This is a genomic window from Polaromonas sp. CT11-55 (genome assembly GCF_047303325.1).
GTDB lineage: Bacteria > Pseudomonadota > Gammaproteobacteria > Burkholderiales > Burkholderiaceae_C > Polaromonas.
Genome location: NZ_JBKBEX010000012.1, coordinates 12501 through 127843 on the forward strand (window position 1 = coordinate 12501; position 115343 = coordinate 127843).

General features: G+C 63.6%; 93 protein-coding genes, 2 rRNA genes, 1 pseudogene and 1 riboswitch (2 of these 97 cut by a window edge). Of the genes and pseudogenes, 71 read left to right on the forward strand and 25 right to left on the reverse strand.

The window, feature by feature from the left end:
• Positions 1-2005: ribosomal RNA gene (locus ACEN8I_RS12875) — 23S ribosomal RNA — on the forward strand; it begins 875 nt to the left of the window's first position.
• 143 nt (positions 2006-2148) lie between these two features.
• Positions 2149-2261 (forward strand): 5S ribosomal RNA (gene rrf / locus ACEN8I_RS12880).
• A gap of 224 nt (positions 2262-2485) precedes the next feature.
• Here the strand turns inward: rrf and ACEN8I_RS12885 are convergent.
• From ACEN8I_RS12885 to ACEN8I_RS12895, 3 genes are all read right to left on the reverse strand, one after another.
• The gene (locus ACEN8I_RS12885) at positions 2486-3406 is read right to left on the reverse strand and encodes an MBL fold metallo-hydrolase (RefSeq protein ID WP_413328866.1); all 921 of its coding nucleotides are present in this window, start codon (positions 3404-3406) and stop codon (positions 2486-2488) included.
• Between the two features lie 24 nt (positions 3407-3430).
• Entirely contained in the window at positions 3431-5116 is a 1686-nt protein-coding gene (locus ACEN8I_RS12890) for an AMP-binding protein (protein ID WP_413328867.1), read from the reverse strand.
• 75 nt (positions 5117-5191) lie between these two features.
• Positions 5192-5932 (reverse strand): FFLEELY motif protein, encoded by a 741-nt coding sequence (locus ACEN8I_RS12895; protein WP_413328868.1) that lies wholly within the window; start codon positions 5930-5932, stop codon positions 5192-5194.
• A gap of 67 nt (positions 5933-5999) precedes the next feature.
• On the opposite strand from ACEN8I_RS12895, the gene ACEN8I_RS12900 reads away from it, so the two are divergent.
• The 5 genes from ACEN8I_RS12900 to ACEN8I_RS12920 all read left to right on the forward strand — a co-directional run bounded on the left by ACEN8I_RS12900 (position 6000) and on the right by ACEN8I_RS12920 (position 10597).
• A complete protein-coding gene (locus tag ACEN8I_RS12900) occupies positions 6000-6506 on the forward strand; it encodes a hypothetical protein (protein ID WP_413328869.1) in 507 nt (168 codons plus the stop codon).
• A 16-nt stretch (positions 6507-6522) separates the two neighbouring features.
• Entirely contained in the window at positions 6523-8133 is a 1611-nt protein-coding gene (locus tag ACEN8I_RS12905) for a GMC family oxidoreductase N-terminal domain-containing protein (RefSeq protein WP_413328870.1), read from the forward strand.
• A gap of 43 nt (positions 8134-8176) precedes the next feature.
• On the forward strand, positions 8177-9085 hold the full coding sequence (locus ACEN8I_RS12910; RefSeq protein WP_413328871.1) for an esterase/lipase family protein: 909 nt from the start codon (positions 8177-8179) through the stop codon (positions 9083-9085).
• Between the two features lie 147 nt (positions 9086-9232).
• Positions 9233-9895, forward strand: a complete 663-nt coding sequence (locus ACEN8I_RS12915; RefSeq protein ID WP_413328872.1) for a helix-turn-helix transcriptional regulator — start codon at positions 9233-9235, stop codon at positions 9893-9895.
• Between the two features lie 84 nt (positions 9896-9979).
• Positions 9980-10597: a Crp/Fnr family transcriptional regulator gene (locus tag ACEN8I_RS12920; protein WP_413328873.1), complete on the forward strand. Its 618-nt coding sequence runs from the start codon at positions 9980-9982 to the stop codon at positions 10595-10597.
• 13 nt (positions 10598-10610) lie between these two features.
• Here the strand turns inward: ACEN8I_RS12920 and ACEN8I_RS12925 are convergent, their stop codons facing one another.
• Genes ACEN8I_RS12925 through ACEN8I_RS12935 form a run of 3 tightly spaced genes read right to left on the reverse strand, consistent with a single transcriptional unit; the run spans position 10611 to position 15435 of the window.
• Positions 10611-12494 (reverse strand): hypothetical protein, encoded by a 1884-nt coding sequence (locus tag ACEN8I_RS12925; protein WP_413328875.1) that lies wholly within the window; start codon positions 12492-12494, stop codon positions 10611-10613.
• Between the two features lie 8 nt (positions 12495-12502).
• Positions 12503-13627, reverse strand: coding sequence for a phosphatase PAP2 family protein (locus ACEN8I_RS12930; RefSeq protein ID WP_413328876.1), 1125 nt, complete (start codon positions 13625-13627; stop codon positions 12503-12505).
• A gap of 26 nt (positions 13628-13653) precedes the next feature.
• Positions 13654-15435 (reverse strand): adenylate/guanylate cyclase domain-containing protein, encoded by a 1782-nt coding sequence (locus tag ACEN8I_RS12935; RefSeq protein ID WP_413328877.1) that lies wholly within the window; start codon positions 15433-15435, stop codon positions 13654-13656.
• Between the two features lie 392 nt (positions 15436-15827).
• Between ACEN8I_RS12935 and ACEN8I_RS12940 the strand changes: the two genes are divergently transcribed.
• The 3 genes from ACEN8I_RS12940 to ACEN8I_RS12950 all read left to right on the forward strand — a co-directional run bounded on the left by ACEN8I_RS12940 (position 15828) and on the right by ACEN8I_RS12950 (position 20602).
• Positions 15828-16247, forward strand: coding sequence for a 4'-phosphopantetheinyl transferase family protein (locus ACEN8I_RS12940; protein WP_413328878.1), 420 nt, complete (start codon positions 15828-15830; stop codon positions 16245-16247).
• A 12-nt stretch (positions 16248-16259) separates the two neighbouring features.
• Positions 16260-17357, forward strand: a complete 1098-nt coding sequence (locus ACEN8I_RS12945) for a M4 family metallopeptidase (protein ID WP_413328879.1) — start codon at positions 16260-16262, stop codon at positions 17355-17357.
• Between the two features lie 218 nt (positions 17358-17575).
• On the forward strand, positions 17576-20602 hold the full coding sequence (locus ACEN8I_RS12950; RefSeq protein ID WP_413328880.1) for an ATP-binding protein: 3027 nt from the start codon (positions 17576-17578) through the stop codon (positions 20600-20602).
• A 7-nt stretch (positions 20603-20609) separates the two neighbouring features.
• Here ACEN8I_RS12950 and ACEN8I_RS12955 read toward each other — a convergent pair whose 3' ends face one another.
• Together ACEN8I_RS12955 and ACEN8I_RS12960 are read right to left on the reverse strand one after the other, a co-directional pair.
• Positions 20610-21266 carry a class I SAM-dependent methyltransferase gene (locus ACEN8I_RS12955; protein WP_413328881.1) on the reverse strand — a complete coding sequence of 219 codons (657 nt, stop codon included), beginning with the start codon at positions 21264-21266 and terminating at the stop codon, positions 20610-20612.
• A gap of 18 nt (positions 21267-21284) precedes the next feature.
• A complete protein-coding gene (locus tag ACEN8I_RS12960; RefSeq protein ID WP_413328883.1) occupies positions 21285-21815 on the reverse strand; it encodes a hypothetical protein in 531 nt (176 codons plus the stop codon).
• Positions 21816-22178: 363 nt separating this feature from the next.
• Here ACEN8I_RS12960 and ACEN8I_RS12965 point away from each other — a divergent pair, with 363 nt between their 5' ends.
• The gene (locus ACEN8I_RS12965) at positions 22179-23291 is read left to right on the forward strand and encodes a response regulator (RefSeq protein WP_413328884.1); all 1113 of its coding nucleotides are present in this window, start codon (positions 22179-22181) and stop codon (positions 23289-23291) included.
• Positions 23288-26710, forward strand: coding sequence for a response regulator (locus tag ACEN8I_RS12970; protein WP_413328886.1), 3423 nt, complete (start codon positions 23288-23290; stop codon positions 26708-26710). The genes ACEN8I_RS12965 and ACEN8I_RS12970 overlap by 4 nt, the downstream gene beginning before the upstream one ends.
• On the opposite strand, the gene phhA is transcribed toward ACEN8I_RS12970, so the two are convergent.
• Genes phhA through hppD form a run of 3 tightly spaced genes read right to left on the reverse strand, consistent with a single transcriptional unit; the run spans position 26707 to position 29594 of the window.
• On the reverse strand, positions 26707-27612 hold the full coding sequence (phhA, locus tag ACEN8I_RS12975) for a phenylalanine 4-monooxygenase (protein ID WP_413328887.1): 906 nt from the start codon (positions 27610-27612) through the stop codon (positions 26707-26709). The genes ACEN8I_RS12970 and phhA overlap by 4 nt on opposite strands.
• Entirely contained in the window at positions 27600-28397 is a 798-nt protein-coding gene (locus tag ACEN8I_RS12980) for a transporter substrate-binding domain-containing protein (RefSeq protein ID WP_074579891.1), read from the reverse strand. The genes phhA and ACEN8I_RS12980 overlap by 13 nt, the downstream gene beginning before the upstream one ends.
• A gap of 51 nt (positions 28398-28448) precedes the next feature.
• The gene (gene hppD, locus ACEN8I_RS12985) at positions 28449-29594 is read right to left on the reverse strand and encodes a 4-hydroxyphenylpyruvate dioxygenase (RefSeq protein ID WP_413328888.1); all 1146 of its coding nucleotides are present in this window, start codon (positions 29592-29594) and stop codon (positions 28449-28451) included.
• Positions 29595-29710: 116 nt separating this feature from the next.
• On the opposite strand from hppD, the gene ACEN8I_RS12990 reads away from it, so the two are divergent.
• From ACEN8I_RS12990 to lnt, 4 genes are all read left to right on the forward strand, one after another.
• A complete protein-coding gene (locus ACEN8I_RS12990; protein WP_007867295.1) occupies positions 29711-30184 on the forward strand; it encodes an Lrp/AsnC family transcriptional regulator in 474 nt (157 codons plus the stop codon).
• Between the two features lie 253 nt (positions 30185-30437).
• Positions 30438-31184, forward strand: coding sequence for an N-acetyltransferase family protein (locus tag ACEN8I_RS12995; protein WP_413328889.1), 747 nt, complete (start codon positions 30438-30440; stop codon positions 31182-31184).
• Between the two features lie 947 nt (positions 31185-32131).
• Complete coding sequence (locus ACEN8I_RS13000; protein WP_254806495.1) at positions 32132-32914, forward strand: HlyC/CorC family transporter; 783 nt, start codon at positions 32132-32134, stop codon at positions 32912-32914.
• Between the two features lie 30 nt (positions 32915-32944).
• Entirely contained in the window at positions 32945-34579 is a 1635-nt protein-coding gene (lnt, locus tag ACEN8I_RS13005) for an apolipoprotein N-acyltransferase (protein ID WP_413328890.1), read from the forward strand.
• A 130-nt stretch (positions 34580-34709) separates the two neighbouring features.
• Here lnt and ACEN8I_RS13010 read toward each other — a convergent pair whose 3' ends face one another.
• Positions 34710-35618 (reverse strand): LysR family transcriptional regulator, encoded by a 909-nt coding sequence (locus tag ACEN8I_RS13010; RefSeq protein WP_413328891.1) that lies wholly within the window; start codon positions 35616-35618, stop codon positions 34710-34712.
• Positions 35619-35831: 213 nt separating this feature from the next.
• Here ACEN8I_RS13010 and ACEN8I_RS13015 point away from each other — a divergent pair, with 213 nt between their 5' ends.
• Positions 35832-36920: an asparaginase gene (locus tag ACEN8I_RS13015; protein WP_413328892.1), complete on the forward strand. Its 1089-nt coding sequence runs from the start codon at positions 35832-35834 to the stop codon at positions 36918-36920.
• Positions 36921-36997: 77 nt separating this feature from the next.
• Here the strand turns inward: ACEN8I_RS13015 and ACEN8I_RS13020 are convergent, their stop codons facing one another.
• Positions 36998-37774, reverse strand: a complete 777-nt coding sequence (locus ACEN8I_RS13020) for an SDR family oxidoreductase (protein ID WP_413328893.1) — start codon at positions 37772-37774, stop codon at positions 36998-37000.
• Between the two features lie 160 nt (positions 37775-37934).
• On the opposite strand from ACEN8I_RS13020, the gene ACEN8I_RS13025 reads away from it, so the two are divergent.
• From ACEN8I_RS13025 to ACEN8I_RS13065, 9 genes are all read left to right on the forward strand, one after another.
• The gene (locus tag ACEN8I_RS13025) at positions 37935-38879 is read left to right on the forward strand and encodes a LysR family transcriptional regulator (RefSeq protein WP_413328894.1); all 945 of its coding nucleotides are present in this window, start codon (positions 37935-37937) and stop codon (positions 38877-38879) included.
• 81 nt (positions 38880-38960) lie between these two features.
• Complete coding sequence (glyQ, locus tag ACEN8I_RS13030) at positions 38961-39881, forward strand: glycine--tRNA ligase subunit alpha (protein WP_413328895.1); 921 nt, start codon at positions 38961-38963, stop codon at positions 39879-39881.
• An 11-nt stretch (positions 39882-39892) separates the two neighbouring features.
• Positions 39893-41995 carry a glycine--tRNA ligase subunit beta gene (glyS, locus tag ACEN8I_RS13035; RefSeq protein ID WP_413328896.1) on the forward strand — a complete coding sequence of 701 codons (2103 nt, stop codon included), beginning with the start codon at positions 39893-39895 and terminating at the stop codon, positions 41993-41995.
• A gap of 21 nt (positions 41996-42016) precedes the next feature.
• A complete protein-coding gene (gene gmhB / locus ACEN8I_RS13040) occupies positions 42017-42589 on the forward strand; it encodes a D-glycero-beta-D-manno-heptose 1,7-bisphosphate 7-phosphatase (protein WP_413328897.1) in 573 nt (190 codons plus the stop codon).
• A 63-nt stretch (positions 42590-42652) separates the two neighbouring features.
• Positions 42653-43405, forward strand: coding sequence for a lysophospholipid acyltransferase family protein (locus tag ACEN8I_RS13045; RefSeq protein ID WP_413328898.1), 753 nt, complete (start codon positions 42653-42655; stop codon positions 43403-43405).
• A gap of 36 nt (positions 43406-43441) precedes the next feature.
• The gene (locus ACEN8I_RS13050) at positions 43442-44461 is read left to right on the forward strand and encodes a M48 family metallopeptidase (RefSeq protein ID WP_413328899.1); all 1020 of its coding nucleotides are present in this window, start codon (positions 43442-43444) and stop codon (positions 44459-44461) included.
• Positions 44462-44627: 166 nt separating this feature from the next.
• On the forward strand, positions 44628-45068 hold the full coding sequence (locus ACEN8I_RS13055; RefSeq protein WP_074579839.1) for a response regulator: 441 nt from the start codon (positions 44628-44630) through the stop codon (positions 45066-45068).
• Between the two features lie 58 nt (positions 45069-45126).
• Positions 45127-49440: a PAS domain S-box protein gene (locus ACEN8I_RS13060; protein ID WP_413328901.1), complete on the forward strand. Its 4314-nt coding sequence runs from the start codon at positions 45127-45129 to the stop codon at positions 49438-49440.
• A 144-nt stretch (positions 49441-49584) separates the two neighbouring features.
• Positions 49585-50226 (forward strand): response regulator, encoded by a 642-nt coding sequence (locus tag ACEN8I_RS13065; RefSeq protein ID WP_007867389.1) that lies wholly within the window; start codon positions 49585-49587, stop codon positions 50224-50226.
• 188 nt (positions 50227-50414) lie between these two features.
• On the opposite strand, the gene ACEN8I_RS13070 is transcribed toward ACEN8I_RS13065, so the two are convergent.
• On the reverse strand, positions 50415-51503 hold the full coding sequence (locus tag ACEN8I_RS13070; protein ID WP_413328902.1) for an MBL fold metallo-hydrolase: 1089 nt from the start codon (positions 51501-51503) through the stop codon (positions 50415-50417).
• Between the two features lie 112 nt (positions 51504-51615).
• Here ACEN8I_RS13070 and ACEN8I_RS13075 point away from each other — a divergent pair, with 112 nt between their 5' ends.
• The 13 genes from ACEN8I_RS13075 (at position 51616) to ACEN8I_RS13135 (ending at position 62868) form a co-directional block, all read left to right on the forward strand.
• The gene (locus ACEN8I_RS13075; RefSeq protein WP_074579834.1) at positions 51616-52017 is read left to right on the forward strand and encodes a MerR family transcriptional regulator; all 402 of its coding nucleotides are present in this window, start codon (positions 51616-51618) and stop codon (positions 52015-52017) included.
• A gap of 163 nt (positions 52018-52180) precedes the next feature.
• On the forward strand, positions 52181-52624 hold the full coding sequence (locus tag ACEN8I_RS13080; protein ID WP_413328903.1) for a PaaI family thioesterase: 444 nt from the start codon (positions 52181-52183) through the stop codon (positions 52622-52624).
• Positions 52625-52668: 44 nt separating this feature from the next.
• Positions 52669-53850, forward strand: a complete 1182-nt coding sequence (locus tag ACEN8I_RS13085; protein ID WP_413328904.1) for an isovaleryl-CoA dehydrogenase — start codon at positions 52669-52671, stop codon at positions 53848-53850.
• 23 nt (positions 53851-53873) lie between these two features.
• Entirely contained in the window at positions 53874-54566 is a 693-nt protein-coding gene (gene can / locus ACEN8I_RS13090; protein ID WP_413328905.1) for a carbonate dehydratase, read from the forward strand.
• 15 nt (positions 54567-54581) lie between these two features.
• Positions 54582-56459: a bifunctional isocitrate dehydrogenase kinase/phosphatase gene (gene aceK / locus ACEN8I_RS13095; protein WP_413328906.1), complete on the forward strand. Its 1878-nt coding sequence runs from the start codon at positions 54582-54584 to the stop codon at positions 56457-56459.
• Between the two features lie 29 nt (positions 56460-56488).
• Positions 56489-57670, forward strand: a complete 1182-nt coding sequence (locus tag ACEN8I_RS13100) for an acetyl-CoA C-acyltransferase (RefSeq protein ID WP_413328907.1) — start codon at positions 56489-56491, stop codon at positions 57668-57670.
• 6 nt (positions 57671-57676) lie between these two features.
• Positions 57677-58351 (forward strand): SDR family oxidoreductase, encoded by a 675-nt coding sequence (locus ACEN8I_RS13105; RefSeq protein ID WP_413328908.1) that lies wholly within the window; start codon positions 57677-57679, stop codon positions 58349-58351.
• Between the two features lie 43 nt (positions 58352-58394).
• Entirely contained in the window at positions 58395-59525 is a 1131-nt protein-coding gene (locus ACEN8I_RS13110) for an acyl-CoA dehydrogenase family protein (protein ID WP_413328909.1), read from the forward strand.
• Between the two features lie 12 nt (positions 59526-59537).
• The gene (locus ACEN8I_RS13115; protein WP_413328910.1) at positions 59538-59969 is read left to right on the forward strand and encodes a rhodanese-like domain-containing protein; all 432 of its coding nucleotides are present in this window, start codon (positions 59538-59540) and stop codon (positions 59967-59969) included.
• Positions 59969-60385: a YchJ family protein gene (locus ACEN8I_RS13120; protein ID WP_413328911.1), complete on the forward strand. Its 417-nt coding sequence runs from the start codon at positions 59969-59971 to the stop codon at positions 60383-60385. The genes ACEN8I_RS13115 and ACEN8I_RS13120 overlap by 1 nt, the downstream gene beginning before the upstream one ends.
• 52 nt (positions 60386-60437) lie before the next feature.
• Positions 60438-61100: an HAD family hydrolase gene (locus ACEN8I_RS13125; protein ID WP_413328912.1), complete on the forward strand. Its 663-nt coding sequence runs from the start codon at positions 60438-60440 to the stop codon at positions 61098-61100.
• 81 nt (positions 61101-61181) lie between these two features.
• Positions 61182-61568, forward strand: a complete 387-nt coding sequence (locus tag ACEN8I_RS13130) for a YciI family protein (protein ID WP_413328913.1) — start codon at positions 61182-61184, stop codon at positions 61566-61568.
• 139 nt (positions 61569-61707) lie between these two features.
• A complete protein-coding gene (locus ACEN8I_RS13135) occupies positions 61708-62868 on the forward strand; it encodes an aminotransferase class V-fold PLP-dependent enzyme (protein ID WP_413328914.1) in 1161 nt (386 codons plus the stop codon).
• Between the two features lie 38 nt (positions 62869-62906).
• On the opposite strand, the gene ACEN8I_RS13140 is transcribed toward ACEN8I_RS13135, so the two are convergent.
• A complete protein-coding gene (locus ACEN8I_RS13140) occupies positions 62907-63731 on the reverse strand; it encodes an HNH endonuclease (protein ID WP_413328915.1) in 825 nt (274 codons plus the stop codon).
• Positions 63732-64034: 303 nt separating this feature from the next.
• Here ACEN8I_RS13140 and ACEN8I_RS13145 point away from each other — a divergent pair, with 303 nt between their 5' ends.
• Entirely contained in the window at positions 64035-66014 is a 1980-nt protein-coding gene (locus ACEN8I_RS13145) for an ATP-dependent nuclease (RefSeq protein ID WP_413328916.1), read from the forward strand.
• Between the two features lie 55 nt (positions 66015-66069).
• Here the strand turns inward: ACEN8I_RS13145 and ACEN8I_RS13150 are convergent, their stop codons facing one another.
• Positions 66070-67098, reverse strand: coding sequence for an AraC family transcriptional regulator (locus tag ACEN8I_RS13150; protein WP_413328917.1), 1029 nt, complete (start codon positions 67096-67098; stop codon positions 66070-66072).
• Positions 67099-67359: 261 nt separating this feature from the next.
• Here ACEN8I_RS13150 and ACEN8I_RS13155 point away from each other — a divergent pair, with 261 nt between their 5' ends.
• From ACEN8I_RS13155 to ACEN8I_RS13220, 14 genes and pseudogenes are all read left to right on the forward strand, one after another.
• A complete protein-coding gene (locus tag ACEN8I_RS13155) occupies positions 67360-68982 on the forward strand; it encodes a carboxyl transferase domain-containing protein (protein WP_413328918.1) in 1623 nt (540 codons plus the stop codon).
• Positions 68983-69091: 109 nt separating this feature from the next.
• Positions 69092-70225 (forward strand): acyl-CoA dehydrogenase family protein, encoded by a 1134-nt coding sequence (locus tag ACEN8I_RS13160; protein ID WP_413328919.1) that lies wholly within the window; start codon positions 69092-69094, stop codon positions 70223-70225.
• Positions 70226-70237: 12 nt separating this feature from the next.
• Positions 70238-71023, forward strand: a complete 786-nt coding sequence (locus ACEN8I_RS13165) for an enoyl-CoA hydratase/isomerase family protein (RefSeq protein ID WP_413328920.1) — start codon at positions 70238-70240, stop codon at positions 71021-71023.
• A 37-nt stretch (positions 71024-71060) separates the two neighbouring features.
• A complete protein-coding gene (locus ACEN8I_RS13170) occupies positions 71061-72785 on the forward strand; it encodes a M48 family metalloprotease (protein WP_413328921.1) in 1725 nt (574 codons plus the stop codon).
• Entirely contained in the window at positions 72782-73459 is a 678-nt protein-coding gene (locus tag ACEN8I_RS13175) for a DUF4126 domain-containing protein (protein WP_413328922.1), read from the forward strand. The genes ACEN8I_RS13170 and ACEN8I_RS13175 overlap by 4 nt, the downstream gene beginning before the upstream one ends.
• Before the next feature lie 110 nt (positions 73460-73569).
• Positions 73570-75561 carry a biotin carboxylase N-terminal domain-containing protein gene (locus ACEN8I_RS13180; RefSeq protein WP_413328923.1) on the forward strand — a complete coding sequence of 664 codons (1992 nt, stop codon included), beginning with the start codon at positions 73570-73572 and terminating at the stop codon, positions 75559-75561.
• Between the two features lie 41 nt (positions 75562-75602).
• Entirely contained in the window at positions 75603-76541 is a 939-nt protein-coding gene (locus ACEN8I_RS13185; protein ID WP_413328924.1) for a 2-hydroxyacid dehydrogenase, read from the forward strand.
• 170 nt (positions 76542-76711) lie between these two features.
• Positions 76712-77632, forward strand: a complete 921-nt coding sequence (locus tag ACEN8I_RS13190; protein WP_413328925.1) for a hydroxymethylglutaryl-CoA lyase — start codon at positions 76712-76714, stop codon at positions 77630-77632.
• A gap of 1 nt (position 77633) precedes the next feature.
• Positions 77634-78128: pseudogene (locus tag ACEN8I_RS13195) on the forward strand (YbaK/EbsC family protein); the annotation flags it as partial.
• 9 nt (positions 78129-78137) lie between these two features.
• Positions 78138-78389: a DUF1289 domain-containing protein gene (locus tag ACEN8I_RS13200; protein ID WP_413328979.1), complete on the forward strand. Its 252-nt coding sequence runs from the start codon at positions 78138-78140 to the stop codon at positions 78387-78389.
• Positions 78390-78410: 21 nt separating this feature from the next.
• Positions 78411-79061 (forward strand): 2-hydroxychromene-2-carboxylate isomerase, encoded by a 651-nt coding sequence (locus ACEN8I_RS13205; RefSeq protein ID WP_413328926.1) that lies wholly within the window; start codon positions 78411-78413, stop codon positions 79059-79061.
• 243 nt (positions 79062-79304) lie between these two features.
• Positions 79305-80963, forward strand: coding sequence for an MFS transporter (locus tag ACEN8I_RS13210; RefSeq protein ID WP_413328927.1), 1659 nt, complete (start codon positions 79305-79307; stop codon positions 80961-80963).
• Between the two features lie 68 nt (positions 80964-81031).
• Positions 81032-81253 (forward strand): hypothetical protein, encoded by a 222-nt coding sequence (locus ACEN8I_RS13215; RefSeq protein ID WP_413328981.1) that lies wholly within the window; start codon positions 81032-81034, stop codon positions 81251-81253.
• 180 nt (positions 81254-81433) lie between these two features.
• Positions 81434-81907: a hypothetical protein gene (locus ACEN8I_RS13220; protein WP_413328928.1), complete on the forward strand. Its 474-nt coding sequence runs from the start codon at positions 81434-81436 to the stop codon at positions 81905-81907.
• A 138-nt stretch (positions 81908-82045) separates the two neighbouring features.
• Here ACEN8I_RS13220 and ACEN8I_RS13225 read toward each other — a convergent pair whose 3' ends face one another.
• Complete coding sequence (locus ACEN8I_RS13225; protein ID WP_413328929.1) at positions 82046-83158, reverse strand: ABC transporter substrate-binding protein; 1113 nt, start codon at positions 83156-83158, stop codon at positions 82046-82048.
• 209 nt (positions 83159-83367) lie between these two features.
• Here ACEN8I_RS13225 and uvrA point away from each other — a divergent pair, with 209 nt between their 5' ends.
• Both uvrA and ACEN8I_RS13235 read left to right on the forward strand, forming a co-directional pair.
• Positions 83368-89241, forward strand: a complete 5874-nt coding sequence (gene uvrA, locus ACEN8I_RS13230; protein WP_413328930.1) for an excinuclease ABC subunit UvrA — start codon at positions 83368-83370, stop codon at positions 89239-89241.
• A 165-nt stretch (positions 89242-89406) separates the two neighbouring features.
• Entirely contained in the window at positions 89407-90375 is a 969-nt protein-coding gene (locus ACEN8I_RS13235; RefSeq protein WP_413328931.1) for a Bug family tripartite tricarboxylate transporter substrate binding protein, read from the forward strand.
• Here ACEN8I_RS13235 and ACEN8I_RS13240 read toward each other — a convergent pair.
• Positions 90362-90946 carry a TetR/AcrR family transcriptional regulator gene (locus tag ACEN8I_RS13240; protein ID WP_413328932.1) on the reverse strand — a complete coding sequence of 195 codons (585 nt, stop codon included), beginning with the start codon at positions 90944-90946 and terminating at the stop codon, positions 90362-90364. The genes ACEN8I_RS13235 and ACEN8I_RS13240 overlap by 14 nt on opposite strands.
• A gap of 106 nt (positions 90947-91052) precedes the next feature.
• Here ACEN8I_RS13240 and ACEN8I_RS13245 point away from each other — a divergent pair, with 106 nt between their 5' ends.
• The gene (locus ACEN8I_RS13245; protein WP_413328933.1) at positions 91053-92291 is read left to right on the forward strand and encodes an MFS transporter; all 1239 of its coding nucleotides are present in this window, start codon (positions 91053-91055) and stop codon (positions 92289-92291) included.
• A 2-nt stretch (positions 92292-92293) separates the two neighbouring features.
• Here the strand turns inward: ACEN8I_RS13245 and ACEN8I_RS13250 are convergent, their stop codons facing one another.
• The gene (locus tag ACEN8I_RS13250) at positions 92294-93088 is read right to left on the reverse strand and encodes an HAD-IIB family hydrolase (RefSeq protein WP_413328935.1); all 795 of its coding nucleotides are present in this window, start codon (positions 93086-93088) and stop codon (positions 92294-92296) included.
• A 77-nt stretch (positions 93089-93165) separates the two neighbouring features.
• Positions 93166-93238: riboswitch (S-adenosyl-L-homocysteine riboswitch) on the forward strand.
• Between the two features lie 99 nt (positions 93239-93337).
• On the opposite strand from ACEN8I_RS13250, the gene ahcY reads away from it, so the two are divergent.
• The 7 genes from ahcY to ACEN8I_RS13285 all read left to right on the forward strand — a co-directional run bounded on the left by ahcY (position 93338) and on the right by ACEN8I_RS13285 (position 100669).
• On the forward strand, positions 93338-94768 hold the full coding sequence (ahcY, locus tag ACEN8I_RS13255) for an adenosylhomocysteinase (protein WP_413328937.1): 1431 nt from the start codon (positions 93338-93340) through the stop codon (positions 94766-94768).
• Between the two features lie 151 nt (positions 94769-94919).
• Positions 94920-95945, forward strand: a complete 1026-nt coding sequence (locus ACEN8I_RS13260; RefSeq protein WP_413328939.1) for a TlyA family RNA methyltransferase — start codon at positions 94920-94922, stop codon at positions 95943-95945.
• Positions 95946-95974: 29 nt separating this feature from the next.
• On the forward strand, positions 95975-96805 hold the full coding sequence (metF, locus tag ACEN8I_RS13265) for a methylenetetrahydrofolate reductase [NAD(P)H] (RefSeq protein ID WP_413328940.1): 831 nt from the start codon (positions 95975-95977) through the stop codon (positions 96803-96805).
• 24 nt (positions 96806-96829) lie between these two features.
• Entirely contained in the window at positions 96830-97432 is a 603-nt protein-coding gene (locus tag ACEN8I_RS13270; RefSeq protein ID WP_413328941.1) for a septal ring lytic transglycosylase RlpA family protein, read from the forward strand.
• A 141-nt stretch (positions 97433-97573) separates the two neighbouring features.
• Positions 97574-98227: a GbsR/MarR family transcriptional regulator gene (locus ACEN8I_RS13275; protein WP_413328942.1), complete on the forward strand. Its 654-nt coding sequence runs from the start codon at positions 97574-97576 to the stop codon at positions 98225-98227.
• A 2-nt stretch (positions 98228-98229) separates the two neighbouring features.
• On the forward strand, positions 98230-99645 hold the full coding sequence (locus tag ACEN8I_RS13280) for a cytochrome ubiquinol oxidase subunit I (RefSeq protein ID WP_413328943.1): 1416 nt from the start codon (positions 98230-98232) through the stop codon (positions 99643-99645).
• Positions 99638-100669, forward strand: coding sequence for a cytochrome d ubiquinol oxidase subunit II (locus ACEN8I_RS13285; protein ID WP_074579774.1), 1032 nt, complete (start codon positions 99638-99640; stop codon positions 100667-100669). The genes ACEN8I_RS13280 and ACEN8I_RS13285 overlap by 8 nt, the downstream gene beginning before the upstream one ends.
• A 120-nt stretch (positions 100670-100789) precedes the next feature.
• On the opposite strand, the gene ACEN8I_RS13290 is transcribed toward ACEN8I_RS13285, so the two are convergent.
• The 3 genes from ACEN8I_RS13290 to ACEN8I_RS13300 all read right to left on the reverse strand — a co-directional run bounded on the left by ACEN8I_RS13290 (position 100790) and on the right by ACEN8I_RS13300 (position 106005).
• Positions 100790-102862: a protein kinase domain-containing protein gene (locus tag ACEN8I_RS13290; protein ID WP_413328944.1), complete on the reverse strand. Its 2073-nt coding sequence runs from the start codon at positions 102860-102862 to the stop codon at positions 100790-100792.
• 8 nt (positions 102863-102870) lie between these two features.
• On the reverse strand, positions 102871-104853 hold the full coding sequence (locus ACEN8I_RS13295) for a PAS domain S-box protein (RefSeq protein WP_413328945.1): 1983 nt from the start codon (positions 104851-104853) through the stop codon (positions 102871-102873).
• Positions 104854-105021: 168 nt separating this feature from the next.
• Positions 105022-106005: a 23S rRNA (adenine(2030)-N(6))-methyltransferase RlmJ gene (locus tag ACEN8I_RS13300; RefSeq protein ID WP_413328946.1), complete on the reverse strand. Its 984-nt coding sequence runs from the start codon at positions 106003-106005 to the stop codon at positions 105022-105024.
• A gap of 205 nt (positions 106006-106210) precedes the next feature.
• On the opposite strand from ACEN8I_RS13300, the gene rplM reads away from it, so the two are divergent.
• From rplM to mdtD, 6 genes are all read left to right on the forward strand, one after another.
• Positions 106211-106639, forward strand: a complete 429-nt coding sequence (gene rplM / locus ACEN8I_RS13305; RefSeq protein ID WP_007867557.1) for a 50S ribosomal protein L13 — start codon at positions 106211-106213, stop codon at positions 106637-106639.
• Positions 106640-106649: 10 nt separating this feature from the next.
• The gene (gene rpsI / locus ACEN8I_RS13310; protein WP_007867568.1) at positions 106650-107042 is read left to right on the forward strand and encodes a 30S ribosomal protein S9; all 393 of its coding nucleotides are present in this window, start codon (positions 106650-106652) and stop codon (positions 107040-107042) included.
• Positions 107043-107264: 222 nt separating this feature from the next.
• Positions 107265-107972 carry a DUF6776 family protein gene (locus tag ACEN8I_RS13315; RefSeq protein WP_413328947.1) on the forward strand — a complete coding sequence of 236 codons (708 nt, stop codon included), beginning with the start codon at positions 107265-107267 and terminating at the stop codon, positions 107970-107972.
• Positions 107973-108025: 53 nt separating this feature from the next.
• Complete coding sequence (locus tag ACEN8I_RS13320) at positions 108026-108427, forward strand: bactofilin family protein (RefSeq protein ID WP_007867575.1); 402 nt, start codon at positions 108026-108028, stop codon at positions 108425-108427.
• A gap of 181 nt (positions 108428-108608) precedes the next feature.
• Positions 108609-108974, forward strand: a complete 366-nt coding sequence (erpA, locus tag ACEN8I_RS13325) for an iron-sulfur cluster insertion protein ErpA (protein WP_007867577.1) — start codon at positions 108609-108611, stop codon at positions 108972-108974.
• Positions 108975-109092: 118 nt separating this feature from the next.
• Complete coding sequence (gene mdtD / locus ACEN8I_RS13330) at positions 109093-110514, forward strand: multidrug transporter subunit MdtD (RefSeq protein ID WP_413328948.1); 1422 nt, start codon at positions 109093-109095, stop codon at positions 110512-110514.
• A gap of 97 nt (positions 110515-110611) precedes the next feature.
• Here the strand turns inward: mdtD and ACEN8I_RS13335 are convergent, their stop codons facing one another.
• Complete coding sequence (locus ACEN8I_RS13335) at positions 110612-111250, reverse strand: 5-formyltetrahydrofolate cyclo-ligase (protein WP_413328949.1); 639 nt, start codon at positions 111248-111250, stop codon at positions 110612-110614.
• A 10-nt stretch (positions 111251-111260) separates the two neighbouring features.
• On the opposite strand from ACEN8I_RS13335, the gene ACEN8I_RS13340 reads away from it, so the two are divergent.
• Entirely contained in the window at positions 111261-113375 is a 2115-nt protein-coding gene (locus tag ACEN8I_RS13340; RefSeq protein WP_413328980.1) for a transglycosylase SLT domain-containing protein, read from the forward strand.
• A 20-nt stretch (positions 113376-113395) separates the two neighbouring features.
• On the opposite strand, the gene ACEN8I_RS13345 is transcribed toward ACEN8I_RS13340, so the two are convergent.
• The gene (locus ACEN8I_RS13345) at positions 113396-114532 is read right to left on the reverse strand and encodes an anhydro-N-acetylmuramic acid kinase (RefSeq protein WP_413328950.1); all 1137 of its coding nucleotides are present in this window, start codon (positions 114530-114532) and stop codon (positions 113396-113398) included.
• A gap of 23 nt (positions 114533-114555) precedes the next feature.
• On the reverse strand, positions 114556-115343 hold the 3' portion of the coding sequence (locus ACEN8I_RS13350) for a peptidoglycan DD-metalloendopeptidase family protein (protein WP_413328951.1). Its footprint extends 577 nt past the window's final position; 788 of the gene's 1365 nt are visible here — the last part of the coding sequence; its start codon lies beyond the right edge, outside the window — the gene reads right to left on this strand; its stop codon occupies positions 114556-114558.

Here is a 115343-nt window from a genome sequence, read left to right on the forward strand (position 1 = left end):
TCATGGCGACTTACCAAACCAATGCAAACTCCGAATACCGATGAGTACAGCTTGGGAGACAGAGCACCGGGTGCTAACGTCCGGACTCAAGAGGGAAACAACCCAGACCGCCAGCTAAGGTCCCTAAAATTGGCTAAGTGGGAAACGAAGTGGGAAGGCTATAACAGTCAGGATGTTGGCTTAGAAGCAGCCATCATTTAAAGAAAGCGTAATAGCTCACTGATCGAGTCGTCCTGCGCGGAAGATGTAACGGGGCTAAGCCAGTTACCGAAGCTGCGGATTTGCAATTTATTGCAAGTGGTAGGAGAGCGTTCTGTAAGCCTGTGAAGGTGGTGGTGTAAACCCTGCTGGAGGTATCAGAAGTGCGAATGCTGACATGAGTAGCGTTAAAGGGGGTGAAAAGCCCCCTCGCCGTAAGCGCAAGGTTTTCTACGCAACGTTCATCGGCGTAGAGTGAGTCGGCCCCTAAGGCGAGGCAGAGATGCGTAGCTGATGGGAAACAGGTCAATATTCCTGTACCGATGTGTAGTGCGATGTGGGGACGGAGAAGGTTAACTCAGCCAACTGTTGGATATGTTGGTTCAAGCCTGTAGTCGTGCCTGGTAGGTAAATCCGCCGGGCTTAGATGAGGGGTGATAACGAGTCTGCTTGCAGACGAAGTGAGTGATACCCTGCTTCCAGGAAAAGCCACTAAGCTTCAGCTACACACGACCGTACCGCAAACCGACACTGGTGCGCGAGATGAGTATTCTAAGGCGCTTGAGAGAACTCAGGAGAAGGAACTCGGCAAATTGACACCGTAACTTCGGAAGAAGGTGTGCCTTTAGTAGGTGAACCATTTACTTGGGGAGCCCAATGAGGTTGCAAAAAATCGGTGGCTGCAACTGTTTATTAAAAACACAGCACTCTGCTAAGACGAAAGTCGACGTATAGGGTGTGACGCCTGCCCGGTGCTGGAAGATTAAATGATGGGGTGCAAGCTCTTGATTGAAGTCCCAGTAAACGGCGGCCGTAACTATAACGGTCCTAAGGTAGCGAAATTCCTTGTCGGGTAAGTTCCGACCTGCACGAATGGCGTAATGATGGCCACACTGTCTCCTCCTGAGACTCAGCGAAGTTGAAATGTTTGTGATGATGCAATCTCCCCGCGGAAAGACGGAAAGACCCCATGAACCTTTACTGTAGCTTTGTATTGGACTTTGAACAGATCTGTGTAGGATAGGTGGGAGGCTTTGAAGTGTGGTCGCTAGATCGCATGGAGCCAACGTTGAAATACCACCCTGGTGTGTTTGAGGTTCTAACCTAGGTCCATTATCTGGATCGGGGACAGTGCATGGTAGGCAGTTTGACTGGGGCGGTCTCCTCCCAAAGTGTAACGGAGGAGTTCGAAGGTACGCTAGGTACGGTCGGACATCGTGCTAATAGTGCAATGGCATAAGCGTGCTTAACTGCGAGACTGACAAGTCGAGCAGATGCGAAAGCAGGACATAGTGATCCGGTGGTTCTGTATGGAAGGGCCATCGCTCAACGGATAAAAGGTACTCTGGGGATAACAGGCTGATACCGCCCAAGAGTTCATATCGACGGCGGTGTTTGGCACCTCGATGTCGGCTCATCTCATCCTGGGGCTGTAGCCGGTCCCAAGGGTATGGCTGTTCGCCATTTAAAGAGGTACGTGAGCTGGGTTTAAAACGTCGTGAGACAGTTTGGTCCCTATCTTCCGTGGGCGCTGCAGATTTGAGGAAGCCTGCTCCTAGTACGAGAGGACCGGAGTGGACGAACCTCTGGTGTATCGGTTGTCACGCCAGTGGCATTGCCGAGTAGCTAAGTTCGGAAGAGATAACCGCTGAAAGCATCTAAGCGGGAAACTCGTTTCAAGATTAGATCTGCCGGGGCCTTGAGCCCCCTAAAGAGTCGTTCAAGACCAGGACGTTGATAGGTCAGGTGTGGAAGCGCAGTAATGCGTTAAGCTAACTGATACTAATTGCTCGTGCGGCTTGACCCTATAACTTTGATTAATTCGAAGTTGTTATGCCAAGTTGACGCATTCAAAAAGCACAGCCCAGCAGCTGTGCGAATCTAAATACAAGCTGATTAGCTCTATGAATTCGATGGATTGTTCTTTGGACAATCTGTCAAAAAGTTATGCCTGATGACCATAGCAAGTTGGTACCACTCCTTCCCATCCCGAACAGGACAGTGAAACGACTTAGCGCCGATGATAGTGCGGATTCCCGTGTGAAAGTAGGACATCGTCAGGCTCTTACAGCAAGGAACGCCCGGTTGATTTTTGATCAGCCGGGCGTTTTCTTTTGTGCATTCAGTATTTGAGCCTAGTGACTGGACATTAAAAAGCCTGCATGGATTCATGCAGGCTTTTTTCGTTTGTGGGGGAGGCAGAAGGACGGAAGAAGATGCCTGGTGAACAGTCCGGCGCAGCGCAAGAGAAAGCTCCCAACGCCAGATACGAATTTACCAAGCAGGCTCAAGCATTCGCGATGCAGCTGCCGTCCCTCTGTGCGACGCCGGCCGCGACCAGCTCGGCACTGAGCTGCTCTATCCATGCGCGGGCGGGGACATCGGCGAAAAACTTGCCTTTGATCTGCATGAAATACGGCGTTTCAATGGCCCACTGCATAAACGCATCAAAATCCTGGCGCTGGGTTTCCAGTAATTTGAATTTCAGCAGGACTTTGGCGGCATGGTGAGCATGTCTGCCTGGATTGCCGACAAACGAATCCAGGCGTTGGCGCGCGCGCGCCAGCACTTGCGGTGCATACGCGAAGACGCGGCCATGCCCGGGAACAACGATTTTCGGGTTCAATCGTTCAATCAAATCCAGCGTCGCGGCCACTTCGGAGAAGGCATCTGCCCCTTCGAGTTCGGGAAACACCACGCCAAACCCGTTTTCCCACAAGGCATCGGCGGAAATAAGTACGCGGCTTCGCGGTTCGAAGAAGATCAGCGAGTGGGGATCATGGCCGGGCGCAGCATGAACCTCCCACATTTCAGTTCCAAAGAGCTTGGAACTTCCCGGCCGTAGCGCCCGCGTGAAGCCAAATTGCGGGCAAAGCTGTCCGGTCGGCAAATATGTCAGCGCTACCGGGTCCCAATCAGCGACCTGTTGTGCGTGACCAGGAGGAATCAGGGTGCGGAGATCGGGGTAACGCGCCTGCAAAGCCGCATTGCCGCCGCAGTGATCGCTGTGCAAATGCGTGTTGATCAGGATATCGAGTGGCCGCGGGCCCAAAACGGACTCCACCAAGGCCAGCGTCTGCGGCGCATGTGTGCAATACCCGCTGTCCACCAACACGGTTTCGCCGCCGCCGGTGAACAAAATATTATTGGCGGAGAGCCAGCCGCGCTCAAAAACATGGACCCCCGGCGGCAAATCCGGCTGGGCCATCAGCAAATTCCCGCGAAAAAGTACTCAGGCTGACGCGCGCAACTCACGCCTGAGGATTTTTCCGACATTGGTTTTGGGGAGGTCATCGCGGAATTCAATGTATTTGGGGCGTTTGTAGCCGGTGAGATGCTGCTTGCAATAGGCACTCACCTCGTCTTCGGTCAGCGTAGGGTCATTCTTCACGACAAAAACCTTGACGGCTTCCCCTTGTTTGTCGTCGGCGATGCCGATGGCGGCGCATTCGACAACGCCTGGGCACAGGGAAATCACGTTCTCAAGCTCATTGGGGAACACATTAAAGCCCGAGACGATGATCATGTCCTTCTTGCGGTCGATGATTTTGGTGTAACCGCGCTCGTCCATGATGCCGATATCGCCGGTGCGCATAAAACCGTCTGAAGTGAATGCCTTTTTGTTTTCCTCAGCTTGCTGGTAGTAGCCCGTCATGACCTGCGGGCCCTTGATGCAAATCTCGCCGGATTCGCCCAACGCAAGCGATTTTCCCTCATCGTCCTTGATCGCGACCTCGATGCTGGGCAGGGGCAGGCCTATGGTGCCGGTGAATTCCTTGTTGATCACCGGGTTGTTGGTGCCGATCGCGCAGGTCTCGCTCATGCCCCAGCCTTCGATCATGGGGCAGCCCGTGACTTGCAGCCAGTGTTTCGCCGTCCCCTCGGATGCGGCCATGCCGCCCGCCTGGGAGACGCAAAGGCTGGAAAAATCAACCGTCTTGAATTGCGGATGTTGAAGCAGCGCGTTGAACAGCGTGTTGACCGCAGGCAACATATGGAAGGGTCGCTTCTTGAGAACCTCGATGAATTTGCCGAAGTCGCGAGGGTTGGGAATCAGCGTCAGGTGGGCCCCCCAGCGGATGGTGAGCAGGCACAGCGTCAGCGCGAAGATGTGGTACAGCGGTAAGGCTGCAATATTGTTGGTTTTGCTGACGTCGCCCACGCGCTTTAAGGCGGGCGTGAACCACTCCTCCGCCTGCAGGATCGCGGCAACGATATTGCGATGGGTCAGCACCGCACCCTTCGACAGGCCGGTGGTGCCGCCGGTGTACTGCAGAAACGCAATGGAATCCAGTGTGCTTTGAGCGGGCTTAAGCGCCAGGCGGCTGCCCTCGGCAATCGCGCGATTGAAAGCGGTGACAGTGCGCCCCTCGCTCAACGGCAGCTTGTAAGCCGGCACCAGCTTGGCAAGATGGCGGACGGCAAAAGTGATCCACTGGCCGTACCAGAAGCCGAGCAGATCGCCCATGGAGGCTACGACGACCTTCTTCACCGGCGTGCGTTCAATCACCTCAGCGAGGGTGGCGGCGAAGTTTTCCAGGATGACGATGGTCGTCGCGCCGGAATCGCGCAACTGGTGCTCCAGCTCCCGCGCGGTGTACAGCGGGTTGACGTTGACGCAGGTGTAACCCGCCCGCAGGATGGCCGCCATGGTGACGGCGAACTGCGGCACATTGGGCAGCATGATGGCCACGCGAGCGCCGGGCTCCAGGCCCAGGCTCTGCAGCCAGGCGCCCAATGACGACGAGAGCTCGTCGAGTTGCCCATAGCTCATCCAGCGGTCCATGCACACCGAAAAGGGCTTGGCCGCATTTTTCTTGAAGGAGTCCTCCAGCAGGTGAGTGAGCGAGCGGAACTGTTCGGTGTCGATCTCGTGCGATACGCCTTCGGGATAACTCTTGAGCCAATGCTTGTTCATACAAACTCCTTGCGGCTCATTGTGAAAGCCGCCAAGCGGAATCCGTATGGGGCTTGTCCTAATGTGGGCGCGATATCAGGGCCCGGCAGCGAGCAAATGGCTCAATCGGGTCTCGCAGGTGACAGCATCGTCCTCAAACAGGGAGTGGATCCACGCTGTCTCGCGGTCTTTGATGAGCCTGAGGAACTCACCCGCGCCGCGCATGGTGGCGAAGGCATCGAAGCCGGTCTCCAGGAAGTGTTGCAGTGAATTCAGCCCGGCCGCGGCTGCGGGTCCGCGCATCATTTTGAGCAAGGTGCGAAGGCCGAACGTGCGGGTCAGGCGGTCGAGTTCCTGTCCCAGATGCAGCACCACCTCCAGCTGCCGCTTGCGCGCGGCGATATCCCCCACGCGGCGCCAGCAGCGGATGTAGCGGGCACATACATTACTCTGGGGCATGCTCCCCATGTCCGCCAGCCACTCGCGCGCCATCAGGTCGTCGAGCTGCTCCGTCAGCGCGTGCACTTCCGCCAGCGCGGCCGCGGTGTTGACCACAGGCTGCGGAAAAAGCTTGGCGATGGTGCCGGCGATGCGCGCGAACTGCTGGTCGCGTTCGGCGTAGTCCTTGTCGCTGTAGAGCTCCTGCAGAAAAAACGTGGCCGCGGTTTTATACCGGTGGCTGTGCAGCAGGTCGGAGTAAGTAGCTTGAAAACGGCGTGCTTGGAAGCGCTTGAGCTCGGCATTGGCCAGAGCCAGTGGCGGATCGGCCCTGTGCTGTTGCCTGAGCTTCGCCACGGTCTCCAGCGCGTCGTGTATTTGTTGTGCGGAGGCGTCCATACAAACCCGGAGTGTATCTAGGTACGGGCCCCTATTGAAACCCAAATGCGCGTGAGAAACTTCCAGCATGCACAGAAGAACGCTCCTCAAGCTCAGCGCCGCGTCGGCCGCCGTGCTGCTGGTGGCCGGCGGTGCGGCAGCATTGCTGCAGCCGGGCCTGGCCGGTGGCGCGCTGAGCGCGTCGGGGCGTGAGGTGTTTTCGGCCGTCGGTCGGGCCGTGCTCGACAAAACACTGCCAGCCGATGAGGGCGCGCGGCAAATCGCATTGAACGGCCTGCTCGGCCGCATCGATGTGCTGGTGCTGTCCTTGCCGCCCTACGCGCAGGCCGAGCTGTCGCAGTTGCTGGCCTTGCTGGCGAGTGCCGCTGGCCGGCGCGCGCTGGCCGGTTTGAACCAGCCCTGGCATCAGGCCTCCGTCACCGACATCCAGCAGTCGCTTCAGGATATGCGCCTTTCCTGGATGGCACTGCGGCAGCAGGCCTACGCCGCCTTGCACGACATCACCGCAGGCGCGTATTTCTCCGATCCGGCCAGCTGGGCGCTGCTGGGATATCCCGGGCCCATGAAGATATAAAGATCCCGAAAGCAGAATGAGCCAACTGAAAGACCCGATCCGCGAAGGCCTCGCGCGCGGCTGGAAAGTGATGGGCGGCGCGTTGCCGCCGGCGCCCGAAAAACTCAGTTGCGATGTCGCCATCATAGGCAGCGGCGCAGGCGCCGGCGTCACGGCCGAGCTGCTGGCCAAGGCCGGCCTGCAGGTGGTGATGGTTGAAGAGGGCCCGCTCAAAAGCAGCAGCGACTTCAACCAGAAGGAATCCGAAGCCTATCCTTCGCTCTACCAGGAAAGCGCGGCGCGCAAGACCGAAGACAAGGCCATCAATATCCTGCAGGGACGCTGCGTGGGCGGCTCCACCACGGTGAACTGGACCAGCTCCTTTCGTACGCCGGGCTCCACGCTCAAATTCTGGCAGGACCGGTTCGGGCTGGACGGCTACACCACCGAAGCACTGGCGCCCTACTTTGCCCAGGCGGAGCAGCGCCTGAACATCACGCCCTGGCTGGTTCCCCCCAACGAGAACAACGACTTGCTGCGCCGGGGTGCGGCCAAGCTGGGGATTCCCGCATCGGCCATTTCGCGCAATGTCAAAGGCTGCTGGAACCTCGGCTCCTGCGGCCTGGGTTGCCCGACCAATGCCAAACAGTCCATGCTGGTCACCACCATTCCTGCGGCGCTCGACAGGGGCGCGCAGCTGCTGACCGAAACCCGCGCGGAACGCTTTGAGCTGGCCAACGGCAAGGTCACTGCGCTCTTGTGTCGCAGCGTGGGCGCATCGCCCGGAACGGCGAGCGGCGCAACCAAGATCGTCGCCAGACACTATGTGCTCGCCGGCGGCGCCATCAATTCGCCGGCCGTGCTGCTGCGTTCGCAGGCGCCGGATCCGCATGGCGTGCTGGGCATGCGGACCTTTTTGCATCCGGTGGTCATGTCCTCCAGCGTGTTTGAGCAAAAAGTGGAGGCCTGGAGCGGTGCACCGCAAACCATTTACTCCGACCATTTCCTGGAGACCCAGGCAATAGACGGCCCCATAGGCTACAAGCTCGAAGCCCCGCCGCTGCACCCGGTGATTTTTGCTTCGACCGTGCCGGGCTTCGGCCAGGGCCAGCACGACTTGCTCAAATCCTTTCCCTACAACCACACCCTGCTGGCGCTGCTGCGCGACGGTTTCCATGACGAATCAAAGGGTGGGCAGGTCAAGCTGCGCAGCGACAACTCCGCCGTGCTGGCCTACCCGCTGACGGACTACGTCATGGAAGGCGCGCGCAGGGCGCTTTTGTCGATGATGGAGATCCAGTTCGCGGCGGGCGCGAAACAGGTGCTGCCGCTGCACGAGATGGCCCAGCCCTACACCTCCTGGACGCAAGCCCGTGATGCGGTCAAGGCCTTGCCCCTGAAACCCCTGCTGACCCGGGTGGTGAGCGCCCACGTCATGGGCGGCTGCGGCCTGGCTGGCAACGAACGCCAGGGCGTCGCCCGGCCGGACGGTGTGCATTGGCAAATCGAGAACCTGTCCATCCACGACGGTTCGCTGTTCCCGACCAGCATAGGCGCGAACCCGCAGCTGTCCATCTACGGCATGGTGAACCGCCTGGCGCAGGGCCTGGCGGCCAGGCTCTCGGGCCGTGGTGTCACACTGGCCTGAGATACTGCGGCTTGCTACCGCTTTTTTCTCCTTTGCCTGACCGATGCTGGCCCAACTACAAAGACTCATCACCCTGTCCCTGGTCGCCGCGGCCTTTGGCTGGCTGTTCTGGTTTCTCGGCGATTCCCCGTTTCTGGCGGTTGCGGGCTTTCTGGCCATCGCGCTGGGGTACACCGTTTTTCTGGCCCTCGAATTCGTCGTTCTTCACCACGTCAACAAGCGGGACCCTGAGCCCCGGCCCAGTTGGGGGGAGCTGTTGCGCGCCTGGCTGGGGGAGACCCTGACGGCGCCGCGCGTGTTCTGCTGGCGCCAGCCTTTTCGCATGAACGTGGTGCCGGACCAACTCGCGCCCGCCGACGCGCTCCAGGCGCGCCGCGGCGTCGTGTTTGTGCACGGCTTCTTTTGCAACCGCGGCTTGTGGACACCCTGGCTACAGCGCGTCCGCGCTAGCGGGCGGGCTTTTGTTGCCGTCAACCTTGAACCCCTGTTCGGCTCCATCGACGACTATGCGCCGCAGATCGATGAGGCCGTCCGCCAAGTCACCGAAGCCACCGGGCTGCCGCCGTTGCTGGTGTGCCACAGCATGGGCGGGCTCGCCGTGCGGGCCTGGCTCAAGCGTATGCGAGCCGAATCCCGCGTCTTCCATGTAGTCACCATAGGCTCGCCGCATCGCGGAACCTGGCTGGCGCGCTTCGGCCACGGCCACAACGGCCGGCAGATGCGGCTGCAGTCCGACTGGCAGGCCCAACTGGACCACGAGATGCCGGCGGACCGCCATACGCTGTTCACCTGCTGGTACTCCAATTGCGACAACATCGTGTTCCCGACCTCTACCGCCACCTTGCCGGGCGCCAACAACCGCCTGATCCGCGGCGCTGCCCACGTGCAGATGGCATTCCTGCCTGAAGTGATGGATGCCACCCTGGCCATGCTGGAGCGCGAGCCGGGCTGAATAACAGGGCCGCCGGAGCGGTGGAATTCGGCAATCCGGGCGGATTCGTGTGAATTTCTCACAAGAATGACCCGTCATATTCACTATCTACATTGGGCCGGGCTTTTTATGCTCGTCTTCATCTATTTGTAGGATGGAGTGCCTCCCGTGACCCTGTTTGCACAGCCCAATGCCGTCTTCCTGGAGGCCGCGCCTTCATTTCCCCTGGACGAGACCGATTCGGTGCCCGCCCTGCTCGCCTTCCTGGTGGATGAGCTGGCCCACGGGGTGCTTGTCGTCAGCGCCCAGGGAAAGCTCCTGCACGTCAACCAGGCCGCCCGGCGCGAGCTGGACCGCTGCGTCGTACTGGGTGCGGAGCGGGGCGAGTTGAAAGTCCTCATGCCACCCGATGCCAAGGCTTTCCAGACCGCCCTGGGCAAAGCCATAGCGGGCAAGCGCGGCCTCATCAGGCTGGCGGGCGAGGGCGCGGATTTCACCCTGGCCCTGGTGCCGCTGCAGCGCCAGATGGGCGTGCCCTGCGACCGGATCGCGCTGGTGCTGTCGCGTGTGGGTGTGAGCGAGTCCGGTGTGTTCGGCGCGTTTGCCCGCAACCACGGCCTCACCCACACGGAAGAGCAGGTGCTGGTCCTCCTGTGCCGCTGCCTGAGCACGCCCGAGATCGCCATCCAGATGAAAGTCGCGGTCTCCACCGTGCGCAGCCACGTGCGCAGCCTGTGCGCCAAGACCGCTTCCAGCGGCGTCCGGGAACTGGTCAACCGCGTGGCGATTTTGCCACCCATCGCCCCCGCGCCGGTCGGACAGATTCATTGATCGCCGCAGGGGGGGCGGCAACGTGCTAGATTACGGCTCATCATGAGTCCGCAAATACCTCCCGAAGAAGATCTTTACGCTCACTTGACCCCCGAATTACGCACCCTCGCCATGCGCGGCGTGGTACGCACTTACCCCAAGAAGGCGGTCGTCATCAACGAAGGGGAAATCGGGGACAACCTCTACGTGCTGCTCAAAGGCAGCGTCAAGGTGTTTTCCATGGACGAAAGCGGCCGTGAAATCACCTACGGCCGGATTCACTCCGGCGACTACTTTGGCGAGATGTCGCTGGACGGCGGACCCCGCTCCGCCTCGGTCATCACCCTGGAACCTTGTACCTGCGCCGTGTTGAGTCGTGCCGAAGTGAGTGAGCACTTGGTGTATGAGCCCGGATTTGCCATAAATCTGGTGGTCCAAGTGATTCGCCGCGCGCGTGCCGCCACGGAAGCCGCCCGCAATATGGCGTTGCTCGACGTATATGGGCGATTGATTGCCGTGTTGGAAGAGCACGATGACGTGGCGACCCGCGATACCGCAGAGGGTGTGACGCTGGAGTCCATCACCCACCAGGACATCGCCAGCCGTGTCGGCGCCTCGCGCGAGATGGTGAGCCGCCTGCTCAAAGACCTTGAAAAGGGCGGCTACATCGAGATGGGCACCAAGCGCATCACCCTGCTCAAGAAACTGCCCAGCCGCTGGTAGCGGCGAAGGCGTCTTATATCGCGTTGAAGATCCGCCGCGTTTCCTGCGGCGCTGCGTCACTGGTGCCCCTCAGCCGGACCGCCGAACTGCTGTAGGTGCCTGCAGCCCGAACTCCCGTCATGATGGGATTTTCATCACTGAACGCCGCGGTGCTGGGGGTCTTCACCACGCCGGGACGCTCTGGCCTGCTTGCATCGGGGTCAGGCTTCTGCGGGGAGTAATGCGCCCAATGCGACCCCACGATCCGCGTGCCGCCCACGGACACCGTCTTGCGCCCGGTGGCAATGCTGTTGAAGTTGCCGCTGCGCCGGATCAAGGTCGGATTGTCGGGGTGATCCACGAAAGAGCCCGGGTTGCCGCTCATGTCGTACAGCTTGTCTTCAAAGTGCGACTGGCGCCCGCCTCGTGGGCCGGTCACCACGTCGTCACGTTCCACATAGGCATCTATCGTGACCTTGCCCGGCTGCGTGTTGGTCAGCTTGATCTGCCATACGCCGCTGGGGGCCGTGGCCACGCCTTTGTCGAAACTGAAGGTGGGTGCCAATGCGATCAGCGCGCAAGTGCCGTGTGTGCCGGTGGCCACGCTTTTGGGGTAAATCAGCGCGCACAGCGGCTGCGTGCCGTTGCCCGTCCACATGCGGGACTCGCCGAAGCCCAGGGCTGGCAGTGCAGCCTGTCCAGGTGGCGTGATCTCTATCCGGATGCCATGGGCCTGCGGCGGCAGCCATAGCTCTAGGAAGTTCTCGGTGGCGTCATCGGGTTGCCCGCGCCAGTGCAGTACTGCGTGCTCATTTTTTGCCAAGGTCACGTTGGCGTGCGTGCGCAACTGGTAGCTGTTGCCTGCCGCCAGCACGATCCGCAGCCGCTGGCCGCACAGCGTGATCAGCTGGTCCATCGCCGCTTCCAGCAGTGAACTCCCGTCATGCGGCCCGGCCAGGGTGCCGAAGCTGATGTTGGTCACGATTTTCGTATCATGCGCGCAGCGGGAAAGAACATACATCAATCCATCAAGGACGTGTACGTTCATCGAGCCACCCGAAGTATCGGCCACAGTGTCGTAGTCCAGCTGCACCGCGATGATGTCGCTGCGGCTGGCATCGTCATCGGCCAGGGCCCAGCTGGCCGGCCCGTCAAAGCCGGGCGGGAGATCGGCCATCTGCGCCATCAGCGTGCGCGGGCCGCAAGCCAGGTCCAGCACATGCGTGCCGTGACTGACGCGCTTTTGCAGTGCTTCGAGCTTGAAATGCCGGTACACCTCGCCTTCGTCCACCAGGCCGTTGTAGCTGCGCTGCTGCATCGCGTGGTTGATGTCGGCGGCCGTCAGCTCATGGCCGTAACCCAGGCCAGCGGGCGATCGGCCTACGCCTTTGCCGTCCTGCCGCCAAAAGTAGCGCGTACGCGCCTTGCCTTTGTGCAAGAAGCTGGCATTCGCAAAAGCCAGCCCGTCGTCGATCAGCGCCATGACCTTGCCCTTGAGTAGAGGCGGGGCGCCGGTCGTCGTCCCGATGAAGCCCGGGCCTTCCGTGTGAAGGCCGGCGGCCAAACCCAGTTCCAGCCGCCTGACCAGCGCATGCAGGCTGCCGCCAGGCTGGATGTGCTTGAAGAACGCCGGCTTGACGCGGGCCGTGCAGTAGCGCAGCCCCACCGGCGCGGCACTGGAGGTGTATACCGGCGGCACATGCAGCCATTGCGGCGAGGCAGCGCTTATGAACTGGGCGATGCTGACGCCGGGGTTCAGTTCAATCGCCACGGCAAGCCACTTTGGCTGCGTGCCGCCGTAACCCGCGAAGCTGTCGGTCTCGGCCCATACCAGGTAGGGATCGAAGCCTTTCGTCGCGTCCGGCTTGGCCCAGTCAATGCCGGTGAAGCCGCCCTTGGGGAGTTTTTGCCAGGTCATGGGTGTCCTTACTTCAGGGGTTCCCACTCTTTGGCCGCCTTGGACCACATAAAGGCCAGCAGCGGCGAGGCCGCCACGGTACCGATCCTGCTGAGGTACTGGTAGTAGCCGCTGTGGTTGTCGTCCATGGAAACACGCAGATCGAAGTCAACGACCTTGCCCTGGGCGTCATGGAATTTGCGGCCGTCGAAACCGCGTTCGTGGAGCTGGTTGTTGCCAAGGCAGCGCGCCGCGAAAAACTCGCCCAGCGCTGTTCCGAGCAGCCGGCCCACGGCGCTGTCCACCGGATAGTGCAGGCCTGCCACCGTGCGGTTCACCGCGATACGCGCCGCTTGCCGTTCCAGTTGCTCCCGGTATTTGGCCCCCGTGCCGTTAGCGTTTTCAAGCAAGGCCAGCAGCACCGTGGCGACGGCGAAGGCTTCGGTGGCGTGGCCACTGGGCCAGCTGGCATGGCCGGGAGTGTCTATCATGGGCTGGATCTGCGGTGACAGCTCCATGGGCCGTGGGCAGGCGAAGGCGTGCTTGAAGCGCATTTCCACGTCGGACGTGAAGGTCAGTACCAGGGTGATCAGCTCCAGCGTCCATTTATGGCGGTGCGGCTGCAGGCCCACGATGGATCCCCAATACGGGACCTGGGGCGTCATCTGGCTCAGGATTTCGCTGCCGCGGTCTTCACGCAGCTCTGCGTAGTTGGCCACCAGTTCCACCTGCTGCTTGAATACCTTGGCCGTGGGCCGGATCAGGCGGACAATGGCGTGGACCTTCAGCGGCCTCCTGTTGAGGTCCACAAATGCCAGAGTGACCGACTCGCGGGCATGCTGGACACCGAAGTGAAGTCCGCCCAGGAGTTCAAGCTCACAGACCTGCAGGCGCCGCTCGGCGGCCCACTGCGCCAATCGATCTGGTTTGTCAATTGGAAGAGGCAGGTTGACTGGAAGGGTGGGGCCCTGGAATGGGCCGGTGAGGGCCGCGCGGCTTTTTGTCAGGGCATCCGCAAGCATCGGGTTGGCATCAGGCGCGCCATACCCACCGTAGCCACCATACCCACCGTAGCCACCATACCCACCGTAGCCACCATACCCACCGTAACCGCCATACCCACCGTAACCGCCGTAACCACCAAGGACGCTCATACCTACCTCCCGTTTGTTAATTGATGCTATTCCGGTACACCCGCCAGGCGAAGTGCTGCTATTAATTCTTGGCCGTGTGCGAACTTGCTGGTCGGGGATCGAGCGGCAAAGCTGCGCAGGGTGAAGCCTGGGTCAAGCTTGAGTAGTTGCGTCACCGTTTCGCGAGCTTCGACCAGTCTGTTGCTTCGCGCCTGAGCGATAGCAAGCGCACGGTAAGTTGACGTGTGCATGCGATTACTTTTGAGGGAGCGTTGGCCCAGCTCGATAGCCCGGTCATATGCATTGGCCGACGCGTTGGCTGTTGCTGCCAAGGAGTCGTAAAAATAACGCAATGGGTCGAGCGGGGTCAGCAATAAAGCCCGCTCGGTGCTGGAAACTGCGGCGGCGCCTTCGCCTTTGAACGCGTGAAGTGTTCCCTTGAGAAGCCAGGCCAAGGATTCATTCGGATTGATTGTCAGCGCCGTTTCGTAGCGGTCGCTCGCACCGTCCAGATCTCGGAGGAGATTGGTATGCACGAACCCGTCAATGGTCCAGGCCAACGCGCAATTGGCGTCTTCGTCGAGAGCTCTCTTGGTGCAATCTAGAGCGCGTTGGGTATCCCGCATGGGATCGTCAGTCCACCCTTGCTGCACTCTGAGTACGTACCACTTGGCTAGCCATGCGTGGGGTATGGGGTGGCGCCGGCTGCGATCAATCAGTGCCTCGAACATTGTGCGCGCACGATCGAACTCTGAGAATTGTGTCCGGTGCATGAGCGCAACCGCACCAAGAAGCAAAGTGAATCCTTCAAGCGTGGGCAGGGCTTGGCTACGCGCCCGCTGAAGCTGTTGCGTCATGACAGACGAACTGACCGCAGCTACCAGCCTGGCAATCAGTTCGTCATCCGTCGTAAACAGCCCATGGATTTGCCCCTTAAGGCTGTCCGCCCAAAGAATATGTCCTGTCTTTGCGTCGATTAACTCAACGAATAAGGCCAATTGCGTTCCGGCGCTGCGACAGGTACCCGACAGAATATAGGTGGCACCCAAATGAGTACGTATGTCTTCGATGTTTTCCGCTCGCTCGCGGAATACTGTGGTCGACAGGCGTGAGATCACGTGGAGCTCGGCAGTTCGGGACAGCGCGGCGATCGCTTCATCGGCCAAAGCTTCGCCAAGCAATTCATGGCCCGGTTCGCTGCTGCGCATTTTGAACGGAATAACTGCGATGGTTGGCCGCAAATTCAATTCGAGGGCATTGCCGTGTTGCACAATCGACGCGTGACCGGGTGGGCCGACGCGGTAGGCACGGATGGGCGCACTGACATGTTTGAGGTGGCACTCCCCCAGATCTTCGACATCAGCGTCAAGCATGGGCGCGAGCTGATCGCGCAACTCTGCGGTAACAACCATTTCCCCGGGACCTGCGAGGGTGCAGACGCGTGCGGTGAGATTGACATCGGTGCCATAGATGTCGTGATGATCCGTCACGAAACTGGCCAGGTGACCACCCATGCGAAGGAACATTTGCTGATCGGGGTGACAGCCTGCATTGACTTGCCGACTGAAGTCCTGCAAGGAAAATGCGGCTTTTATGCAACCTTGGGCATTGGCAAATTCCAGCATCAGCCCGTCACCCAGGCTTTTGACGATGCGGCCGCCATGCTGCGGCAGAATTTGCTGCTCAGCTTGCAGCACCAGTTGTTGCCACCTCTGTACGAAACCATCTTGATCTTGCTCCATGATCCTGACGGACTCCACCACATCCATGACCAGCAGCACCTTCGTGCTTCGGCCCATGCGGGTAGGTAATTCGGTCGGGGGATTCATCGTAACTGGCGTAACAAAGTTTTACCTCCTCATTTTGGAGGAGAACGCGGGTAATGGAAATACTGTGCGCGGCTTTATCTGCAGAAACATCGGAATTGTTATGCTTGAGCAAAACCCATGGTAGATTGCATTTAGCTGCGGTTTTTGATGCAAGGTCCGCTTTGCGGCTGCCTTATACAAAAACTGGGATGAACGTCGCCATCCTATGTCGCGGATGGGCTAGCCGCCTTGGGAAAAATATCGTCCGCAGTGTTCAACTTCTGATCCTGTGCTGAAGGCGATAGGGTGCCAGGTGAGCGAAAAGACCATCGGGATTCCAGATTGGATTAATTTTGCGCGTACTAATTGGGGCCGGTGTTTTTTCAGCGACAGGCTCCCTCCCGTTTCAAATATTGCCTTTTCTGATTCTGTCTCTCGTGTCGGAAGGGCGCATTGATATCGTTTATGCCGGATGGGTGGGCTCTGCATATCTCATCGGGATGCTTTTCAGCACCCTGTTATTGCCTCTTTTCAGTGTGATCATCACGCTGGGACAGTTCAGCGTGCAAAAGAGCTATTCGACGCTTGCGTACTTCCTGCCGCAGCAGTATTCCGGCATCATCCCGCCCGAAGAGCGCCGTCAGCGCCACGCCACGCGCGCGGTGCTGCGAATGGTGCTTGGGCGTACCGGTGTCGCTGCCGCTGACGTTCGCATTGGCACGGGAGCCTATGGCAAGCCTTGTTTGGTGGATTGCCGTGCCACCGGCTTCAGTTTGCCGCATTCGGGCGGCTTGAGCCTGTTGGCATTTGCGCCCCGGTTTTTTTCGCACTGAAGGGCCGAATTCGTGAAACCCGCCTACCGCTGTTTTTGTTTTGCCGTCCCGTCCAAACTCTTTCGCAAGCTTGCCGAAAAATCCGGGGAGGAAGGGCGCAAGCGAATTGACAGCCACATCGAGCACAGCATGCGCTTGCGCACGCATCGCCATGTCTGCGCCAAGCAGGCGGTGGTGCCCCGCACGGTCCAGTCTCCCCAGGGCTTCATGCCTGCACAGGCTTACCGCCGCAGTATTTTTAATGCCGGCTTCGACACCGACCTGCCGGGCAAGCCGGTGCGCCATGAAGGAGACAAGCCGGTCAAGGATCGCGCTGTGAACCAGGTCTACGACAACACCGGCATCGCCCTGGATTTTTTCCACCAGGTTTTCGGGCGGGATTCCCTGGACGACCGCAGCATGCGTGTGGAGTCGGCCGTGCATTTCGGCAAGGACTTTGCCAATGCAATGTGGACCGGCGAGCAGATGGTCTATGGGGACGGCGACGAGAACGTGGGGGGCTTCACCGAGGCGCTGGACATCATCACCCACGAACTGAGCCATGGCGTCATCCAGCACATGATTCCCGGAGGGCTGGGTGTGGTCAAACTGGCGCGCAAGGACCGCGAGTTCGAGGAGCAGACGCATGTGCTCCAGGGCCAGGCCGGCGCCCTCAATGAATCTTTCTCCGACGTCATGGGCAGCATGGTCAAACAGTGGCACCTGGGCCAGACGGCGGCTCAGGCCAACTGGCTGCTCGGCGAAAACATGCTCGCGCCGCAGCACGGCAAGGCCATACGCTCGCTCAAAGACCCCGGCAACCGCAAGCTGACCTGGTATGACGACGACCAGTTCAAGACCATGGAACAATACGTGGACGGTGCCGACGTCCACGACAGCTCGGGCATTCCCAACCATGCGTTTTACCTCGCTGCCCGAAAAATAGGCGGCTTCTCCTGGGAGAAGGCCGGCCCCATCTGGTACGAAGCCTTTCCCAAGCTCAAGCCCAAGGCCAGCTTCCTGGATGCGGCGCGGGCGACAAGCCGCGTGGCCAGCGCGCGCTTTGGCAGTAAGTCAAAAGAGTACATGGCCGTGGCCTCGGCCTGGCAGGCCGTGAAGGTCCTCCCCTAAGAAGCTATTCTCAGACAAAGCCACTCCAAGCCACTAATGCCTTGATTTGTTGCGGGGCTCGTGCAACGATTCGCTTAATGGTTTTTCCTGTTGTGGAGAGGGATAAATAGAAGATGTCGTTGCGCTGCGTTTCGTGCCTGACCGTGAACCCGGTAAGCAACCGGTTCTGCGGTAACTGTGGCGCCGCCTTCGGGCTCAGTGTGCAGGAGCCGTCCAATTTGCCCTCGCCGGTCTCTGAAATCCAGTGGGGTGCACTCAAGCACGCCACCATTGTTTTTGCAGACGTCGTCAGTTCCACCGAGCATGTGGCCGGCCTGGACCCCGAGCAGGCCATGGAGCAACTTCGGCCCGCCGTGCAGCGCATGTGCAATGCGGTGGAGCGTTTCGGCGGCACCGTCGTGCGCACGCTGGGTGACGGCATCATGGCCTTGTTCGGCGTGCCGCGCGCGCTGGAAGGTCACGCCAGCCTGGCCTGCGAGGCAGCGCTGGCGATGCAGGCGGCCTTCGAAGGGCCCGACTCGAGCCTGCGCATACGGGTCGGCCTGCATTCGGGCCAGGTTGCACTGGACCCCGAGGCGGTCGACGCCACCCGGGGTGGCGGTGTGCACGGCCACGCGATTCACCTGGCCAGCCGTGTGGTGGCCCTGGCCGAGCCCGGTGGCATCTGCATGACGGCCGATTGCCTGGCGCTGGTGCGTTCGGCCTGCGACGTCCGGCCCATGGGCAAACATCCGCTGCGGGGCATCATCGAGCCCGTCGAACTGCACGCCCTGTTGGGCATGAAAAACGACGTACAGAACCACAGTTTTCATGAAGCCGCGCTGTCGCTTTTTCGGGGACGGTCGCAAGAGCTGGCCGCGCTGCAGGACACGTTGCGCAACGCAGAGAACGGCGAAGGTTCCGTGATTGGTTTGTCAGGCGCGCCCGGCTCGGGCAAGAGCCGGCTCTGCCACGAATTTGCCCAGTGGTGCCATCTGCGCCACGTGCCCGTCTTCGAGGTCAGGACACAGCTCTACGGCCATGCCACGCCCTTGCAGCCGGTCCTTCAGTTGCTGCGTAGCTGTTTTTTCCAGATCGCGCCGACGCACGATGCCGCGGCCGCGCGGGAATGCATAGTGCGGGGGCTTGCAAAGCTGGGCGCCGTTTCTCCGGACGACCTCGCATTGCTCAGCGAGTTTCTCGGCGTGGCCGACGCGAACAGCCAGCCTTGCACTCTCAACCCCAAGGCACGGCGCGCCCGGCTGTTGGGTTTGTTGCACGAACTCGTGAAACAGGCCGGTGCCGCCACCTCCGTCATTGTTTTCGAAGATCTTCATTGGCTGGACGACGCCAGCGCGGAGTTTCTCTCGGCCTTGGTCGCCGCTGTCGCCGGAACCAGGACGCTGCTTCTGCTAAACTACCGGCCGGGCTACCAGGCGCCCTGGTGGACGATGCGCCATTTCCGCGCGATTCAGCTGGCGGACCTGAGTTTGTCCGATACGGAAGAGCTGGTGCGCGAGCGGCTCAGGCATTACCCCAGGTTGCTCGATTTTTTGCCGCTGATCGTGGAACGCTCCGCCGGGAATCCTTTTTTTGCCGAAGAACTGGCGCATTCCCTGATTGAAAAAAGTGCTGTACTGGCGGCTTCAAGCCAGAAAAAATCCGATATCGCCTCGCTGGCGCATGCCTTGCCGGCGACCGTGCAGGCCGTCATCGGCGAACGCATAGACCGGCTGGTGGTCACCCAGAGAACGCTGCTGCACGTCTGCGCCGTGATCGGCAAGGAAATTCCGCTGGCTGTGCTGCAGGACGTCGCCGTGTACCTGGTGAGCCAGCTGGAGAGCGGCCTGGACGGCTTGTGCGAGGCCGAGCTGCTGCAGTTGCTGCGCGAGATCGCCGGCGGGCGGCGTTTCGCCTTCCGCCACCCGCTCATCCAGGAGGTGGCCTACAGCACGCAGCTCAAGGCGCGGCGAGCCAACCTGCACGCCGCGGTCGCGATCGCCATGGAGGCGCACTACAGCGCGCAGCCCGGCGAATTTGCCGCGCTGATCGCCTACCACTACGAAGCAGCCGGGCAATTGCTTAACGCGGCGCAGCACGAGGCGCGCGCGGCGAAGTGGACCGGTTCCACGAACTCGGCGCAGGCCATCAAGCACTGGCGCAAGGTCTGGACCCTGCTGGACGGGCAGGAGCGGTCGCCGCAGGTCAACAGCCTGCGGGCCCTGGCCGGCGGGAGAATCGTCTACCTGGGCTGGCGAGAGGGCTTGAGTCCCGAAGAGGTCCAGAAGATCACCCAGGAAGCCATAGGGCATGCCAGCGAGGCCGACAGCCGGCTTGTTCAACTGCTGCTGTTCGCGCAGGGGCGGATTCTGCAGTCCGGCGGTGGCGCGGCTGATGATTATGTGGAGTGCGTCCTCAAGGCCTTGTCCCTCACACCGCCAGGCAGGGATGCCGGCCGGGTCGCGATGCTGAACGTGGCCCTGAGCCAGGCCTATGCCTGGGCGGGTCTGCTGGAGCAAGGCCTGGCGGCTAACGACGCCGCCATGCAGGGCGTCGCAAGCATCGACCAGTTTGACCGGGAATTCATCGACTTCAGCATTGAGCAGTGGGTGCTTGGCATTCGTGCGCGCCTGCTGATCCGCATGGGGCGCTTTGACGATGCGAAGGAATGCCTGCAAAAGATGCTGTCGGCCGACGAAGGACTGAACGATCCCGTGATCGGGCAAATCGCGCATCACCTGTCGGTCGAGCTCGCCTCCTGCTTTCAGAATGCCGCGCTGGCGCATGAGCATTCGACCAAAGTCTCCAAGATCGCCCAGGAGCATCGAAGCCCCTATTCAAGAGTGTTCGCGCTTTGGTGTAACGGCCTGGCCGAGGCGACCAGGGGCGACCTGGAGTCCGCGCACGAAAGCTACTCGCAGGCATTGGAGCTCATCATGGGGACTCGCGTTGGCGTGGAGTTCGAAACCGAGCTACGGGCCAGCCTGGCCGAGCGCCATTACAAGGCGGGTAATCTGGACGAGGCGTTGGTGATTGCGAAAGAGGCGGTCGCGCTTTCGCAGAAGCGAAGCAATCGCCTGACGGAATGCCGGGCGCTGATTGTCTGGGGAGGCGTGCTGCGCCAGGCAGCGGATGCGGGCGCGCTGGAAAGGGCCATGGGGCTTTTTAACCAGGCGGAGGAATTGATCAAGCTGACGGGCGCCAAAATGTACGAGCAGGCGCTGCTCAGTGAGCGGGGCCGGCTGGCCGAACTCATGGGTCGGTGACCGGCGCCTAAGCCAGGCGTGCCAGCAGCGTGAATTCACGCATTCCGTAGCCCTGAAGCACCTCAACCTGGGCGTGAAAGTTTTTCTCGCAATAGGACTGCCACACGCCGGGAGGGGTCCTGTAGAGCTCCGTCTGGGCCGTCTCTCCCTGGGCCAGCGGTGCGAGAAAATTCACCGCGAAACCTTTCCGGCTGGCGGCGCGCATGGCGGTCAAGGTCGTTTCGACGAAGTGGGTCCAGAGCGCCTCGCTCTGGTTCAGCTTCACGTTGAAGATGCCGCTGGCCAGCGAGTAGTCGGCCACGCGGGGGCTGGCATTGGCCACGAGAAATTCTGTCTGCGAACGCCTGCCCCACAGGCGGCGGGCCTCGTCGATCATTTGCGCCGACAGGTCCAGCCCCAGGTAGTCGACTTTCTTGCGCCGGTGCCGTTTTGCCAGGAATGCCAGCAAGGCCCCGTAGCCGCAGCCCAGGTCGTTGAGTGAGAACGATGCCTCCTGTCCGCACACACGCAGGAGCTGCACAAAGCGCAACTCCTGCGTCGGCTGGCAGGGCCAGGCCACCCCCAAAGGGGTGGCGCCGTGGGTCTTTATTTTCCGGGAGTAGTACTGCTCAACGTCCCGGTACAACTGCGCCAGGTGATCCCCGGTATGGAGGCTCCCGGTCATGGTGCGCAGCCGGCCCGCTTACTTCTTTTTGGCGGCGGGTTTTTTTGCCGCGGGCTTGGCGGCCGGCTTGGCGCCCGACTGCTTGACCGCCGAGATCGGCTGCATCGGGATGGAGATCGTCAGATAGTCCTGTTCCAGGTAGTGGATGGGCTGGCTCTTGTCGATGATCTTTACTTCCGTGTTGGCCTTGTCGCCTCGCATGTCATGGGAGGTGAAATAGACCGGCAAAGGGGTCTTGGAGGCCAGGTTCTTGATGAGCGCGTCCACGATGGCGGCGTCGCCGTCCAGGCCTTTTTTGTTGGAACCATGGCGGTACAGATTGCCCAGCAGGTTCTGCCAGAGGTTCTTGACCTCGTTGTTGCGGGCGCCCAGGTTCAGCGCGGCGCAGCTCATCTTGAACGAGCGTCCCTTCTTGAAGAGCTTGAACTCCTTTTGCAGGGCGACCATTTCCAGGATGCCGCCGAAATGCGATTCTTTGCCCTGCGAGGGCGCGAAGCGCAGGTTCAATTCATCCAGCATCGTTCCGATGTAGATGTCGTGTTCTTTCATGAAAAAGCCCATAAGTTTCTCCTGCTGTTTCGGTTAGTGGAATGAATGCGGTATTTTTGTAACTTTGCCACGGGCGTTGAACACCTCTTGTCAGGAGCCTTGTTTCCCCCGAAAACCGGTCATTTCGTGGATAAGGGAAAAACTCCTGTTTGGAAGGATATCGTAAGCGAAGTAACAAACTATTACGCCCTCTTTTTGTAGGAGGGATTACCCGGTAGGCAAAGGATTAGACCCGATCTGGCGCTTGTGAAAAAAAACCGCATCGAAGAGTGCCCTTGCACCGCGCTTTTCCGGGCCATTGCCGACAAAATAAGGGCCCTAGCTTCCTGAATCCCCCAGAACACAACAGCGAGAGTCCGGTATATGCCCTTGATCGTGGTGATTGATGATGACGCAGGCACGCGCATGCTGGTCACCCAGGTGCTCAAGAAGGAAGGCCATGAGGTCATGGAGGCCGATGACGGCGCCAAGGGCCTTGAGCTGATCCGCGAATTCAGGCCTGACGTGGTGGTCAGCGACATCCAGATGCCCCAGCTTGACGGCTTTGAGGTGCTCGACAGGGTGCGCAACGACGACGCGCTGGCCACCACTGCCGTGATTTTGCTGACCTCGCTGCAGGACCGCACCCACATGCGCCAGGGTATGACCACCGGCGCCGACGACTACCTGACCAAGCCCTTCGCCCCGCAGGAGCTGCGCGAGGCGGTCAACGCGCAGCTCAACAAGCTCACCCGGGCGGAGGCCATGCGCGCCCAGGTGGTGGACAAGGCCGTCCAGCTGGCGCTGGTGGAACAGGGCCAGAAGATCAGCGACCTCTACGAGCTGCGCATGGCGCAGTCGCTGAGCCAGCAGTGGCCCGAAACCGGCGCGGTGCAGGACAACGACAAATTCGCCAGCGCGACGGTGCTGTTCGCCGACATGCGCGACTACGGCCTGTGGACGCAGTGCCTGTCCGGCCCGGAACTCAGCGACGTCGTCAAGCGGCTCTACAGCAGCGTCGGCGACACCGTCTACCTGTTCGGCGCGCACTACATGCAGTTTGTCGGCGATGGCATGCTGTGCGTGTTTGTCGACGCCGCCGATACCCAGTCGGTCAACCACGGCCTGCGCGCCATTCGTGCCGCCCTGGGGCTGGCCGACGCCACCAAGCGCATAGACACCTATGTGCGCCAGCGCTTTCCGGAGCGGGGCCTGCCGAACTTCGCCCTGGGCGTGGCCCTGCACACCGGCCCCGTCGCCTTTGCGCGCCTGGACGGGCTGATAGGCCGCTCCGGCCAGACCACGCCCATAGGCGACACGGTGGCCGCCGCGCTCAGGCTGTTCCAGGGTCAGCCCCCGCTGGACTGGACCATCGCCGCCAGCGTGCAGGCCACGCGGCTGGTGACCGGCGCGGTGCGCACCGGCCGCCGCGCACTGGTGCAGATCGCCGGACGCGCCAAGCCGCTGGATACCGTGGAAATCGTGGGGCTGGCATGACCGCACCCCAGGTGGCGGCCGCGGCAGATAGCCTGCGCGGGCGCAGCTGGTCGTTGCGCGCGGTGCTGGTCACCAGCCTGCTGCTGTTTTCGCTGGTGCCGGCCGCCACCGTGGGCTGGTTTTTGTACCGCAGCAACCTGCAAAGCGTGCAGACACTGGCCGAAAAAACCGTGGACGGTGTGGCGCAGCGGGCGCAGATCAGCACCCAGGAGCACCTGGCGCAGGCCCACGTCGTGCTCAACGGCCTGGTCCAGGACCAGCCCGGCGAGGCCGGCGTGGCGCGCGCCCGCCAGCTAATCCAGAACCCCGCCCTGTTCGAGCAGACCGCCTTTGCCATGACCCGCATGACGCCCCAGGTGCCCCACATGGTCCTGGCCACCCATCGCGGTGAATACCTGGGCGTCGAGGCGCTTGCCTCGGGCGGCGGCCACGCCACGCAGGTAGCGGTGCGCAAGGAAGGCGGCCAAGGCCGCATCTTCTTTTCCGCCGAATATGCCGGCGACCGCCGGCAAAAAACCAGCACCGAGGCCGCGAACCATGAGCCCCGCACCCGCGCGTGGTACCAGGGAGCGATGGAGAACAAGGGCCGCAGCTTTACTGCCGTCGCTCCTTCGGAAGCCCACAACCAGCTGCTGATCACCCTGTCGCAGCCTGTTTACGGCGCGGACGGCGGCTCGCTGGGCGTCTTCGCTGTCGACCTGCACCTGGCGCGTCTCAAGGAACTGCTGCAGACCATGGTCTTCAGTGCCCACGGTACGGCTTTCCTGCTCGACGAGAACGGCTTGTTGGTCGCCAACTCCACCATAGACCCGCTGTTCTCCGCGGCGGAGGGCAAGCTTGAGCGCAGGCGACCGATGGACAGCCGCAATGCCATCGTTCGCAGCGCTTACAACGAAGTTGCTTCCAGCCTGGGCAGGACGCTGCCCGACAGCGTGCAGCGCGTGGCCTTTTTGCACCGTGTGCCCATGGAGGGTGACACCCTGATCGTGGTGCTCAAGCCTTTCGGAGAGAACCTGGGCTTGCGCTGGAGCCTGGTGGTGGCCGCCCCCGAGAGCGATTTCGCCGCTGCCAGCCAGGCGGCCTTGCGCAACACCCTGGCCGTGATGGCCTTCGCGCTGGTGCTGGGCGCGGGGCTGGCGACCTGGCTGGCCTACCGCCTGAGCCGGCGCTTCCGGGGCCTGAGCGTCGCCGCTGCCCAGTTGGCGCGCGCCGAGGTGCCGCAGGTGCAGCAAAACGCCCGCATCACCGAGGTGCGGCAGCTGTCGCAGGCCATGCACGACAGCGCCGAGGAAATCCTGCGCAACCGCGCGGCCATCGCCGCGCAGAACGTCGCCCTGCAGGACGCCAACGAGACGCTGGAGGCGCGGGTCGCCAGCCGCACTGCCGAGCTGGCCGCTTCCCGCGAGGAGGCGCTCGCCGCGGCGCGCGCCAAGGCTGCCTTCCTGGCCACCATGAGCCATGAGATTCGCACCCCGCTCAACGGCGTGGTCGGCATGACCACCTTGCTGGCCGACACGCCGCTGGACCCCGAGCAGCGCGACTACCTGCACACCATGCGCGTCTCCAGCGACCAGCTGCTGGGCGTGATCAACGACGTTCTGGATTTTTCCAAGATCGAGTCCGGCAAGCTGGACCTTGAAAACGAACCGCTGAACCTGCTGGCCACCATCGAGGAGGCCTGCGACATAGGCGCGCCGCGCGCGCGTGAAAAAGGCCTGGAGCTGCTGGTCGACATGGGCGACGAACTGCCCACTTGGGTGCGCGGCGACGTCACGCGGCTGCGCCAGGTGCTGCTGAACTTCGTCAACAACGCCGTCAAGTTCACCGAGCGAGGCCAGGTCATCGTTTCGGCCCATGTGCTGGAGGACGCCACGCCCGAGCGCGGCGGGCTGATCGAGTTTCGCGTCAAGGATTCCGGCATAGGCATTCCGCTGGACCGGCAGTCCGCGCTGTTCCAGTCTTTCACCCAGGTCGACACCAGCACCACCCGCAAATACGGCGGCACCGGCCTGGGCCTGGCCATCTGCAAACGCCTGGCCGGCCTGATGGGCGGCGGCGTCGGGCTGGAGTCCGCGCCCGGGCAAGGCTCCACCTTTTGGTTCACCGCGCGGCTGGGTTATGCCGATGCGCCGGAAATCGCCAAGCTGTCCTCGCTGCACATGGTCAGCCTGGCCGGCAAGCGCGCGGTGGTGGTGGACGACACCCCGGTCAACCTGCGCATCCTCGACAAGCAGCTCAGGCGCTGGGGCATGGAGCCCGCCCTGTTCGAGCGCGCCGGCGAAGCGCTGGACTGGCTGCGAAGCCAGCCGCCCGTGGACGTGGTGGTGACCGACATGCACATGCCCGAGATGGACGGCCAGACCTTTGCCCAGACCCTGCGCGAGCGCCATCCGGACACCCGCATCGTGCTGCTGACCTCCGGCACCATGCCCACCGGCGAGCAGGCCAAGGTGTTCGACGCGCGCCTGCTCAAGCCCTACCGGCAATCCCAGCTGTTCGAGGCCATCGCCCGCGTTACCTCGGCGCCGGAAGCGGCCAAGGCCGTGGCTGAAACCGGCAAGGCCGAATCGCGCAACCAGTTCATCCTGGTGGCTGACGACAACGCCGTGAACCTCAAGGTGGCCCTGGCCATGCTCGCCAAGCTGGGCTACGAGGCCGCCACCGCCCTCAACGGGCGCGAGGCGGCGGACCGGGTAGCTGCCTCGTTGCGTCCCGAGGGCGGCGTGAGCAGCCGCGACGGCCCGCGGCCCTATGCCGCCATCCTGATGGATGCCAACATGCCGGTGATGGACGGCTTTGCCGCCTCGCGCGAGATCATCGCGGCCCACGGCGCGGCCGCACCGCCCATCATCGCGCTGACGGCCTCGGTGCTGGAAGAAGACCGCCAGCGCTGCCTGGCGGCCGGCATGGTGGGTTTCCTGCCCAAGCCGCTGCGCATCGATGAGCTGTCGGAGGCGCTGGCCCGCTACGCCCGCAAGCCCGAGGATGCCGGCGCCGCCAGAATCATGGCGGCCGAAGCGGCATCCGCCCAGGGCCCGCAGCCGCAAGCCGGGGCACCCTCAGTGGTCCTGATGGACTGGAGCCGCCTGGAGCAGTTCAAGGAGTTCGACGACGAGGAGCGCAGCATGACACGCGAGGTGATCGCGCTGTTCGCCAGCGACGCGCCGAACCGCATGGACGACATACGCGCGGCGCTGGAGGCCTCGGACAGCGCCGAACTCTCGCGGGCCGCGCACGCCCTCAAGGGGGCTGCGTCCAATGTCGGAGCCGAGGCTCTCAGCGACGCCTGTTTTGTGCTCGAGCAGTCCTGCCTGCAGGGCCAGTGGCCGGCCGATGCGGGCCAGCAGGTCGCGCGGGTGTGCGAACTGGCCGAGCAGACCCGTCTCGCACTGAACGACTGGATGGCCAGCCCGGCCTAGGCCGCCTTCGGTGCGCGGGCCAGTTCTTTGTAGAAAGGCGTGAAGTCCGGCTCCGTCAGGCGCAGCAGCGCCTCAAAGCTGTCGATCACGAAGTATTGCTGCTGGAAGGTGTCGATCTTGTAGGTCGACGACATGCAGCGCAGCAGCTCGGCGTTGTCCCGCAGCGGGATGCGTTTGGGCTCGGGAGACTCCACGCTCCAGGCCAGCTCGCCCGGGCTGCTCAAAATGCCGGCGCCATAGGCGCTGACTTCATGGCTGCCGCTTTTGTCGCGCATCAGGCCGAACTCGATGGTGTACCAGTACAGGCGCGAGAGCATCTCGACCGCGCCGGGAATCGGCTCTGTCCCATGGGTGCCGTGCTCCAGCGCATGCGCCTTCAGCGCGCCCTTGCCGTAGGCCTGAATATGGTCGGCATAGCTCGGGTCGAACAGCAGCGGCACGTGGCCGAACAGGTCGTGGAAAATGTCGGGCTCGACGATGTAGTCGAACTCGGCCGGCGTGCGTATCCAGTCCGTCACCGGGAACTTGCGGTTCGCCAGCAACGTGAAAAACGGCACCTCCGGGATCAGCCCCGGCACGCCCACCAGCTGCCAGCCGGTGGCCTTGAAAAGGCGTTCGTTGATGTCCTCAAAGCGCGGGATCGCGTCGCTCGCGCCCAGGCTGGGCAGGGCCTTGATGAAGGCGCTGCAGGCCCGTCCGGCCAGCAGGGCCGACTGGCGCGTGTAGAGGCGCCGGTAGGTCTCGTGGTCCTGCGCGGTATAGGCCGCGTAATTTTGCGGGCAGGTGTAGTCCGCGTTGACCTGGCCGCCGCGCGCATAGTCGCCGCGCGGCGGCCGGTCGGACTGGCCGTACACCGCCGGCGGCGGGGTGCTGCTGCTTTTGCTGTCGGCTACTTCAGCCATTGGCTCTCCACACGCTGGTATTCACCGCTGGCGCGCGCCAGGTGCAGCCACTGGTCGACGTAGGCCTTGAAGGGCACGTCGCCGCGCGGCAGCAGGTAGGCCATTTCGCCGTACTGCAGCGGCTTGTCGGGGTTGATCGCGCACAGGCCCGGCTTGAGCCTTTGCTGGGTGATGGCCTCGGCCGATTCGGTGACGAACACATCGGCGCGATTGGCCAGGATTTCGTCAAAAATCGTCAGATTCTCGGGGTTGAGCCGCATCTGCGCCTGCTTGAAGTTGGCGCGGGCAAACCGCTCGTTGCTGCCGCCCGGGTTGAAGATCACGCGCGTCGTCGGCTTGTCGATGTCCGCCACCGTCTGGTACTTGGCCACGTCGGCGCAGCGCGCGATAGGCGTCTTGCCGTTGACCATATAGGGAGCGCTGAAAAAAGCCTTCTTCTGCCGCTCGGTGGTCACCGAAATGCCGCCCACGGCCAAGTCACATTTGCCGGCCGTCATGTCGGGCATCAGGTTGGACCAGCTGGTCTTGACCCATTCAGGCTTCACGCCCAGGCTGGCCGTCAGCGAGGCCATCAGGTCCACGTCTATGCCCTCGAAGCTGCCGTCCGGCTTCTGGAAGCTGAAGGGCTTGTAGTCGCCCGGCGTGCAGATGCGCAGCACCCCGGCTTTTTGCACGGCGTCCAGGCTGGACGCGGTCTGGGCCGAAGCGGCGCCGCAGGCGAGCAGCGATGCCGAAGCGAGGCCGAGCAGGGCCAGGGGGCGTTGCAGTTTCAGGCGAAGGGACATGGCAATCTCCGTAAGGGGTGGTCGATGGGAGCTTTATTGTGCCCCCGCTTTTCAGGCTGCCTTTGCGTTCGCCAGAACCCCGCGGCGCATCTGGTCCAGCTCTATGCTCTCGAACAGCGCCTTGAAATTGCCCTCGCCGAAGCCGTCGTCACCCTTGCGCTGGATGAATTCGAAGAAAATGGGGCCCAGCTGGTTTTCACTGAAGATCTGCAGCAGCAGCGCGCCCTTTTTGCCGTCCACCAGGATCTTGCGCTTCTTCAGGTCCGCCACGCTTTCGCCGTGGCCCGGAATGCGCTTGTCGACCAGCTCGTAATAAGTGTCTATGGTGTCCAGCAGCTTGACGCCGCTGGCGCGCAGCGCATCCACCGTGGCGAACAGGTCGTTGCTGCCCATGGCGATGTGCTGTATGCCCTCGCCCTGGTAGCGGTCCAGGTATTCCTGGATCTGGCCGGCCTTCTCATTGCCCTCTTCATTGATCGGGATGCGGATCTTGCCGCAGGGGCTGGTCATGGCCTTGCTTTTCACGCCGGTGACCTGGCCTTCGATGTCGAAGTAGCGGATCTCGCGGAAGTTGAAGAGCCGCTCGTAGAAGCCCGCCCATTCGTCCATGCGGCCGCGGTGCACGTTGTGCGTCAGGTGGTCGATATAGGTCAGGCCGTGGCCCGTCGGGTTCAGCGCATCGGCCTCGACGCCGGGCAGCGGCTCAAAGTCCACGTCGTAAAAGCCGATGTTGCCGATGTCGCCGGGCTGCGCGCCGTTCTTGCCACGCCATTTGTCGATGAAATAAATGATGGAGTCGCCTATGCCCTTGATGGCCGGGATGTTGAGCTCGCCCGGGCCCGCCGTGTGGGCATAACCCCAGGCGCCCAGCGAAATCGCGCGCTCATAGGCGAATTTGGCGTCCTTCACGCGAAAGGCGATGGCGCATACGCTGGGGCCGTGCTGGCGCGCAAAGCGCTGCGCGAAGGAATCGGGCTCGGCATTCAGGATGAAGTTGATGCCGCCCTGGCGGTACAGCGTCACGTTCTTGTGGCGATGTTTGGCAATCGGCTTGAAGCCCATGCGCACAAACAGCGCCGCCATGGCGACCGGGTCGGGGGCGGCGTATTCGATGAACTCGAAGCCGTCCGTGCCCATGGGGTTGTCCCAGGCCGCGCCTTGTTCAAAGTTCAGGGCGGTGTCGTCGCGTGCATTCATGCATGTCTCCAAAATGTGGGGGTATGCATGGACTTTAGCGGCGCCTCTCGTCAGTTTTACTGCGAAATAGGGCGTTTGAATTGCTTGTAACGCAGTAAACCTGCAAAATAAGTGACATGGAAACACTCGACAAGCTCGATCGCCAGATTTTGCGCAAACTTCAGGACGACGGCCGCGCCACCTACGACCAACTGGCCGAACAGGTGGGCCTTTCGCCCAGCGCGGTGCTCAGGCGCGTCAAGCGGCTCGAGGAAAGCGGCGTCATAGACCGCTATGTGGCGTTGGTCAAACCAGAGGCCGTGGGCTTGGGCCTGACGGCTTACCTCAACGTACGGCTCGAAAAACACACCGAAAGCCACAAGCGCAACCCCATGGACCTGTTCCGCGCCAGCGTGCAGACCTGGCCCGAGGTGGCCGAGTGCGCCGCACTGACCGGCGAAATGGACTATTTGCTGCGTGTACTGGTCGAGGACATGGCCCACTACAGCCGCTTCATCATGGACACCTTGCTCAAGCACCCCAGCGTGCAGGACTGCAAAACCAGCTTCGTGCTGGACCGGGTCAAGGCCACCACGGCCGTGCCTTTGTAAGGCGTGGGGCGAGTCAGCCCCGCGTCAACAAGCGGGCAGCCAATGGCTGTGTGCCGAATTTGGCAGGATCAGGGTTTGAATTTCGTTGTTGTGATGCAACATTTTCATCTTCCAAAACCGGATCACTATGATTTTGATAGCTGAATGGGCCCTATTGGCGGGCCAAACTTGTGATTTGGGCCGGCCTCCCTATTCGCGACCTTTGAGAAACCCTTAGGCTGGGAATTCTAGGGAAAACCCTTATATTGAAGCCATGGTTTCACCCGGCACACTTTTAAAAGCATCCTACAACGCGAGCAAGGAGTTCTTCCGCCCGCCTGTAGCAGAGACGCGCGCGCCCCTGCAGCAGCCTGCCGCCGCCCCGCACGTCCAGCCGGTCATGGTCCCCATCCGTTCCATAGGCCCCAGCCACGGGGAACGCATCGCCACCCATTTGCTGGCCCTGGGCGAACACGACCGTTATTTGCGCTTCGGCTACGCGGCCAATGACGAGCAGGTGCGCCGTTACGTCGACAGCCTGAACTTCGACCGCGACGAGATCTTCGGCATCTACAACCGCAAACTGCAGCTGATCGCCATGGCCCACCTGGCGCACTCCACCGACCCCAACCTCAAGAGCTGCGCTGAATTCGGCGTCTCGGTGCTGGCCCAGGCCCGCGGCCGGGGCTACGGCTCGCGCCTGTTCGACCGCGCCGTGATGCACGCCCGCAACGACGGCGTCGACATGATGTTCATCCACGCGCTCAGCGAAAACACCGCCATGCTCAACATCGCCCGCAAGGCCGGCGCCACCATCGTGCGTGACGGCTCTGAAAGCGAGGCCTACCTCAAGCTGCCTCCGGCCGACCTGGATTCGCGCATGACCGAAATGGTCGAAGAGCAGATCGCCCAGACCGACTACCGCCTCAAGGTCCAGGCCAAGCAGTTCTGGGATTTGCTGGGCGTGATCCAGGAAGTGCGGCAAGGGGTTCGGGACGGTAGGGACCGGATGCCCATGTAGGTTCTTTGGGCTTGGCTGCCCGGGCTGGGCTTCCCTGCTGAGGGCTTGCTTGTTCTAGTGCTGTTTTCTCTTCATAGTGCTGCTGGCCGGGAGTGGCCCGGCGGCCAGTAACTTTCTTTTGCTTCGCCAAAAGAAAGTCACCAAAGAAAAGGCGACCCGCAGTCTGGGTCCCCTACGCTGCGCTACGGGGCAACCTGTGGTGCTCGACCCAAGCGGGGTCAAAAACAACTCGCTTCGCTCAAACAAGTTTTTGCCCTGATCCGCTTGTCTCTGCGCTCCTCGGCCCAGCCAGGACGGGGCAATCGGGAGCGGGGACAGAAAACCAAGAAGACAAATACAAACAAGGACACGCCATGGCGTGTCCTTGTGGTGTTCGGTTTTCTGTCTTCGGCTGTTTGATATTCCTGTCCCCACCCCCTTGTGGATGCGCCGAGGAGCGCAGGGCCAGACGGATCAGGGCAAAAACTTGTTTGAGCGAAGCGAGTTGTTTTTGACCCCGGCTGGACCGAGCACCGCAGGTTGCCCCGGAGCGAAGCGCAGGGGACGCAGCAACCAGGGTCGCCTTTCTTTTGGGTACTTTTCTTTGGCGAAGCAAAGAAAAGTGCCTCGCCCGCCGGGGCGAGACCCGGCCAACTGAACTAAGAAGAGGGAAGAGGGGAAGAGCGCGCCCGCCGGAGCAAGACCCGGCCCAGCCACTACAACCAAAGATTTCGTCCACCCCCACCCCGATACTCAATTGCTATCAAACAAGTAGCACCACAGCCCCAGTCACAAAAGGTTGGCAGGAGAAATTTCCTGTAAACCCTGCCGCCCCACCCTCACCATCAAAGATTTCAGCTATCCTTACCCCCTTCACAACTACCGACCGCCATCACGTGTCCGACGTTCCCCCCAGTCGGTCTTCCAGGCCAGAAGACAAGCGAGGCTTTCTGCAAAAGCTCGCTGAAATGCTCCACCCCGGTCCCGATTCGAAAGACGAGTTGATCGAAACCCTGGTGGAGGCCCAGGACAATGACGTTATTGGCGCCCAGAGCCGTGAAATGCTCGAGGGCGTGATCCGCATGGCCGATATGACGGCCGGCGACGTCATGGTGGCGGCGCCGCGCATGGACGTGATCAACATCGACGCGCCTTTCGACGAGTTGCTGCACCTGGTCATAGACACCGCCCACTCGCGCTTTCCCGTCTACGAAGGCGAAAAGGAAAACATCCTCGGCATCCTGATGGCCAAGGATTTGCTGAAGCTGCAGCGCGCGCCCGAGCTCAATATCAAGGCCTTGCTGCGTCCGGCCGTCTTCGTGCCCGAAAGCAAGGGCCTGAACGACCTGCTGCGTGAATTTCGCGGCAACCGCAACCACCTGGCCATCGTGATCGATGAGTTCGGCCGCGTGGCCGGCCTGATCACGATTGAAGACGTGCTCGAGCAGATCGTCGGCGAGATCGAGGACGAATTCGACATTGCCGAAGACGAGGGCGACATCTTCGGCCTGAGCGACCACACCTACCGGGTCAGCGGCGACACCTCGATAGAGCGTGTCAACGAGGCTTTCGGCGTGACGCTGCCGGAAACCGATTTCGACACCATAGGCGGGCTGGTGGCGCACGAGATGGGCCACGTGCCCAAGCGCGGCGAACACTACGCGCTGGCCGGCCTGCAATTCACGGTGCTGCACACCAAAGGTGGCGCGGTGCGCTGGTTCAAGGTATCGCCGGTATCCGCCGGCGTCTGACGACACACAATAAAGTAAAGAGGGCAATATATGGCACGGGACTCGATCCACAGCATGATGTCCCACCTGCCGACCTTGCCCGCCTTGCTTGAGCACGCGCGCAACCTGCCGCCGCGCAAGGGCTTCTCGCCCTTCCAGTTGGCCATGGTGCTGATTGCCGGCTGCCTGCATGCCGCCAGCATGGCCTGGCCGTTTGATTTCGGCTTCATACAGGGCCAACCCCTGGGGGGCATGCAGCTACTGGCGATGTTCCTGTTCGCGGCGCAGATCGACAGCTGCCGCTCCATGAAGCGCGCCGCCTGGCTGGGCGTCGCCTTCGGCACGGCCATGCTGTGCAGCACTTTCTGGTGGCTGTTCATTTCCATGCACTTCTACGGCGGGCTGGCCGCGCCGCTGACGGTGCTGGCTGTGCTGCTGCTGGCGGCCTTTTTGTCGCTGTACTACGCCGCGGCGGGGGCGCTTTTTGTGCGACTGGCGCCACGCCGCAAGCTGCCGCGCGCCCTGGTGTTCGCCTCGCTGTGGCTGCTGGCCGAACTGGCCCGCGTCGAATTCTTCACCGGCTTTCCGTGGGGCGAGGGTGGCTACGCGCATGTGGACGGCTGGGCCAGGCCGCTGGCCGCCTGGGTGGGTGTGCACGGCATCACCTTCCTGGCGGCGCTGGCTGCGGCCTGGCTGGCCATGGCCCTGCGCGCCTCGCGCATGCAGTGGGCCACCGCGATTGCCATCGTGCTGGCCTGCTTCGTCCTGTCCTATCTGCCTGTGCAGAGCGCCTTGCCCGGGGAGGCGGGCTCCACCTCCGCCGGCGAGCCGCTGCAGGTCACGCTTTTACAGGGCAACATTCCGCAGAACGAAAAATTCCAGAGCGGCACCGGCGTGGCCACCGCGCTGCAGTGGTACGGGCAGCAACTGCGCGACGCCAAAACTCCGCTGGTGGTGGCGCCCGAGACCGCCATTCCGCTGCTGCCCATGCAATTGCCCGAAGGCTACTGGCGGGCGCTGCAGTCACGCTTTGCCACCGGTCAGCAGGCGGCGCTGGTCGGCATGCCCGTGGGCAATCCCCAGGCCGGCTATGCCAACTCGGTGGTCGGCTTCAAGCCCGGACAGCCCGAGCCCTACCGCTTTGACAAGCACCACCTGGTGCCTTTTGGCGAGTTCGTCCCGCCCGGTTTTCGCTGGTTCATCGACATGATGCGCATCCCCTTGGGCGACTTCAACCGCGGCGCGGTGGGCCAGGCGTCCTTCGAATGGAAAGGCCAGCGGCTGGCGCCCAACATCTGCTATGAGGATTTGTTCGGCGAAGAGCTGGGCGCGCGTTTTGCCGACCCGGCGCTGGCGCCCACGATTTTTGTCAATGTCAGCAATATCGCCTGGTTCGGCAACACCGTGGCCATAGACCAGCACCTGCAGATCTCGCGCATGCGCGCGCTTGAGTTCAGCCGTCCCATGATCCGCGCCACCAACACCGGCGCCACCGTCATCATCGACCACGCCGGTAAGGTCACGCATTCGCTGGAGCGCCACACACGCGGCGCGCTGATCGGTGAGGTGGAAGGCCGCAATGGCATCACGCCCTATGCCGATTGGGTGTCGCGCTACGGCCTGTGGCCGCTGTGGGGCCTGGGCCTGGGTATCGCAGTTCTGGCACTCTTGTTCCGCCGTCGCTAGATAGGTTTACCCCGTCGGACGCTCACTGCGTGTAGCGCCTTCCCCCTTCCAGGGGCGGCGCCTGCGGCCTGGCAAAGCCAGTTCCGCGGCCCCTGCTGGCCCGGAGGGTGTTTCGGTGAGTTGGGTGTGCTCAGTGCGTTGCTGCCATCACGCCGTGAAGCAAATCCGGGATCATCTCCAGCATGCGCAGCGCATCCTGGCCCGGCGGTGTGCTGGTGGCGAAATACATCTGCAGCGGCGCGTGGGCGAACTCATGCAGTGGCACCGCTGTCAGCGAGTCCGGGTCCAGGTTGCTGGCCGTGAGGAAGTCCACCACCGTCCAGCCCATGCCGCGCCTGACCAGCTCCAGCGCCAGCCGTGAAGTCTGCACCTGCAGGCCAGCTGGTGCGGTGAGGCCCAGGTGGCGGGCCAGCTCGTCGATGGACTGGCACATAGGGTCCTCGCCTACCAGCCGTATCAGGGGCATGCCGGCCAGGAAGGACATCGGGTTTTGCCGGCGCGCCTTCACGGCGCGTTGCCAGATCTCGCGCGTGACGGCCAGATAGAGCGGCCCGCTCACCAGCGTCGTGCTGGTCAGCAGCGGGTGCGGGTGCTCGTAAAACCCCAGCGCGAAGTCCACGCCGCGCGTCAGCAGGGCCTGCACCATCTGGTCCTGGTGCAAGGTGCGCACCTCGACACGCACGCGCGGATGCCGGGTCATGTGCCGCTCCAGCACCAAGGGTAAAAATTCGTGGCTGATGGACGGGATGGCCGCCAGCCGCACCTGGCCGTCGGCGGCCTGCCGCAGGTTGAGGGCCATGCGCTTGAGCCCGTCCAGCTTCTGGTGGATCAGCGCGGACTCCTCAAACAGCACCCGCGCTTCCGGCGTGGGGGCCAACGTGCCCTTGCCGCGAGTGAACAGCTTGTAGCCCAGCTGCAGTTCGGTGTGTGAGATGGTCTTGCTGACGGCCGAGGGCGTGATGCAGATGAGGCGCGCGGCGGCGCTCATATTGCCCGTCTGCATGACGGCCTGGAAGACTTCAAGTTGTCTGAGGTTCATTGTTGTGCCAGGGGTATGAGTTTTATTCACACCCCTCGCTGCATTATGCATCGCTGCTTTTCGACGGGCTGGCTACGATGAGCCACCTTTGGCCCTGGTGCCGGAGGAGACATCGGTTCGCGGTGCCAACGCATTGACACTTATTCACAGGTGCCTGCGATGCACGCGATCCGGCAGAACTATTTCAACGATTCACCTTCCCGGGATATCTTCATGCAAATCGCTTCCACCCTCCTGAAAATGGGCGCCGGCCTCGGCCTCGTCGCCTTTACCGCGCTGGGCACGCCGGCTTCCGTGCTGGCGCAAACCGCCGGCAAGCCCAATGTCGTGATCCTGGCCACCGGCGGCACCATTGCCGGCGCCGGCGCCTCGGCCCTGAACAGCGCCACCTACGCCGCCGCGAAAGTGCCGGTCGACAAGCTGCTGGCCGGCCTGCCCGAGCTGGCCAACATCGCCAACGTCAAGGGCGAGCAGGTTTCGCAGATCGCGTCTGAAAGCTTTACCAACGACAACCTCATGAAGCTCGGCAAGCGCATCTCGGCGCTGGTCAAGCAGTCCGACGTGGACGGCATCGTCGTCACCCACGGCACCGACACGCTGGAAGAAACCGCCTACTTCCTCAACCTCGTGATCCGCACCAGCAAGCCCATCGTGGTGGTGGGCTCCATGCGTCCCGGCACGGCGCTTTCGGCCGATGGCGCGCTCAACCTGTTTGACGCCGTCAGTGTGGCCGCCAGCAAGGATGCGGCCGGCAAGGGCGTGCTGGTCACCATGAACGACGAAATCCAGAGCGGTCGCGACGTCACCAAGACCATCAACATCAAGACCGAGGCCTTCAAGAGCCAGTGGGGCCCGCTGGGCATGGTGGTGGAAGGCAACAACTACTGGTTCCGCGCGCCGGCCAAGCGCCACACCGCGCAGTCCGAGTTCAATATCGACGACTTCGACGCGCTGGCGCCGGTGGAAATCGTTTACGGCTACGGCAACGTCTCGCGCACGGCCCTGGACGCCGTCGCCAAGACCGGCATCAAGGCCCTGATTCACGGCGGCACCGGCAACGGCTCGGTGGCCGACCGGATCGTTCCCGCGCTGCAGGAAGTGCGCGCCAAGGGCATTCAGGTGGTGCGTTCCTCGCGCGTGCCCGAAGGCTTTGTGCTGCGCAACGCCGAACAGCCCGACGACAAATACGACTGGGTGGTCGCGCACGACCTGAACCCGCAAAAGGCCCGCATACTGGCCGCCGTGGCGCTGACGAAGAACGTGGACAGCAAGGAACTGCAGCGCATCTTCTGGCAGTACTGAGTCTTTCCGGGGCGTAAAGACAAAAGGGCGATGCCGGTAGCGGCATCGCCCTTTTTCATGGGCCGGTGGGTGGCGGCTTAGAGCTGGCTCATGCCGCCGTCGACGATCAGTTCCGTCCCCACAATGAAGGCCGCGTCGGGCGACGACAGGTAAACCACCGCGCTGGCCACCTCATCGGGCGTCCCGAAGCGCTTGACCGGCACTTGCGCCTGGATGCCGGCGGCCAGCGCATCCAGCTGGTCGGCGGGCACGCCCAGCTTGCCATACAGCGGCGTTGTGACCGGACCGGGGCTCACCACATTGACGCGGATGCCGCGCGCCACGAATTCAGCCGACAGGGTCTTGGCGAATGAAATCAGCGCGGCCTTGCTGGCGGCATAGACGCTGGAGTTGGGCATGCCGATATGGGCGTTGATGGAGCCGTTCAGGATGACGGCCGCGCCCGTGTTCAGCAGCGGCGACAGCGCCTGGATCGCGAAGAAGGCGCCCTTCACGTTGACGTTGAAGGTCTGGTCCCACAGCGCTTCGTCCACGCTTTCGAGCGGGGCGAATTTGGCCAGGCCTGCGTTGATAAAGACCGCGTCCAGCGTAATCCCTTCAGCGGTCAGCGCGGCGGCCAGCGCCTTGGCCGAGCCGCTGGCTCCTGCGTCGTTGCGCAGCGCGATGGCGCCTTCGCCGAGTTGCGCTTTGGCTTGCTCCAGCGTGGCGGGGTCGCGGCCGGTGATGACGACGCGGGCGCCTTGTGCGGCGAATTGCAGCGCCGTGGCCAGGCCGATGCCGCTGTTGCCGCCCGTGACGAGCACGGTCTTGTTGGCAAAACGGGGTGTGAAGGAGGAGGTTTGTGCGGTGGTCATGTCAGTTTCCTTGAGTCGTTGGTTGAAAGGGTTTTCTGGTTCGGCGAGCCTTCTGGCTTGCCGATGGGTCCAATGTACGGTTCATGTTCGCTAAGGAGAAGGCCTGAAAAGTGTTTTAATCATTCAGGTTTTATGAACATCAAGCACTGGAGGCGCCGCCATGGACCGTTTGCGAGCCTTTGAGGTATTTGCCGCCGTTGTCGGCCGCGGCAGTTTCACGCGGGCGGCCGATGCGCTGGACACCTCGCCGGCCAACGTCACGCGCTATATCAACGAACTGGAAGCCCACCTGGGCACGCGCCTGCTCAACCGCAGCTCGCGCAGGCTCTCGCTCACCGAAAGCGGCGAGGCGCTGTATGAGCGCAGCAAGTCCATCCTCGAGGAAGTCGCCGACGCCGAAGCGCTGGCCTCGTCGGCCACCGTGCAGCCGCGCGGGCGCCTGCGTATCAACGCGCCCGTGAGCTTCGGCATACGCCAGCTGGCGCCGCTGTGGCCGCGTTTCATGCAAAGCTATCCCGACGTTGAGCTTGACATCGCGCTCAGCGACCGTGTGGTCGACATCGTGGAGGAGGGCTACGACCTCGCCATCCGCATCTCGCGCGCCGGCCCCGCCACCCATGCGGCGCGCAAGCTGGCCACCTCCTGCAACATCGTCTGCGCGTCGCCCGCCTATCTGAAGCAGCACGGCAGCCCCAAGGTGCCGGCCGACCTGGCGGCGCACCGCTGCCTGGGCTACACCTACGCGGCCACCGCCAATGAATGGCATTTCGTCGACGAGCAGACGCGCCCGCACAAGGTCAAGGTCCAGTACGTGATGCATGCCAACAACGGCGACACGGCCCGCGAAGCGGCCCTGGCCGGACAGGGCATCATCTGGCAGCCGGCCTTTCTGGTCGGCGACGACCTGCGCGAAGGGCGCCTGGTGCCTTTGCTGCCGGGTTACCGCATGCCCGACATCGACGTGCTGGCCGTCTACCCCAGCCGGCGCCACCTGAGCGCCAAGGTCCGTGTGATGGTGGACTTCCTGGCGCAGGCCTTCAAGGACGGGCCCGCCTGGCATGTGCCGCCCGACGCGGCGCCCGCGCGCCGTCGCCGCGTAAAATGAACGGTTTCGCACTGCCGCCCATGCGGCCTTGCCTTTCCGGCGCCTGCACAGGCGCCGCGCTTTTGTCCTGAACCCATTCCTATGCTCACTTTCCAGCAAATCATCTTGAAGCTGCAGTCCTACTGGGACGCCCAGGGCTGCGCGCTGCTGCAGCCCTATGACATGGAGGTCGGCGCCGGCACCTCGCACACCGCGACCTTTCTGCGCGCGCTGGGCCCAGAGCCCTGGAAAGCCGCGTATGTGCAGCCCAGCCGCCGCCCCAAGGACGGCCGCTACGGCGAGAACCCCAACCGCCTGCAGCACTACTACCAGTACCAGGTCGTGCTCAAGCCGGCGCCCGCCAACATCCTGGAGCTCTACCTCGGCTCGCTCGAGGCCCTGGGCTTTGACCTCAAGAAAAACGATATCCGCTTCGTCGAGGACGACTGGGAGAACCCCACGCTGGGCGCCTGGGGCCTGGGCTGGGAAGTCTGGCTCAACGGCATGGAAGTCACGCAGTTCACCTACTTCCAGCAGGTCGGCGGCATAGATTGCAAGCCCGCGACCGGCGAAATCACTTACGGTCTGGAACGCCTGGCCATGTACCTGCAGGGCGTGGACAACGTCTACAACCTGGTCTGGACCGAAGGGCCCGACGGCTCCAAACTGAGTTACGGCGATGTCTACAAACAAAACGAGGTCGAGCAGTCCACCTACAACTTCGAGCACAGCGACGCCGACTTCCTGTTCACCGCCTTCAGCGCGCATGAAAAGCAGGCCAAGCACCTCATTGAGGTGCAGTTGGCCCTGCCGGCCTATGAGCAGGTGCTCAAGGCCGCGCACAGCTTCAACCTGCTGGATGCGCGCGGCGCCATCAGCGTGACCGAACGCGCCGCCTACATAGGCCGCATCCGCAACCTGGCGCGCGCCGTGGCGCAAAGCTATTACGAAAGCCGCGAGCGCCTGGGTTTCCCCCTGGCGCCGCGCGAATGGGTTGAAAGCATGAAAAAGAAGGCTGCGTGAGAGCGATGACGATGACAACCCAAAACCTGCTCGTAGAACTATTTGTCGAAGAATTGCCGCCCAAGGCGCTGAAAAAGCTCGGTGATGCCTTTGCCGGCGTGCTGTTCGAGCAGCTCAAGGCCCAGGGCCTGACGGCCGACGCTTCGGCGCTGACCGCCTTTGCCTCGCCGCGCCGCCTGGCTGCGCATGTCACGGCCGTGGCCGCGCAAGCCGCCGACAAGGCTGTCTCGCAAAAACTCATGCCGGTGGCCGTGGGGCTGGATGCATCGGGCAATGCCACGCCCGCGCTGCTCAAGAAGCTCCAGGCCCTGGGCGCCGACGCATCGGCGGTGGCAGGCCTCAAACGCGCGCCCGATGGCAAGGCCGAGGCGCTGTTCTACGACAGCACCGTCAAGGGCGTGACGCTGGCAGAGGGCTTGCAGAAAGCCGTGCTTGAAGCCATTGCCAAGCTGCCTATCGACAAGCGGATGACCTACCAGCTGGCCGACGGCTGGAGCGACGTGAAGTTTGTGCGCCCCGCGCACGGCCTGGTCGCGCTGCACGGCAGCACGGTGGTCGCCATCGAGGCGCTGGGCCTGAAGGCCGGCAACAGCACGCACGGCCACCGCTTTGAGGCCGCCGTGGACCCGGTCGTCTTGAAAGACGCCGACAGCTACACCGCGACCTTGCAAAAAGACGGTGCAGTGATCGCCAGCTTTGCCGAGCGCAAGGCCGAGATCGCCAGGCAGCTGGCGGCGGCCGCGGCCAAGGTCGGCGGCGGGGTCAAGGCGATCGAAGACGACGCGCTGCTCGACGAAGTGACCGCGCTGGTCGAGCGCCCCAATGTGCTGGTCTGCGAGTTCGAGAAAGAATTCCTGGGCGTGCCGCAGGAGTGCCTGATCCTCACGATGAAGGCCAACCAGAAATACTTCCCGCTGCTCGACGCCGCGGGCAAGCTCACCAACAAGTTCCTGGTCGTCAGCAACATCAGCCCCAGCGATGCCAGCGCGGTGATTGGCGGCAACGAGCGCGTGGTGCGCCCGCGCCTGGCCGACGCCAAGTTCTTCTTCGACCAGGACCGCAAGAAAACGCTGGCTTCGCGTGTTGAGGGCCTGGGCAAGGTGGTCTACCACAACAAGCTGGGTACGCAAGGCGAGCGCACGCAGCGCGTGCGCGCGATTGCCGGGACCATCGCCAAACGCCTGAATGCCGACGTGGCCGGCGTGCAGCGCGCCGCCGAACTGGCCAAGACCGACCTGGTGACCGACATGGTCGGCGAGTTCCCCGAACTGCAGGGCACCATGGGCCGTTACTACGCGCTCAACGACGGCCTGGGCGCCGACGTGGCCGATGCGATTGAAGACCACTACAAGCCGCGCTTTGCCGGCGACGAGCTGCCGCGCGGCAGCGTGGGCTTGATCGTCGCGCTGGCCGACAAGCTGGAGACCCTGGTCGGCATGTTCGGCATCGGCAACCTGCCGACCGGCGACAAGGACCCGTTCGCGCTGCGCCGCCATGCGCTGGGCGTGATCCGCATGCTGGTCGAAAAAGACCTGCCGCTGGGCCTGGCCGAACTGGTCGAAGGCGCGCAGCCGGTGTTCGGCGACAAGATCCAGGACGCCTCCGTTGCCCTGGTCGATTTCATCTACGACCGCCTGGCCGGCTCCCTGCGCGAGCAGGGCTACAGCGCGCAAGAGGTTGATGCCGTACTGGCGCTCAAGCCCCAGCGCCTGGGCGACGTCGCCAAGCGCCTGGCGGCCGTGCGCGCCTTTGCCGCGCTGCCCGAGGCGCCGGCACTGGCTGCCGCCAACAAGCGCGTCGGCAACATCCTCAAGAAGGCCGAAGGCACCGTTGAGGCCGCCATCAAGCCTGAACTGCTGCAGGAAGCCGCCGAGAAATCCCTCGCCGAATCCCTGAAGACCGTGGCACCCAAGGCTGAAGCGGCTTTTGCGTCCGGCGACTACGCTGCCTCGCTGCAGGCGCTGGCCGCCCTGAAGGCGCCTGTCGACGCCTTCTTTGACGGCGTGATGGTCAATGCCGAGGACCCGGCGCTGCGCGCCAATCGGCTGGGCTTGCTGGCCACCCTGCACCAGGCCATGAACCGGGTCGCCGACCTCTCCAAGTTGGCCTCCTGAAATTTTTCAAGGCGAAGCACCATGAAACTCGTCATCCTCGACCGCGACGGCACCATCAACAGCGACAGCGACGACTTCGTCAAGACGCCGGACGAATGGCTGCCGCTGCCCGGCTCGCTGGAGGCGATTGCGCGGCTCAACCACGCGGGCTGGCATGTGGTGATCGCGTCCAACCAGTCGGGCCTGGGGCGCGGCCTGTTTGACGTGGCCTCGCTCAATGCCATGCATGCCAAGATGCACAAGATGCTGGCCGCCGTCGGCGGCCGGATCGACGCGGTGTTCTACTGCCCGCACAGCCCCGAGGAAAGCTGCACCTGCCGCAAACCCTTGCCGGGCCTGTTCGAGCAGATAGGCACGCGCTTCGGCGTGCAGCTGGCGGGCGTGCCAACGGCCGGTGATTCGCTGCGTGACCTGCAGGCCGGCGCCGCGGCGGGTTGCGAGCCGCACCTGGTGCTCACCGGCAAGTCGGCCCGGTACCGGGCCGGCGGCCAGCCGGAAGGCCTGCCGGCCGGCACCACGCTGCACGCGGACCTGGCGGCTTTTGCCGATTTCCTGCTGGAACGCAGCGCCCGGCCGCTGCCGGTGGCCATCTGAACATCAAGTCCGCGAAACACTTTTTCGCCCCTTAGCACCTGACCCGATAGCCGGAACCCCGCCATGCCTTTCATCCGCTCCGTCCTGCACCTTCTCTGGATGGCCATCACCATCATTCCGTGGGCCACCTTCGTGGTGATCGCATCGCTGTTCGTCAGCAGCACCACCATGTACTGGATGTGCGCGGGCTGGCTGCGCGTGGCGGTCAGCGGCGGCACCTTCATCCTGGGCATCAGGAACCGGGTGACCGGCATGGAAAACCTCCCCACGGGAGAAACCAGCGCCGCCGTGCTGCTGCTCAAGCACCAGAGCACCTGGGAGACCCTGTGCATGCCCACCCTGATGCCGCATCCGCTGGCCTATGTCTTCAAGAAAGAGCTGCTTTACGTGCCTTTCTTCGGCTGGGCCATGGCGCGCATGGACATGATCCATATCGATCGCAGCCAGCGCGCCCAGGCCTTCAACAAGGTCGTGGTACAGGGAAAGCGCCTGATGGCGCAGGGCACCTGGGTCATCATGTTTCCCGAAGGCACGCGCATCCCGCGCGGCCAGAAGGGCACTTACAAATCCGGCGGCACGCGCCTGGCGATCGAAACCGGCGCGCCGGTGATCCCGATTGCCGTCACCTCGGCCAAATGCTGGCCGCGCAAGGCTTTCATCAAGACGCCGGGCATTGTCGACATCTCCATAGGCAAGCCCATCCCCAGCGCGGGCCGGCAGCCGGACGAGCTGATGCGCGAGGTGGAGGCCTGGATAGAGGCCGAAATGCGCCGGCTGGACCCTGAGGCCTACGCCGGCGCCGCCGCCAATACCTGAGCGCTGCCTGCGCCCATTACGCCGCGCTAAACTGCCATGATGCAACGGCTTCTCCAGTTCACGCTCGACCTGTTTGACGCCCATCCCGCGCCGCCGGCCCGCGCCGCCAACCCAAAAAGCGCAAAGCCTCCGGCAAAGCCGCGGCCTAAAAAACCGGTGACGTCCGTCCCGCGGCCGCAAGCGGCCCCCGAGCCCGAATTCATCGGGCCGCAGCTGCCCACCCAGACCCTGAGCCAGGCCCTGGCCCCGGCCACCTTCCGCCATCCGCGCGCCACGCGTGAGACCGTGCTGGACGGCATCCTGGTGGCTTACGAATTCCGGCGCAGCAAACGCAAGACCATAGGTTTTTCGGCCGGTGCCGACGGCCTCACAGTGAGCGCGCCCAAATGGGTGCCGCTGTATGAAATCGACAAGGCCGTGCTGGAAAAATCCGGCTGGATACTCGCCAAGCTGCAGGAGACCCGCGAACGCCACCAGCGCATGGAGTCCGCGCGCATTGACTGGAAGGACGGCACCACCCTGCCTTTCCTGGGCGAGCAGGTGATTGTGGTGATAGACCCGCGGCACGCCTTCGGCGGCGTGGGCGCCGAACTCAAGACCCGGGCCGCCGAGGTGCTGCTGCAGGGCAACGAGGGCGGGGCCGGCGACATGCTGCCCGGCGTGGCGCAGATGACGCTGCATGTGGGCCTGCCCCACAACGCCTCGGCCGAGCAGATTCGCGATGCCGTGCAGGCCTGGCTGATGCGCCAGGCCAAGCGGATCTTCATCGAACGGCTCAATCATTTCGCGCCGCAGCTCGGCGTGCAGTGGCACAAGCTCAGCCTTTCCAGCGCCGGCACGCGCTGGGGCAGCGCCAGCGCCGACGGCTCCATCCGGCTGAATTGGCGGCTGGTCCATTTCCGGCAATCGGTGATCGACTATGTGGTGGTCCATGAACTGAGCCATTTGCGTGTCATGGACCACAGTCCGCGCTTCTGGGACACCGTGCGCACCATCGTGCCCGACTATGCCGAACTGCGCGGCCAGCTCAAGGACGAAGCGATTCCGCGCTGGTAGCTTGCAGGCAGGTGGGAGCGCCAGGGGCTGCGCAGGACAAACCCTTTGCCGGGGCTGAATCGGCGATAACAAAGTAGTACAGCTTGGCGTTACTTGTTAATATGACAAAAATATCAAAAACGCCAAAAACACCAGGGACTTGATGTCGTACCTCCAAAGCACCTCCATGAACGACAAGCTCATACTCGTAGTTGAAGACAATCCCGACCACCTGGAGCTGACTGTCTTGACTCTGGAGGAGCAGGGCGTGACGGCCGAGATCGCGGTTGCCCGCGATGGCGTGCAGGCGCTGGACTACCTGTTCGGGCAGGGGGCCCATGCGGGGCGCGACACGCAGCGCCAGCCTTCGTTCATCCTGCTGGACATGAAGCTGCCCAAACTCTCGGGGCTGGATGTGTTGCGCGGTGTGCGCGGCAACCCGCTCACGGCCCTGGTGCCGGTGGTCATGCTGACCTCCTCCAGCGAGCGCTCCGACATCGTGGCCTGCTACCAGGCCGGCGCCAATGGCTTTGTGCGCAAGCCTGTCGATTTCGGAGACCTGACGGAAAAACTCCAGCGGCTCCAGGCCTATTGGCTGGATGTCAATGAATCGATCGCGGCCGGTTGATAAGCCCGCGGTGCGGGCTGCCCGTGCGGCCTGGGCGGGCTCCTGAGCGATGGCCGCGATGAAGGTTCAGATCACGCTGCGGACCCGCCTGGTCATACTGGTGCTGGCCGCGATTGTTCCGCTGTTCGGCCTGTCCATCTTCAAGGCCGTCTACAACGCCGACGCCGCAGTCGAGCGGGCCATGACCGACCTGCAGTTCGCCGCCTCGCTGGCGGCCTCCAACCAGCAGCAGCTTGCCGTGACCGCGCGCCAGGTTCTCACGGCTGTCGTCCATGCGCCCGAGCTGCTGAGCGGCGAGGACGGCAAGACCGTCAAGGGCGGCAGGGGCGGCCGCTGCGACGCCTACCTGGTGCAACTGAACCAGATGTTCCCGCTGTATGCCAACCTGGGCATCATAGGCATGGACGGCCGGGCGCTGTGCAACGGGATTCCCAATTCAACGCTGAACTACCTGGGTGACCGCGCATATTTCCGCGAGGCCGTGGCCCGCCGCGAATTCGTGACCGGCGAATACATTGTGGGCCGCGCCACGGGCATACCCTCCATCACCTTTGCGCTGCCCCTGCTGGACCGCGAAGGGCGCGTCGTGGTCGTTGCCTATGCCTCGGTGGACCTGGGCGAAATGGCGAAGACGGTGGAGAGTATCCACCTGCCGCCCGGCGCAGCGCTCGGCATCCACGACCGCAACGGCGTGCTGCTGGCGGGAAGGCCGGCCCTGCCGATCCGTATCGGCCAGAAGGCGGCCAGCCCGGTGCTGCGCGAGGCGGTCAAAACCCTGAAGACGGGCACGGCCGACGGCCCCGACGGCGCGGGCAAGCGCCGGCTCTGGGCCTACATGCCCAGCAGCGCCAATGTGGGCGAGGCATTTTTTGTGGCGGTCAGCCTGGACCACAACCTGGTGGTGGGCGCCACGCAGCGGCAGCTGTGGCTGGAGCTGGGCGTGCTGTCCCTGCTGGCCTTCCTGAGCGGCTTGCTGGCCTGGATGATGGGCGGGCGCGCCATCGTGGTCCCCACGCGCAACATCCTGGAGGCGACCCGGCGCATCCAGGACGGGCGGCTGGACGTGCGCATCCCGGTCACATCGTCCGACGACGGCGGGGAATTCTCCCGGATCGCCGAAGGCTTCAACCGCATGGCCGAATCCCTGCAGAAGCACCGCGGGGCCCTCGAGTCGGAACTGGCCAACAGCGAAGCCATACAGCGCAAGCTGCAGGATGCCCAGCGCCTGGGGCGCATCGGCTATTGGCAGCTTGACGTGCGCAGCGAAGAGACCTGGTGGTCCGATGAAGTCTATGACGTGCTGGGGGTGGACAAGGCGAGCTTTGCCACAAACCGCGATTCGTTTTTGCAGTTGATCCATCCCGCCGACCGCGAGGACTTCAAGGCCAGGCGCGACGCCGCCGTGGCGGCCGGCCTGCCGCTGGACGTCGAGTTCCGCATCGTCACGGCCGCCGGCGAGCTGCGCTGGATCCACCTGGTGGGCCGCGCCCATGGGCCGCAGGACGGCCAGCCGGGCCAGGGGCCGCGCCGCTCCGGCGTGCTCCAGGAGATCACCGACCGCAAGCAGGCGGAACTCGAAATCGCCCGCAGCACCGAGTTGCTCAACCGCACCGGCGAGCTCGCGAAAATCGGCGGATGGGAAGTCCAGGTCGACACCATGGCGCCCTACTGGTCCCAGGAAATTTACCGCATCCATGACATGGAGCCCGGGGCCAGGCTCAGCATAGGGCAGGCGATCCGGTCCTATGCGCCGGAAGCGCAGCCCATCGTCAGGGCCGCGGCCGAAGCCGCCTTTCTTCACGGCACGCCATGGGACCTGGAGCTGCCGCTCATCACCGAGAAAGGCCGGCGCATCTGGGTGCGCACGCGCGGCCGCGCGCTGCAGCGGGACGGCAAGGTCGTAAGCCTGGTCGGCGTGCTGCAGGACATCACCGAGCAGCACCAGGCCCAGGAGCATCTGCGCCTGCTGGAGTCCTGCGTCGCCCGCCTCAACGACATCGTGCTGATCACCGAAGCCGGGCCCATTGACGCGCCGGGCCCGCGCATCGTCTTTGTCAACGACGCCTTCGAGCGCCGCACCGGCTACACCCGCGAAGAGGTGCTGGGCCGCACGCCGCGCCTGCTGCAGGGCCCGAAAACGCAGCGGGCCGAACTGGACCGCATCCGCGCCGCGCTGCAGGCATGGCAGCCGGTGCGCGCCGAACTGATCAACTACACCAAGGGCGGCCAGGAGCTCTGGCTGGACCTGGACATCGTGCCCATCGCCGACGCCAAGGGCCGGTACACGCACTGGGTGGCGGTCGAGCGCGACATCACGCAGCGCAAGCGGGCCGAGCAGGCGCTGGTGGACAGCGAGCAGCGCTACGCCGCCCTCTTTGAGATGGCGCCGGTGCCCATGTGGGTGTATGACGTCGCCACCTCGCGTTTCCTCAACGTCAACAAGGCGGCGGTGGACAGCTACGGCTACTCGGTGGAGGAGTTCCTGGGCATGACCCTGTTTGACATCCGCCCCGACGCCGAGCACGCGCGCCTGGAGCGGGCGTTGAGCGACAACTCGGTCGAAAGAAAAGGCACCTGGCAGCACCGCCGCAAGGACGGCTCGATCTTTTCCGCCCATGCGGTGTCGCGGCCCATCCAGTACGCCGGCGTGCCCGCGCGCTTTGTGCTGGCGATGGACGTCACGGCCCAGCTCAAGGCCGAGCACGATGTGCAGGAGCATCTTTTCACCCTGCAGCGCGCGGCCGACGCCGCCCAGGCCATCACCTGGCACCAGACGCTGGAAGGCACCATGCATGAGGTGGCCGAGCAGGCCCGGGGCGTGGTGGGCGCGCACCAGTCCATCGTCAGCCTGACCGTGAACAGCGACTGGAAGCAGGCCATCAACGCGCTTTCGCTGTCCGACAAATACGCGAAGTATCGCGACCTCTTCGAGCCGCCGGACGGCACCGGCATTTACGCCATGGTCTGCCAGACCAACCGCTCCATGCGCATGACGCAGGCCGAGCTCGAAGCCCATCCGCGCTGGCGCGGGTTCGGCAGCTATGCCGACAAGCATCCCGCCATGCGCGGCTGGCTGGCCGTGCCGCTGACCGGGCGCGACGGCCGCAACATCGGCTTGCTCCAGCTCTCCGACAAGTACGAAGGCGAGTTCACGCAGCAGGACGAATACGTCGCGCTCGAGCTGGCCCAGCTGGCGTCCATCGCCATCGAGAACGCCCGCCTGCTGGAGGAAGTCAGCCAGCTCAACACCGGGCTGGAGCGCAAGGTGGCCGAGCGCACGCTGGAGCTGGAGCGCCAGCAGGCCCTGTTTCGCGGGCTGGCCGAACAGGCGCCCCAGGTGGTCTGGACCATCAACCCCGACGGCGCGGCCACCTACTTCAACCGTGCCTGGTTCGAGCTGGTGGGCGGCAAGCTCGAGGACTGGACCGGCACGCAATGGTTCTCCGTCATCCACCCCGAGGACCTTCCCGACGTCAAGGCCACGTGGGAGACCGCCAAGGCCGCGCAGTCGCCGTTCATGGGCATACGCCGCGTGCTGGCCCGCGACGGCAGCTGCCACACCATGTCCTACCGCGCCTCACCCGTCATCGACGAGCACGGCCGGGTGGCTTTCTGGGTGGGCATAGATGCCGACATCACCGAGATCAAGGCCATCGAAGCCGCGCTGCGGCTGTCCAACCACGAACTCGAGGCTTTTTCCTATTCGGTGTCGCACGACCTGCGCTCGCCGCTCAACACCGTGGACGGCTTCAGCCGTCTGCTGGCCAAACAGCTGGGCGCCAACGCGGGCGACAAGGTCTCGCACTACCTGTCGCGCATCCAGGCCGGCGTGGCACAGATGGGGCAGCTGATTGAAGACCTGCTGTCGCTGGCGCAGGTCTCGCGCGCGCCGCTGAGCAACAAGTCGGTGGACCTGTCGGCGCTGGCGCGCGGCATCATGGACGACTGGCAGGCGCGCGACCCCGACCGCAAGGCGGTGATCCACATCGAAAAAGGCCTGAAGGCGCACGGCGACGCGCGCCTGGTCCGCGTGGTCATGGAAAACCTGCTCGGCAATGCCTGGAAATTCAGTTCCCACGAGGGGGTGACCGAGATCACCGTCGGCCACACGCAGGACGCCGCGGGGCTTCCCGTGTACTTCGTGCGCGACAATGGCGCCGGTTTTGACATGGCCTACGCCGACAAGCTCTTCAACCCCTTCCAGCGCCTGCATGCCGCCTCGGAGTTTCCCGGCACCGGCATAGGCCTGGCCACCTCCAGCCGGGTCATCAAACGCCACGGCGGCAGGCTGTGGGCAGAGTCCTCACCCGGCCATGGCGCGACCTTTTTCTTCACCCTGCCCAAGACGCCGCAGGCCTCCGATGTGTCTTGATGTGACGCAATGTGTCTTCGGCGGGATTAATTACCGTGGTTGAAGTGTGTTTTAACGTCTTTTCTGCTGTTTTTACTAGGGTTTGATACATCGAATTGATTAAAATGCGAAAAATGCCAAAAACAATCCTTTACGAGACTGACCATGCGTGAACCCAAGTCTTTCGAGGCCGCCATCACCGCTTCGGATTTCTCGAGCGAGGATTACTGCGGCACCAGCTACGCGGCCAAGCTGCTGGGCCTGTCCGTTGCCACCGTGCAATCGCTGGTGGAAAAAGGCGAGATCGAGGCGTGGAAAACGCTGGGCGGCCATCGCCGCATCGCGCTGCAATCCATCAATGCCTACCTGGCCAAGAACAGCCCGCAACTCTCGCGCGCCGACACCGACCCCAAGCACCGCCTGCGCGTGCTGATGGTGGAAGACGACGAAAACACCCGCGAGCTTTATCGTTGCCAGTTCGAGGACTGGGACCTGCCGGTCGACTGCACCTGGATGCCGTCGGCGCTCGAAGCCATGATGGACATCGCGAGCATGCGGCCCGACCTGCTGATCACCGACCTGTCCATGCCCGGCGTCGACGGCATCGAAATGCTCAAGGCCTGCAAGCGCAACCTGCAGCTCGCGGACATGCAGATCGTCGTCATCAGCGGCCTGGCGCCCGAGGCCGTCAAAGCCCGCGGTGGCCTGCCGCCCGAAGCCCACCTGCTGCAAAAGCCGATCAACTTTGACTGGCTGCATGGGTATGTCACGGCGTTGGTGACGGCCAACCGCAAGTGGCGGCATTAGGCCCCCACGGTGGATGTGGCCCCCACGGTCGCTCACTTCGTGTAGCTCCCTGCCCCCCGAGGGGGCCGCTGCGCCTGCGGCCTGGCAAAGCCAGTTCCGCGGCCCCTGCTTGGTTGAAGAGCCTCACGCTTCTTGCGGCGTGTATGCCGAGGCCTTGCAGGCTGCCGCCCCTGCTGGTGTGGGAGCCGCTAAATCGCTTGGGTTGTTACGCTGAAGCGGTAGATGCCGTCTCCGCCTAGCCGGCGCGTTAGCTTTTTCTGGAACCACAGCGCGTGCAGGTGCGCCACCGCTTCGCCCATGGCGAAGGTGGTCTGGTGCAGGTCCAGCTTGCGGGGGAACATGATGGGCAGGATGTCGGCGGCGCTGCAGGGGGCTGCTTCGCAGGCCTGCATGACTTCGGCCAGGCGGTCGCGGTGGTGGTCGTGCAACTGGCCTACGCGGGTGTGCAGGCCGCGAAAGGGTTTGCCGTGTGAGGGCAGCACCAGGGTGTCCTTGTCCAGCGGCAGGAACTTGTCGATGGAGTCCAGGAACAGCGTGAGCGAGTTGGCTTCGGGTTCCAGGTCGTAGACGCTCACATTGGTGGAAATGCGCGGCAGCACCATGTCGCCGCTGATCAGCGTATCGGTTTCTTCGCAGTGCAGGGCGATGTGTTCCGGCGCGTGGCCGTAGCCGCTGATGCAGCGCCAGTCGCGCCCGCCTATGCGCACCGTCATCCCGTCCATGATGCGCACATAGCTGGCCGGCACCGCGGGCACCATGCCCGGGTAGTAGCTGGCGCGGCCGCGAATCTTCTCGATGGCCTCCGGGTCCACCAAGCCATGCGAGGCAAAAAAGCGCGCCGCGCTCTCGCCGCCGAACCCCGTGGTGCTTTGCGAGCCTATGCGCGCCGAGTGGTAATCCGTGGCGCTGATCCACAGCCGGCAGGACCAGCGCTCGCACAGCCAGTACGCCAGGCCTATGTGGTCGGGGTGCATATGGGTCACGATGACGCGCAGCACCGGCAGGCCTTCGAGTTGCGTAGCGAAAATCTCTTCCCACTGGGCCTTGGACTCCTCCCGGCTGATGCAGCAGTCGACGATGGTCCAGCCCTGGATCTTCGCGCCCGCCCCGTTCGGGTCGTCCATCTCGTCGCGCAGCAGCCACAGGTTGATGTGGTCCAGCGCGAAGGGCAGGGCCATGCGAATCCACTTCACGCCGGGCGCCACCTCCAGCGTCGCGCCCGAGGCGGGCAGGGTGTCGCCGAAGGGGTAGTGCAGTTGCTGTTCAAGGAGGTTCATGGCAATATTCACGGTATATTTGACGTTTACGTAAACGTCATATTCAGCCATTGTAGGGACCGCGCCTGTTTCGCGCTGTCGCCCCCGTTTGCACAGGACTTCACCCATCACCATGGCCACCACTTACACCATCAGCGACCTGGCAAAAGAGTTCGACCTGACCACGCGCGCCATGCGGTTCTATGAAGACATGGGCCTGCTGCAGCCGCAGCGCGAAGGGGCGGGCGGCCGCAACCGCGTCTACACCGCGCGCGACCGCACCCGGCTCAAGCTCACGCTGCGCGCCAAGCGCCTGGGGCTGTCGCTGGTCGAGGCCAAGGAAATCATCGACTCCTACGACAGCCCGCGCGACACCGCGCCGCAGCTGCGCAAGTTTTTGGCCGTGCTGGGCGAGCACCGCAAAAAGCTCGAGGCCCAGCTGATGGACCTGCAGGCCAACCTCGACGAAATCCGCACCCACGAAAAAGAAGCCAAGGCCCTGCTCGGCAAGGCCGAAAAGAGCAAGGCGGCCTGAGCGCGGGGCCGGCGCGGCCATTCCGGCTACTCCGGCCGCTTCGGTGATTTCCCGCAAGGCCCGCCGGGTCAAAAACCGCCCGGCCCGCAAATACGCCATAATTGACGTTTACGTAAACGTCAATCAAAAACCGGCTCCTCCCTCATCCTGCAAAGGGCTACCCATGGACGCACCCGCCGCTCCCTCCGCGCTGTTCCGCCGCATCGAAGCCAGTTTTTTGCGCCAGGGCCTGATGCGGCACCTGGGTGCGCGCCTGCTGCGCGTCGAGCCGGGCCTGTGCGAAGTGGCGCTGCCCTGGTCGGACAACGTGACCCAGCAGCAGGGCAGCTTTCATGGCGGCGCCATGGGCGCGCTGGCCGATATCGCCGGAGGCTATGCGGCCCTCACCGTGGCCGCTGAAGATTCCGAAGTCACCACGGTCGAATACAAGATCAACTTCATGGCCGCCTTCCGGGACGGCGAGCTGCGCGCCCTGGGCCGCGTTGCCCGGGCCGGCAAGCGCATCATCGTCACCACCGCCGAGGTCACGCACGTCGCCCCGGACGGCAAGGAAAGCCCCTGCGCCCTGATGCAGCAGACCCTGGTGCCCGTGCCCAAGACCTACTGACCCCTGTTCATCCCCACAATCCCGCCTTCAAAAGAAAGCCCACCATGACCAACATGCCCGGACTCAACTTCATGCTCGGTGAAGACATAGACGCCCTGCGCGACGCGGTGCGTGAATTCGCTCAGGCCGAAATCGCCCCGCGCGCGGCCGAGATCGACCGCAGCGACCAGTTCCCCATGGACCTCTGGCCCAAGATGGGCGCGCTCGGCGTGCTCGGCATCACCGTGGGCGAGGAATACGGCGGCGCCAACATGGGCTACCTGGCCCACATGATCGCCATGGAAGAAATCAGCCGCGCCAGCGCCTCCGTGGGCCTGTCCTACGGCGCGCACAGCAACCTCTGCGTCAACCAGATCAAGCGCAACGGCAGCGACGAGCAGCGCAAAAAATACCTGCCCAAGCTCATCAGCGGCGAACACGTGGGGGCTCTGGCCATGAGCGAGCCCGGCGCCGGCAGCGACGTCATCAGCATGAAGCTCAAAGCCGAAGACAAGGGCGGCTACTACCTGCTCAATGGCAGCAAGATGTGGATCACCAACGGCCCCGACGCCGACACCCTGGTGGTCTATGCCAAGACCGAGCCCGAACTCGGCGCCCGCGGCGTCACCGCCTTCCTGATCGAAAAAGGCATGAAGGGTTTTTCCGTCGCGCAAAAGCTCGACAAGCTCGGCATGCGCGGCAGCCACACCGGCGAGCTGGTCTTCAACAACGTCGAGGTGCCCGCCAGCCAGATCCTGGGCGGCCTCAACAGCGGCGCCAAGGTGCTCATGAGCGGCCTCGATTACGAGCGCGCCGTGCTCACCGGCGGCCCGCTGGGCATCATGCAGTCCGTCATGGACAGCGTCGTGCCCTACATCCACGACCGCAAGCAGTTCGGCCAGAGCATCGGCGAGTTCCAGCTCATCCAGGGCAAGGTCGCCGACATGTACACCGTACTGCAGGCCGGCCGCGCCTTTGCCTACACCGTCGCCAAAAACCTCGACATGCTGGGCACCGAGCATGTGCGCCAGGTCCGCAAGGACTGCGCCTCCGTTATCCTCTGGTGCGCCGAAAAAGCCACCTGGATGGCCGGCGAAGGCCTGCAGATCCACGGCGGCAACGGCTACATCAACGAATACCCGCTGGGCCGCCTCTGGCGCGACGCCAAGCTTTATGAAATTGGGGCCGGCACCAGCGAAATACGCCGCATGCTCATAGGGCGGGAACTCTTTGCCGAGACGATGTGACGCAGGCAGGTGAAAATACGCCTATGACTACCTCGCTCCAAGACCTCTTTGCCCATAACCGCGCCTGGGCCGCGCAGATGGAGGCCGACCGGCCCGGCTTCTTCACCGGCCTGGTGAAGCAGCAGACGCCCAGGTACATGTGGATAGGCTGCTCCGACAGCCGCGTGCCCGCCAACCAGATCACCGGCCTCGAGCCCGGCGAGGTGTTTGTGCACCGCAACGTCGCCAACATCGTCGTGCACTCCGACCTCAACGCGCTCTCGGCCATCCAGTTCGCCGTCGAGCGCCTCAAGGTGAAAGACATCATGGTCGTCGGCCACTACGGCTGCTCCGGCGTGCAGGCTGCGCTCGAAGGCGCGCGCATTGGTCTGGCCGACAACTGGCTGCGCCACATCCAGGACGTGCGGCATCGCCACCGCCAGCTGCTCGACAGCCTGCCCGAGGACGTGCGCGCCCAGGCCCTGTGCGACATCAACGTCATCGAGCAGGTCGTCAACGTCTCGGTCAGCACCGTCATGGTCGACGCCTGGGCGCGCGGCCAGGAGGTCACCGTGCACGGCTGGGCCTTCGGTGTGCACGACGGCCTGCTGCAGGATTTGCAGATGAGCGTCGCCGGGCCCGAGCAGCTCGACATGCTTTACAGCAAAGCCATAGACCGCGTCTGGGACGTGTGGATGGCCCGCGTGGGCGGCGGCACGCAGCAGCAACTGGTCTAAAAAAGGCCGGCCGCCATGTTCCCGCAGCGCCTGGACTCGAGCATCGCCTACGACATCGCCAAGGCGATGATGGACGGCTTCAACCGCCACTACCAGCTGTTTCGCACCGAGTCCGCGCGCGCCAAACACCGCTTTGAAACCGCCGACTGGCACGGCCAGCAGCGTGCCCAGCGCGAGCGCATCGAGTTTTACGACCTGCGCGTGCGCGAGGCCTCCACCCGCCTGGAGCGCGAGTTCAAGGCCGGCGAGCAGCCCATGGACGTCTGGCAGCAGGTGAAGCTCCACTACATAGGCCTGCTGGTCAACCACCACCAGCCCGAACTGGCCGAGACTTTTTTCAACTCGGTGACCACCAAGATCCTGCACCGCAGCTACTTCCAGAACGACTTCATCTTCGTGCGCCCGGCCGTCAGCACCGAGTACATCGAAAACGAAGAGCCCACCGCCCAGCCCACCTACCGCGCCTACTACCCAACGCGCGACAACATGCGCGACGTGCTGCTGCAGCTGGTGCGTGACTTCGACCTGCGCCTGCCCTTTGACGACCTCGAGCGCGACGCCGGTTATGTGCTCGAAGCCATCAGCGAGCGCTTTGCCGACGTCAAGCTGCGCGCCAACTTCCAGATCCAGGTCCTGACCAGCCTGTTCTTTCGCAACAAGGGCGCTTACGTCGTCGGCAAGATCATCAACGGCTTCAACGAAGTGCCCTTCGCGCTGCCGGTGCTGCACAACAAGGCCGGCAAGCTGGTGATTGATGCCGCGCTCTTCGGCGAAGACGACTTGCTGATTCTCTTCAGCTTCGCGCGCGCCTACTTCATGGTCGACATGGGCATTCCCTCGGCCTATGTGCAGTTTCTGCGCAGCATGATGCCGCACATGCCGCGCGCCGAAATCTACAACGCGCTGGGCCTGGCCAAGCAGGGCAAGACGCTGTTCTACCGCGACTTTTTGTACCACCTGCGGCATTCCACCGACAAGTTCCGCATCGCGCCCGGCATCAAGGGCATGGTCATGCTGGTGTTCGACCTGCCGTCCTTTCCCTATGTCTTCAAGGTCATCAAGGACTACTACCCGCCGCAGAAAGACACCACGCGCGAGCAGATCAAGGGCAAGTACCTGCTGGTCAAGCAGCACGACCGTGTGGGCCGCATGGCCGACACCCAGGAATACAGCGAGGTCGCCTTCCCGCGCGACCGCTTCGACGACGAACTCATCGCCGAGATCGAAAAATTCGCGCCCAGCCAGCTCGAGATCAGCGACCGCGACGGCGACGGCCAGACCGAGGTCATCATCAAGCACGTCTACATCGAGCGCCGCATGATCCCGCTCAACATCTACCTGCAGGAAGCCTTCGACGCCGGGGTCAACGAGCCCGCCGCCAAGGATCAGATAGAGCGCGCCGTCGTCGAATACGGCAACGCCATCAAGGACCTGGTGGCCGCCAACATCTTCCCCGGTGACATGCTCTGGAAAAACTTCGGCATCACCCGCCACGGCAAGGTCGTGTTCTACGACTACGACGAGATCGAATACATCACCGACTGCAACTTCCGCAAGGTGCCCGCCCCCCGCAACGAGGAAGACGAAATGAGCGGCGAGGTCTGGTACTCCGTCGGCCCCAAGGATGTATTCCCCGAAACCTTCGAGCCCTTTCTGCTTGGCAACGACGCGGTCCGCGAAGTCTTCATGAAGCACCACGCCAACCTGCTGGACGCCGACTTCTGGCAAAAACACCAGGCCCGCATCCAGGCAGGCCATGTGCACGATGTTTTCCCCTACGAGCGCGAAAAGCGCTTTATAGCGCTGCACAGCCCCGGCGAGGCCCACGACGAAGTGCTCACGCAGCTGCCGCCCGAACCGGCTTTAACGGGCCTCAGCGGCCTCACTCCATAAACACACACCCAACCTGAAAGGACTCCCTCGTGTCTGACTCCATCGTTATCCTCGGCGCGGCCCGCACCCCCATGGGCGGCTTCCAGGGCGACTTCACCAGCCTCTCGGCCCACGACCTGGGCGGTGCCGCCATCAAGGCCGCCATTGAGCGCTCGGGCATTGCGCCCGAGAAGGTCGACGAAGTGCTCTTCGGCAACTGCCTGATGGCCGGCCAGGGCCAGGCCCCGGCGCGCCAGGCCGGCTTCAAGGGTGGCCTGCCCGCCAGCGTGGGCGCGGTCACCCTGTCCAAAATGTGCGGCTCCGGCATGGAAGCCACCATGCTCGCGCACGACCAGCTCGTCGCCGGCAGCCGCGACGTCATGGTCTCCGGCGGCATGGAAAGCATGACCAACGCGCCGCACCTGCTGCTCAAGGGCCGCAGCGGCATACGCATCGGCCACGACCGCATCTATGACCACATGATGCTCGACGGCCTGGAAGACGCTTACGAACCCGGCCGCGCCATGGGCACCTTCGGCGAGCAGTGCGCCGAGAAATACCAGTTCACCCGCGAAGCGCAGGACGCCTTTGCCACCGCCAGCGTCAACCGCGCCAAGGCCGCCACCGAGTCCGGCGCCTTCAAGGCCGAGATCACCCCCGTCACCGTCAAGGGCCGCAGCGGCGACACGGTGATCTCCATCGACGAAGGCCCGGGCAAGGTCAAGCTCGACAAAATCCCCACGCTCAAGCCCGCCTTCAAGAAAGACGGCACCATCACCGCCGCCTCCAGCTCGTCCATCAACGACGGCGCCGCCGCCCTGGTGCTGGCCCGCGAATCGACCGCCAAGGAACTGGGCGCCAAGCCCATCGCCCGCATCGTCGGCCACGCCACCTTCGCACAGCAGCCTGAGTGGTTCACCACCGCACCGGTGGGCGCCGTCAACAAGCTGCTCAAGAAAATCGGCTGGAGCGTGAAAGACGTGGACCTCTGGGAAGTCAACGAAGCCTTTGCCGTCGTGCCCATGGCCGCGATGAAAGAACTCGGCATCAGCCACGACATCGTCAACGTCAACGGCGGCGCCTGCGCACTGGGCCACCCGATTGGCGCATCGGGCGCCCGCATCATCGTCACGCTGATCCATGCGCTCAAGGCGCGCGGCCTCAAGAAGGGCATCGCCACGCTGTGCATAGGCGGCGGTGAAGGCACGGCGCTGGCCCTCGAGCTGGTCTGAACCACGATGAAGGTTCTTGTCATAGGCGCATCGCGCGGCATAGGCCTGGAGTTCGTCCGCCAGTACCTGGCCGAAGGCGCAGAGGTCATTGCCACCGCGCGCGACGACGAAGGCCTGCAGCGCCTCAAGGGCCTGGGCGCCAAGGCCTTGCGCCTGGACGTGGCCCAGCCCACCAGCATCAGCGGCCTGGCCTGGCTGCTGGACGGCGAGGAAATCGACATCGCCCTGTATGTGGCCGGCGTCTTCCCACACGGCGACGCGCTGAGCCCGCCCACGCGCGAGGCCTTTGACAACGCCATGCACACCAATGTGCTGGGCGCCATGCAGGCCATCCCGCAGGTCGCGCCCCTGGTCGAGGCGGTGCGCGGCGGTGGTGGGCGCTTTGCGTTTATCAGCAGCGCCATGGCAAAGATAGACGGCGTGGAAAACAGCCGCGGCTGGGTCTACCGCGCCAGCAAGGCCGCACTCAACATGGTGGTCGCCTCGGCCCAGCACGACTACCCCAAGGCCATCATGGTTGCGCTCTCGCCCGGCTGGGTGCAGACCGACATGGGCGGCAGCGGCGCGCCGCTCACCACCGTCCAAAGCGTCACGGCCATGCGCGCCGCGCTGGCCGGGCTCAAGCCCGAGCACAAGGGCGCCTTCCTCGACTACGACGGCCGCCGCTTCGGCGCCTGGTAAGCCCGCGCGGCTTTCCTTTTTTACATTCATCGCAAGGCACAGCATGCTGCTCAACCAGGACCAGGAAATGATCCGCGACGCGGTCCGCGCGTTCGCGAAAGAAGAACTCTGGCCCCATGCCGCACGCTGGGACAAGGAGCACCACTTCCCCGTCGAGGCCCACAAAGGCCTGGCCGCGCTGGGTGCCTACGGCATTTGTGTGCCCGAAGAGTTTGGCGGCGCCAACCTCGACTACCTCACGCTGGCCCTGGTGCTGGAAGAAATCGCCGCCGGCGACGGCGGCACCAGCACTGCCATCAGCGTCACCAACTGCCCCGTCAACGCCATCCTCATGCGCTACGGCAATGCCCAGCAGAAAAAGCAATGGCTCACAAAGCTCGCGCAAGGCGAAATGCTGGGCGTCTTCTGCCTGACCGAGCCGCACGTCGGCAGCGATGCGTCTTCGCTGCGCACCACGGCCGTCAAGCAGGGCGATGAATACGTGATCAACGGCGTCAAGCAGTTCATCACCAGCGGAAAGAACGGCCACGCCGCCATCGTCATCGCGGTGACCGACAAGGGCGCCGGCAAAAAAGGCATGAGCGCCTTTATCGTGCCCACCAGCGCGCCCGGTTATGTGGTCGCGCGGCTCGAAGACAAGCTCGGCCAACATTCCAGCGACACCGCACAGATCAATTTCGACAACTGCCGCATCCCGGCCGAGAACCTGATCGGCAGCGAAGGCGAGGGCTACAAGATCGCGCTGGGCGCGCTCGAAGGCGGGCGCATAGGCATCGCCGCCCAAAGCGTGGGCATGGCGCGCAGCGCGTTTGAGTTCGCCCTCGACTATGCGAAAGAGCGCCAAAGCTTCGGCACCGCCATCTTCAACCACCAGGCCGTGGGTTTCCGCCTGGCCGAATGCGCGACCAAAATCGAGGCCGCGCGCCAGCTGATCTGGCACGCCGCCAGCCTGCGCGATGCCGGCCTGCCCTGCCTCAAGGAGGCCGCCATGGCCAAGCTGTTTGCCAGCGAGATGGCCGAACAGGTCTGCAGCGTGGCCATCCAGACCCTGGGTGGCTATGGCTATGTGAACGACTTCCCGGTCGAACGCATTTACCGCGACGTGCGCGTCTGCCAGATTTATGAAGGCACCTCCGACGTGCAAAAAATCATCATCCAGCGGGCCCTGGCCTGAGGAGACAACAAGATGCCCATCACCAAAGGATTCCGCGCCCTGGTCGACGAGGCCATGGCCCAGGTCAAGACCTATAGCGTGGACGAGGTCAAGGCGCGCCTCAAGGACCCGAAGGTGCAAATCGTCGACATCCGCGATGTGCGCGAACTCACAGCCGGCACCGTCACCGGCAGCTACCACGCGCCGCGCGGCATGCTCGAGTTCTGGGTGGACCCGGCCTCGCCCTATCACAAGCCCCTGTTTGCCGACGAGGGCAAGGAGTTCATCCTGTTCTGCGGCGCGGGCTGGCGCAGCGCCCTGGCCACCAAAACCCTGCAGGACATGGGCATGCGCAACGTCGCCCATATCGACGGTGGTTATGCCGAATGGGTCAAGCAGGGCGGGCCCATTGAAACGCTCGAAGACCGGGAAAAGCGCAAGGCCCGCGCCAACAGCTGCGGTTGATGTCGAATCCGCTGCCGTCCCAGCCATGCCCCTGCGGCCGCGCAGGCACGGCCCGAAAACCCTTGCCGTTCGCCGACTGCTGCGGCCGCTACCTCGATCACTTCGACAGCTCCCCCGCGCCCGACGCCGAGTCGCTGATGCGCTCGCGCTACAGCGCCTTTGTGGCCGAGCGTGCCGACTACCTGCTCGCCACCTGGCACGCCAGCCACAGGCCGGCGTCCATTGACTTTGATCCCGGCGCCAAATGGCTGGGCCTGGAAGTGCGCAGCCACCGCCAGCTTGACGCCACCCACGCCGAAGTCGAATTTGTCGCGCGCCAGAAAAGCCCCGGCAGCCCCGCGGTGCGCCTGCATGAGCGCAGCCGCTTCGTGCACGAAGCTGGCCGTTGGTACTATGTGGACGGCGACGCGCTCTAGAAGTAGACGCCCGGCCGCCGTGGCGTGAAGCAACAAAACAGAAAGGCTCCCGGTGAAATTCGACGCGGTGTTATTCGACTGTGACGGCGTGCTGGTCGACAGCGAACCCATTACCAACGGCGTGCTGCGCGACATGCTCGAAGAGCGCGGCTGGAAGCTCAGCCCCGCCGAATGCATGCGCATCTTTGTCGGCAAGGCCGTCAAGGACGAAGCCGCGCTGATCGCCGCCAACACCGGCAGCCCCTTGACCGAAGAGTGGATGGTCCAGTTCCGCGAGCGCCGCAACCTGGGCCTGATGCGTGACCTCAAAGCCATAGCCGGCGCCGTCGACGCCATCGCCAAGGTCCACACGCTTTACCAGGGCCGCATCGCCTGCGCCTCGGGCGCCGACCGCTTCAAGGTCGAGCTGCAGCTGGAAAAGTGCGGCCTCATGCCCTTCTTCAAGGGCCGCATCTTCAGCGGCCACGAACTGCCACGCTCCAAACCCTTCCCCGACGTCTACCTGGCCGCCGCCGCGGCCCTGGGCGTGGACCCCAAACGCTGCGCCGTGGTTGAAGACACCGTCACCGGCGTCACCGCCGGCGTCGCGGCCGGCTGCACCGTGTTTGGCTACAGCCCGTCTGAAATGGGCCATGACGCCCCGAATGCCCTCAAAGCCAGCGGCGCATCCCAGGTGTTTACCGACATGGCCGACCTGGTTTCGCTGCTAAGCTGAATTTTTCCCGCCCGGCATGTCGATTCCGGCCTTCCCCGTTCGTCGTCAAGGTGTCATCAACCACCTTTCGAAGGAAACACCATGAAATACCTCTGCCTCGCCTATTACAACCCCGCCGACTTCGCCGCCATGGCGCCCGCCGACGTCCAGGCCCTGGTCAGCCAGTGCCCGCCCAAGGACAAGGAACTCAAGGCCACCGGCCAGCTGCGCCTCAGCGCCTCGCTGGGCGAGCCCGAGCAGACCATCCGCATCCAGCCGCGCGGCGGCAAGCCCAAAGTCACTGACGGCCCCTTCACCGAAGTCAAGGAGCTGGTCGGCGGCTTTTTCATCATCGAAGCCGACAGCCGCGACGAAGCCGTGCGCCTGGCCTCCATCCACCCGGCCGCCACCCTGGGTGAACAGGTCGGCTGGTACATCGACATGCACCCCATCGGCTTTTTTGAGCAGTACAGCGGCAAACCCGCCTGAACGCGGCACCCGGCCTCCGGCCCGGGCGCTGAAAGACCAGCCTCCCCAGGGCTGAAGCGGTCTCCCCGGGCCGGGGCTGTCGCGAAGCGGGCTGCGGTGCTAAGCTGCCAGCCCGACTTTTAAAAACAAAGGTGTGACCATGCCCGGACTTTTGCCTAATGTCGACCCCGACGGTTTGCTGGAATTTTCAGTCGTCTACACCGACCGCGCGCTCAACCACATGTCGCGCAGCTTCCAGGGCGTGATGGGCGACATCTCCGCCATCCTCAAAGAGGTCTACCACGCGCATTCCGTCGCCCTGGTTCCCGGCAGCGGCACTTACGGCATGGAGGCCGTGGCCCGCCAGTTCGCCGCCGGCAAACATGTCATGGTCATTCGCAACGGCTGGTTCAGCTACCGCTGGACGCAAATTTTTGAGATGGGCAACATCCCCGCCTCGCACACCGTGCTCAAGGCCCGCAAGACAGCCGCCGGCGCCCAGGCGCCGTGGATTCCCGCACCGGTGGCCGACGTCGTCGCCGCCATCGCGAAAGAAAAACCCGCCCTGGTCTTTGCCCCGCACGTAGAGACCGCCTCCGGCATGATGCTGCCCGACAGCTATATCCAGTCCGTCGCCGCCGCCGTGCATGCCGTGGGTGGCCTGTTTGTGCTCGACTGCATTGCCTCCGGCGCCATGTGGGTCGACATGAAAGCCACCGGCGTAGACATCCTGATATCAGCCCCGCAAAAAGGCTGGAGCAGCTCACCCTGCTGCGCCATGGTCATGCTCAGCGAACGCGCACGCGCCGCAACCGAAACCACCATGAGCTCCAGCTTCGCCTGCGACCTGAAAAAGTGGCTGCAAATCATGGAAACCTACGAAAAAGGCGGCCACGCCTACCATGCAACCTTGCCCACAGACGCCCTCACACGCCTGCGCGCCACCATGAAAGAAACCCAGGACTACGGCTTTGCCAAAGTGAAGGCCGAACAAGAGGAACTGGGCAGCAAGGTCCGCACCCTGTTCGAAAGCCGCGGCCTACCCAGCGTGGCGGCCGAAGGTTTTAAAGCCCCGGGCGTGGTCGTCAGCTACACGACCGATACCGACATCCAGTCAGGCAAGAAGTTTTTGGCCGAGGGTTTGCAAACCGCCGCCGGTGTGCCGCTGCAATGCGACGAGGGCCCCGACTTCAAGACCTTCCGTGTGGGGCTGTTTGGGCTGGAGAAGTGGCATAACGTGGACCGGACGGTGGCGAGTCTGGCGGGGGCTTTGGAGAGGATTGGGGTGGGGGCGAAGATCGCCGACACCGTTGCCGATTAATCGCAGCACCGATTACTTGGTTGCAGACTAAATCTCTGCTACTGGAGGTGTCTAAGCAAGAACTGTCGAATTTCTGCCCATTGGCTCCCGTAATGAGCTTCTCGATGGTGATTTGGACATAACGCAACCACGTTATTTTTCGCATCCTTCCCTCCCTCCGATAAAGGGATGACGTGATGGGTTTCCAAGAAAATACTTCCGTTTTTTAATTTAAATCCTGGGGCCTTGCACAGTTCGCAGTGCCCCATCGCGCGTAGAAGTACATCACTTCTGACGGTGGCGCTTCGATCGTAGACATTGCTGGTAACGCTTCGCTTTTTGGGATCGTTTGCATCGTCCTCCGGGACTGAAAATTGGTCGGCGTACGTTGCGGCAGCAACTCCGCGACGGAGAGTTATTTCCCCCTCAGGATTAATTCTCGTAATAGCCCAAGGTACCGGATCTAGCGTTCGCAATTCAACCCGCGATGGCTTTCCTCCCTTCTTGCCGACTGTCCGCTGCAATCCTGCAATGGAAATTACTCTGACGGGGAGCTGCGCGGAATAGGCTTGTTCGATTTTTTCCAGCATGCGCCGCCGTCGGGCTGCGACATTTCCCTTTGGTTCGAGCGCCGCGTCCCTCCTTAAATTGAGGTAGTACTCCACTCCACCGTTTACGGGCAACATATCACGACGCCAAAGATTTAAAGCCAAAACGATGCCCGGTTGGATAAACGCCCACTCGTAGCAATATTTCGGATTCGAAGCCGCTCGATGTGGGCCTTTTTTGAAGTTCTTCCAGTCCGACACGTCGACCCCTGAGTCGCGGACCAAATCCATCACGCGCATCGGAACGGTTGGTTCGAGCTCGATAGGTAGTGACATATGTTCTCCTGTGACAACTGGAACTTACGCTAAATGAGCAATGATTCCTATCCTATAAAAGAAGGAGGTTGTCGAGATTGTGCAGAGAGAAGAACTTGACGCAATAGAACCGGAAGCCAGTTCGCGGAAATAACGCTTCTAAGCGGTGAGGATGTTTGCAAGCACCCGAATTGACTTTCCATCATCTGAATAGAGGATGGGAGTAGCCGCGCAAAAGGAATACGATCAAACGCGCAAAGCTGTAGGGTAGTTACTGGCAAATCGTTCCAAAGAATATTCGTAGCTGAAAAGTGGAGGTGAATTATGTTTATTGAGACCGTCCACATTCAGAACTACCGATCTATTCGAGACGGGCATGTTAGTTTTGGAAAAGTCACCTCCTTCGTTGGACGAAACGGTGTTGGGAAGTCGACCGTGCTGTATGCACTCGACTCTTTCTATAACGTGGGAAATCAATATTCTCATTTGGATTATTACAACCACGATCTGACGGCGACGATTCGAATTCGTGTCACTTATGGCGGGTTGCGTGCTGAGGAAATTGCGGAGTTTGGAAATTATGTTCAGGATGGTCGACTCACGGTGACCAAGGTAGTAACCCAAGGAGGATCTCGATACCTTGGGACCACACCGCAGATCCCTCGATTTGCAGAGCTTCGGCAGATTGGCGCAAGAGAGCGTCGAAATGGTGTTCGGGAAATGATGGAGTCGGGAGAGCTTCCTGGCTTTCCCGCGCTACCAGCTAGAGGGGAGGACGTTGACGCAGCAATGATCGCCTATGAGACGGCGCATCCCGAAATGCTTGTGCCGATTGAAAGCGAATCTCAGTTCTTCGGTCCGCGAAATGTGGGCGGAGGGAAACTAGATAAATTTACGAAGTTCGTTCTGGTGCCTGCAGTAAAGGATGCAGCGAGCGAGACGGAGAAGCGTGGCGCAATAATGCAGTTGTTAGACCTTATCGTCACGCGCAGCATCAATAGTCGACCTGATTTCCTTCAGTTTAAGCATGATTTTGAGCAGCGAGCTAGGCAGCTTTATGGGCGTGAAAATATTCCTGAGCTTTCCGAGCTTGGGAGGCTGGTAACCGAACGCCTTGTTAGATATGCACCTGGCGCTGAGTTACTTATAGATTTTGCAGAGTTGCATCCTCCCGCAATTCCGATACCGGATGCGGTTGTTACCGTTTCGGAAGAAAACTTCAAAGTCCCGGTTCGCTACAGCGGTCATGGATTGCAACGCGCTTTGATTCTGGCTCTTCTAGAGCAACTGTCGATGACTCGTCCTCCACCCACTCGTCAGGTTGAAGATACACCAATAGTCGAGGAGGATATCCGGCTTCCCGATCTCATTTTGGCAGTTGAGGAACCGGAGCTCTATCTTCATCCAGCCAGAAGCCGATACTTGGCTTCCATCTTGCGGGAACTGTCAAGTCCGATCGAAGACGCGACAGCTCCACGCACACAAGTTGTTTCTGTAACGCATTCCCCATATTTTGTGGATGTCGAACATTTTGACGAAATCAGAATGTGCCGAAAACTGGCAACTGGAGTTGTTGGTGAGCCCAGAATGACCGTCTTTTCTAGCTTTACGAGACTACAAGCTTCGCAAAAATTGGCTGAACTAACCGGTCGAGATCCGACGGAATTCACAGCGACAACATTTGTAGCTAGAGCATCTCCAGTTTTAACCTCAATTGTTAACGAGGGACTATTTGCCGACATCGCTGTAGTAGTTGAAGGCGAATCTGATGTCGCTGCTCTTTGGGCTATGCAGAAGCACCTGTCTCAAAACTGGGACGAACTAGGGATCGTAGTGATCCCTGTTTCGGGAAAGTCGAAGATGGATAGAGCTGTCATCGCATTTCAAGGGTTTGAAATTCCAACCTTCTTCATGTTTGACGGCGACAGGACGAAAGGACAAGAAGCTGAAGCCAATAAGTTGCTGCTTAAGCTAGCAGGGGCCGAGGTGGTTGACTTTCCCTCGACGACAGTCGCGAATAACTATGCCGTTTTTGAAGATGACATAGAAACGTATCTGCGCGAGACAGCAGGTGCCAGATACGAACCACTAAGAGATGTGTGCGCGCAGCGATGTGGGCACACCCGATTGGGAACTGCGCTAAAAAACCCGGAAATAATGCAGGACTTTTTAAGAGATGCACACGCGGAGGGGATTAATTTCACGTTGCTCAGGCAAATTGTAGAAACACTGACGGCTCAAGGTAGGGCACTTCGGCCAGTTCCGATTAGGCAGGACGTCCAGCCTGAAGTCGAATCCGTTTGAATCGATTTTCTCGAACCCGAAATTTCTTGTGACCATTCAAGGGTAATGAGTGGCTCTACCGTGGAGCTCTGCGAAATTCCGTTGGTGAGCTACCTGCCCAAGCCCCAAATGCCCGGATAAAACTCTTCTCATTCCGAAACCCCGAAGCCTCAGCTACCTGCTTGATAGGCTTTGAAGTCCGCAGCAACAGGTCTTTCGCTTTTTCAAACCGAACCTCATCCTTGAGCTGCTGCAGCGAAGCCCCTTCCTCCTGAAGCTGGCGGTGCAAAGAGCGTGGCGACATATTGAGCACCGCCGCCAGGGTTTCCGCGGTATGGGATGCGCCTGCTGCCGGGTTGGCCAGCGCCTGCCGCACCTGCTCCACCAGCAAACGATCGCGCCGGTACTGCAAGACCGTCAAAGGCAAAGCCCGCTGCAGCATCTGCTGCAAGGCTTTTTCATCACGGCGCAGCGGCAAAGCCAGGTAACGCGCATCAAACCGGATCTCGGCCTGCGCGGCCTTGAACTGCAGGCCCGGGCCGGGGAACATCAGGGCATACGCCTCCACATGGGCCGGCGCTTCGAAGGGGAAGCGCGCGCCCTGCAAGGGAATGCGCGAATCCACATACCAGCAGGCCAGGCCGTGGATATTGCGCAGCACATGGACCAAACCAAACTCGCCAACCCGGCCGGGCATTTTTTCTTCGACCGTGATTGCGGCCGTGTCGCCGCTGGTCGCCAGGCGCAGGGTGATGTCGTCGGTGATCAGCGCATGGTGGCGGCACCAGCGTTTGAGCGCTATGCCCAGGTTGGGCGAGCTGATCGATGCGCGGGCCAGCATGCCGTAGCTGCCCCAGGGCAGTTTGCGGCCAAAGGCGCCCAGGCCTTCGTCGTCGAGTTCCTGCATGGCGGTGCCGGAGAGGACTTCCATCTGGCGGGCCGTGATGTGGGCATTGGCCTGTTTGAGCTGGTTTGGCGTGATCTGTGCCAATTTCAGGGCCTGGTCAGGGCTTTGGCCGTGGCGCTTGTAGGCGGCAGCAATGCTTCTGGCAAAGGCCATGGGCGTGGCGGCGACGGGTGGGTTGGTGGGGCTGCGGGAGGGCATAGGCTGATTCTCGGTGCCGTTGGCAGGATTTGCAACCTTGTTGGCGGCCTGGCGGGGGCGGGTTTTCGCTAAGCTGGCTGTTTGGCGTTAAGGTGTGTCTTGGTGTGGGGGTGGTGCCCATCGGCGGGCTCGGGGCTGGCTTCGACAAGCTCAGCCCGAACGGGGGAGAGGGGCTTAGCTACCTCAGCCCGAACGGTTCAGGGGTACACGAGAACCCCGGCACACCAGACAACACGCAGCCGCTTTGCAACAAGGAAATCCATGTCCGCTCTTGAGACCCAGCTCAACGCCCGTTCCGCCGACTTCCAGGCCAATGCCGCCGCCATGCGTGCGCTGGTTGACGACCTGACCGCCAAAGTCGCCAAGGCCGCCCAGGGCGGCGGCGATGTGGCCCGTGCGCGTCACACCTCACGCGGCAAGCTGCTGCCGCGTGACCGGGTGCAGATGCTGCTGGACCCGGGCACGCCTTTCCTCGAGCTCTCGCCGCTGGCCGCGTTTGCGATGTACCCGGACCGTGACGGCGCCGACAGCGCGCCCTGCGCGGGCGTGATCGCCGGCATAGGCCGCATCAGCGGGGTGGACTGCATGATTGTGTGCAACGACGCCACCGTGAAGGGCGGCACCTACTACCCGATGACGGTCAAAAAGCATTTGCGCGCGCAGGAGATTGCGCAGCAGAACAACCTGCCTTGTGTTTACCTGGTCGATTCGGGCGGCGCCAACCTGCCCAACCAGGACGAGGTGTTTCCTGACCGCGACCATTTCGGCCGCATCTTTTTTAACCAGGCGAATATGAGCGCCCAGGGCATTGCGCAGATCGCCGTGGTCATGGGCAGCTGCACGGCCGGCGGCGCCTATGTGCCGGCCATGAGCGACGAGACCATCATCGTCAAGAACCAGGGCACCATCTTTCTGGGCGGTCCGCCGCTGGTCAAGGCCGCGATTGGCGAGATTGTCAGCGCCGAAGACCTGGGCGGCGGCGATGTGCACACCCGGCTTTCGGGCGTGGCCGACCACCTGGCGCAGAACGACCCGCATGCGCTGGCCCTGGCGCGCCGCGCCGTGGCCAACCTGAACCGGCAAAAGCAACCCCAGCAGGTGCTGCGCACGCCGGTGCCGCCGCTGTACCCGGCCGAAGAACTGTATGGCGTGATCCCGACCGACACGCGCAAGCCTTATGACGTGCGCGAAATCATTGCGCGCATTGTGGACGGCAGCGAGTTTGCCGAGTTCAAGGCGCGTTACGGCGCCACCCTGGTCTGCGGTTTTGCGTATGTCGAGGGCATGCCGGTGGGCATCATCGCCAACAACGGCATTTTGTTCAGCGAGTCTGCGCAAAAGGGCGCGCACTTCATCGAGCTGTGCTGCCAGCGCAAGATACCGCTGGTGTTTTTGCAGAACATCACAGGCTTTATGGTGGGCAAAAAATACGAGGCCGAGGGCATTGCGCGCCACGGCGCCAAGATGGTGATGGCCGTGGCCACGGCCCAGGTGCCCAAGTTCACCATCATCATCGGCGGCAGCTACGGCGCGGGCAATTACGGCATGTGCGGCCGGGCTTATTCGCCGCGCTTTTTGTGGATGTGGCCGAATGCGCGCATCTGCGTGATGGGCGGCGAGCAGGCCGCCGGCGTGCTGGCCACCGTCAAGCGCGACGCGATTGAAGCCAAGGGCGGCAGCTGGAGCGCCGAGGAAGAGGCCGCCTTCAAGCAGCCGGTGCTGGACCAGTTCGGCCACCAGTCGCACCCCTACTATTCAAGCGCGCGCCTCTGGGACGACGGCGTGATCGACCCGGCCGATACGCGGCGTGTGCTGGCGCTGGGGCTGTCGGCCACGCTGAACCAGCCGATTCCCGATACCAAGTTTGGCGTGTTCCGGATGTGATGATGTACGGCCGCAACCCGAATCCGTTCGGCCTGAGCCTGTCGAAGGCTTTTCGACAAGCTCAACGCGAACGGATATTTGCTGATCAAAAAAACTGACAAGAGACGGCATGGACAACATCTACATCACCCCCGAGCACGAACTGCTGCGCGAGCAGGTCGCGCGCTTTATCGCGCGCGAGGTCGAGCCCTTTGCCGCTGCCTGGGAAGAAGAAGGCTGCGTGCCGCGCGAGGTGCTGCGCAAGATGGGCGAAGCCGGCCTGCTGGGCCTGATGTACGAATCGGAATATGGCGGCGCCGAGGCCGATGCCTTGACCAACCTGGTGTTTGCCGAGGCGCTGTCGCAGTCGACCTTTGGCGGCTTCATCATCACGGTGCTGGTGCACACCGACATGGCCAGCCCGCACTTGTTCCACGCGGGCAATGCGGCGCAGAAGGCGCGCTATATGCCGGACGTGATTGCCGGCAAGACGATTACCGCGGTCGGCATTACCGAGCCCGGCGCGGGCTCTGACGTGGCCGGTATGCGCATGACCGCCAAACGCGAAGGTGATGAATGGGTGCTGAACGGCACCAAGATGTTCATCACCAACGGCGTTCATGCCAACCTCTATTTCATCGCGGCCAAAACCGGCACGGCGCGCCACGATGTGTCCATGTTCATCGTTGAAAAGGGCACGCCGGGTTTTACGGTGGGCCGTGCGCTCAAAAAAACCGGCTGGCTGTCGTCCGACACGGCCGAGCTGGTGTTTGACAAGGTCCGCATCCCGGCCGGCAACCTGCTGGGCGAAGAGGGCAAGGGTTTTTATTCGGTCATGAAAAACTTCCAGACCGAACGCATTGCCCTGGCGGCCATGGCGGTGGGCCATTGCACCCAGGCGCTGAAGATGACCCTGGACCATGTGCGCCAGCGCCAGGCCTTTGGCGCCACGCTGTGGGACAAACAAACCATACGCCAGCGCATCGCCATGCTGGACGCCAAGACCCGCGCGGCGCGCCAGTTTATGTACCACTGCGCCTGGTCGGTGACGCAGGGGCGCGACATTGTGCAGGAGGTCTCCATGCTCAAGGCGCTGACGGGCGAACTGGTCAACGAGGTGTTGCAGACTTGCCAGCAGTTCCATGGTGGCATGGGCTTTATCCGCGAGACAGCGATTGAACGCCTGTGGCGCGATGCGCGTGTGCTGGGCATAGGCGGCGGCGCGACCGAAGTCATGCTGGAAGAAGTGGCCAAACGGTATTAAGGGGAGCAGACCATGAACCATTTATTGATAGAAGTCACCGGGCACGTCGCCACCGTCACCCTGAACCGCGCCGAGGTGCGCAACGCCTTTAACGAGGAGGTGATCGCCGAAATGACCCAGGCCTTTGTCGAACTGGGTATGCGCGATGAGGTGCGATGTGTGGTGCTGGCGGCCCAGGGCCCGGCCTTTTGCGCGGGTGCGGACCTGAACTGGATGCGCAGCATGGCCGACTACACCTACAAACAGAACATGGAGGACGCGGGCCGCCTCGCGACCATGCTGCAGTCTGTTTATGAATGCCCCAAGCCCGTCGTTGCCCGCATACAGGGCGATGTGTACGCGGGGGGCATGGGCCTGGTGGCGGCTTGCGACATGGCCGTGTCCGTCAACACAGCCGGCTACTGCCTCAGCGAAGTCAAGCTGGGTTTGATCCCGGCCACCATCAGCCCTTATGTCATTCGCGCCATGGACACGCGCGCGGCGCACCGCTATTTTTTGACGGCCGAGCGTTTTGATGCGGCTGAGGCGCTGCGCATCGGTTTTGTGCACGAGGTCGTGGCGGCCGAGGCGCTGGACGCCAAGGTGGCCGAGCTGGTTAAAAGCCTGGTCAATGCCGGCCCCGAGGCCGTGAAGCTCTGCAAAAAACTGGTGCAGGACGTGGCGGGGCAGGCCATCACACCCGAGCTCACACAGATGACGGTGCAGGCCATTGCCGATGTGCGTGTGAGCCCCGAGGGGCGTGAAGGTGTGCAGTCCTTTTTGCAAAAGCGCAAGCCCGACTGGTTGGGAAAGGCCTGACGCAGGCATCATGGGTGCTATTTGCGGGAGCCAGGTCTTGAAGATCTCACAACATATTCTGGGTTGCTTGCTGATGCTGTCGGCGCCTGTGGCGTTCCCGGCCGACCTCAAACCGAGTGCGGAGGCGCTGGAGGCCGAGGCGCGGCTGCAGCGCGAGTTCGCGGTGAAGTCTTTCTACCGGGACTTCAACCGCATCGAGCAGGTGGTGTACCCGCTGTTGCGGGTGGGGGCACCTTACTGTTCGACAAGGCAGCGCTGGGCCGTCGGTCCTTCTCCCCGCACCGAATTCCAGCTGAGCGAGGAGTTTCGCCCGCATGCCGCCAGCGTCGGCCTGGATGCGGGCCTGAGCTTTGTGTCGGTGCTCGAAGGAACCCCCGCGGCGGCGGCGGGCGTCCGGCCCGGCGACAAGGTGCTGGCCGTCAACGCGGAAAAAGTGCCAACCGGCAATGAGTCGGTGGCCTGGTTTGAACGCCGGGTCCATGAGCTGAGAAGCCGCCGGGAACCCATCCTGCTCGGCCTGCAGCGTGACGGCGCGGCGCTGGACATCACCGTGGGTGCGCACCAGGTGTGCAACATCGGCCTGAGGTATGTCCCCAGCGACGCGGTCAATGCCGCGGCTTCCACGCGTGAGTTGATTGTTACCGCGGGCATGTTGCGTTTCGCGCCGGACGACCAGGACCTGGCGCTGGTGCTTGGCCATGAAGTGGCCCACACGGCCTTGCGCCACCCGGAAGAGCTGACCAACGAGGCCCGGGCCCGCGCCGCGGGGGGGATACTGGGCGTGATCCTGGGCCGGGCGGTGTTCCTGCCGGCGCGGGACCCCTACGGGCAGGACAAGGAACGCGACGCCGACTATCTGGGGATTTACCTGGCCGCCGCTGCCGGGTATGAGGTTTCAGCAGCCCCGGATTTCTGGCGGCGCATGGCGGCGAAACAGCCCAGCAGCATCAAGGAGTCCTTCACGGCCAGCCACCCCAGTGCGCCTGAGCGCTACCTGAGGCTGCAGGCCGCGGTGGCTGAAATTGCGGAAAAGCAGAAGCAGGGCAAGCCGCTGCTTCCCAATCTTGCCGAACTGAAAACGGCTTATGACGGCGACTATGTCTCCTTCGAGGCGGGAAAACAAAAAACCGTCAAGGTGCTCAAGCCCTCGATCGCGGAGGGCGCAACCTTGCCGGATTTCACGCAGGTGCCGTTTGTCAATGACGACGGGCGCGTGGCTTACCAGCGATTCCTCACCATCACCACAAGGCCCAGGGCATTTGCCATTCATGAAAGCGGCCTCTGGTCCTTGCGTATGGGAGTCAACGCGGCGGCGGACGCCCTGGCATCCTGCAATTCGCGGGGGCGCAAGCGGCCTTGCCAGCTGTACGTGGTCAATGACGAGCTGGTGTGGAAGCCAGGCGCCACGGGTAAGCGGCAGGAGGCCGCAGCCGAAAGCACCGCGGATGCAACCCGGGTGGGGACTTCCCGCAGCCGCGCAGAGCCGGAAGGCACGGCATTCGCCAGGCTGGATGATGTTGACGCCGTACCGGGTGTCAGTGCCGCTTGCCGCGACCGTTACAAGACCTGGCTCGCCCAGAAAGCACCAAGAGCTTACGCGGTCGGCCCGGCCGGGCACTGTGGTTTCTCCTGGGGCCCGGCGCCGCCGGATAGCGGCCTGTCACCTGACCCCAGCGTGCGTGCGCTGGCCGCCTGCGCGCGTACGGGCAAGGGCGACTGCAAGCTCTATGCCGTAGACGGCACCGTGGTGTGGAAGCCATGACAGCCACATCCCTGGACACCGCACAACTGATCGCCCTGGCCGGCGCGCTGGGCTGGGCCAGCGGCGTGCGCCTTTACCTGGTGGTGCTGCTGACCGGGCTTGCCGGTTTTATGGGCTGGGTGCAATTGCCGGGCGGACTGCAACTGCTGGCCCACCCGGTGGTGCTGGGCATCAGCGGCTTTATGGTGTTTGTCGAATTTTTTGCCGACAAGATACCGGGCCTGGATTCGCTGTGGGATGTGGTGCATGGCGTGATCCGCATCCCGGCCGGCGCGGCGCTGGCGGCCGCGGTGTTTGGCGGCGACAACGGCCTGGGCGCGCTGGTGGCGGCCCTGCTGGGCGGCACGCTGGCGGCCACCAGCTTTGCCGCCAAGGCCACCACGCGGGCGGCCATCAATACCTCGCCCGAGCCTTTCAGCAATATAGGTGCCTCGCTGCTCGAAGACGGCCTGGTGCCGCTGGGTCTGTGGCTGGCGATTGTGCATCCCTTTGTTTTTGTGGTGCTGCTGGCCCTGGTGCTGGCGCTCAGTGTCTGGCTGATACGGGTGTGCTGGCGATTTTTGCGCCAGCTGTTTATCCGTGTGGCGCGCATTTTCAGCGGCAGGCCGGATCCAGGAACCACCGCCGCTTTTACTTTGACCTCCCCTTTTTCGAAGAAGAACGACCATGTTTAAAAAGATACTGATTGCTAACCGGGGTGACCAGCGGCGAAGCCGCGCAGCAGCGAAGCTAAATTGCTTGGCACGCGAAGCGTGCGCAGGGTATTTCACCGCGAAAGTTAACCATGTTTAAAAAAATCCTTATCGCCAATCGCGGTGAAATAGCCTGCCGTGTGGCTGCGACTGCCAGACGCATGGCCATACAGTCCGTCGCGGTGTATTCCGATGCCGACGCGGGCGCCAAGCATGTGGGCTTTTGCGACGAGGCTGTGCACATAGGCGGCAGTGCGCCCAAGGACAGTTATTTGCGCTGGGAACGCATCATCGAGGCCGCGAAAGCCACGGGCGCCGAGGCGATTCACCCGGGCTATGGCTTTCTGAGCGAGAACGAGGAGTTTGCCCAGGCCTGCGCCAGCGCCGGCCTGGTCTTCATAGGCCCGCCGGCCTCGGCCATCAAGGCCATGGGCTTGAAGGCCGAGTCCAAACAGCTGATGGAAAAAGCCGGTGTGCCGCTGGTGCCCGGCTACCACGGCAGCGACCAGGACCCGGCGCTGCTCAAGCGCGAGGCCGACCGCATTGGCTACCCGGTGCTGATCAAGGCCAGCGCGGGCGGCGGCGGCAAGGGCATGCGCGCGGTCGACAAGAGCGAAGACTTTGAAGCCGCGCTGGCTTCCTGCAAGCGCGAGGCCATCAACAGCTTTGGCGACGACGCGGTGCTGGTCGAAAAATACGCGCAGCGCCCGCGCCATATCGAGATACAGGTGTTTGGCGATACCCACGGCAACTATGTTTACCTGTTCGAGCGCGACTGCTCGGTGCAGCGCCGCCACCAGAAGGTGCTGGAAGAAGCGCCGGCCCCCGGCATGACCGAGGCCATGCGCAAGCAGATGGGCGAGGCGGCCGTGGCGGCCGCGCGCGCCGTGAACTATGTGGGCGCCGGCACCGTGGAATTTATCGTTGAGCAGCGCACGGACGGCAGCATGAACTTCTTCTTTATGGAGATGAACACGCGCCTGCAAGTCGAGCATCCGGTGACCGAAGCGATCACCGGCCTGGACCTGGTGGAGTGGCAACTGCGCGTGGCCTCGGGCGAAAAGCTGCCACTGGCGCAAGACCAGCTGCGCATCACCGGCCACGCCATCGAGGCGCGCATCTGCGCCGAAACGCCGGACAACAACTTCCTGCCGGCCACCGGCAGCCTGCATGTCTATAAAAAGCCGGCGCACACGGCCTTTGAAAGAGGGCAGGTGCGCGTGGATGACGGCGTGCGCGAAGGCGATGCGATTTCGCCCTATTACGACTCCATGGTGGCCAAGCTCATCGTGCACGGCGCCACGCGTGAAGAGGCGCTGGCCCGGCTGGACGATGCGCTGGCGCAGACCCGCATCGTGGGCCTGAGCACCAATGTGCAGTTCCTGCGCTATGTGGTGCGCAGCCCTTCGTTTGCCAAGGCCAACCTGGACACCGCGCTGATTCAGCGCGAAGAGGCCGTGCTCTTCAAGCAGGAGCCCGTGGGCCTGGCCATGGCGGCCGCCGCGGCGGTGGCCAAACAGCTGCTGGACGAGCGCGCCCTGGCGGGCGACGACCCGTTCAGCCGCCGCGATGGCTGGCGCTCGCACGGCCTGGTGCAGCGGCGCTTTGAGTTTGAATTCCATGGCGAGCCGGCCAAGGCGGTGTTGACCTATGGGCATGACGGCGCGCTGCATCTCGCGTTGGGCGATATCGCGGGGCCATTGGTGTTTGCTGAAACTGCACAAGGCATAGAGATCCAGTTCGCGGGCCAGCGCGTGACGGCGGCCGTCTATGCGCAGGGCGAACTGGACCATGTGTTCACTGCCAGGGGCGCGACGCAAATCCTGTCGATAGACCTGCTGGCCCATGCGGGCGAAGCCCAGGCCGAAGGCGGCCGCCTGACGGCGCCCATGCCGGGCAAGGTCGTGTCCTTTGCAGTGAAAGCCGGCGACAAGGTCAGCAAGGGCCAGCCGCTGGCCGTGATGGAAGCCATGAAGATGGAGCACACGATCGCCGCGCCGGCCGACGGCACGGTGCAGGAATTGCTCTATGCACCGGGCGACCAGGTCAACGAGGGCGCGGAATTGTTGAAAATAGCCGTTTGAGTTTGTTTTGGCTCCAAACGTAATTTCAGCGGGATTTTTTCATGCGCATCAGTTTTTGCTGTTTCGACACCAAGCCCCAGCCCTGGGTGGACGGCCTCCAGGCGGCCTTTCCCGATGCCGATGTGAGCTTGTGGGCCGCCGGCGCTGAGCCGGCCGATTACGCGGTGGTCTGGGCGCCGCCCCAGCAGTTCTTTGACGAGCAGCAACAGCTCAAGGGCATCTTCAACATAGGCGCGGGCGTGGATGCGCTCATGAAGCTGAAGCTGCCGGCCGGCGTGCCGGTGGTGCGGCTGGACGATGCCGGCATGTCGGTGCAGATGGCCGAGTATGTCTGCCATGCGGTGATACGCCACTTTCGCGAGCTCGACGTCTATGAGGCCGACGTGGCGCAAGGCAAATGGTCTTACCGCGCGCCGCGCCTGCGTGGCGAGTTTCCGGTGGGTGTGATGGGCCTGGGGGTGCTGGGTGAACGTGTGGGCCGCGCGCTGGCGCAGTTTGAGTTCCCGGTGAATGGCTGGAGCCGCTCGCCCAAGGTGGTGGAGGGCGTGCAGTGCTTTTCAGGCGAGGTCGGCAGTACGGGCTTCCAGGACTTCCTGGCGGCCAGCCGCATCCTGGTCTGCCTGCTGCCGCTGACGCCCGACACCGTGGGCATCATGAACCGCGACACGCTGTCGCGGCTGCAGCCGGGCGGCTACGTCATCAATGTGGCGCGCGGCACCCACCTGGTGGACGAAGACTTGCTGGCGTTGATCGATAGCGGCCGGCTGGCCGGCGCGACGCTGGATGTGTTTCGCACCGAGCCGCTGCCGGCAGGCCATGCCTTCTGGAAGCATCCCAAGGTGACGGTGACGCCGCACACCTCAGCCCGTACCTTGCGCGAGGAAAGCATTGCCCAGATTGCCGGGAAAATACGCAGCCTGGCGGCGGGAGCCCCGATAAGTACCCTAGCCGGCGTGGTTGATCCGAAAAAGGGATACTGAAGATGTGGCCCCCACGGTCGCTCGCTTCGCGTAACCTGCGGCTTCTCCCTGCCCCTCTCATTACCGTAGGGGCCGCTGCGCCTGCGGCCCGGCAAAGCCGGTTCCGCGGCCCCTGCTTGCCTGAGAACCGGTTGCCGGTGGGCGACCACCCTGTCTCCTGAAAGAGCCTAATGAAACTACCTTCCAGAGTCAAAATCGTCGACGTCGGTGCCCGCGATGGCTTGCAGAATGAAAAAGCCCAGGTGCCGACCGCCGTCAAGATAGAGCTGGTGCACCGGCTGCAGGACGCGGGCCTGGCCGAGATCGAGGTCGCGAGTTTTGTGTCGCCCAAATGGGTGCCGCAAATGGCCGACAACAGCGAGGTGATGGCCGGCATACGCCGCAAGCCCGGCGTGCGCTATTCGGTGCTGACGCCGAACATGCAAGGCCTTGAAGCCGCGACGGCGCCGCCGCGCGAACTGTGGCCCGACGAGATCGTGGTGTTCGGCTCGGCCAGCGAGGCCTTCAGCCAGAAAAACATCAACTGCTCCATCGCCGAAAGCATTGAGCGCTTCCGTCCCGTGGTCGAGGCCGCCCGCGCAAAAGGCATTTATGTGCGCGGCGCCATGTCCTGCACCGTGGGCTGCCCTTATGAGGGCGAGATCGCGCCCGAGCGCGTGGGCATGCTGGCCGGCCTGATGAAGGGCATAGGCGTGCAGCATGTGGGTGTGGCCGACACGATAGGCGTGGGCACGCCGCTGAAGGTGCAGCGCGCGCTGGACGCGACGCTGCAGCATTTCGACATCAATGATGTGTCGGGCCATTTCCACGACACCTACGGCCAGGCCTTGAGCAACACCCTGGCGTCGCTGCAGATGGGTGTCTGGCAGTTCGACACCTCCTGCGCCGGCCTGGGCGGCTGCCCTTTTGCCAAGGGCGCGACCGGCAACGTCGCGACCGAGGACGTGGTCTATTTGCTGCACGGCATGGGCATTGAAACCGGCATTGACCTCGACAAGCTGATCGATGCCGGAAAATTCATCAGCGACTTCCTGGGACGCAAACCGAATTCCCGCGCCGCGACGGCGCTTCTGAACAAACGAGCGAATTGATATGTGTGGTGCTGAACTGAAGAGTTTGCCTGAGGGTGTTCAACGAGTGGCGGCGGTGCTGCGCGAATGCGGCCATCCGCATATGCCGGTGATGCTGGACGATGCGGCGCGCACCGCGCAGCAGGCGGCCGATGCGCTGGGCGTGCGCCTGGGGCAGATCGCCAAGAGCATCATCTTTCGCCGCAAGTCGGACGATGCCGCCGTGCTGGTGGTGACCTCGGGCGACAGGCGGGTCGACGAACGCAAGGTCGAGGCCCTGGTGTGTCCGGACGGCAAGCGCGTGGGCCGGGCCGATGCGGATTTTGTGAAAAGCAAAACCGGTTTTTCCATAGGGGGCGTGTCGCCCGTGGGGCATATCAGCCAGGCCGTGGTGCTGGTGGACCTGAGCCTGATGCGCTTTGACGAGGTCTGGGCCGCGGCCGGCCATCCGCATGCGGTGTTCAAGCTGATGCCGCAGGAGCTGGAGCTGCTGACCGGCGCGCCCGTGGTTGACGTGGCCGTGGATATGGGCGAGGCGGCCATCGCGCGCGAGCAGGCCGTTGCCCGGGTGACGGAGCGCGGCCGCACGGTGGACGCCGCGGGTGACGATGTGCCCTCGCCCTGCATCTCGGTGTGCCGCGTGAATGCAGACAGCGGGCTGTGCGAAGGCTGTTTTCGCACCCTGGGCGAAATCTCGGCCTGGGCGCGCTCCGGCCCCGAGGCGCAGCGCGAAGTCTGGCGCACCATAGGCCAGCGCATGGCGGCCGGGCAGGCTTGAAATTCAAAAAGAGAGGGCCTCATGAAGCACATCACTTTCTACTTTGACTTCATCTCTCCCTATGCCTACCTTGCCTTCGAGCAGCTGCCCGAAGCCCTCAAGGGCTTGAGCTACAGCGTCAGCTACCGGCCAGTGCTGTTTGCCGCCATGCTCAAGCACCACGGCCAGCTGGGCCCGGCCGAGATCGCGCCCAAGCGCGACTGGACTTACCGGCAGGTGCTGTGGCATGCGCACAGCAAGGGCATTGACATGAAGATGCCGGCCAGCCATCCCTTCAATCCCTTGCCGCTGCTGCGGCTGGCCAGCGCCTGCGGCACGCCCGAGGACCCGTCGAGCCCCAACCGCTATGTTTGCGAAACGATGTTTCGCCACGTCTGGCAGGGCGGGACCGAGGCCGCGGATGCGCAGCGGCTTGCCGCGCTCACGGCGCAGCTTGCGCCGCAGCACACGCTGAACGAGGACGAAGCCAAGGCACAACTCAAGAAGAACACCGACGAAGCGATTGCGCACGATGTGTTCGGTGTGCCCGCGATGGAAGTCGACGGAAAAATTTTCTGGGGCTTCGACGCGCTGCCCATGCTGCGCGAATACCTGCAGGGCAACACCTGGTTTGAAGGCGAAGGCTGGAACGGCGTGAGCCAGGTCGCCGTGGGCATTTCGCGCAAGGCCTGAGCGCGTAAGCACGCGTGCAGGCGTGTAAGCGAGTTTTACGCAGCGCGTAAAAAGGTTCTACGCGTTTTCCCGAAGAGGCTTCGTATGCTGAAAAGTTTCTCAAGGGTTTCCCCTTGAGTTGTCAGCCACGCATAAGTTTCACGCAAGCTCCTGTTATTTTCACGTCAGAGCTAGGTCAGGGACTCCAAAAATAATCAGTGCAGCTTCCATACCGGAGGCCTTCACTATTTGGAGACACACATCATGGCAACAGCCGTCGACAACAGACCCATGACCGCCGAGCAGAAGAAGGTGATCTTCGCCTCTTCGCTCGGCACGGTATTCGAGTGGTACGACTTCTACCTCTACGGTTCATTGGCCGCCATCATCGCCAAGCAGTTCTTCAGCGGACTGGACGCGGGCTCGGCCTTCATCTTCGCGCTGCTCGCGTTTGCCGCCGGCTTCATCGTGCGCCCCTTCGGCGCGCTGGTGTTCGGCCGCCTGGGCGACATGATCGGCCGCAAGTACACCTTCCTGGTCACCATCGTGATCATGGGCCTGTCGACCTTCATCGTGGGCCTGCTGCCCAACTACGCATCCATCGGCGTCGCCGCGCCGGTGATCCTGATCGCGCTGCGCATGTTGCAAGGCCTGGCGCTGGGTGGTGAGTACGGCGGCGCCGCCGTCTATGTGGCCGAGCACTCGCCCCAGGGCAAGCGCGGCGCCTACACCTCCTGGATCCAGACCACCGCCACGCTGGGCCTGTTCCTGAGCCTGCTGGTGATCCTGGGTGTGCGCACCGCCATGGGCGAAGCCGCTTTCGCCGACTGGGGCTGGCGCGTTCCGTTCATCGTTTCCATTCTGCTGCTGGCCGTGTCGGTCTACATCCGCTTGTCGATGAACGAGTCCCCCGCCTTTCAGAAGATGAAGGCCGAGGGCAAGACCTCCAAGGCCCCGCTGTCCGAGTCCTTCGGCCAGTGGCGCAACCTGAAGATCGTGATCCTGGCGCTGATCGGCCTGACCGCCGGCCAGGCCGTGGTCTGGTACTCGGGCCAGTTCTACGCGCTGTTCTTCCTGACGCAGGCGCTCAAGGTGGACGGCCCCACGGCCAACATCCTGGTGGCCTACTCGCTGATCCTGGGCACGCCTTTCTTTGTGATCTTCGGCACGCTGTCCGACAAGATCGGCCGCAAGCCCATCATCATGGCCGGTTGCCTGCTGGCCGTGGTCACCTACTTCCCGGTGTTCACCGCGCTGACCAAGGCCGCCAACCCCGACCTCGCCGCCGCGCAGGCCAAGAACAAGGTGATCGTGACCGCCGACCCGAACGAGTGCTCGTTCCAGTTCAACCCGACCGGCACCGTCAAGTTCACCAGCTCCTGCGACATCGCCAAGCAGGTGCTGGCAGGCGCATCGGTGAGCTATGACAACGTCGCCGCACCCGCCGGCACCGTGGCCACCATCAAGATCGGCGAAAACGCCATCCCCAGCTACTCCGCCAAGGGCCTGAGCGCCGACGACGCCAAGAAGAAGGACGCCGAGTTCAAGAAACTCATCGCGGACGACCTGAAGGCCGCCGGCTACCCCAGCAAGGCTGACCCGGCCAAGGTTGACAAGGTCACGGTCACCCTCATCCTGTTCTACCTGGTGGTGCTGGTGACCATGGTCTACGGCCCGATCGCCGCCATGCTGGTGGAGCTGTTCCCGACCCGCATCCGCTACACCTCGATGAGCCTGCCGTACCACATCGGCAACGGCTGGTTCGGTGGCCTGCTGCCGACGACCGCCTTCGCCATCGTGGCGCAGACCGGCAATATGTACAACGGCCTCTGGTACCCCATCATCATCGCCGGCATGACGCTGGTGGTCGGCACCTTGTTCATCAAGGAAACCAAGGACGTGGATATTTACGCCAACGACTGATTGGTGTGATCGCCGGGGCGGGCCCAGCGGCCCGCGCCGGTTGTAGAGGCTCAAGAGCCTCGTGATTTTTGCAGGCCCTCGTCATCCATGTGCCGGGGGCTTTTTTTTGGCCTTTTTTTATTTTTTGTTTTTTTTTGGAGAAGAGAAAAATGTGGAAACTCGTGCTCGGATTTATCGTGATCGCAGGCCTGGCCCTGTTCCTCTTGAACAAGGGTGGGGACATAGACCTCAGCGGTGAAAAGCATGGCGCATCCCCTGCGCCGGCGGCCGCGGCCCGCGCTTTGGTGTGACCTATTCCCGCGAGAGGCGTTTCCAGTTGCAGGACAGCGCCGCGACCCGTGCCCAAAAAGGTGCATTGGTGCTAAAAATGGGGTAAATTGAATCAGGGGCAACAAAAAAATGTCACAAATGTCTCTGCATTACGCACAGCTGTCTGCGTTCCCCCTGGCGTACTTACTGGAGACCCGCTGATGATTTACACCAAGACGGAATTGGGCCAATCCGCATTGCAAGACCGTTCCATCCCGATGACACCGAGGCAACGCTCGGCGTTCATCATGTTTGACGGCAAGCGCAGCATGGAAGAGGTGGTCAAGGCCACCGCGGGCCTGGGCGTCACGGCTGAAGATATTTCCCACCTGCTGTCACTGGGCCTGCTGGCACCCGCCGCGGTGCAGGCGCCGGCCCCGCCCGCGGCACCGGCGCCCGCCGTGTCCGCGCAGAACGCCGACGGCTCGCCCACCTTGAGCGCGCAGGAACACTATTCCAGGGCCTACCCGATCGCCACGCGGCTCACCGCCGGCCTGGGCTTGCGCGGTTTCCGGCTCAACCTCGCGGTAGAAGCCGCGACCGACATCGACAAGCTCAAGGAGCTCGCACCCAAGATCAAGGAAGCCGTAGGCCCCGAGAAGTTCAAGGAACTCGAGAACGCGCTTTACTTCTGAGCAAATCTGACGGCCTGACACCGCGCGTCTGCGACTTCGCAAGCTGGGGCCGCGAACCGGCTCTGCCGGGCGCAAGGCGCCTGTCCCCCCTGGGGGGAGGTGACGCTACACGAAGTGAGCGTCGGCAGGGGGGCTTATCTACCTCTTGAATTTGCCGTCCGTGCCAATGATGGACAGGTCGGCGAAATCCAGGCCGGTGTGGTCTTCGGGGCTATAGCTCACTTCCAGCCCACCCAGGTCGTACTTGCGCATGCCTTCAAGCGCTGCCTGGAGTTTTTCGCGCGTGGGTTTGGCGCCGGCGCGGCGCAGGCCTTCCACCAGCACCTTGGCCGCGGCAAAGCCTTCCAGCATGGCGGGGCTCACGTCGTTCTGGCCCTTGGCCTTGGCCAGCTCCTGGGCTTCCTTGACCATGGGGAAGGCGATGGAGCGCTCATACGGAAAGACCTGGGTGACGATCACGCCGCGGGCGTTGTCGCCCAGGCTTTTCACAAAACCGCCCGAGGCGTTGTTCGACAGCGTGACGATCTGCGCCGTGGAGCCGGCGGCGCGGAAGGCCTTGACGCCGTCGACTACGGCCTGGCCTGAGGCGACCATGATGACGGCCTGCGCATTCGACTGGTAAACCTTGGGCGCGATGGGCCCGAAGTCGGGCTTGCTGCGGTCGAACTTTTCGAGCACGGCGGGTTGCAGCTTGGCCGTAGTCAGCCCCTTCTGCGCACCCATGACGCCGTCGGCGCCGAAGCTGTCGTCGGCATAGACGATGCCGACGCGGGTGATGCCCATGGAGGCGAGGTGGGTCACCGCTTTCTCGGCTTCGCGCTGGTAGGTGGCGCGCACATTGAACACATATTTTCTGACAGGCTGGTGCAGCACCATGGCGCCGGTGGACGGACCCACCAGCGGCACGCCATGCTTATCGAGCAGCGGGATGATGCCTTCGGTGTGGGGCGTCCCGCGCGTGAGGAAGAGCGCCACCACGTTCTGCTCTTCGACCAGCTTGCGGGCGTTCTCGACGGTGAGCTTGGGGTCGAATTTGTCGTCGAGCGAGACCAACTCTATTTTTTGCCCGTTCACGCCCCCCTTGGCGTTGACGGCATCGATGTAGAGCTTGGCGCCGTCGGTGGTTTCCTTGACGCCGGCGCCCACGGGGCCGGTGAAGCCCGCGCTCTGCCCGACCAGAATCTGTGCCTGGGCCAGCTGGCCCAGGGCGGCCATCACAAGGGCCGCGCACAAATGCGTGATTTTTGACATGGTGTGTCTCCGTGTTTTTTTTCGATCAATCCCTGTGTGCAAAGTTAAGCACGAAAGCGCAAAAACAGCGAGCAGGGAAACCAGAATGTGCCCTAATTGGCGCGGTGGAAAGTGTGAAAAAAGCAGGGGAAAAGGCCCTTAATCCCTACATCCTGCACAGGCGGACGCTTTGCCTAGAATGTTTGACCTCTTCAGGAAAGACCGCACTCATGTCCCAGGGAACCATCCGCATCCGCGGCGCGCGCCAGCACAACCTCAAAAACCTCGACCTTGATATTCGCACCGGTGAAATGACGGTGGTCACCGGCCCCAGCGGCTCGGGAAAATCCTCGCTGGTGTTCGACACCCTGTTCGCCGAAGGCCAGCGCCGCTATGTGGAAACCTTCTCGGCCTATGCGCGCCAGTTCCTGGACCGCATGGACAAGCCGGCCGTCGACAAGGTCGAGGGCGTGCCCCCGGCCATCGCGATCGACCAGACCAACCCGGTGCGCAGCTCGCGCTCCACCGTGGGCACGATGACGGAGCTCAACGACCACCTGAAGCTGCTCTACGCGCGTGCCGCGCAACTCTTTGACAAGCAGACCGCGCAGAATGTGCGCCACGATACGCCCGAGTCGATTTACGCCGAGCTGATGGCGCGCACCAAAGAAGGCGACCCGCGTGTGGTGCTGACCTTTCCGGTCGAACTGCCGGGCAACACCAGCGCCGAGCAGGTCGAACAGTGGCTGTCGGTCAGCGGCTTCACGCGCGTGCATGCGCAGCGCGACGTCGCCACGCCGGCAGGTCCGCACAAGCTGCTGGACGTCGTGGCCGACCGCTTTCGCACCCATGCGGTGGAAAAGTCCCGGGTGATGGATGCGATTGAGACCGCGCTCAAGCGCGGCGGCAGGCTCAATGTTTATGTGCAACACGCAGAGGATGGCCAGCCCGACCAGATGTGGCGTTTCTCGACAGGCCTGCACTGCCCCGACAGCGACCTGCGCTATACCAACCCCACGCCCTCGCTGTTCTCCTTTAACTCGGCCATGGGCGCCTGCGAAACCTGCCGCGGTTTCGGCCGCGTGATCGGCGTGGACTACGGCCTGGTGATCCCGAATGACAAGCTGACCCTGCGCGCCGGCGCCATCAAGACCATACAGACACCCGCCTGGAAGGAAGCCCAGGACGATTTGATGCGCCACGCCGAAGCGGCCGGCATACCGCGCGACACGCCCTGGTACAAGCTCACGCCCGAGCAGCAGGGCTGGGTCATCAACGGCACACCGGGCTACAAGGACGGCAACTGGAACAAGCAGTGGTACGGCATCAAGCGCTTTTTTGAGTACCTCGAAAGCAAGGCCTACAAGATGCACATCCGCGTGCTGCTGTCCAAGTACCGCAGCTACACGCCTTGCGAAACCTGCGGCGGCGCGCGCCTCAAGCTCGAGTCGCTGTTGTGGCGCCTGGGCTCCAAAGAGGCGGCCGACGCGGTGCTGCCGCCGGGCCAGCGCTTTATGCCTGTGGGCGTGCAGTGGAGCCGTGAGCAGCTCGAGGCCCTGCCGGGCCTGGCGCTGCACGACCTGATGCGCCTGCCCATAGACCGGCTGCGAGAATTCTTCAGCGGCCTCTCGCTCAACGTGATGGGCGACGACGCCGAACTGCAGGCGCTCAAATCCTTGTTCGAGGAAATCCAGACGCGCGTCAAATACCTGTGCGACGTGGGCATAGGCTACCTCACGCTGGACCGGCAAAGCCGCACGCTCTCGGGCGGCGAGGTGCAGCGCATCAACCTCACGACGGCGCTGGGCACCTCGCTGGTCAATACGTTGTTTGTGCTCGACGAGCCCTCCATAGGCCTGCACCCGCGCGACATGAACCGCATCACCCAGGCCATGCACCGGCTGCGCGACGCCGGCAATACGCTGGTGGTGGTGGAGCACGACCCGGCCGTGATGCTGGCGGCCGACCGCATGATAGACATGGGCCCGGGCCCGGGCGAGAAGGGCGGCCAGATCGTGTTCGACGGCACGCCTGAAGACCTCAAACATGCCGACACGCTGACCGGCGCCTACCTGGGCTCGCGCAAGCAGGTGGGCATGGGCTTCAAGCGCGCGGTGACCGAGAACACGCCGCGCCTCATCCTCGAGGGCGCGCGCGACCACAACCTGAAAAACCTGACGGTCGACTTCCCGCTGCAGCGCCTGGTCTGCGTGACCGGCGTGAGCGGCTCCGGCAAGTCCACGCTGATGCAGGACATCCTGGCGCCGGCATTGCTGCGCCAGTTCGGCAAGGCGACCGAAACGCCGGGCCTGCACGACCGCCTGCTGGGCGCCGACCACCTGACCGACGTGGTGTTTGTCGACCAGTCGCCCATCGGCAAGACGGCGCGCTCCAACCCGGCCAGCTATGTGGGCGCCTGGGACGCGGTGCGCGACCTGTTCGCGCTGGCGCCGCTGGCGAAACAGCGCAGCTACACCGCCACCAAGTTCAGCTTCAACAACGGCGACGGGCGCTGCCCGACCTGCGGCGGCTCGGGCTTCGAGCACGTGGAGATGCAGTTTTTGAGCGACGTCTACCTGCGCTGCCCCGACTGCGACGGCAAGCGTTACCGCGCCGAGATCCTCGAGGTGACGATTGAGCGCAAGGCCGTGGGCGACCTCAAGCCGCGGCTGCTCAATGTGTCCGACGTGCTGGACCTCACGGTCAGCGAGGCGATTGCCCTGTTTGCGCAGGACCGCGAGGTGGTGCGGTCGCTGCAGCCGATTGTGGACGTGGGCCTGGAATACGTGAAGCTGGGCCAGCCCGTGCCCACGCTGTCGGGCGGCGAGGCGCAGCGCCTGAAGCTGGCGGGCTTTTTGGCCAATGCCAGCAAGACGGTAAGCGCGAGCAAGCAGGCGCTGGCGCTCAGGCAGCCCGGCCGCGGCACGCTGTTTTTGTTCGACGAGCCGACCACCGGCCTGCATTTTGACGACATCGCCAAGCTGATGCGCGCGCTGCGCAAGCTGCTGGAGGCCGGCCATTCGCTGATCGTGATCGAGCACAACCTCGACGTGATCCGCTCGGCCGACTGGCTGATAGACCTGGGCCCCGAAGGCGGCGAAGGCGGCGGCCTGCTGGTGGCCCAGGGCACGCCCGAGGAGGTGCGCAAGCACCCGACATCGCACACCGCGCTGGCGCTGCGCGAGTACGAGCAGGCCATGGGCAAGGTGCACGGCGTGGAGGAGTCGCGGCCCAAGGTGTGGGCCACGCGGCCGGTGTTCTCCAACCTGATCCAGATCGTCAATGCCAAAGAGAACAACCTCAAGAGTTTGTCGGTCGACATTCCGCGCGGCAAGTTCAATGTGGTGACCGGCGTCTCGGGCTCCGGCAAGTCCACGCTGGCCTTTGACATTCTGTTCAACGAAGGCCAGCGGCGCTACCTCGAGTCGCTGAACGCCTATGCGCGCAGCATCGTGCAGCCGGCGGGCCGGCCCGAGGTGGACGCGGTCTACGGCATCCCGCCCACCGTGGCCATCGAGCAGCGCCTGTCGCGCGGCGGGCGCAAGTCCACCGTGGGCACCACCACCGAGGTCTGGCATTTCCTGCGCCTCTTGTATGTGAAGCTGGGCATACAGCATTGCATCAAGGAAGGCGCGGCCGTGATGCCGCAAAGCCCTGAAAGCATCGCGGCCCAGCTGCTCAAGACCTATCGCGGCCAGCACATCGGCCTGCTGGCGCCGCTGGTGATCGCGCGCAAGGGCGTGTACACCGAGCTGGCCGACTGGGCGCGCCCGCGCGGCTACACCCACCTGCGCATAGACGGCGAGTTTCTGCCGACCACCGGTTTCCCGCGCATAGACCGCTTCAAGGAGCACACGGTGGAGCTGCCGGTGGCCGACATCCATGTGTCGCCCGAGAACGAGGCTGCCTTGCGCGCCGCGCTGGCGACCGCGCTGGAGCACGGCAAGGGCGTGGTCCATGTGCTGGCGCCGCTGGACGGCCTGCGCGGCGCGATGATGGCCGGCGCCAGCGCCAAAAACATCGGCAAGCTGATCGCGTTTTCGACCAAGCGCGCCTGCCCGGTCTGCGCCACTTCGTACGCTGAACTCGACCCGCGGCTCTTCAGCTACAACAGCAAGCACGGCTGGTGCCCCGACTGCGTGGGCACCGGCGTCAAGCTCACCAAAGAGCAGCGCAAGGTGTTTGACGACTCGGTGATGGACGACGACAACAAGGGCCGCGAGCAAAGCTTTGCCGAGCCCGAAGTGGAAGACGTGGCCGGCACCGCCTGCCCGACCTGCGAAGGTACGCGGCTCAATGCCACGGCCCGCGCTGTGAAGTTCGCCGGCGTCGGCATTGCCGACATCGCGGCGCTGTCGGTGACCGACGTGCGGCGCTGGGTGGAAAAGCTCGCGTTGCTGGGCCGCGAGGCCGGCATCGCGCGCGACCTGATTCCGGAGATCAAGAGCCGGCTGGAGTTCCTCGAGGACGTGGGCCTGGGCTACCTCACGCTGGACCGCGGCGCACCCACGCTCTCGGGCGGCGAGGCGCAGCGCATACGCCTGGCGGCGCAGCTGGGCTCCAACCTGCAGGGCGTTTGCTACGTGCTGGACGAACCGACGATTGGCCTGCACCCGCGCGACAACCAGATCCTGCTGGGCGCTTTGGGCAAACTCAGCGACCGCGGCAACACCCTGGTGGTGGTCGAGCATGACGAAGACACCATACGCCGCGCCGACAACATCATCGACATAGGCCCGGGCGCGGGCAAGCGCGGCGGCACGCTGGTCGCGCAGGGCACGGCGGCGCAGCTGTCGGCCGTGCCCGAGTCGCTGACCGGCCGCTACCTGGCCAACCCGCTGATACACCCGCTGCATGCGCGGCGCGAAACGCGCAAGGGCGCGGCGCCTGCGGCCGCGGTGAAGGAGGCCGCCGTGGTTGCCGACGCCAAGCCCGTGAGCAAACAGAAGGCGGCCCTGCTCAAGGCCGCGGCGCTAAAAGCCGCCGCGGCCAGCGCCAGTGCGTTGCACAATGCGGCGCCGGTGGCCGCCGGGCCTTTCACTTCCTGGCTCACGGTGGTCAATGCGGACCTGCACAACCTCAAGGACGTTTCGGTCACCGTGCCGCTGTACCGCCTGGTGGCGGTGACGGGCGTGTCGGGCTCCGGCAAGTCCACCCTGGCGCGCGATGTGCTGCTGACCAATGTGCATGCGGGCGTGACGCAGCGCTCCACCAAGTCGGGGCGCGACGCCGACGACAAGGGAAAGACGCCGGACTGGACCGGCTGCGAGCGCATCGAAGGTTATGCGGCGGTGGACCGTGTGCTGGAAGTCGACCAGACGCCTATCGGCAAGACGCCGCGCTCCTGCCCGGCCACTTATATCGGCTTCTGGGACACGATACGCAAGCTGTTTGCCGACACGCTGGAGGCCCGCGCGCGCGGCTACGGCGCCGGGCGTTTTTCCTTCAACACCGGCGAGGGCCGCTGCCCGACCTGCGAAGGCGCGGGCGTGCGCACCATAGGCATGAGCTTTTTGCCCGACGTGAAGGTGCTGTGCGAAACCTGCCACGGCGCGCGCTTCAACCCCGAAACCCAGGCCGTGACCTGGCGCGGCAAGAACATCGGCGACGTGCTGAAAATGGAAGTGGACGAGGCGGTGGACTTCTTCGCCTCCATGCCCAACATCAGCCACCCGCTGCAACTGCTGAAAGACGTGGGCCTGGGCTATCTCACGCTGGGCCAGCCGTCGCCCACGCTGTCGGGCGGCGAGGCGCAGCGCATCAAGCTGGTGACCGAACTGAGCAAGGTGCGCGACGACATCACGCGCCGCGGCCAGAAGGCGCCGCACACGCTCTATGTGCTGGACGAGCCCACGGTGGGCCTGCACATGGCCGACGTGGAAAAGCTGATCCATGTGCTGCACCGCCTGGTCAACGGCGGCCACAGCGTGGTGGTGATCGAACACGACCTGGACGTGATCGCCGAAGCCGATTGGGTGATTGACCTGGGCCCGGACGGCGGCAATGCCGGCGGGCGTGTGGTGGCGTCCGCGCCGCCCGAGGCGGTGGTCAAGCTGGGAACGCATACCGGGAAGGCGCTCCAAAGCGTCTTGTCACGGGTGTGAATTTGAATCGGTATTGTTCCAATAATTCGTCGAATATTTGCATTCGACGAAAAAATGGAACATACGGTCGTTGACGCCCGCGCGACAGCCCTTCAGGTGTTGCCCTGATTCGCCAAAGCCAATCGCCGGGCATGATGGCCGTATTCCAAAAAAGGAGACATGTCCATGCAACGCCGCCCCTTTCTGCACACCGCCGCCGCCCTGGCCTTGATGGCCGCCGCGGTCATGCCGGCCCAGGCGCAGACCTTTCCGGCCAAGCCCATCAAGCTGGTGATCGCGTTTCCGGCCGGCGGGCCCACCGACATCACCATGCGTTCACTGGCCGACAACGCCGGCAAGATCCTGGGCCAGCCGGTGATCGTGGAGAACAAGCCCGGCGCGGGCGGCACCTTGCCGGCGCAGCAGCTGCAAAGCGCGGCGGCCGACGGCTACACGCTGGCGCAGATCCCGCTGGGTGTGTTCCGCCTGGGCTACACGACCAAGATCAACTGGGACCCGGTCAAGGACATCAGCTATGTGATCAATGTGACCGGCTACGCCTTCGGCATCGTGGTGCCGGCCGACAGCCCGTTCAAGACCTGGGCCGACTTTGTGGCCTATGCCAAGGCCAACCCGGGGAAGCTCACCTACGGCTCCACCGGCACGCTGACCAGCCCGCACCTGACGACGGAACTCATCGCGCAGAAAGCCGGCATTGAATTGCAGCACGTGCCCTACAAAGGGAGCGCCGACCTGATGCTGGCGCTGGTCAGCGGCCAGTTGATGGCGGGCGCCGACAGCACCGGCTTTGCGCCGCAGGTGGAGGCCGGCAAGCTGCGTGTGCTCAATACCTGGGGCGAGAAGCGTCTGGACAAATTCCCGAACGCGCCCACGCTCAAAGAGCTGGGCTACGACATCGTGCAGAACTCGCCATTTGGCATAGGCGCGCCCAAGGGCACGCCGCCCGAGGTGATCAAGCGTTTGCACGATGCCTTCAAGAAGGCCATGGAAGAGCCGAGTTATGTGGCGGCGCTGGGCCGGTATGACATGCTGCCCAACTACCTGAGTTCGGCGGATTACACCAAGTTTGCGCAGGACACGGTGGTGCGCGAAAAAGTTTTGATCGACAAGCTAGGCTTGGCTAAACCCAACTAGCGGGCTCGATGCCGGCCAGTACGAACAGCTCGTCGGCCAGCTGGTCGGCGAGAGCCGGTTCCACGCCCGAACCAAAAATCAGCCGGTAAACAATAGGGGCCATCATGTGGTCCAGCACCTGCTGCACCGTGGGTGTGGCATCGCCGCGCGCCTGGGCCCGGCTCACCAGCAGCGTGGCTTCGGCGCGGCGGTTTTTCAGGCAATTGGTGTCTTCCGGGCCGGCCAGGGCCGCCGCCGCCTTCAGCATGGAGGTGCAGCCGGGTTTGTTGAGGTGGGTGATCAACTCCCGGGCCCAGGCCGCGAGTTCGGCCTTGAGGTCGCCGGTCTCGGGCAGGGGGCGGTTCGGGTCCAGCCGCTGCGTCGCGGTTTCGCCGAGCAGGCCGTTCACGTCGCCCCAGCGCCGGTAAATGCTGGAGGCGCTGACGCCGGCGCGCTCGGCCACGGCCGGCACGGTCACCTTGTCGCGGCCTTCCTGGGCAATCAGTTCTTCGAGCGCCTTGCGCACCACGGCCTGCACCTGGGCGCTGCGGCCGCCTGGACGCTTGTTCTGGGGTGTTTGTGGAGTGCTCATCAGGGCGGATTTTAACCTAAAAGCAATGATCTTTGCGTTAATTTTCAAACGAGTATAGAATTCGCAAACGCAAATAAATTTGCTTTAAGAAAGTCGAGCGTTTCCCATGAGCACACCCGCCGCCCCCTCTTTGCAAGCTTCTTCCGTCACCAAGGCATCCCGCTGGCAACTGCCACCCGCGGCCGCCTTCCCGCTGCTGGCTGTCCTGCTGTTCGCCTTCTTCGTGGCGGGCAGCGCGCCTTCGCCCCTGTTTGTCGTGTTCCAGCAGCAGTGGGGCTTTTCGCCGGCGCTGCTGACGGTGGCCTTTGCGATTTACGCGATCGCGCTGCTGGCCTCGCTGCTGGTGGCCGGTTCGCTGTCCGACCACATAGGCCGGCGGCCCGTGGTGTTTACCGCCTTGCTGCTGCAGGCCGGCGCGATGCTGAGCTTTCTGCTGGCTGAGAGCATCAACGGCATCATTGCCGCGCGCATTGTCCAGGGCATCGCGACCGGCATGGTCAGCGGCGCATTGACGGCGGCGGTGGTGGAGGCGGCCCCGGCCGCGCAAAAACGCCTGGGCGCGATGATAGGCAGCGTCTCGCCGCTGGCGGGCCTGGCCGTGGGTGCGCTGCTGACCGGCGTTGCGGTCAAGTTTGCGCTGCACCCGGTGCCGCTGGTGTTCGGCGTGTTGGCCGCCATCTGCGTCGCGGGTGCGCTGGCTACGTTGTTCCTGCCTGAAAGCGTGACGCCGCGTCCCGGCGCGCTGGCCTCGCTGGTGCCGCGCATATCGGTGCCGGTGCAGGCGCGCGGCGAGTTTGTGCGCGGTGTGCCGACCATGCTGGCGGTCTGGTCGCTGGCGGGCCTGTACCTCTCGCTGGTGCCGTCCATGCTGCAGCAAATCTTCAGCATCCACGACGGCATCGTCAACGGCCTGGCGATTGCCACTTTTTTTGGCCTGGGCGCCGCGTCGCCGACCCTGCTCAAAAGCCTGCCGCCTGTGCGCATGAGCGCCTTGGGCATGAGCTTGCTCGCTGCCGGCGTAGGCCTGGTGGCGGTCTCGCTGGCCAGCCATTCCGTGGCCTTGTTTTTTGCGGGAACGGCACTGGCCGGTTTCGGCGGCGGCTCGGCGTTCTCGGCCCAGGTGCAGACCCTGGCCCCGCTGGCACAGCCGCATCAGCGTGCCGAACTGTTCGCCGCGCTCTACGCCACCAGCTACCTGGCTTTCAGCGTGCCGGCCATGCTGGCGGGCCGGTTGATCGCGCCGCTGGGCCTGCCGGCCACGGTGGAGGGTTATGCCACGCTGGTGCTGGCGGTGGCCGCGCTGGGCGCATGGTTGCGCTGGACCTCGGTGCGCCGGGCGGCCTAGTCTCAGCTCAGTAGTGCGCGCGCTACCTCCGTAAAGCCCGCGCCGCGCTCGCTGTGCGTCACATAACGCGGCAGGTGCGCGAGCTGCGGCACAAAACGCGCGATGTTGGCCACGCCCACGCTGTTGGCAAAGGCCTTGAACATCAACTGGTCATTGGTGGAATCGCCCACATACACCCATTGCGCGATCTCGGCGTCCAGGTCACGCTGCCAGAGTTCGCGAACAATCCAGCGCGCGCCCTCAAGCTTGTTGTGCTCGCCATACCAGCCGTTGATATGGATGCTGCTCACGGTGGCATGCATGCCTTCGCTTTTCATAAGCGCTACCACGGCGGCGATCTGCGCATCCGTGAGTTGGGTGAACTCGCTGTGGTCTATGGCGATGTCGGTCTCGCGGCCCGGCGAGTCGGTAGCGCGGGCCACGCCAGGAATCTCACGCTCTATGCGCGCCAGCACGGCCTGCATGCGCGCGAAGTTGGCGCTGCGTGTGGCCGCATCCTGCTGGTAGATCTTTGACAAGGGCCTTGGGGCGGCGCTCTGGGCATCGGGCAGCAGCGCCACGGCGCCGTTTTCCGCCACGATGGCATCAACGGGCCAGCGCGCCGCGAAAGGCTCGCTCCAGCCCACAGGCCGGCCGGTGATGGCCACCACCTTGAGCCCGGCGACCTTCAAGGCACCCAGGGCCTGAAGCGCATCGGCGGTGATTTCCCCCTCGGTGGTCAGTGTGTCGTCGATGTCGGTAAAGAGGCCGGTGACGGCTCCGCGTTGCGCGGCGGGCCAAAGGGGAAGTTCTTGCATGGTGAAATTTTCGCATGGTGGCCCAGGGCTTACATGATGGGGCTGGGCAAGCGCGGGCAGCTTGGATACAATGACGGCTTCCTGAGGAGCGTTGCAAGCCACATCACGTGGACCAGGCTCAGGACTTCATTGCAACCACGCTCACCCGCATGTGCTCTCTCAAGCCGGGTGAATGACTGAATTCCCCCGATCTTGAACGCCGTGCCCGTGGCGATTTTGCCCAGTTACGTTTGATTTTTGGAGAACCGTATGAGCGCCGTCCTGAAGCCTTCCACCGACCACATCATTGCCGACATCTCTCTTGCCGCCTGGGGCCGCAAGGAACTGAACATCGCGCAAACCGAAATGCCCGGCCTGATGGCCATCCGCGAAGAGTTCGCCAAGGCGCAGCCCCTGAAGGGCGCGCGCATCACCGGCTCGCTGCACATGACGATCCAGACCGGCGTGCTGATCGAGACGCTGCAGGCCCTGGGCGCCGACGTGCGCTGGGCTTCGTGCAACATCTTCTCCACGCAGGACCACGCCGCCGCTGCGATTGCCGCCGCCGGCACGCCGGTGTTCGCCATCAAGGGCGAAACCCTGGCCGACTACTGGGACTACACCCACCGCATCTTTGAATTCAAGGGCGCCAAGGGCACGCCTGAAGAAGGCCCCAACATGATCCTGGACGACGGCGGCGACGCGACGCTGCTGATGCACCTGGGCAGCAAGGCCGAAAAAGACGCCAGCCTGATCTCCAAGCCGACCAGCGAAGAAGAAATCTGCCTGTTCAACTCGATCAAGGCCAAGCTCGCGCAGGACCCGACCTGGTACAGCCGCCGCCTGAAGAACATCATCGGCGTGACCGAAGAAACCACGACCGGCGTGCTGCGCCTCAATGAAATGTCGGCCAAGGGCACGCTGGCCCTGCGCGCGATCAACGTGAACGACTCGGTCACCAAGTCCAAGTTCGACAACCTGTACGGCTGCCGCGAATCCCTGGTCGACGCGATCAAGCGCGCCACCGACGTGATGGTGGCCGGCAAGGTCGCCGTGGTGGCCGGCTACGGCGACGTGGGCAAGGGTTCCGCCCAGGCGCTGCGCGCGCTGAGCGCCCAGGTGTGGGTGACCGAGATCGACCCGATCAACGCCCTGCAGGCCGCGATGGAAGGCTACAAGGTCGTGACCATGGAATACGCCGCCGACAAGGCCGACATTTTTGTGTCCGCCACCGGCAACAAGAACGTCATCACCTACGCCCACATGGCCGCGATGAAAGACCAGGCCATCGTCTGCAACATCGGCCACTTCGACAATGAAATCGACGTCGCCGCGCTCGAGAAGTGCACCTGGGAAGAGATCAAGCCGCAAGTCGACCACGTAATCTTCCCGGACGGCAAGCGCATCATCCTGCTGGCCAAGGGCCGCCTCGTGAACCTCGGCTGCGGCACCGGCCACCCGAGCTTTGTGATGTCGTCCAGCTTCGCGAACCAGACCATCGCGCAGATCGAGCTCTTCACCAAGAAAGAAGCTTACGAAGTCGGCAAGGTCTATGTGCTGCCCAAGCACCTCGACGAAAAGGTCGCGCGTCTGCACCTCAAGAAGGTCGGCGCGGTGCTGACCGAGCTGAGCGACGAGCAGGCTGCGTACATCGGCGTGTCGAAGGCCGGTCCGTACAAAGCGAATACCTACCGTTATTAATTGACGGTCTTCCTCCCTCTCCCTCTGGGAGAGGGCAGGGGTGAGGGTCAGCGGCACTGATGGCCCAGCGAGGTTTTTGAGGCCGCCGGCCCTCACCCTAACCCTCTCCCACAGGGAGAGGGGACAAGACCGGCCCATTCCACGGAGCACCATGCGCGCTGACCTCTTCCTCGTCGACCACGGCCACGCCGCCACCCGCTCCCAGGCCCAGCGCCTGATTGCCTCGGGCGTGCAGTGGCGCGCGGAAGCGGACGTGCCCTGGAAAAAAGTCGCCAAGAATGGCGACGAGATTCCCGAAGGCGCTGAGTTGCAGCTGCTGGACACCACCGAAGCCAAGTACATCTCGCGCGGCGGGCTCAAGCTTGAAGGCGCGCTCAAGGCCACCGGCTTGTCCGTGGCCGGCCTGCGCTGCCTCGATATTGGGCAGTCCACCGGCGGCTTTACCGATTGCCTGCTGCAGCACGGCGCCGCCCAGGTGGTGGGTGTGGACGTTGGCCACGGCCAGCTGCATGCCAGCCTGCGGGGCGACCCGCGTGTGGTCTGCATCGAAGGCCTCAATGCGCGTTCCATGACGGCCGCCGACCTGGTGGCCGGCCATGCGGGCGACAGCGGCGACATGGATTTCGCGGACGGCTTCGACGGCGACGATGACAGCGAGAGCGATGAAGAAGCCTCCGCGGCGATGGAAGCCAACTTCGACTTCCTGACCGGCGACCTGTCTTTCATTTCACTCACGCTGGTGCTGCCCGCCGTGGTGCGCCTGCTCAAGCCCGGCGGTGATCTGCTGATGCTGGTCAAGCCGCAGTTCGAGCTGCAGCCCGGCCAGGTCGGCAAGGGCGGCATTGTGCGCGACCCGGCGCACTTCGCGTTTGTGGAAAAGCGCTTGCGCGATGCCTGCGCGGCCCTGGGGCTGGAGGTCAAGGCCTGGCTGGACTCGCCGATTGAAGGCGGCGACGGCAACCGCGAATTTTTTATCCAGGCCGTCAAGGGTAGTGACGTGGCCGGTGAAGACCAACCGCTGCCGACCGCGCCGCAGCGCAAGATCGCCAAGCGCGTGCCGCGTGCCGAACTGCGCGCATCGCGCGCACCGCACGAAGACTCCGAACTCGCGCATGCCGGCCAGCCCGGACCGGCGCGCGGCAAGCGACGTGACAAGAAAACCGATACCGACGAGTAACGACGAATCAACGACGAGTGAGATCAGTGATGAACCTGCCCCTGAGTTTTGAATTCTTCCCCCCCAAGACGCCGGAAGGCGCGGCCAAGCTGCGTGTGGCGCGCCAGGCGCTGTATGCGCACAAGCCCGAGTTCTGCTCGGTCACCTTCGGCGCCGGCGGTTCCACGCAAGAAGGCACCTTCGGCACCGTGAAGGAAATTCTGGACGAAGGCGTGGCCGCGGCCTGCCATTTCTCCTGCGTGGGCGCGACCAAGGCCACGGTGCGCAAGCAGCTGGCCGAGTTGCGGGCCATGGGCGTCAAGCGCCTGGTGGCGCTGCGCGGCGACCTGCCCAGCGGCTATGGCGCCGGCGGCGAATTCCATTACGCAAGCGACCTGGTGGCCTTTATCCGCGAGGAAACCGGCGACGCCTTTCACATCGAGGTGGCGGCCTATCCCGAGATCCATCCCCAGGCCAAATCGGCCGACGCCGACCTGCAGGCCTTTGTCAAAAAGGTCAAGGCCGGCGCCGATTCGGCGATCACGCAGTATTTTTTCAACGCCGACGCCTATTTCCGCTTTGTCGACGACGCGCAGGCCCTGGGTGTGGACCTGCCCATCGTGCCGGGCATCATGCCCATCACCAGTTCCATGCAACTCATGCGCTTTTCCGACGCCTGCGGTGCCGAGATTCCGCGCTGGATACGCCTGCGCCTGCAGGGCTTCGGCGACGATACCGCCTCCATCAAGAGCTTCGGCCTGGATGTGGTCACCGGCCTGTGCGAGCAGCTCTACGCCGCGGGCGTGCCCGGCATCCATTTCTACACGATGAACCAGGCCGCTGCGACGACCGAAATCATCGGGCGGCTGCAGCGGGCCTGAGCCCGGCCACCCATGCGCAAGGGTGTGGTCCGCAGTCTTCGTGTTGCCGGTGCGGCAGCCCTGATGGCCTTGCTGGCGGCCTGCACGACGGCGCCGACCGCGCCGTCCGGCCCCGGCCCCCGCCCGGCCGCGCCTCGGCCCGCACCGGCGCCGCAGCATGACGCGCCCGGCCAGGCCGTCGATGAAGTGCCGGCGCCTGTCCCGCTCACCGAGCGGCCTCGCCCCGAGCTGCTGGGCGGTGAAGTGCCGCGCGAGTTCCAGCGCGGCACCGCCTCCTGGTACGGCCCGCGCTTTAACGGCAGGCGCACCGCCAGCGGCGAGCGTTTTGACATGCGCGATTTCACCGCCGCCCACCGCACGCTGCCCTTCGGCACCCTGGTGCGGGTGCACAGCCTGGTCAACGGCCGCGACGTGGACGTGCGCATCACTGACCGCGGCCCCTATGCCGGCAACCGCATCATCGACCTGAGCCGCGCCGCGGCCGAAGAACTGGGCATGCTGGGCCTGGGTTTCAAGGAAGTGGTGCTGATGGTGCCGGAGTCCACGCCGGAGGTGGCCGTGGCGCCGCCGCCAGCCCCAAAACCGGCGCGCAAGCCGCGCCGCGCTTCGCCCGCCAGCCGGCGCTGAAGTGGCCTGAACCCGCCATAAGCCGGCGCTTGGCCCAGCGGCTTGCAGGGGTAATCAAAAACGGTGGCCGCAGTACTGGCTTCAATTTATTAGAATTTCAGTAATTCCTGAAAATTCAATAAATCAAAGAGGCTTGGCGCCATGAATCTTCCTCCCCTGACCCAGCGTTTTGTCCTGCATTTCGGTGAAATGGGCAGTCGTTGGGGCATCAACCGCACCGTGGGGCAGATTTATGCCCTGTTGTATGTGTCGCCGCGGGCCCTGAACGCCGACGAGATCGGCGAGGCGCTGGCATTCTCGCGCTCCAACGTCAGCATGGGGCTCAAGGAGCTGCAATCGTGGAACCTGGTGCGCCTGCAGCACCTGCCCAATGACAGGCGCGAGTATTTCCAGGCGCCTGAAGATGTCTGGGCCATCTTCCGCACCCTGGCCGAGGAGCGCCGCAAGCGCGAGATCGACCCGACGCTGTCCATGCTGCGCGATGCGTTGATGGAGCACCCCTCGCACGCGGACGACATCCACGCCCAGGCGCGCATGAAGCAGATGCACGATTTGATCGAGCTCATGACGGGCTGGCTGGCCGACGTGCAGAAAATGGACTCGGCCACGCTGGTGAGCTTGATGAAGATGGGCGCCAAGGTGCAGAAGCTGCTGGAGATGAAAAACAAGGTCGCCGGCAGCATGAAGGCCGGTTTGACAGGCCGCGCGGCATCCCCCACAGTGGCAGCCACGCCTTCCGATGCGCCCGAACCCGCGGCGGCGCCTGCCAACCTTCCCGATGACACCAGGAGTTGACGATGGACGGACTTGACGCATTCCTGTTGGCCCGCATCCAGTTCGCGGCCAACATCACTTTCCACATCCTGTTCCCGACCATCAGCATCTCGCTGGGCTGGGTGCTGCTGTATTTCAAGCTGCGCTTCGTCAAAAGCCAGGACCAATTCTGGATGGACGCCTACCAGTTCTGGGTGAAGATCTTCGCGCTCACCTTCGCGCTGGGCGTGGTCAGCGGCATCACCATGAGCTTCCAGTTCGGCACCAACTGGCCGGGTTATATGCAGAAGGTCGGCAACATCGCCGGGCCGCTGCTGGCCTATGAAGTGCTGACGGCCTTCTTCCTGGAAGCCACCATGCTGGGCGTGATGCTGTTCGCGCGCGAACGCGTCAGCGAAACCATGCACACCGTGGCCACCCTGCTGGTGGCGGGCGGCACCACGCTGTCGGCCTTCTGGATCCTGGCGCTTAACTCGTGGATGCAGACGCCCGCGGGCTTTGAAATGATCAACGGCCAGGCGCATGTCGTGAGCTGGCTGCAAGTCATCTTCAATCCGTCCTTCCCCTATCGCCTCACGCACATGCTGCTGGCCTCGGGGCTCACGGTGGCCTTTCTGGTGGCGGGTGTGTCGGCCTACCGCTGGCTGCGCGAGGACCGCGGGGCCGAGGTGATAGCCGGGCTGAAGACCGGCATCTACATGGCCGCGATGCTGATCCCGCTGCAAATCGTCGCGGGCGACCAGCACGGCCTGAACACGCTGGAACACCAGCCGGCCAAGCTGGCGGCGATGGAGGGTATCTGGAAAACCGAAAAAGGCGTGCCCGCGATTCTGTTCGCGCTGCCGGACGACAAGGCCAAAGAAAACCGCTACGAGATCGCGATTCCCAAACTGGCCTCGCTCTACCTCACGCATTCGCTGGACGGCGAGGTCAAGGGCCTGGACCAGTTCGAGGGCAAACACCCGCCCGTGGCGCCGGTGTTCTGGGCCTTCCGCATCATGGTCGGTGTGGGCGTGCTGATGCTGCTGGTCAGCTGGGCCAGCGTGCTGCAGCTGGCGCCCTGGAAGAAAGACCCGGCGCGCACGCTGACGGTCTGGCACGCGCGGGTGCTGGTGGCCATGACCTTCGCCGGCTGGATTGCCCTGGTCGCGGGCTGGTATGTGACCGAGATAGGCCGCCAGCCCTGGCTGGTGACAGGCGTGCTGACGGCGGCCGACGCGGCCTCCAAAGTGCCGGCGCCGCGCATCGCGCTCACGCTGTCGCTGTACCTGGTGTTGTACGCGGTGCTGCTGGTGTCTTATGTGTCGGTGGTGTTCTACCTCGCGCGGCACAGGAAACATGCGGACAAGCCGTTCGGGGACGACAAGGTCGCCGGCGAGACCGAGAAGGAACTCAACGTTGTGAACTATCCCGAAAAGGAAGGAGCTCCCCATGCTTGACCTTGCCCCCGACCTGACGCAAGCCGCCGGCTGGATGCCCATTGTCTTCCTGGTGGTGATGGGGCTGGCGATGCTGGCCTATGTGATCCTGGACGGCTACGACCTGGGCGTGGGCGTGCTGATGCGCCGCGCCAGCGACGACGACAAGGACACCATGATCGCCAGCATAGGCCCCTTCTGGGACGCCAACGAAACCTGGCTGGTGCTGGGCGTGGGCATTCTGCTCACGGTGTTCCCGCTGGCGCACGGCGTCATTCTGGGCGCGCTGTATTTGCCGGTGGCCTTCATGCTGATAGGCCTTACCTTGCGCGGCGTGGCCTTTGACTTTCGGGTGAAGGCGCGGGCCAGCCACAAGCCGCTGTGGAACCGCATGTTCTACACCGGCTCGCTGCTGGCGAGCTGGTCGCAGGGCTATATGCTGGGGTCGCTGATCACGGGTTTCGCCGCCACCTGGTGGACGATTGTGTTCAACGCCGTTATCGGCGCCGCACTGGTAGCGGCCTACTGCCTGCTGGGTTCGGGTTGGCTCATCATCAAGTCTGAAGGGGCGCTGCAGCTGCAGGCCGTGCGCTGGGCGCGCGCCAGCCTGTGGTTCACCATGGCCGGGGTGGCGGCGATTTCCATCGCCACGCCGCTGGTCAGCCACAGCATTTTCAACAAGTGGTTCTCCTTCCCCAACATCGTGCTGCTACTGCCCATTCCCGCCGCCACGTTGGTGCTGTTCGGCGTGATTTACCGCAGCCTGCAGCGCCTGCCGGTACGCCTGGCGCAGGGCAATGAGTACGGCGCCTGGGTGCCCTTCGGCGCCACGGTGGGCGTGTTTTTGCTGGCCTTCTACGGCCTGGCCTATAGCCTGTTCCCGTGGCTGGTGATAGACAGCCTGGACATCTGGAAAGCCGCCGCTGCGCCCGAAGCCATGGGCGTGATCCTGGCCGGAGCGGCGGTGGTGTTGCCCATGATCATCGGCTACACCGTCTTTGCGTATCGCGTGTTCTGGGGCAAGAGCACAGCGCTGAAGTATTAGCCCCCACGTTCCCCCACTGCGTGTGGGTCGCTGCCCCCCGAGGGGGCCGCTGCGCCTGCGGCCCGGCAAAGCCGGTTCCGCGGCCCCTGCTAGTGGAGAGAGAACCTGCGGCCTGTGTGTTTACAAACTAATTTCGGGTGCGGGCGCTACGGCTTCGAGTTCCAGCAGGAAGGCCTCGGCCGATTCGTAGCGCTGCTCGGGGTTTTTGGCCATCAGCTTGTTGACGACGCCCTGCAGGTCGGCATGGGGGGGCGGCAGCGGAGGCGTCTCGGCGTTCAGGTGTTTGGCCAGCAGCAACTCGAGCGACTCGGCGATGTAAGGTCTGCGGTGGGCCAGCATTTCGAACAGCATCACGCCCAGACTGTAGAGGTCTGACTTGGCCGTCACCTTGCGGCCGGTGGCCTGCTCGGGGCTCATGTAATAGGGCGTGCCCACCACATCGCCGTGGTGGGTTTGTGTCAGGCCCATGCTTTGCGACTGCATGATGGACTTGGCGATGCCGAAATCGGCCAGCGCCACGCTGCCGTCGGCGCGCAGCATGACGTTTTCGGGTTTGATGTCGCGGTGCACGATGCCGTGCGCGTGAATGGCCGACAGGGCCTGGGCGACCTCGCGCGCGACCGTCAGCGCCTGCGGCCGCGTCAGGCTGGGGCCGAACAGGCTGCGCAGGTCGCCGCGCTCGAAGTACTCCATCGCGATGTAGGCGTGCTCGTCGGTAAAACCCTGGTCATAGATCTTGATGACGTGCGGATGGTCTATCTTGCAGAGCAGGGCGTATTCCTGGATGAAGCGCACCAGGTGCTCGGAGGCCTCCTTGCCGCGCGAATCCAGCACCTTGAGCACGATGGGCAGGCCGTCGGATTCGCGCTCGCTCAGGTAGACCTCGGTCATGCCGCCCGCGCCTATCTTGCGCGTGATGCGGTAGCCCTTGAGCCGCACCGGCTCGCTGCCGGCGTCGAAACGCAAATCCTTGAGCGCCGAGAGCTTGGAGTCCAGCGCGCCCTTGACGGCGCGCGCGGTGATGTCGGAATTTGCGCGCACCGCGTCGCTGATCTCGCGCGCGCGCTCGGTCAGGCTGGCCATGCCGTGGATCTTGTCTTCCATGGTGGTGACCAGGCCGGTGACCTCGGCCACGTCGATGGCCAGGTTCTTGCCCGGCACCACCAGCGAGGTGTGGGTTCCCGTCTGTATGCCGGTGCCGGCCAGGGCCAGGGCTTCTTCGCTGGCCATCACTGTCCAGCCCATTTCCTCGGACGCGCTTTCCAGGCGCGCGGCCAGGGTTACGGTTTCGCCCACCGGCGTGACTTCCTTGTTCTGCTGCGTGCCGAGCTGGCACAGCGTGACGGCGCCGCTGTGGATGCCCACGCCCATGGCAAAGGGCGGCAGGGCGCGCGCGCCGAAGCGTTCGTCGAGCCAGTCGCGGAATTCATGCGTAGCCAGTGCCATGGCCAGGGCGGCGGAAATCGCGCGGCGCGGGGCCGGCAGCGGCGAGCCGGTCGTGGTGTCGGAAAACACGGCCATCAGGCCGTCGCCTATGAACTTGATGTGGCGGCCGCTGTTTTTGAGCACCGGCTCGGAGGTGCGCTCGAAGTATTCCGTGAGCAGCTGCGAGACTTCGGCGGCGCTGAGCTTTTCGGCGATGGAGGTGAAGTTGCGTATGCTGGCAACCAGCACGGTGGCGCTGGAGAGCTCCTCGGTCTGCGCCGTGGCCGGGATGTCCATGGGGATGGAGTCGGGCTGGTCGCCGCTGATGCGGTGGGAAAAGGCTGCGCGCAGGCGTTGCTCGCCGGCGGCCACCTCGGAATCTATGGCTTCGCGCACCCGCGCTTTTTTCTTGAGCTGGGCGTTCACCGCGTCCAGCAGTTCGGCGCGGCTGAAGGGCTTGGACAGGTAGTCGTCGGCGCCGGCCGTCATGCCGCGGCGCATGCTGTCGCGGTCGTCAAGCGCGGTGAGCAGCATGAAGGGGGTGTTGGCCAGCTCGCGGTCGGCACGCACGGTGGCCAGCAGCTCGAAGCCGTTCATGCCGGGCATGCCGACGTCGGAGATGATCAGGTCCGGCCGGCTGGCGCGGGCCTGAGCCAGGCCTTGCAGGCCGTCGGGCGCGGCGGCGGTCTCAAAGCCCTCGAGCTTGAGCAGGCGCACGATGTTGCTGCGGATGGCGTCGTCGTCCTCGACGATCAGGATCTGGGTCATGTCTATCCTCAGGAGATGGGCAGGCTGACCGTGAACCGGGTGCCCGCGCCTGGCGTACTCGCCACCTCGATTTTGCCGTGGTGCAGGTCGACCGCATGTTTCACGATGGCCAGGCCTAGCCCGGAGCCCTGCCGGTTGCCCACATTGGAGCCCCGGTGGAAGCTCTCGAACAGGCGCGGAAGGTCCGACGCCGGTATGCCTATACCCTCGTCGCCGACCTGCAGGATGAGTTCGTCGCCGGACGGGTTTTGCCGGCGGTCCAGCGTCAGCACCACCACGCTGCCGGGGGCCGAATACTTGCAGGCGTTGGTCAGCAGGTTGGTGCAGATGTGGCGCACCAGCCGCTCGTCGAGCATGACCAGCTGCGAAAACGCATCGTGGCCGACCGGCGCCTCGAATTCGATGGCGTGCTGGCCGGCATCGCTGGTGTGCACCTCGGTCACCAGCTTGCGGCACAGTGCCGCGATATCCAGCGGCCGCAGGTTGAGCCTGAGCTTGCCGGCATCGGCCTGGCCGACGGTCAGCATGTCCTCAAGCATGCCCTGCATGCGCTTAACCGCGACCACCAGGTCGGCCATGATGTCCTGGCGCTCCCGGTGCGTGATTTTTTCGCCGTAGTGCTCGATGAGTTCGGCCGAGGAAAGAATCGTGGCCAGCGGCGTGCGGAACTCATGCGAGGCCATGGAGACGAAGCGGGTCTTGAGTTCGCCCAGCTCGCGCTCGCGCACCAGCGCGCGCCGGGTTTCCTCGTCGGCCTCCTTGCGGCGCGTGATGTCCACGTACGTCCAGACCGAGCCGTCCTCGGGCCGGCTGCGGTCCAGCGCCGAGCCGTCCAGCTGCACCCAGATCAGCTCGCCGTTCTTGCGGCGCATGCGCGCCTCGGCCGAGAACAAACCGGTCTGCATGATCTGCGTGTAGGCCAGCGCGCCCAGGCGTTCGAATTCCTCGTCGCTCGGGTAGTGCACCCGGGTTTCCTGGCCCAGCAGCTCCGCCGGGCTGTAGCCCAGCATGGCGGCCAGCGTGCGGTTGAGCCACTGATGGCGCCGCTCCTTCAGGAAGGTGACGCCGACGGCGGTGGTCTCCAGGATGGCCTCGCGCTGCACCAGCGCGCTTTTAAGTTCTTCGTCGAGCCGGCGCCGTTCGCTGATGTCGGACATCAGCACCAGCAGGGCCGGCTCGCCGTCCCATTCGATGCGCGTGCCGTAGATGCTGGCCCAGCCGGTGCGCAGCGAGGGCGCCATGGCCTCACGCGGCGGCGTGATGAAACGGGCTTCGTAGGCATTGACCATGGTGCCCGACTGCATGAGCTCGCGCCGTTGCTGCACCATGAGGCGGTCGTCGGGATGGATCAGGTGCATGGAGGGCAGGCCTATGAGCACGCCGCCGAACAGCGCCTGCGCGCTCGCGTTGGCGAAGCGGACTATGCCTTTTTGCACCACCAGGATGGTGTCGTTGACGTTTTCCACCACAGCGCGGTAGCGCTCGGCGGCCGAGCGGGTCAGGGCCTCCAGCCTCTTGCGTTCGGTGACGTCCTTCAGGAAAAAAAGGTCCGCCGGCGCGCCCTCCCAGTCCACCAGCACGCCATTGATTTCCACCCAGGAGACTGTTCCGTCGTCGCGCTGGAATCGCGCCTCAAAGGCCGGAACGACATTGCCGGCGGCGCGCAGCTTGTGCTTGCCGGAAACAAAGTCGCGGTCTTGCGGATGGATGAACTCGATCATGGGCCGGTCGGCCATGGTCTCGGCCTGCGTGCCCAGCAGGGCCAGGCAGGGCGGATTGGCAAAGCGCAGCAGGCCGCCCTGGCCGACGCAGATGTTTTCGGTCGCCAGGTCGACCATGGTCTGGTAGCGCGCCAGCGAGGCGCTCAACTCGCGCGTGCGCAGCGCCACCCGGCGCGCGATCTCGGCCTCCATGGCGTCCTCGTCCGCGCGCAGCCCGTGGCCGGTCGTGCCCGGCGAGGCTGGGGAGGTCGGGTGTGCCTGAGCGGGCATGGAGTGTCGTGAAGCGCCGGTGAATGTCAGGAAAGTGGGTGCTGCGGAGGCCGGAAGCGGGAAAGAGGGGACAGGCAACCTTGCCACAACTCACCGCGGCGGTAAAGACAGGAAAACATGCGCGCCAGGCGGCAAACCGGCCGGGTCCCCCCGGCCCTGCCCGCGCCTCTAGCCCCCGTGTTCGAGCGTGAAGCCCGCGTTACGGTCCTGTCCCAGCAGCGCGACCATTTGCGGCAGCGCGGCCTGCAGCTCGGCTTTCAGCGTGTGGGGCGGGTTGATGACAAACATGCCGCTGGCCGGCAGTCCGGGGCGAATCACCTCTCCGCTCGTATCTGTCGTTAACTTGCTGGATTTCACGGTTAAAGCGACATTTAGCCAGCTGCGACCCGCCTTGACGGCCAGGGTCTTGAGTTTGCGCGGCAAATCGTGCGCTTCGGGCCGCGGAATGATGGGATACCAGACCACATAGGTGCCGGTGGCAAAACGCTTGAGGGCGTCGGCCATGCAGGTTGCCACACGCCCGTAGTCGCTTTTCATTTCATAGCTGGGGTCGCAGAGCACCATGGCGCGGCGGGCCGGCGGCGGCAAAAAGGTTTTCAGGGCTTCAAAGCCGTCTTCGCGGGCAACAGCGACCTGGCGGCCCACGCCCAGCTGTTCGATGTTGCCGGAAAGCGACTTGAAATCGGTGGGGTGCAGCTCGAACAGCTTGAGCTTGTCGCGCCCGCTGAGGAATTGCTGCTCGATAAAGGGGGAGCCCGGATAAATCTTGAGGTGGGCGATGTCGCCGGTTTCGGCGAACTGCGGGTTCAGGCCGCGCAGCAGGTCGATATAGTCCTGCAGCGCCGGCGCCCAGGCCGGGGCTGCGGGGATTCCGGCTCCGGATGCCACGGTTTTAGGAGCGGCCGTCGCTTTTTTGGCGGGGGCGGGAGCCGCTTTGGGCTCAGACAGCAGGCGGAAAATGCCTTCCTGGGCTTCGCCGCTGGTTTCGGTGTAATCGCCGTCGAGCCGGTACAGGCCCGCGCCCGCGTGGGTGTCGATCACGGTCAGCGCCGTGTCTTTCTGGGTCAGGTACTTCATCAACGCGATCAGCGTGGTGTGCTTGAGCACGTCGGCGTGGTTGCCTGCGTGAAAGGCGTGGCGATAGGAAAACATGGCCTATCCTACCTTCTCGCCGGGGGGAAATGCCCTAAAAACGACCGAATATTGACGCAAGTCCTTGATTTTTCATATAATCGAGGGCTCTGCAGCGCCTAGTGGTTCCGCGGCAGGGCCAGCAAATACTGCCTAAGAGGTTCTCATCAGAAGAACACCGACCGCAGAAAAGAACCCGACAAACCATTTTTTCGAAAGAAAACTCATGAAAACGTTCAGCGCAAAACCCGCTGACGTGACGCACGAGTGGTTTGTGATTGACGCGACCGACAAGGTCCTCGGACGAGTAGCCAGCGAAGTTGCTCTCCGTTTGCGCGGCAAACACAAGGCCATTTACACGCCTCACGTCGATACCGGTGACTTCATCGTCATCATCAACGCAGCCCAGCTGCGCGTCACCGGCGCCAAGTCGACCGACAAGATCTACTATCGCCATTCCGGATATCCAGGCGGCATCACTGCCACCAACTTCCGCGACATGCAAGCCAAGCACCCCGGCCGCGCTTTGGAAAAAGCCGTCAAGGGCATGCTGCCCAAGGGCCCGCTCGGCTACGCCATGATCAAGAAACTCAAGGTGTACGGTGGTGCAGAGCACCCGCATACCGCCCAACAGCCCAAAGTGCTGGACATCTAAGGAGCTATTGATGATTGGTGAATGGAACAATGGCACCGGCCGTCGCAAATCCAGCGTCGCCCGTGTGTTTATCAAAAAAGGCACCGGCAAGATCACGATCAATGACCGTGACATCCAGGTGTTCTTCGGTCGTGAAACCTCGATCATGATCTGCCGCCAGCCCCTGTTTCTGACGAACCACGTCGAGACGTTTGACATCATGGTCAACGTCCACGGCGGCGGCGAGTCCGGCCAGGCCGGCGCGGTGCGCCACGGTATCACCCGTGCGCTGATCGATTACGACGCAACGCTGAAGCCGGCCCTGAGCCAGGCCGGCTTTGTGACGCGCGATGCACGTGAAGTCGAACGTAAAAAAGTCGGTTTCCGTTCTGCTCGCCGCCGCAAGCAGTTCAGCAAGCGCTAATCCGCTTCGCTCCCAAAAAAGCCGCCTGGTTTGCGCCAGGCGGCTTTTTTCATGGCCCATGCGTTTTTTTTGGCTGTTTCATCTGTCTGCTTGCCGTTAAGGCGTGTGGATGGGTAAAACACCCGGATGCAAACCCTTACCTCGGTTTGCCGGGTTAATACTCGATGCGAGCCTCGTCTGCGTGCACAATGCACTCCCGAACCGAAAACCGCAGGGCCTTCCTTGAAATTTCGCCTGTTCCGCCGCCGCCTGACCATCAGTTCTCCGCGCATGTCGGTGCGCAGCTCGCTCCCCTGGCCTCTGCGCTGGATCGCCGGCGCGCTGATGCTGGGATTTTCGGGCGCGATCGCGCTGTGGGCCTTTGAGTTCGGCAAGGGCATCACCGGCACGGACAGCGGTACCAAGGAGGAACTGGTCCTGCTGCGGCAGGAGGTGGCCAACCTGCGCGCGGACCGCGACAAGGCCCAGTCCATCGCCAACACCTCGGGCAGCCTGCTGACGGCCGAAAAAGCTGCCCAGGAAAAGATGATGAGCCAGATCCGGCAGCTGGAGGCCGATAACCGCGGCCTGCGCGACGATCTCGGCTTTTTCGAAAAACTGCTGCCGGCCGGTAGCGCCGAAGTCGCCACCATCCGCAGCCTGCAGGCCGAAAAGCTGTCCGACACCCAGCTCCGGTGGCAGGTGCTGGTCATCCAGGCCGAGAAAGCCGCCCCGAATTTCAACGGAAAACTGGACCTGACCGTCCATGGAACCCAGGCCGGCAAGCCCTGGAGCATGACTTTGCCCGGAGGTCCGCAAACTTTACAGTTCAAACAGTACCGGCGTGTGGAAGGTGTCCTCGACTTGCCACCCCAAGCCGTGGTACAAACTGTTACAGCTAAGGTCATTGAAGGAACAACGGTCAGATCCGCCCAGACCTTTAAGCTTTGAATTCCCCCGCCATCCCACCCATCGCCACACCGACCCAGCACAGGAATCTTTGTATGTTTGGAAAAAAGAAACAGCCGCCCATCAAAAGCCTGATTGCCCAGGGCAGCTGTATTGAAGGCAACCTGAAATTCACCGACGGCCTGCGCATAGACGGCGAGGTCATAGGCGACATCCGCGCCGCCGAAGGCGGCTCCAGCATCCTGGTGATCAGCGAATCCGCCACCGTGACCGGCTACATCCACGCCGACCACGTCATCATCAACGGCCGTGTCATGGGGCCCGTCCATGCGTCCGAGCTGCTGGAGCTGCAGCCCAAGGCCAGGATTGAGGGCGACGTGTCCTACAAGGCGCTTGAAATGCACCAGGGCGCCGTCATCTTTGGACAGTTGCGCCCCACCACGCACCCCGAGCTGGAAGAAAAGCCCACGCTCAAGCTGGCGGCCAACAATATCTGAGTCAACGGGCTTGGTTTGGCGAGTAAGCGCTCACAAGTGGGCGGTGCGGCCTAACACGCATGGGCGTTATGGTTGATTGAATTGCTGTACTATTTGCCTGTCAGCGCCGCCAGAGCTAGAGCCTGAGCCGGAAAGCCCCGAATCGCGGACGATGTCCGCCTGATGATCAATTGGAGTCCCCATGAGTGCCGTAGCCGAAAATATCCAGACCGACATGCCCGCGCCCTTTGTCTTCACCGACAGCGCCGCGTCCAAGGTGGCCGAGCTGATTGCCGAAGAAGGCAATCCTGACCTCAAGCTGCGTGTGTTCGTGCAGGGCGGCGGCTGCTCCGGCTTCCAGTACGGCTTTACCTTCGATGAAATCACCAACGAAGACGACACCACCATGACCAAGAACGGCGTGTCCCTGCTGATCGACGCCATGAGCTACCAGTACCTGGTGGGAGCCGAGATCGACTACAAGGACGACCTTGAAGGCGCCCAGTTCGTCATCAAGAACCCCAACGCCACCAGCACCTGCGGCTGCGGCTCCAGCTTCTCGGCCTGAGGCGCTTCCCAACGCTCCTGCTTTAAAAGCCGCCCTCGAGGCGGCTTTTTGCTGCCCGGCGATTTCCTTCCTCCGTTCAACGCGGTGAACCAAGTCCGCTATTTCCCATCTTTCATCCATGCAGGCAGAAGAAAAATCATTGCGCGTGCTGCTCTGGCTGGTGGCCATCGGCTTCTTCATGCAGACCCTGGACGCCACCATCGTCAACACCACCCTGCCGGCCATGGCCCGCAGCTTCGGCGAAAGCCCCCTGCGCATGCAGTCGGTGGTGGTGGCCTATTCACTCACCATGGCCATGCTGATTCCCGCGTCCGGCTGGATCGCCGACCGCTTCGGCACGCGGCGCGTGTACGTGGGCGCGATTTCGCTGTTCGTCATCGGCTCCATCGCCTGCGCGCTGTCCGGCAACCTGATGCAACTGGTGGCCGCGCGCGTGGTGCAGGGTATGGGCGGGGCGCTGCTGCTGCCGGTGGGCCGGCTGGCGGTGTTGCGTGCTTTTCCGCGCGAGCGCTTTTTGCAGGCCATGAGCTTTATCGCGATTCCAGGCCTGGTCGGTCCGCTGATCGGCCCCACCCTGGGTGGCTGGCTGGTCGAGGTGGCCACCTGGCACTGGGTATTCCTCATCAATATCCCGGTCGGGCCGCTGGGCGCGGTGGCGACGGTGTTCTATATGCAGGACAACCCGCAGCCGCATGTGCCGCGCTTTGACCTGCCGGGTTACCTGTTTCTGGCTTTCGGCATGGTGTCCGTCTCGCTCGCGGTCGACGGGCTGTCGGGCCTGGGCCTGAAGCAGGCCGGCGTGCTGGTGCTGCTGGTGTTCGGCCTGGCCAGTCTCACCGCCTACTGGCTGCACGCGGCCAAGCGCCCCGACCCGCTGTTTTCGCCCAAGCTGTTTTCCGTCCCCACGCTCAGCATAGGCCTGCTGGGCAATCTGTTCTCGCGCCTGGGCAGCTCATGCATGCCCTTCCTGGTTCCGCTGCTGCTGCAGGTCAGCCTGGACTATTCGCCGCTGCAGGCCGGGATGATGATGGTGCCCGTCGCCGTGGCCAGCATGCTGGTCAAACGCGTCACCACGCCGCTGATCACACGCTACGGCTACCGCCGGGTGCTGGTGACCAACACCGCGCTGGTGGGTTTCACCATGGCGAGTTTCGCGCTCGTCACGCCGGCCCAGCCGCTGTGGCTGCACATCGCGCAACTGGCCTGCTTCGGCGCGGTCAACTCCATGCAGTTCACCGCGATGAACACGGTGACCCTGCGCGACCTCGACAGTGGCATGGCCAGCAGCGGCAACAGTTTGCTGTCCATGGTGCAGATGCTGGCCATGAGCATGGGCGTGGCCGCCGCCGGCGCGGTGCTGGCCGCTTTCACGGGTTTTTTCGGCACCGGTGAAGCGCTGCAAACCCTGCACGCTTTTCAGGCAACCTTCGCCGCCATGGGGCTGATCACGCTGGCCTCGGCGGGCATCTTCTGGCAGCTCTCGCCGCAGGTGAGGGTGGTGAAGAAAGCTGAGGCTTCCGAGGCGTCGGGACAAGGGTAGCTTTCCGCCGGGTCTTGCTCCGGTCTTGCGCGCTCTGCCTCTTCATCTTCCTCCTCCTTCCTCTGCCTGGTTCTGCTGGCCGGGAGTGGTCCGGCAATCAAATAGGCCAGACCACACCCTTGTCATTGAGGATGGCATCCAGCGGGATGTCGTGCGGCTCAGGTTCCATGTCCGGCAGCCAGCCCTGCGCATAGCCCAGCCCCACGGTAAAGGGACGCGGCTGCAGGGTCGCCAGGGTGCGGTCGTAAAAGCCGCCGCCGTAACCCAGCCGGTAGCCGCCCGGCCCGTAGCCCACGCAGGGCACAAACAGCAGGGTGGGAATAATCACCTCTGTATCTTTTGGTTTCGGGATGCCGTAGGCGTCTTCTTCCATGGGGCAGCCGGGGTACCAGGCGTGGAAGGTCAAGGTCTTGTGCTTCTTGTTGACCACCGGCAGGCCGATCTTGCGCGGCGACCGTGCCGCAATGCTTTCGGTGGCGAGCTGGGCGGTTTCCACTTCGGCGAGTGCCGGGTTTGACGAAGAATCCTGACTCAGGATTGCGTCTTCCTGCCACCGGTACAGCGCGGGCAGCGGGTCAAACTCTCCCTTGATGGGCCAATAGGCCCCGATCACCTCATGGGTGGAACCGACCAGCCAGATGCGCATCACACGCTGCAGCAGGTCGGCCCGCTGCAGGCGGTCAGGCATGTTCAATCGGGCTTCAACCAGCGCTTTGCGAGTGCTTAATTTGTCCATAATGTCCCAGATGCTATACAAATTTCTTACCAGCCCCCTGCGGACGGCGGCCCTGGCGCCGGTTTTAGGCGCGATGGCCTGCTTCGCACTGCTTGCCCCGGCCGCGGCCCAGGCGCCCGCCACTGCGGCCGACAACGTGATCATCGAGATGAACAAGGCCTTCAAGCGCGGCGACAGGGCCCGGCTGGCGCAGCTGCTGCCGCAGGCCAGGGGCCACGCGCTGGAGCCCTGGGCCGCCTACTGGGATCTCAAGCTGCGCCTGGGCGAAGCCGGTGCGCAGGAGGTGCAGGACTTTTTGAGCCGCTATGCCGGCACCTACCAGGAAGACCGGCTGCGCAACGACTGGCTGCTGCTGCTGGGCCAGCGCCGCGACTGGGCTGGCTTTGCCGCCGAGTATCCCAACTACCGCATGAACGACGACAAGGAAGTGCGCTGCTATGCGCTGCTGGTCGAGCACCTGAAGAACCCGGCGCCCGACGCGCGCCTGGCCGAGGAGGTCAAAAAGAACTGGTATGCGCAGCGCGAGGCCGATGACGGCTGCAACGCGGCCGCCGAACGGCTGGTGGGCACCAAGAACCTCACGCCGCAGGACGCCTGGGTCAAGGCCCGGCTGGCCACTGAGGCGAACCGCCCGCGCTCGGCACTGGCCGCCGTGCAGATCGTCGCCCCTGACGCCGCGGGCATGGTCAACGACCTCAACGCCAGCCCCATCAAGTTCCTGGCCGGCAAACACATCGCGCTGAGCAAGGCGCGGCGCGAAATCATCACGCTGGCGCTGATCAAGATGGCGGTCAGCGACATCGAGGGCGCGGCCTTCCAGCTTGAAAACAAATGGGGCATGCAGCTCAATACCGAAGAGCGCAACTGGGTCTGGGGCGTGATAGGCCGGCAGACCGCCACGCGACTGGGCACGGCCCCGGCCGGCGACGCGCTGGAGTATTTCGCGAAGGTCACCAAGGACAGCGACCTCAGCGACGACATGCTGGGCTGGAAAGTGCGGGCCGCGCTGCGCGCCGGCGGCCAGCCCAACTGGCCGCTGGTGCTGGCGGCCGTCAACGCCATGAGCGAGGACGCGCGCAGGGACCCCACCTGGAGTTACTGGAAGGCGCGCGCGCTGCTGGCCACCGCGCCGCCCGACGCACCGCCCAAGCCTGCCGTTGTGGCCACCACGCCCGGCGTGGTCCAGACCATTCCCACCGGCATCACGATTTCGCCGCAGCGCGCCGAGGCCCTGGCCCTGCTGCAGTCCTTTGCGTCGGTGCGCGGTTTTTACGAGCAGCTGGCGCTGGAGGAACTCGGCCAGAAGATCACCGTGCCGGCCAAACCCGCGCCGCTGACGCCTGAGGAAAAAGAAGCCGCGCGGATCAACCCGGGCCTGAACCGCGCCGCCTACGCCATCGCCATAGGCCTGCGCCCCGAAGGCGCACGCGAGTGGAACTACAGCACCAACCTGCACCAGCGCGGCGGCATGGCCGACCGCGAGCTGCTGGCAGCCGCCCAGTTCGCCTGCGACCGCCAGATCTGGGACCGCTGCATCAACACCAGCGAGCGCACCAAGGGCGAGATCGATTTTGAACAGCGCTATCCCATGCCTTTTCGCGAAACGGTGACCAAGCGCGCCCAGTCCATCAACCTGGACCCGGCCTATGTCTACGGCCTGATCCGCCAGGAAAGCCGTTTCATCATGGACGCGCGCTCCGGCGTGGGCGCCTCGGGCCTGATGCAGGTCATGCCCGCCACGGCGCGCTGGACCGCCAAAAAGATAGGCCTGGAAGGCTTCACGCAGGACCAGCTCAACGACCGCGACACCAACATCGCAATCGGCACGGCCTACCTCAAGTTCGCGCTGGACGACTTCAGCGGCTCCATGCCCATGGCCGCGGCCGCTTACAACGCCGGCCCCGGCCGGCCGCGCACCTGGCGCAACGGCCCGGTGCTGGACGGCGCGATCTGGGCCGAGAGCATTCCCTTCAGCGAGACGCGCGACTATGTGAAAAAGGTGCTGTCCAACACCACCAACTACGCGGCCATGCTGACAGGCCGGCCGCAATCGCTGAAAGCCAGGCTGAGCACTGTGGGGCCGCGCGATGCGGCGCAGCCAGAGCCCTACAAGGACTTGCCTTAAACCAACGGCAAAGCGCCAGCTCAGGCCGGATAGACCGCGCCCAGTACCCGCAGGCCGCGCGCGCCCGTCACGCTGGGCAGGTTGCCCGGCCTGCCCAGCACCAGTTGCCGCGCCAGCCAGGCGAAAGCCGCAGCCTCCACCTGCAGCGGCGGCAAGCCGTGCTGCTCGGAGGTGCTGACCCGCACCGCCGGCAAACCGGCCTGCAGGCGCGCCAGCAGGTGGCTGTTGAAGGCGCCGCCGCCGCACACGATCAGCGATTCGCTGCCTTGCCCATAGCTATTCACGCCCAGGATGCAGGCCCTGGCGGTGAACTCGGTCAGGGTGTTCTGGATGTCCTGGGGCCGCTCACCGGCGAAAGGCTGGAGTTTGCCGGCCAGCCAGGCCTGGCTGAACAGGTCGCGGCCCGTGCTTTTGGGAATCGGCTGCGAGAAATAAGGCTCGTCGAGCAGGCTATCCAGCAGCGCAGGCAGCAGCGTGCCGCCGGCTGCCCAGGCGCCGCCGGCGTCGTAAGCCTGGCCGGTGTGCTGGCGGCACCAGGCATCCATCAGCGCGTTGCCGGGCCCGCAGTCAAAGCCCAGCACCGGCGAGGCGCCCGCTTTGGGCAGCACGCTGAGGTTGGAAATACCACCCAGGTTGAGCACGCAGACCGTGGCGTCCTCGCGGCCGAAGACACCCTGGTGAAAAGCCGGCACCAGCGGCGCGCCCTGCCCGCCCGCGGCCACGTCGCGGCTGCGGAAATCGGCCGCCACGCGGATGCCCGTGAGTTCGGCCAGCAAGGCTGGATTGTTCAGCTGCAGGGTGTAGCCCGCGCCCGCCGGCTCGCTCGAGATTCTTTGCGGCTGGTGCCGCACGGTCTGGCCGTGCGCGCCTATGGCCTTGATGTCCAGTGGTGAGATGTCTTGCGCCGCGGCCTGGGCCAGCAGCGCGGCCACGACCTTGGCGTACACCGCGGCAATCTGGTTGCCGGCCAGGGCGGCGCGGTGCAGTTCGTTGGGAGTGGGTGCGTTCAGCGCCAGCAGCTCGGCGTGGAAGGCCTCGCTGAAGGCTTCGGTCGCGGCGGCAAGGACATTCGGCTTATCGCCCTCAAACGCCACCAGAACACCGTCGGCACCGTCGAGCGAGGTGCCTGACATCAGGCCAATATAGAGATCAAGCATGCGGCTATTCTGCCGCAGGCCGGTTATTCAGCGCGCGTTTGGGTAATGCTGGCTGCAGCAAGGAGTTGCGTCCTCACGCCCACGGCAAGCTGCTTGAACAGCGGCATGGAAGCCGCGGCGACCGGGATGGCCTCGCTTTGTTTGGCGATCGTCATCGGGTCCTGTTGCACGCCGTTGACGCGGAATTCAAAATGCAGGTGCGGGCCGGTGGCCCAGCCAGTGCTGCCGACCAGGCCTATGGTCTGGCCCTGGCTCACGTTCTGGCCTTTTTGCACCATGAGCTTGCTCAGGTGGGCATAGACGGTTTCATGGCCGTTGCGGTGCCGGATGAAGACCACGTTGCCGTAGCCGTTCTGCACGCCGGAGAACTCGACCACGCCGTCACCGACAGTGCGCGCGGGCGTGCCGGTGGGTGACGCGAAGTCGGTGCCCAGATGGGCGCGCCACTTCTGCAGGATGGGGTGAAAGCGCATCGAAAAGCCGCTGCTGATGCGCGAGAACTCGACCGGCGAACTCAGGTAGGCACGGCGCAGGCTCTGGCCGTCGAGCGTGTAATAGCCGCCCCTGTGGGCGGCGCCGTTGGCGTCCAGGCCCGGGGGCTGGAACCACATGGCCTGGTAAGGCTTGCCGGCGTTGACGAATTCGGCCGAGAGCACGCGGCCGGTGCGCAGCGGCTCGCCGTCGGCTTCCAGGGATTCATACACCACGTTGAAGCGGTCGCCCTTGCGCAGCGCGCGGCGGAAATCGATGTCGCTGGAGAAAATTTCGGCGATCTGCACGGCCACGCCATCGGGGATGCGGGCATCGTCGG

Excerpts from the sequence above, each read along its gene's own strand:
- ACEN8I_RS12980 (WP_074579891.1), bottom strand. The coding sequence starts at position 28,397 with ATGTCCCTTCGCCTGAAACTGCAACGCCCCCTGGCCCTGCTCGGCCTC.
- ACEN8I_RS13075 (WP_074579834.1), top strand. The coding sequence starts at position 51,616 with ATGGCCACCACTTACACCATCAGCGACCTGGCAAAAGAGTTCGACCTG.
- ACEN8I_RS12995 (WP_413328889.1), top strand. The coding sequence starts at position 30,438 with ATGGTTTCACCCGGCACACTTTTAAAAGCATCCTACAACGCGAGCAAG.
- ACEN8I_RS13280 (WP_413328943.1), top strand. The coding sequence starts at position 98,230 with ATGGACGGACTTGACGCATTCCTGTTGGCCCGCATCCAGTTCGCGGCC.
- ACEN8I_RS13065 (WP_007867389.1), top strand. The coding sequence starts at position 49,585 with ATGCGTGAACCCAAGTCTTTCGAGGCCGCCATCACCGCTTCGGATTTC.
- ACEN8I_RS13120 (WP_413328911.1), top strand. The coding sequence starts at position 59,969 with ATGTCGAATCCGCTGCCGTCCCAGCCATGCCCCTGCGGCCGCGCAGGC.
- aceK (WP_413328906.1), top strand. The coding sequence starts at position 54,582 with ATGTTCCCGCAGCGCCTGGACTCGAGCATCGCCTACGACATCGCCAAG.
- ACEN8I_RS13180 (WP_413328923.1), top strand. The coding sequence starts at position 73,570 with ATGTTTAAAAAAATCCTTATCGCCAATCGCGGTGAAATAGCCTGCCGT.
- erpA (WP_007867577.1), top strand. The coding sequence starts at position 108,609 with ATGAGTGCCGTAGCCGAAAATATCCAGACCGACATGCCCGCGCCCTTT.
- ACEN8I_RS13165 (WP_413328920.1), top strand. The coding sequence starts at position 70,238 with ATGAACCATTTATTGATAGAAGTCACCGGGCACGTCGCCACCGTCACC.
- ACEN8I_RS13190 (WP_413328925.1), top strand. The coding sequence starts at position 76,712 with ATGAAACTACCTTCCAGAGTCAAAATCGTCGACGTCGGTGCCCGCGAT.
- ACEN8I_RS12935 (WP_413328877.1), bottom strand. The coding sequence starts at position 15,435 with ATGAATCCCCCGACCGAATTACCTACCCGCATGGGCCGAAGCACGAAG.
- ACEN8I_RS13320 (WP_007867575.1), top strand. The coding sequence starts at position 108,026 with ATGTTTGGAAAAAAGAAACAGCCGCCCATCAAAAGCCTGATTGCCCAG.
- ACEN8I_RS13225 (WP_413328929.1), bottom strand. The coding sequence starts at position 83,158 with ATGTCAAAAATCACGCATTTGTGCGCGGCCCTTGTGATGGCCGCCCTG.
- ACEN8I_RS13020 (WP_413328893.1), bottom strand. The coding sequence starts at position 37,774 with ATGACCACCGCACAAACCTCCTCCTTCACACCCCGTTTTGCCAACAAG.
- ACEN8I_RS13140 (WP_413328915.1), bottom strand. The coding sequence starts at position 63,731 with ATGTCACTACCTATCGAGCTCGAACCAACCGTTCCGATGCGCGTGATG.
- ACEN8I_RS13235 (WP_413328931.1), top strand. The coding sequence starts at position 89,407 with ATGCAACGCCGCCCCTTTCTGCACACCGCCGCCGCCCTGGCCTTGATG.
- ACEN8I_RS12955 (WP_413328881.1), bottom strand. The coding sequence starts at position 21,266 with ATGACCGGGAGCCTCCATACCGGGGATCACCTGGCGCAGTTGTACCGG.
- ACEN8I_RS13045 (WP_413328898.1), top strand. The coding sequence starts at position 42,653 with ATGCCTTTCATCCGCTCCGTCCTGCACCTTCTCTGGATGGCCATCACC.
- ACEN8I_RS13200 (WP_413328979.1), top strand. The coding sequence starts at position 78,138 with ATGGGCGAGGCGGCCATCGCGCGCGAGCAGGCCGTTGCCCGGGTGACG.
- gmhB (WP_413328897.1), top strand. The coding sequence starts at position 42,017 with ATGAAACTCGTCATCCTCGACCGCGACGGCACCATCAACAGCGACAGC.
- ACEN8I_RS13055 (WP_074579839.1), top strand. The coding sequence starts at position 44,628 with ATGAACGACAAGCTCATACTCGTAGTTGAAGACAATCCCGACCACCTG.
- ACEN8I_RS13240 (WP_413328932.1), bottom strand. The coding sequence starts at position 90,946 with ATGAGCACTCCACAAACACCCCAGAACAAGCGTCCAGGCGGCCGCAGC.
- ACEN8I_RS13145 (WP_413328916.1), top strand. The coding sequence starts at position 64,035 with ATGTTTATTGAGACCGTCCACATTCAGAACTACCGATCTATTCGAGAC.
- ACEN8I_RS13135 (WP_413328914.1), top strand. The coding sequence starts at position 61,708 with ATGCCCGGACTTTTGCCTAATGTCGACCCCGACGGTTTGCTGGAATTT.
- ACEN8I_RS12965 (WP_413328884.1), top strand. The coding sequence starts at position 22,179 with ATGCCCTTGATCGTGGTGATTGATGATGACGCAGGCACGCGCATGCTG.
- ACEN8I_RS13105 (WP_413328908.1), top strand. The coding sequence starts at position 57,677 with ATGAAGGTTCTTGTCATAGGCGCATCGCGCGGCATAGGCCTGGAGTTC.
- ACEN8I_RS13285 (WP_074579774.1), top strand. The coding sequence starts at position 99,638 with ATGCTTGACCTTGCCCCCGACCTGACGCAAGCCGCCGGCTGGATGCCC.
- ACEN8I_RS13010 (WP_413328891.1), bottom strand. The coding sequence starts at position 35,618 with ATGAACCTCAGACAACTTGAAGTCTTCCAGGCCGTCATGCAGACGGGC.
- ACEN8I_RS13150 (WP_413328917.1), bottom strand. The coding sequence starts at position 67,098 with ATGCCCTCCCGCAGCCCCACCAACCCACCCGTCGCCGCCACGCCCATG.
- can (WP_413328905.1), top strand. The coding sequence starts at position 53,874 with ATGACTACCTCGCTCCAAGACCTCTTTGCCCATAACCGCGCCTGGGCC.
- ACEN8I_RS12930 (WP_413328876.1), bottom strand. The coding sequence starts at position 13,627 with ATGAGCGTCCTTGGTGGTTACGGCGGTTACGGTGGGTATGGCGGTTAC.
- mdtD (WP_413328948.1), top strand. The coding sequence starts at position 109,093 with ATGCAGGCAGAAGAAAAATCATTGCGCGTGCTGCTCTGGCTGGTGGCC.
- hppD (WP_413328888.1), bottom strand. The coding sequence starts at position 29,594 with ATGAATGCACGCGACGACACCGCCCTGAACTTTGAACAAGGCGCGGCC.
- ACEN8I_RS12885 (WP_413328866.1), bottom strand. The coding sequence starts at position 3,406 with ATGGCCCAGCCGGATTTGCCGCCGGGGGTCCATGTTTTTGAGCGCGGC.
- ACEN8I_RS12890 (WP_413328867.1), bottom strand. The coding sequence starts at position 5,116 with ATGAACAAGCATTGGCTCAAGAGTTATCCCGAAGGCGTATCGCACGAG.
- glyQ (WP_413328895.1), top strand. The coding sequence starts at position 38,961 with ATGCTCACTTTCCAGCAAATCATCTTGAAGCTGCAGTCCTACTGGGAC.
- ACEN8I_RS12960 (WP_413328883.1), bottom strand. The coding sequence starts at position 21,815 with ATGAAAGAACACGACATCTACATCGGAACGATGCTGGATGAATTGAAC.
- ACEN8I_RS13185 (WP_413328924.1), top strand. The coding sequence starts at position 75,603 with ATGCGCATCAGTTTTTGCTGTTTCGACACCAAGCCCCAGCCCTGGGTG.
- phhA (WP_413328887.1), bottom strand. The coding sequence starts at position 27,612 with ATGGCTGAAGTAGCCGACAGCAAAAGCAGCAGCACCCCGCCGCCGGCG.
- ACEN8I_RS13175 (WP_413328922.1), top strand. The coding sequence starts at position 72,782 with ATGACAGCCACATCCCTGGACACCGCACAACTGATCGCCCTGGCCGGC.
- metF (WP_413328940.1), top strand. The coding sequence starts at position 95,975 with ATGAACCTGCCCCTGAGTTTTGAATTCTTCCCCCCCAAGACGCCGGAA.
- ACEN8I_RS13345 (WP_413328950.1), bottom strand. The coding sequence starts at position 114,532 with ATGCTTGATCTCTATATTGGCCTGATGTCAGGCACCTCGCTCGACGGT.
- ACEN8I_RS13245 (WP_413328933.1), top strand. The coding sequence starts at position 91,053 with ATGAGCACACCCGCCGCCCCCTCTTTGCAAGCTTCTTCCGTCACCAAG.
- ahcY (WP_413328937.1), top strand. The coding sequence starts at position 93,338 with ATGAGCGCCGTCCTGAAGCCTTCCACCGACCACATCATTGCCGACATC.
- ACEN8I_RS13130 (WP_413328913.1), top strand. The coding sequence starts at position 61,182 with ATGAAATACCTCTGCCTCGCCTATTACAACCCCGCCGACTTCGCCGCC.
- lnt (WP_413328890.1), top strand. The coding sequence starts at position 32,945 with ATGGCACGGGACTCGATCCACAGCATGATGTCCCACCTGCCGACCTTG.
- ACEN8I_RS13160 (WP_413328919.1), top strand. The coding sequence starts at position 69,092 with ATGGACAACATCTACATCACCCCCGAGCACGAACTGCTGCGCGAGCAG.
- ACEN8I_RS13275 (WP_413328942.1), top strand. The coding sequence starts at position 97,574 with ATGAATCTTCCTCCCCTGACCCAGCGTTTTGTCCTGCATTTCGGTGAA.
- ACEN8I_RS13025 (WP_413328894.1), top strand. The coding sequence starts at position 37,935 with ATGGACCGTTTGCGAGCCTTTGAGGTATTTGCCGCCGTTGTCGGCCGC.
- ACEN8I_RS13110 (WP_413328909.1), top strand. The coding sequence starts at position 58,395 with ATGCTGCTCAACCAGGACCAGGAAATGATCCGCGACGCGGTCCGCGCG.
- ACEN8I_RS13015 (WP_413328892.1), top strand. The coding sequence starts at position 35,832 with ATGCAAATCGCTTCCACCCTCCTGAAAATGGGCGCCGGCCTCGGCCTC.
- ACEN8I_RS13250 (WP_413328935.1), bottom strand. The coding sequence starts at position 93,088 with ATGCAAGAACTTCCCCTTTGGCCCGCCGCGCAACGCGGAGCCGTCACC.
- ACEN8I_RS12900 (WP_413328869.1), top strand. The coding sequence starts at position 6,000 with ATGCACAGAAGAACGCTCCTCAAGCTCAGCGCCGCGTCGGCCGCCGTG.
- ACEN8I_RS13220 (WP_413328928.1), top strand. The coding sequence starts at position 81,434 with ATGATTTACACCAAGACGGAATTGGGCCAATCCGCATTGCAAGACCGT.
- ACEN8I_RS13115 (WP_413328910.1), top strand. The coding sequence starts at position 59,538 with ATGCCCATCACCAAAGGATTCCGCGCCCTGGTCGACGAGGCCATGGCC.
- ACEN8I_RS12910 (WP_413328871.1), top strand. The coding sequence starts at position 8,177 with ATGCTGGCCCAACTACAAAGACTCATCACCCTGTCCCTGGTCGCCGCG.
- ACEN8I_RS13210 (WP_413328927.1), top strand. The coding sequence starts at position 79,305 with ATGGCAACAGCCGTCGACAACAGACCCATGACCGCCGAGCAGAAGAAG.
- ACEN8I_RS13300 (WP_413328946.1), bottom strand. The coding sequence starts at position 106,005 with ATGTTTTCCTATCGCCACGCCTTTCACGCAGGCAACCACGCCGACGTG.
- ACEN8I_RS12905 (WP_413328870.1), top strand. The coding sequence starts at position 6,523 with ATGAGCCAACTGAAAGACCCGATCCGCGAAGGCCTCGCGCGCGGCTGG.
- ACEN8I_RS13085 (WP_413328904.1), top strand. The coding sequence starts at position 52,669 with ATGACCAACATGCCCGGACTCAACTTCATGCTCGGTGAAGACATAGAC.
- ACEN8I_RS12895 (WP_413328868.1), bottom strand. The coding sequence starts at position 5,932 with ATGGACGCCTCCGCACAACAAATACACGACGCGCTGGAGACCGTGGCG.
- ACEN8I_RS13340 (WP_413328980.1), top strand. The coding sequence starts at position 111,261 with ATGCTATACAAATTTCTTACCAGCCCCCTGCGGACGGCGGCCCTGGCG.
- ACEN8I_RS12970 (WP_413328886.1), top strand. The coding sequence starts at position 23,288 with ATGACCGCACCCCAGGTGGCGGCCGCGGCAGATAGCCTGCGCGGGCGC.
- ACEN8I_RS13000 (WP_254806495.1), top strand. The coding sequence starts at position 32,132 with ATGCTCCACCCCGGTCCCGATTCGAAAGACGAGTTGATCGAAACCCTG.
- rpsI (WP_007867568.1), top strand. The coding sequence starts at position 106,650 with ATGATTGGTGAATGGAACAATGGCACCGGCCGTCGCAAATCCAGCGTC.
- ACEN8I_RS13290 (WP_413328944.1), bottom strand. The coding sequence starts at position 102,862 with ATGACCCAGATCCTGATCGTCGAGGACGACGACGCCATCCGCAGCAAC.
- ACEN8I_RS12925 (WP_413328875.1), bottom strand. The coding sequence starts at position 12,494 with ATGACCTGGCAAAAACTCCCCAAGGGCGGCTTCACCGGCATTGACTGG.
- rplM (WP_007867557.1), top strand. The coding sequence starts at position 106,211 with ATGAAAACGTTCAGCGCAAAACCCGCTGACGTGACGCACGAGTGGTTT.
- ACEN8I_RS13295 (WP_413328945.1), bottom strand. The coding sequence starts at position 104,853 with ATGCCCGCTCAGGCACACCCGACCTCCCCAGCCTCGCCGGGCACGACC.
- glyS (WP_413328896.1), top strand. The coding sequence starts at position 39,893 with ATGACAACCCAAAACCTGCTCGTAGAACTATTTGTCGAAGAATTGCCG.
- ACEN8I_RS13050 (WP_413328899.1), top strand. The coding sequence starts at position 43,442 with ATGATGCAACGGCTTCTCCAGTTCACGCTCGACCTGTTTGACGCCCAT.
- ACEN8I_RS13335 (WP_413328949.1), bottom strand. The coding sequence starts at position 111,250 with ATGGACAAATTAAGCACTCGCAAAGCGCTGGTTGAAGCCCGATTGAAC.
- uvrA (WP_413328930.1), top strand. The coding sequence starts at position 83,368 with ATGTCCCAGGGAACCATCCGCATCCGCGGCGCGCGCCAGCACAACCTC.
- ACEN8I_RS13080 (WP_413328903.1), top strand. The coding sequence starts at position 52,181 with ATGGACGCACCCGCCGCTCCCTCCGCGCTGTTCCGCCGCATCGAAGCC.
- ACEN8I_RS13070 (WP_413328902.1), bottom strand. The coding sequence starts at position 51,503 with ATGAACCTCCTTGAACAGCAACTGCACTACCCCTTCGGCGACACCCTG.
- ACEN8I_RS13260 (WP_413328939.1), top strand. The coding sequence starts at position 94,920 with ATGCGCGCTGACCTCTTCCTCGTCGACCACGGCCACGCCGCCACCCGC.
- ACEN8I_RS13060 (WP_413328901.1), top strand. The coding sequence starts at position 45,127 with ATGAAGGTTCAGATCACGCTGCGGACCCGCCTGGTCATACTGGTGCTG.
- ACEN8I_RS13155 (WP_413328918.1), top strand. The coding sequence starts at position 67,360 with ATGTCCGCTCTTGAGACCCAGCTCAACGCCCGTTCCGCCGACTTCCAG.
- ACEN8I_RS12990 (WP_007867295.1), top strand. The coding sequence starts at position 29,711 with ATGGAAACACTCGACAAGCTCGATCGCCAGATTTTGCGCAAACTTCAG.
- ACEN8I_RS13205 (WP_413328926.1), top strand. The coding sequence starts at position 78,411 with ATGAAGCACATCACTTTCTACTTTGACTTCATCTCTCCCTATGCCTAC.